The sequence below is a fragment of the Comamonas sp. A23 genome (assembly GCF_004522605.1).
Classification (GTDB): Bacteria; Pseudomonadota; Gammaproteobacteria; order Burkholderiales; family Burkholderiaceae_C; genus Comamonas; species Comamonas thiooxydans.
Genome location: NZ_RSDT01000003.1, coordinates 452,989 through 568,331, shown reverse-complemented (window position 1 = coordinate 568,331; position 115,343 = coordinate 452,989). Strand labels below are relative to the sequence as shown.

Annotated in this window: 103 protein-coding genes and 2 tRNA genes (2 of these 105 only partly in view); 46 read left to right on the top strand and 59 right to left on the bottom strand. The window is 61.6% G+C overall.

Features of this window, described 5'->3' with window-relative positions:
- Window positions 1-1,010 carry the 5' portion of a GGDEF domain-containing protein gene (locus tag EIC84_RS10870; RefSeq protein ID WP_003071107.1) on the bottom strand. It extends 379 nt beyond the left edge of the window, so the window shows 1,010 of its 1,389 coding nt (coding positions 1-1,010); its start codon is at window positions 1,008-1,010; its stop codon lies beyond the left edge, outside the window.
- 656 nt (window positions 1,011-1,666) lie between these two features.
- On the opposite strand from EIC84_RS10870, the gene EIC84_RS10865 reads away from it, so the two are divergent.
- Window positions 1,667-2,260, top strand: a complete 594-nt coding sequence (locus EIC84_RS10865; protein ID WP_034363595.1) for an HD domain-containing protein — start codon at window positions 1,667-1,669, stop codon at window positions 2,258-2,260.
- 501 nt (window positions 2,261-2,761) lie between these two features.
- On the opposite strand, the gene EIC84_RS10860 is transcribed toward EIC84_RS10865, so the two are convergent.
- The 3 genes from EIC84_RS10860 to EIC84_RS10850 all read right to left on the bottom strand — a co-directional run bounded on the left by EIC84_RS10860 (window position 2,762) and on the right by EIC84_RS10850 (window position 4,877).
- Complete coding sequence (locus EIC84_RS10860) at window positions 2,762-3,679, bottom strand: nitroreductase (protein WP_003071097.1); 918 nt, start codon at window positions 3,677-3,679, stop codon at window positions 2,762-2,764.
- 197 nt (window positions 3,680-3,876) lie between these two features.
- Entirely contained in the window at window positions 3,877-4,161 is a 285-nt protein-coding gene (locus EIC84_RS10855) for a hypothetical protein (RefSeq protein WP_003071094.1), read from the bottom strand.
- 398 nt (window positions 4,162-4,559) lie between these two features.
- Complete coding sequence (locus tag EIC84_RS10850) at window positions 4,560-4,877, bottom strand: winged helix-turn-helix domain-containing protein (RefSeq protein WP_003071090.1); 318 nt, start codon at window positions 4,875-4,877, stop codon at window positions 4,560-4,562.
- An 872-nt stretch (window positions 4,878-5,749) separates the two neighbouring features.
- Here EIC84_RS10850 and EIC84_RS10845 point away from each other — a divergent pair.
- On the top strand, window positions 5,750-6,211 hold the full coding sequence (locus EIC84_RS10845; protein ID WP_003071084.1) for a cupin domain-containing protein: 462 nt from the start codon (window positions 5,750-5,752) through the stop codon (window positions 6,209-6,211).
- Window positions 6,212-6,397: 186 nt separating this feature from the next.
- A complete protein-coding gene (locus tag EIC84_RS10840) occupies window positions 6,398-6,640 on the top strand; it encodes a heavy-metal-associated domain-containing protein (RefSeq protein ID WP_003071081.1) in 243 nt (80 codons plus the stop codon).
- 343 nt (window positions 6,641-6,983) lie between these two features.
- Here EIC84_RS10840 and EIC84_RS10835 read toward each other — a convergent pair whose 3' ends face one another.
- Window positions 6,984-8,234 (bottom strand): DUF4382 domain-containing protein, encoded by a 1,251-nt coding sequence (locus EIC84_RS10835; RefSeq protein ID WP_003071078.1) that lies wholly within the window; start codon window positions 8,232-8,234, stop codon window positions 6,984-6,986.
- Window positions 8,235-8,514: 280 nt separating this feature from the next.
- On the opposite strand from EIC84_RS10835, the gene EIC84_RS25965 reads away from it, so the two are divergent.
- Window positions 8,515-8,688, top strand: a complete 174-nt coding sequence (locus EIC84_RS25965; protein ID WP_003071077.1) for a hypothetical protein — start codon at window positions 8,515-8,517, stop codon at window positions 8,686-8,688.
- Window positions 8,689-9,370: 682 nt separating this feature from the next.
- Here the strand turns inward: EIC84_RS25965 and EIC84_RS10830 are convergent.
- The 3 genes from EIC84_RS10830 to EIC84_RS10820 all read right to left on the bottom strand — a co-directional run bounded on the left by EIC84_RS10830 (window position 9,371) and on the right by EIC84_RS10820 (window position 11,511).
- The gene (locus EIC84_RS10830; protein WP_003071073.1) at window positions 9,371-9,880 is read right to left on the bottom strand and encodes a universal stress protein; all 510 of its coding nucleotides are present in this window, start codon (window positions 9,878-9,880) and stop codon (window positions 9,371-9,373) included.
- A complete protein-coding gene (locus EIC84_RS10825; RefSeq protein WP_003071071.1) occupies window positions 9,877-10,851 on the bottom strand; it encodes a TerC family protein in 975 nt (324 codons plus the stop codon). Before EIC84_RS10825 ends, EIC84_RS10830 begins: the two co-directional genes overlap by 4 nt.
- Before the next feature lie 147 nt (window positions 10,852-10,998).
- Window positions 10,999-11,511, bottom strand: a complete 513-nt coding sequence (locus tag EIC84_RS10820; RefSeq protein ID WP_003071068.1) for a universal stress protein — start codon at window positions 11,509-11,511, stop codon at window positions 10,999-11,001.
- 197 nt (window positions 11,512-11,708) lie between these two features.
- Between EIC84_RS10820 and EIC84_RS10815 the strand changes: the two genes are divergently transcribed.
- From EIC84_RS10815 to EIC84_RS10805, 3 genes are all read left to right on the top strand, one after another.
- The gene (locus tag EIC84_RS10815) at window positions 11,709-12,593 is read left to right on the top strand and encodes a LysR family transcriptional regulator (protein ID WP_003071066.1); all 885 of its coding nucleotides are present in this window, start codon (window positions 11,709-11,711) and stop codon (window positions 12,591-12,593) included.
- Window positions 12,594-12,795: 202 nt separating this feature from the next.
- A complete protein-coding gene (locus EIC84_RS10810; RefSeq protein WP_034363538.1) occupies window positions 12,796-14,361 on the top strand; it encodes a sensor domain-containing diguanylate cyclase in 1,566 nt (521 codons plus the stop codon).
- Window positions 14,362-14,798: 437 nt separating this feature from the next.
- Complete coding sequence (locus EIC84_RS10805) at window positions 14,799-15,167, top strand: DUF1428 domain-containing protein (RefSeq protein WP_003071059.1); 369 nt, start codon at window positions 14,799-14,801, stop codon at window positions 15,165-15,167.
- Window positions 15,168-15,796: 629 nt separating this feature from the next.
- Here EIC84_RS10805 and ychF read toward each other — a convergent pair.
- The 3 genes from ychF to EIC84_RS10790 all read right to left on the bottom strand — a co-directional run bounded on the left by ychF (window position 15,797) and on the right by EIC84_RS10790 (window position 18,486).
- The gene (ychF, locus tag EIC84_RS10800) at window positions 15,797-16,894 is read right to left on the bottom strand and encodes a redox-regulated ATPase YchF (RefSeq protein WP_003071057.1); all 1,098 of its coding nucleotides are present in this window, start codon (window positions 16,892-16,894) and stop codon (window positions 15,797-15,799) included.
- Between the two features lie 274 nt (window positions 16,895-17,168).
- Window positions 17,169-17,492, bottom strand: a complete 324-nt coding sequence (locus tag EIC84_RS10795; RefSeq protein WP_003071054.1) for a hypothetical protein — start codon at window positions 17,490-17,492, stop codon at window positions 17,169-17,171.
- A 106-nt stretch (window positions 17,493-17,598) separates the two neighbouring features.
- Entirely contained in the window at window positions 17,599-18,486 is an 888-nt protein-coding gene (locus EIC84_RS10790) for an MOSC domain-containing protein (RefSeq protein WP_003071051.1), read from the bottom strand.
- Window positions 18,487-18,650: 164 nt separating this feature from the next.
- Here EIC84_RS10790 and EIC84_RS10785 point away from each other — a divergent pair, with 164 nt between their 5' ends.
- The 7 genes from EIC84_RS10785 (at window position 18,651) to EIC84_RS10755 (ending at window position 25,302) form a co-directional block, all read left to right on the top strand.
- Window positions 18,651-19,778, top strand: a complete 1,128-nt coding sequence (locus EIC84_RS10785) for an FAD-dependent monooxygenase (protein ID WP_003071048.1) — start codon at window positions 18,651-18,653, stop codon at window positions 19,776-19,778.
- Between the two features lie 128 nt (window positions 19,779-19,906).
- Complete coding sequence (locus EIC84_RS10780) at window positions 19,907-20,614, top strand: DsbC family protein (RefSeq protein WP_003071046.1); 708 nt, start codon at window positions 19,907-19,909, stop codon at window positions 20,612-20,614.
- 94 nt (window positions 20,615-20,708) lie between these two features.
- On the top strand, window positions 20,709-22,526 hold the full coding sequence (locus tag EIC84_RS10775) for a M61 family metallopeptidase (protein ID WP_003071043.1): 1,818 nt from the start codon (window positions 20,709-20,711) through the stop codon (window positions 22,524-22,526).
- Window positions 22,527-22,622: 96 nt separating this feature from the next.
- A complete protein-coding gene (locus EIC84_RS10770; protein ID WP_003071040.1) occupies window positions 22,623-23,402 on the top strand; it encodes an enoyl-CoA hydratase in 780 nt (259 codons plus the stop codon).
- A 73-nt stretch (window positions 23,403-23,475) separates the two neighbouring features.
- Window positions 23,476-23,552, top strand: a tRNA-Met gene (locus EIC84_RS10765).
- A 129-nt stretch (window positions 23,553-23,681) separates the two neighbouring features.
- Window positions 23,682-23,758 (top strand) — tRNA-Met (locus EIC84_RS10760).
- 374 nt (window positions 23,759-24,132) lie between these two features.
- Complete coding sequence (locus EIC84_RS10755; RefSeq protein WP_003071038.1) at window positions 24,133-25,302, top strand: MFS transporter; 1,170 nt, start codon at window positions 24,133-24,135, stop codon at window positions 25,300-25,302.
- A gap of 156 nt (window positions 25,303-25,458) precedes the next feature.
- Here the strand turns inward: EIC84_RS10755 and EIC84_RS10750 are convergent, their stop codons facing one another.
- Entirely contained in the window at window positions 25,459-26,364 is a 906-nt protein-coding gene (locus EIC84_RS10750) for a LysR family transcriptional regulator (protein ID WP_003071036.1), read from the bottom strand.
- A gap of 111 nt (window positions 26,365-26,475) precedes the next feature.
- Here EIC84_RS10750 and mdlC point away from each other — a divergent pair, with 111 nt between their 5' ends.
- From mdlC to EIC84_RS10730, 4 genes are all read left to right on the top strand, one after another.
- Window positions 26,476-28,092 carry a benzoylformate decarboxylase gene (gene mdlC / locus EIC84_RS10745; RefSeq protein ID WP_003071032.1) on the top strand — a complete coding sequence of 539 codons (1,617 nt, stop codon included), beginning with the start codon at window positions 26,476-26,478 and terminating at the stop codon, window positions 28,090-28,092.
- 28 nt (window positions 28,093-28,120) lie between these two features.
- Window positions 28,121-29,062, top strand: a complete 942-nt coding sequence (locus tag EIC84_RS10740; protein WP_003071029.1) for a ketopantoate reductase family protein — start codon at window positions 28,121-28,123, stop codon at window positions 29,060-29,062.
- Window positions 29,063-29,165: 103 nt separating this feature from the next.
- Entirely contained in the window at window positions 29,166-30,137 is a 972-nt protein-coding gene (locus EIC84_RS10735) for a tripartite tricarboxylate transporter substrate binding protein (protein WP_003071026.1), read from the top strand.
- Between the two features lie 30 nt (window positions 30,138-30,167).
- Window positions 30,168-31,184 (top strand): tripartite tricarboxylate transporter substrate binding protein, encoded by a 1,017-nt coding sequence (locus tag EIC84_RS10730; protein ID WP_003071023.1) that lies wholly within the window; start codon window positions 30,168-30,170, stop codon window positions 31,182-31,184.
- A gap of 164 nt (window positions 31,185-31,348) precedes the next feature.
- Here the strand turns inward: EIC84_RS10730 and EIC84_RS10725 are convergent, their stop codons facing one another.
- Entirely contained in the window at window positions 31,349-32,221 is an 873-nt protein-coding gene (locus EIC84_RS10725) for a TOBE domain-containing protein (protein WP_034363534.1), read from the bottom strand.
- 97 nt (window positions 32,222-32,318) lie between these two features.
- Here EIC84_RS10725 and modA point away from each other — a divergent pair, with 97 nt between their 5' ends.
- From modA to EIC84_RS10680, 9 genes are all read left to right on the top strand, one after another.
- A complete protein-coding gene (modA, locus tag EIC84_RS10720) occupies window positions 32,319-33,113 on the top strand; it encodes a molybdate ABC transporter substrate-binding protein (protein ID WP_003071017.1) in 795 nt (264 codons plus the stop codon).
- A gap of 181 nt (window positions 33,114-33,294) precedes the next feature.
- Window positions 33,295-33,975 (top strand): molybdate ABC transporter permease subunit, encoded by a 681-nt coding sequence (gene modB, locus EIC84_RS10715; protein WP_003071014.1) that lies wholly within the window; start codon window positions 33,295-33,297, stop codon window positions 33,973-33,975.
- Entirely contained in the window at window positions 33,972-35,057 is a 1,086-nt protein-coding gene (gene modC / locus EIC84_RS10710) for a molybdenum ABC transporter ATP-binding protein (protein ID WP_003071011.1), read from the top strand. Before modB ends, modC begins: the two co-directional genes overlap by 4 nt.
- A gap of 57 nt (window positions 35,058-35,114) precedes the next feature.
- Complete coding sequence (gene fdhD / locus EIC84_RS10705) at window positions 35,115-35,978, top strand: formate dehydrogenase accessory sulfurtransferase FdhD (protein WP_003071008.1); 864 nt, start codon at window positions 35,115-35,117, stop codon at window positions 35,976-35,978.
- Window positions 35,979-36,074: 96 nt separating this feature from the next.
- On the top strand, window positions 36,075-36,479 hold the full coding sequence (locus EIC84_RS10700) for a hypothetical protein (RefSeq protein WP_003071006.1): 405 nt from the start codon (window positions 36,075-36,077) through the stop codon (window positions 36,477-36,479).
- A 157-nt stretch (window positions 36,480-36,636) separates the two neighbouring features.
- Window positions 36,637-37,965, top strand: coding sequence for a tRNA (N6-isopentenyl adenosine(37)-C2)-methylthiotransferase MiaB (gene miaB / locus EIC84_RS10695; RefSeq protein ID WP_003071003.1), 1,329 nt, complete (start codon window positions 36,637-36,639; stop codon window positions 37,963-37,965).
- Window positions 37,966-38,153: 188 nt separating this feature from the next.
- A complete protein-coding gene (locus EIC84_RS10690; protein ID WP_003071001.1) occupies window positions 38,154-40,466 on the top strand; it encodes a hypothetical protein in 2,313 nt (770 codons plus the stop codon).
- Window positions 40,448-41,650 (top strand): hypothetical protein, encoded by a 1,203-nt coding sequence (locus EIC84_RS10685; protein WP_003070997.1) that lies wholly within the window; start codon window positions 40,448-40,450, stop codon window positions 41,648-41,650. The genes EIC84_RS10690 and EIC84_RS10685 overlap by 19 nt, the downstream gene beginning before the upstream one ends.
- On the top strand, window positions 41,647-42,354 hold the full coding sequence (locus tag EIC84_RS10680; protein WP_003070995.1) for a DUF1266 domain-containing protein: 708 nt from the start codon (window positions 41,647-41,649) through the stop codon (window positions 42,352-42,354). The genes EIC84_RS10685 and EIC84_RS10680 overlap by 4 nt, the downstream gene beginning before the upstream one ends.
- Before the next feature lie 67 nt (window positions 42,355-42,421).
- On the opposite strand, the gene EIC84_RS10675 is transcribed toward EIC84_RS10680, so the two are convergent.
- On the bottom strand, window positions 42,422-43,000 hold the full coding sequence (locus EIC84_RS10675) for a C40 family peptidase (RefSeq protein WP_003070993.1): 579 nt from the start codon (window positions 42,998-43,000) through the stop codon (window positions 42,422-42,424).
- 296 nt (window positions 43,001-43,296) lie between these two features.
- On the bottom strand, window positions 43,297-44,688 hold the full coding sequence (gene ffh / locus EIC84_RS10670; RefSeq protein ID WP_003070990.1) for a signal recognition particle protein: 1,392 nt from the start codon (window positions 44,686-44,688) through the stop codon (window positions 43,297-43,299).
- Window positions 44,689-45,185: 497 nt separating this feature from the next.
- Between ffh and EIC84_RS10665 the strand changes: the two genes are divergently transcribed.
- The 8 genes from EIC84_RS10665 (at window position 45,186) to EIC84_RS10630 (ending at window position 56,171) form a co-directional block, all read left to right on the top strand.
- The gene (locus tag EIC84_RS10665; RefSeq protein WP_034357803.1) at window positions 45,186-45,992 is read left to right on the top strand and encodes an inner membrane protein YpjD; all 807 of its coding nucleotides are present in this window, start codon (window positions 45,186-45,188) and stop codon (window positions 45,990-45,992) included.
- Window positions 45,989-46,234 (top strand): PP0621 family protein, encoded by a 246-nt coding sequence (locus tag EIC84_RS10660; protein WP_003070981.1) that lies wholly within the window; start codon window positions 45,989-45,991, stop codon window positions 46,232-46,234. Before EIC84_RS10665 ends, EIC84_RS10660 begins: the two co-directional genes overlap by 4 nt.
- A 4-nt stretch (window positions 46,235-46,238) precedes the next feature.
- Window positions 46,239-48,044 carry a PAS domain-containing sensor histidine kinase gene (locus EIC84_RS10655; RefSeq protein WP_003070978.1) on the top strand — a complete coding sequence of 602 codons (1,806 nt, stop codon included), beginning with the start codon at window positions 46,239-46,241 and terminating at the stop codon, window positions 48,042-48,044.
- Window positions 48,045-48,091: 47 nt separating this feature from the next.
- Window positions 48,092-49,558 (top strand): sigma-54 dependent transcriptional regulator, encoded by a 1,467-nt coding sequence (locus EIC84_RS10650; RefSeq protein ID WP_003070976.1) that lies wholly within the window; start codon window positions 48,092-48,094, stop codon window positions 49,556-49,558.
- Entirely contained in the window at window positions 49,551-50,180 is a 630-nt protein-coding gene (gene ampD, locus EIC84_RS10645) for a 1,6-anhydro-N-acetylmuramyl-L-alanine amidase AmpD (protein ID WP_003070972.1), read from the top strand. Before EIC84_RS10650 ends, ampD begins: the two co-directional genes overlap by 8 nt.
- A 505-nt stretch (window positions 50,181-50,685) precedes the next feature.
- On the top strand, window positions 50,686-53,595 hold the full coding sequence (locus EIC84_RS10640; protein ID WP_003070970.1) for a ribonucleoside-diphosphate reductase subunit alpha: 2,910 nt from the start codon (window positions 50,686-50,688) through the stop codon (window positions 53,593-53,595).
- A 228-nt stretch (window positions 53,596-53,823) separates the two neighbouring features.
- A complete protein-coding gene (locus tag EIC84_RS10635) occupies window positions 53,824-54,915 on the top strand; it encodes a ribonucleotide-diphosphate reductase subunit beta (RefSeq protein ID WP_003070968.1) in 1,092 nt (363 codons plus the stop codon).
- A gap of 176 nt (window positions 54,916-55,091) precedes the next feature.
- Complete coding sequence (locus tag EIC84_RS10630) at window positions 55,092-56,171, top strand: hypothetical protein (RefSeq protein ID WP_370456498.1); 1,080 nt, start codon at window positions 55,092-55,094, stop codon at window positions 56,169-56,171.
- Window positions 56,172-56,274: 103 nt separating this feature from the next.
- Here the strand turns inward: EIC84_RS10630 and EIC84_RS10625 are convergent, their stop codons facing one another.
- The 7 genes from EIC84_RS10625 to EIC84_RS10595 all read right to left on the bottom strand — a co-directional run bounded on the left by EIC84_RS10625 (window position 56,275) and on the right by EIC84_RS10595 (window position 62,813).
- Window positions 56,275-57,174: a carbohydrate kinase family protein gene (locus EIC84_RS10625; protein ID WP_003068926.1), complete on the bottom strand. Its 900-nt coding sequence runs from the start codon at window positions 57,172-57,174 to the stop codon at window positions 56,275-56,277.
- A gap of 24 nt (window positions 57,175-57,198) precedes the next feature.
- Window positions 57,199-58,479: a zinc-ribbon and DUF3426 domain-containing protein gene (locus EIC84_RS10620; RefSeq protein ID WP_080554231.1), complete on the bottom strand. Its 1,281-nt coding sequence runs from the start codon at window positions 58,477-58,479 to the stop codon at window positions 57,199-57,201.
- Between the two features lie 61 nt (window positions 58,480-58,540).
- The gene (gene prmA, locus EIC84_RS10615) at window positions 58,541-59,431 is read right to left on the bottom strand and encodes a 50S ribosomal protein L11 methyltransferase (protein ID WP_003068930.1); all 891 of its coding nucleotides are present in this window, start codon (window positions 59,429-59,431) and stop codon (window positions 58,541-58,543) included.
- Window positions 59,432-59,574: 143 nt separating this feature from the next.
- Window positions 59,575-60,933, bottom strand: coding sequence for an acetyl-CoA carboxylase biotin carboxylase subunit (accC, locus tag EIC84_RS10610; protein WP_003068932.1), 1,359 nt, complete (start codon window positions 60,931-60,933; stop codon window positions 59,575-59,577).
- A 124-nt stretch (window positions 60,934-61,057) separates the two neighbouring features.
- Entirely contained in the window at window positions 61,058-61,519 is a 462-nt protein-coding gene (gene accB / locus EIC84_RS10605) for an acetyl-CoA carboxylase biotin carboxyl carrier protein (RefSeq protein ID WP_003068934.1), read from the bottom strand.
- Between the two features lie 147 nt (window positions 61,520-61,666).
- The gene (locus tag EIC84_RS10600) at window positions 61,667-62,218 is read right to left on the bottom strand and encodes a TlpA disulfide reductase family protein (protein ID WP_003068935.1); all 552 of its coding nucleotides are present in this window, start codon (window positions 62,216-62,218) and stop codon (window positions 61,667-61,669) included.
- Window positions 62,211-62,813 carry a hypothetical protein gene (locus EIC84_RS10595; RefSeq protein ID WP_003068937.1) on the bottom strand — a complete coding sequence of 201 codons (603 nt, stop codon included), beginning with the start codon at window positions 62,811-62,813 and terminating at the stop codon, window positions 62,211-62,213. The genes EIC84_RS10600 and EIC84_RS10595 overlap by 8 nt, the downstream gene beginning before the upstream one ends.
- Before the next feature lie 272 nt (window positions 62,814-63,085).
- Between EIC84_RS10595 and mpl the strand changes: the two genes are divergently transcribed.
- Entirely contained in the window at window positions 63,086-64,504 is a 1,419-nt protein-coding gene (mpl, locus tag EIC84_RS10590) for a UDP-N-acetylmuramate:L-alanyl-gamma-D-glutamyl-meso-diaminopimelate ligase (RefSeq protein WP_003068939.1), read from the top strand.
- Between the two features lie 164 nt (window positions 64,505-64,668).
- On the opposite strand, the gene EIC84_RS10585 is transcribed toward mpl, so the two are convergent.
- Window positions 64,669-64,986 carry a hypothetical protein gene (locus EIC84_RS10585; RefSeq protein ID WP_012839818.1) on the bottom strand — a complete coding sequence of 106 codons (318 nt, stop codon included), beginning with the start codon at window positions 64,984-64,986 and terminating at the stop codon, window positions 64,669-64,671.
- A gap of 395 nt (window positions 64,987-65,381) precedes the next feature.
- Between EIC84_RS10585 and EIC84_RS10580 the strand changes: the two genes are divergently transcribed.
- Window positions 65,382-65,753, top strand: a complete 372-nt coding sequence (locus EIC84_RS10580) for a YqcC family protein (protein ID WP_003068943.1) — start codon at window positions 65,382-65,384, stop codon at window positions 65,751-65,753.
- 95 nt (window positions 65,754-65,848) lie between these two features.
- On the opposite strand, the gene EIC84_RS10575 is transcribed toward EIC84_RS10580, so the two are convergent.
- Window positions 65,849-67,009, bottom strand: a complete 1,161-nt coding sequence (locus EIC84_RS10575; protein ID WP_003068944.1) for a 3-deoxy-7-phosphoheptulonate synthase — start codon at window positions 67,007-67,009, stop codon at window positions 65,849-65,851.
- Window positions 67,010-67,194: 185 nt separating this feature from the next.
- Here EIC84_RS10575 and EIC84_RS10570 point away from each other — a divergent pair, with 185 nt between their 5' ends.
- Window positions 67,195-67,527 (top strand): ABC transporter, encoded by a 333-nt coding sequence (locus EIC84_RS10570; RefSeq protein WP_131361374.1) that lies wholly within the window; start codon window positions 67,195-67,197, stop codon window positions 67,525-67,527.
- A gap of 70 nt (window positions 67,528-67,597) precedes the next feature.
- Here EIC84_RS10570 and tldD read toward each other — a convergent pair whose 3' ends face one another.
- A complete protein-coding gene (gene tldD / locus EIC84_RS10565) occupies window positions 67,598-69,058 on the bottom strand; it encodes a metalloprotease TldD (protein ID WP_003051333.1) in 1,461 nt (486 codons plus the stop codon).
- A gap of 384 nt (window positions 69,059-69,442) precedes the next feature.
- Window positions 69,443-70,624 (bottom strand): rod shape-determining protein RodA, encoded by a 1,182-nt coding sequence (gene rodA, locus EIC84_RS10560; RefSeq protein WP_003068946.1) that lies wholly within the window; start codon window positions 70,622-70,624, stop codon window positions 69,443-69,445.
- 178 nt (window positions 70,625-70,802) lie between these two features.
- Here rodA and EIC84_RS10555 point away from each other — a divergent pair, with 178 nt between their 5' ends.
- The 6 genes from EIC84_RS10555 to ruvC all read left to right on the top strand — a co-directional run bounded on the left by EIC84_RS10555 (window position 70,803) and on the right by ruvC (window position 76,981).
- Complete coding sequence (locus EIC84_RS10555) at window positions 70,803-71,387, top strand: YqiA/YcfP family alpha/beta fold hydrolase (RefSeq protein WP_003068947.1); 585 nt, start codon at window positions 70,803-70,805, stop codon at window positions 71,385-71,387.
- Between the two features lie 171 nt (window positions 71,388-71,558).
- Complete coding sequence (locus EIC84_RS10550; protein WP_003068948.1) at window positions 71,559-73,628, top strand: ribonuclease catalytic domain-containing protein; 2,070 nt, start codon at window positions 71,559-71,561, stop codon at window positions 73,626-73,628.
- 29 nt (window positions 73,629-73,657) lie between these two features.
- Window positions 73,658-74,518 (top strand): energy transducer TonB, encoded by an 861-nt coding sequence (locus EIC84_RS10545; RefSeq protein WP_003068949.1) that lies wholly within the window; start codon window positions 73,658-73,660, stop codon window positions 74,516-74,518.
- A gap of 181 nt (window positions 74,519-74,699) precedes the next feature.
- Window positions 74,700-75,566 (top strand): shikimate dehydrogenase, encoded by an 867-nt coding sequence (gene aroE, locus EIC84_RS10540; protein ID WP_003068951.1) that lies wholly within the window; start codon window positions 74,700-74,702, stop codon window positions 75,564-75,566.
- Window positions 75,567-75,580: 14 nt separating this feature from the next.
- Window positions 75,581-76,309: a monofunctional biosynthetic peptidoglycan transglycosylase gene (mtgA, locus tag EIC84_RS10535; RefSeq protein ID WP_003068953.1), complete on the top strand. Its 729-nt coding sequence runs from the start codon at window positions 75,581-75,583 to the stop codon at window positions 76,307-76,309.
- Between the two features lie 123 nt (window positions 76,310-76,432).
- Window positions 76,433-76,981, top strand: a complete 549-nt coding sequence (ruvC, locus tag EIC84_RS10530) for a crossover junction endodeoxyribonuclease RuvC (RefSeq protein WP_003068955.1) — start codon at window positions 76,433-76,435, stop codon at window positions 76,979-76,981.
- Between the two features lie 162 nt (window positions 76,982-77,143).
- Here ruvC and EIC84_RS10525 read toward each other — a convergent pair whose 3' ends face one another.
- The gene (locus tag EIC84_RS10525) at window positions 77,144-77,572 is read right to left on the bottom strand and encodes an RcnB family protein (RefSeq protein ID WP_003068957.1); all 429 of its coding nucleotides are present in this window, start codon (window positions 77,570-77,572) and stop codon (window positions 77,144-77,146) included.
- Here EIC84_RS10525 and EIC84_RS10520 point away from each other — a divergent pair.
- A complete protein-coding gene (locus tag EIC84_RS10520; RefSeq protein WP_131361376.1) occupies window positions 77,571-77,771 on the top strand; it encodes a hypothetical protein in 201 nt (66 codons plus the stop codon). The two genes, EIC84_RS10525 and EIC84_RS10520, sit on opposite strands and share 2 nt — an antisense overlap.
- 3 nt (window positions 77,772-77,774) lie before the next feature.
- Here EIC84_RS10520 and EIC84_RS25960 read toward each other — a convergent pair whose 3' ends face one another.
- The 32 genes from EIC84_RS25960 to EIC84_RS10365 all read right to left on the bottom strand — a co-directional run bounded on the left by EIC84_RS25960 (window position 77,775) and on the right by EIC84_RS10365 (window position 114,489).
- Window positions 77,775-77,951 carry a hypothetical protein gene (locus EIC84_RS25960; RefSeq protein WP_003068960.1) on the bottom strand — a complete coding sequence of 59 codons (177 nt, stop codon included), beginning with the start codon at window positions 77,949-77,951 and terminating at the stop codon, window positions 77,775-77,777.
- Window positions 77,952-77,962: 11 nt separating this feature from the next.
- Window positions 77,963-78,886, bottom strand: coding sequence for a UDP-3-O-acyl-N-acetylglucosamine deacetylase (gene lpxC, locus EIC84_RS10515; RefSeq protein WP_003068962.1), 924 nt, complete (start codon window positions 78,884-78,886; stop codon window positions 77,963-77,965).
- Between the two features lie 252 nt (window positions 78,887-79,138).
- Window positions 79,139-80,332: a cell division protein FtsZ gene (gene ftsZ / locus EIC84_RS10510; protein WP_003068965.1), complete on the bottom strand. Its 1,194-nt coding sequence runs from the start codon at window positions 80,330-80,332 to the stop codon at window positions 79,139-79,141.
- Between the two features lie 146 nt (window positions 80,333-80,478).
- A complete protein-coding gene (ftsA, locus tag EIC84_RS10505; RefSeq protein ID WP_003051293.1) occupies window positions 80,479-81,708 on the bottom strand; it encodes a cell division protein FtsA in 1,230 nt (409 codons plus the stop codon).
- Between the two features lie 72 nt (window positions 81,709-81,780).
- Window positions 81,781-82,590: a cell division protein FtsQ/DivIB gene (locus EIC84_RS10500; RefSeq protein ID WP_003068968.1), complete on the bottom strand. Its 810-nt coding sequence runs from the start codon at window positions 82,588-82,590 to the stop codon at window positions 81,781-81,783.
- Window positions 82,587-83,558, bottom strand: coding sequence for a D-alanine--D-alanine ligase (locus EIC84_RS10495; RefSeq protein ID WP_003068971.1), 972 nt, complete (start codon window positions 83,556-83,558; stop codon window positions 82,587-82,589). The genes EIC84_RS10500 and EIC84_RS10495 overlap by 4 nt, the downstream gene beginning before the upstream one ends.
- Complete coding sequence (murC, locus tag EIC84_RS10490; protein ID WP_003068975.1) at window positions 83,555-84,988, bottom strand: UDP-N-acetylmuramate--L-alanine ligase; 1,434 nt, start codon at window positions 84,986-84,988, stop codon at window positions 83,555-83,557. The genes EIC84_RS10495 and murC overlap by 4 nt, the downstream gene beginning before the upstream one ends.
- Window positions 84,985-86,070, bottom strand: a complete 1,086-nt coding sequence (gene murG / locus EIC84_RS10485; protein WP_003068977.1) for an undecaprenyldiphospho-muramoylpentapeptide beta-N-acetylglucosaminyltransferase — start codon at window positions 86,068-86,070, stop codon at window positions 84,985-84,987. Before murG ends, murC begins: the two co-directional genes overlap by 4 nt.
- Window positions 86,067-87,338, bottom strand: coding sequence for a putative lipid II flippase FtsW (gene ftsW, locus EIC84_RS10480; protein WP_003068979.1), 1,272 nt, complete (start codon window positions 87,336-87,338; stop codon window positions 86,067-86,069). The genes murG and ftsW overlap by 4 nt, the downstream gene beginning before the upstream one ends.
- Window positions 87,335-89,239 (bottom strand): UDP-N-acetylmuramoyl-L-alanine--D-glutamate ligase, encoded by a 1,905-nt coding sequence (gene murD / locus EIC84_RS10475; protein ID WP_003068982.1) that lies wholly within the window; start codon window positions 89,237-89,239, stop codon window positions 87,335-87,337. The genes ftsW and murD overlap by 4 nt, the downstream gene beginning before the upstream one ends.
- A gap of 5 nt (window positions 89,240-89,244) precedes the next feature.
- On the bottom strand, window positions 89,245-90,423 hold the full coding sequence (gene mraY, locus EIC84_RS10470) for a phospho-N-acetylmuramoyl-pentapeptide-transferase (protein WP_003068985.1): 1,179 nt from the start codon (window positions 90,421-90,423) through the stop codon (window positions 89,245-89,247).
- A complete protein-coding gene (gene murF / locus EIC84_RS10465; protein WP_003068988.1) occupies window positions 90,414-91,841 on the bottom strand; it encodes a UDP-N-acetylmuramoyl-tripeptide--D-alanyl-D-alanine ligase in 1,428 nt (475 codons plus the stop codon). The genes mraY and murF overlap by 10 nt, the downstream gene beginning before the upstream one ends.
- On the bottom strand, window positions 91,838-93,343 hold the full coding sequence (locus EIC84_RS10460; RefSeq protein WP_003068991.1) for a UDP-N-acetylmuramoyl-L-alanyl-D-glutamate--2,6-diaminopimelate ligase: 1,506 nt from the start codon (window positions 93,341-93,343) through the stop codon (window positions 91,838-91,840). The genes murF and EIC84_RS10460 overlap by 4 nt, the downstream gene beginning before the upstream one ends.
- A complete protein-coding gene (locus EIC84_RS10455) occupies window positions 93,340-95,088 on the bottom strand; it encodes a penicillin-binding protein 2 (RefSeq protein WP_003068995.1) in 1,749 nt (582 codons plus the stop codon). The genes EIC84_RS10460 and EIC84_RS10455 overlap by 4 nt, the downstream gene beginning before the upstream one ends.
- Window positions 95,085-95,366 (bottom strand): cell division protein FtsL, encoded by a 282-nt coding sequence (ftsL, locus tag EIC84_RS10450; protein ID WP_003068998.1) that lies wholly within the window; start codon window positions 95,364-95,366, stop codon window positions 95,085-95,087. The genes EIC84_RS10455 and ftsL overlap by 4 nt, the downstream gene beginning before the upstream one ends.
- 43 nt (window positions 95,367-95,409) lie before the next feature.
- Window positions 95,410-96,339: a 16S rRNA (cytosine(1402)-N(4))-methyltransferase RsmH gene (gene rsmH / locus EIC84_RS10445; protein ID WP_003069002.1), complete on the bottom strand. Its 930-nt coding sequence runs from the start codon at window positions 96,337-96,339 to the stop codon at window positions 95,410-95,412.
- A 9-nt stretch (window positions 96,340-96,348) separates the two neighbouring features.
- Complete coding sequence (gene mraZ, locus EIC84_RS10440; protein ID WP_003051254.1) at window positions 96,349-96,777, bottom strand: division/cell wall cluster transcriptional repressor MraZ; 429 nt, start codon at window positions 96,775-96,777, stop codon at window positions 96,349-96,351.
- A gap of 354 nt (window positions 96,778-97,131) precedes the next feature.
- Window positions 97,132-98,451: an ATP-dependent protease ATPase subunit HslU gene (gene hslU, locus EIC84_RS10435; RefSeq protein ID WP_003051251.1), complete on the bottom strand. Its 1,320-nt coding sequence runs from the start codon at window positions 98,449-98,451 to the stop codon at window positions 97,132-97,134.
- A 77-nt stretch (window positions 98,452-98,528) separates the two neighbouring features.
- Window positions 98,529-99,074, bottom strand: a complete 546-nt coding sequence (gene hslV / locus EIC84_RS10430; protein ID WP_003051248.1) for an ATP-dependent protease subunit HslV — start codon at window positions 99,072-99,074, stop codon at window positions 98,529-98,531.
- Window positions 99,075-99,252: 178 nt separating this feature from the next.
- A complete protein-coding gene (locus EIC84_RS10425) occupies window positions 99,253-100,980 on the bottom strand; it encodes an STAS domain-containing protein (RefSeq protein ID WP_003069009.1) in 1,728 nt (575 codons plus the stop codon).
- Window positions 100,981-101,026: 46 nt separating this feature from the next.
- Complete coding sequence (gene dksA / locus EIC84_RS26180; RefSeq protein ID WP_003069012.1) at window positions 101,027-101,770, bottom strand: RNA polymerase-binding protein DksA; 744 nt, start codon at window positions 101,768-101,770, stop codon at window positions 101,027-101,029.
- Between the two features lie 254 nt (window positions 101,771-102,024).
- The gene (locus EIC84_RS10415) at window positions 102,025-103,140 is read right to left on the bottom strand and encodes a GTP-binding protein (RefSeq protein WP_034362970.1); all 1,116 of its coding nucleotides are present in this window, start codon (window positions 103,138-103,140) and stop codon (window positions 102,025-102,027) included.
- Between the two features lie 210 nt (window positions 103,141-103,350).
- A complete protein-coding gene (locus EIC84_RS10410) occupies window positions 103,351-104,397 on the bottom strand; it encodes a tyrosine recombinase XerC (RefSeq protein WP_003069016.1) in 1,047 nt (348 codons plus the stop codon).
- Between the two features lie 24 nt (window positions 104,398-104,421).
- Window positions 104,422-105,135, bottom strand: coding sequence for a DUF484 family protein (locus EIC84_RS10405; protein ID WP_003069020.1), 714 nt, complete (start codon window positions 105,133-105,135; stop codon window positions 104,422-104,424).
- The gene (gene dapF / locus EIC84_RS10400) at window positions 105,132-106,010 is read right to left on the bottom strand and encodes a diaminopimelate epimerase (protein ID WP_034362972.1); all 879 of its coding nucleotides are present in this window, start codon (window positions 106,008-106,010) and stop codon (window positions 105,132-105,134) included. Before dapF ends, EIC84_RS10405 begins: the two co-directional genes overlap by 4 nt.
- Before the next feature lie 50 nt (window positions 106,011-106,060).
- Entirely contained in the window at window positions 106,061-106,621 is a 561-nt protein-coding gene (locus EIC84_RS10395; RefSeq protein ID WP_003069024.1) for a MarR family winged helix-turn-helix transcriptional regulator, read from the bottom strand.
- Between the two features lie 96 nt (window positions 106,622-106,717).
- Window positions 106,718-108,481 (bottom strand): acyl-CoA dehydrogenase family protein, encoded by a 1,764-nt coding sequence (locus EIC84_RS10390; RefSeq protein ID WP_003069026.1) that lies wholly within the window; start codon window positions 108,479-108,481, stop codon window positions 106,718-106,720.
- Between the two features lie 168 nt (window positions 108,482-108,649).
- Window positions 108,650-109,657 (bottom strand): Bug family tripartite tricarboxylate transporter substrate binding protein, encoded by a 1,008-nt coding sequence (locus EIC84_RS10385; protein WP_003069028.1) that lies wholly within the window; start codon window positions 109,655-109,657, stop codon window positions 108,650-108,652.
- Between the two features lie 91 nt (window positions 109,658-109,748).
- On the bottom strand, window positions 109,749-110,756 hold the full coding sequence (locus EIC84_RS10380; RefSeq protein ID WP_003069031.1) for a Bug family tripartite tricarboxylate transporter substrate binding protein: 1,008 nt from the start codon (window positions 110,754-110,756) through the stop codon (window positions 109,749-109,751).
- 179 nt (window positions 110,757-110,935) lie between these two features.
- Window positions 110,936-111,703, bottom strand: coding sequence for an SDR family NAD(P)-dependent oxidoreductase (locus EIC84_RS10375; protein ID WP_003069033.1), 768 nt, complete (start codon window positions 111,701-111,703; stop codon window positions 110,936-110,938).
- Between the two features lie 60 nt (window positions 111,704-111,763).
- Window positions 111,764-113,668 (bottom strand): feruloyl-CoA synthase, encoded by a 1,905-nt coding sequence (locus EIC84_RS10370; protein WP_003069035.1) that lies wholly within the window; start codon window positions 113,666-113,668, stop codon window positions 111,764-111,766.
- A gap of 38 nt (window positions 113,669-113,706) precedes the next feature.
- Entirely contained in the window at window positions 113,707-114,489 is a 783-nt protein-coding gene (locus EIC84_RS10365) for a crotonase/enoyl-CoA hydratase family protein (protein ID WP_003069038.1), read from the bottom strand.
- Window positions 114,490-114,648: 159 nt separating this feature from the next.
- Here EIC84_RS10365 and EIC84_RS10360 point away from each other — a divergent pair, with 159 nt between their 5' ends.
- On the top strand, window positions 114,649-115,343 hold the 5' portion of the coding sequence (locus EIC84_RS10360) for an MBL fold metallo-hydrolase (protein ID WP_003069040.1). Its footprint extends 1,000 nt past the window's final position; the window shows 695 of its 1,695 coding nt (coding positions 1-695); the start codon lies at window positions 114,649-114,651; its stop codon lies off the right edge, out of view.

Genomic DNA, 115,343 nt, shown 5'->3' with positions numbered 1-115,343 from the left:
CGAACCTTGCCGGAAAGCACATGTGCCACCATCTTGAGCACGCGATCTCCGGCGACATGGCCAAAGCGGTCGTTGACCTGCTTGAAAAGATCGATATCGCCCAATATCACGCCATAAGGCCGCAGCTGATTCTGAGCCTGGAGCTGGTTGCGCTTGAGCTCGGTCTCGCCTGCATGGCGGTTGAGCAAGCCCGTCAGCTTGTCGCGGTTTGCGCGCTCGCGCAGCTCCATCTCTCGCTGCACCATGCGGCTGATGTCCTTGGATGCCCCTACATAGTGGCTGATCTGCCCTGACTCGTCGCGCAGAGCTGCAATGCTTTGCTCGGCGTAGTACACGCCGCCGCTTTTGTGACGGTTGATGAAGGTGGCGCGAAAATTGTGGCCAAGACTCAATGCTTCCTGCAACTGGGCATAGAACTCCGGCTCATGCAGGCCCGAGCGCAGCATCTCGGTGGGCTGGCCCAGCAGTTCCGCCGCGCTATAGCCCGTGAGAGCTTCAAAAGCCTGGTTGACAAAGACGATGGTGGAGTCGCGATCCGTGATCAAGATGCCGTCATTGGTCGCATTCAATGCCCTGGCGAGCAGCGCGCGCTCCTGCTCGGCCTGCACACGCTCCGAAATATCGCGCTGCACCGCCACAAAGTGCCGAATGACGCCCTTCTCATCACGCACGGGGGAAATATTCCACTCCACGTGGTAGGTGCTGCCGTCCTTGCGGTAGTTCACCACACTGCCCTGAAATGGCAGGCCTTGCTCCAGAGACTCATGCAAACGCTGCAATACCAGTTGATCCGTCAGCGGCCCCTGCAACATGCGCGGCGAGCGGCCCAGAAGCTCTGCTTCGGTGTATCCGGTCATCTCGCACATGGCTGCATTGCAGTACTCGATGACAGCCCCCTCTTCATCCAACCTGGCATCGGTAATCATCACTGCGCAAAAGGACTGAGCCATGGCGATCTCCAGCAACTGGCCGGTGATCGTTCGCTTTGCGATGGCATTGGCACGAATCATGTTTGAACCTCGAGCGCGCTTGCAGTCGTGAAGGCTCATTATTCGTTACTTTGCGTCACTTGCGTATACCAAAAACATCAGCATCTCAGCTTGCCCACGCCAAGCTGCCCTCGGCTGTGCAGCCACCAGGCCATAAACCGGAAATTTCCGGGCTTTTCCCGTTGGCTGAGCTGCCCGCTTCCCTTCCCGCGCTCATTACCCATGGTCAGGGACATCGATAGCTCAAACCACGCATATCCGATACCTGCATGGCACGAATACTGAACACCGCCTCGGGATGCAATCGGATGGATGGCAGCTGCCAGCTTCTGGCCGACCGTAATGGGAACACAGGGCAGCCCCCTAACACCTGGTTTTGCATTGCCGAAGCCACCGAGCGGCAAACCGGGGGGGGAAGGCTGCAACTCCAGTGGCGTGCCACAGTCATTTCCATGATTCCTGGAAGCAATCATCAATGGAAAGAAAGCATGGTTGCCGGCTTCAAGGGCAAGACCGTTCTGGTGACCGGCAGTGGCTCCGGCATAGGCCGGGGCACGCATCGTGACTGCCGAAATCCAGCTCTAGCGCGAATGATCATCTCCCGGCCTCCCTGGCTTTTCAGCGGGAGTTTTCGACATGTGACGACCGAGAACATACGGGTCTTTATAGAATCGGGCATGGATATCGACAAGATCAAGGGCCGTCTGGCCTTTCTGCAAGAAGCGGAAAAGCTCAAGAGCGTGCTCCGAAGCGCACACACGTCGACAGGCAGGACGGAGAGTACCGCCGAACATACTTGGCGCCTGTGCCTGATGGCGATGACATTCGAGGACGAGCTGGCCGGCATGGACATGCTCAAGCTGCTGAAAATGTGCCTTGTGCATGATTTGGGCGAAGCGATTCACGGAGACATTCCTGCCATCGAAAAAGACCAGCACCCTGACAAAAGCGAGCAGGAAAAGGCCGACCTGCTGCATCTCACACGCTCTCTCGATAAGTCGCACCAAGCCGAGATCCTCTCGCTTTGGCAGGAGTATGAGGATGCCGCATCGCCCGAAGCCAAAGCCGTAAAGGCACTGGACAAGCTGGAGACCATTCTTCAGCACAACCAGGGAGCCAACCCGGCCGACTTCGACTACGGATTCAATCTGACCTACGGTCAGAAGCACACCAGCGCCGAACCTCTGTTTTCATTGATGCGCAGGATCCTCGACGAAGGCACACGCCAGAGAATGGCCGAAGCCTCCCGCAATCCTGGCCAGTCGCTCTAGGCCACCGTCAAGCGACTGCCGGCAAGGCATTTCTTGTCTGAGAGTGAGTGTTGCAAAGCAGCCCTTGGTCGTCGCAATCGAGCTGCTGCATCGTGCTCGGGTGAGCAGCAGCGTACGGGAATCGACAATCACAGCAGTTGGAATGGTTCGACTGCTCCCCAAAACCTGACTCTTCGATTTTTCATACGGCCTCGGTCGAGCACAGCCGCAGCTTTAAGCCAGAAGCTTGCGGTCGCAACCTCAGCCTCTGGACAGATATGCAGCGGCACCATCGAATCGCAACATCAGCAGCACTCCTACCTGGCAAGCGCATGATCTTTGGGGGCTTCGAGCCTTCAGTCGAAGTGAAGACCTGAGGCCAGCCAGCCTTCGGGCCCCGCTGCCCGTGACCCGCTCAAGCATGCCGGTCATCTCCTTGCTCACACTTGGCCAGTCAAGAGCAGCACTCGCAGCTTGCCTGCAAAAGCATGCCGCCTGCGTCTGGCGAAGATGTCGCATAGCTTAGCGGGGAGCCTGTGATTCGGAGATTGCATTGCTGGCCGCCGAATCAAGGCAGACCTGGCTTTTCGCAGGTGTCTCAACACTCGGTTCACCGGAATGCCAGAAGGCTCTCACAGAATCAAGCATGACGGGCTTTCGCTGCGGCGGCGCTGCCCTGATGCTGCCGAGGCTGATGAATCCGGCCAGATACTCGGTGGACTCGACCCCCAGCTCAGAGCAAAGCAAAACGTCGAAGCAGCGCTCTCCGCTGAGCATGATGGCACCAAAGCCGAGTTGATGCGCGGCATTCAGCAGGTTGCCCAGCGCTGAGCCGGCTGCCAGCCATTGTTCACGCTCCGGCACCCGCATGCGCAGCTTGGGCGAAATGATGAAAGCGAGCAAAGTCGGGCTGCGTGTAGCGTGCTCACGCGCACGCCTGAGGTCCTCACTGGAGGCGAGAGGGTCGCGGCGCAATTTCTCCTGTTCGAATAAATCTGCCAGGCGCGCTCGAGAATCCGCGGGAAACACCAGTACACGCCAAGGATGCAGACCACCATGATCTGGTGCTCTCAACGCCGCCTCGATCATCAGGTCAATCTCCTGGCTATCCGCTCCAGGTGCCTCAAGTCGCTTCGGTGAGACGGAGCGTCGATCCAGAAGAGGGGCAATTGCCTTTCTGCTGTTCGAAACCGCAAATACATGCTTGAGGGTGGAAATGGCCTCCGACAAGCCTTGAGCCCAGACAACGACCTTCTCGCCTTCAGTCGTGAACCCTTGAAAGACTGTCCCGGTTTTCACAAGGGAACAGCCGTACTCGCGTTCGGCTTCTGCCACAGCTTTCTTCAACTGCGCTTGAGAGATTTGGCATGCAATTGCTGCTGCCGCCCAGTCCTGCTCCCGATGGAGGGCCAGAAGGTAGGAAATGTGATCTTGCTTCACTAAAGCCCTCTACTAAACATGATCGTCGCGAAGTACGAACACGGCATTGGTTATTCGAACCAGCTTATGAACGGTGATCTGGGCAAGCCATGTTCGTCATGTCTTTGCACATAAAGCGCACATCTTCGTGAATCAATGTCTTCCCTTGCAAAGCTGCGCGCCTGCTTGCGCAAATCTTTGAGGGGAAGATGTAGCGTTCAGTCTGCAGCCCCTGAATATCGAACCAAAGGACGCAGCATGGGTTTGAGCGGATCAGGCGTGTTGTCCAGCTCGGACAGGGCATCCGCCTGTTCATACAAAGCCGCAGTCACGCCTGGCGAGTACGCCTGGTGCAGGTTGGCCACTTCAAGGCGGGTATACAGAGCAGACGCGATAGCCTTGCGGTGCTCTGGCCGCTCGAGATGGAGCCCCCAGATTGACTCCTCCAACAGTATCTCCAGCACTTGCAGCCGCTCTTCAACGCTGAGCTTTTCGCTTCCCATATAGGTCTCAATTCACATAGGCACAAGAGTTCGGGAGGCCGTGGCAGGTGCAAGCAGGAGGAGCCACTGCGCGCCAACTAGACGAAGCCTGCCTTCGTTATATTCAAGTATATATTACGTAGAAATGAGCCACACGCTGAATATGGTGGGCGAAGATCTGCAGCACTGCTTGCTCATGCTTTGCGAGGAGCAGGCCAGCGTTTCTAGCGGAATTGATGCGACGCACTCAGCGCCCTGCTCCCGTGGTGATGGGGAGTCAATGAGCGATGAGCGTTAAGCGATGAAATTCGTACTTGAGCCTCAGCACGCAGTTCAATGCCATGAGAGATTCTTTGCACTACGCCACTGCGGGCCAGGCAGGATGCCGCAGCGTGCAGGGGCTTGTGCCGCCAGCCTGCCTAGCTGCTGTGGACCAAGGCGACCAGCTTGTCCAGATCTGCTTGACATGCCCTAAGAGCATGTTGCTCGATACGCCTGTACAGAGCAATCACCAGATGCCCCGTTTCAGTGAGCTCCGTACCACCTCCATGAGAGCCTCCCGTCGATGTGATCACCGCCGGCTTATTCAGCGCATGATTGATGCCATCGACCAGCAACCAGGCCCGGCGGTAGGACATGCCCAGGGATTTGGCGGCCGCAGCAATGGATTTGGTTTCGTTAATGGTCTCCAGGAGTTCGATTTTCCCAGGGCCGATGGCAATGATGTCACCGGCCATAACACGCATGCGCAGCTTCACTTGCGGTGAAGCGAGATTAGAGCGTGAAGGTGTATTGGACATGTGGTTTGAAAGCGCAAGATGTGAAGTTACTGAAGGCTCAGCGTAACCACGTCGCCTGGGCGGAACTATTCGGGCACAGCACGAATTATGACGATGGCTGAGGCCTCAAGTCCGAAGCATCAGCGTAGTCAACAGGCTCGGTTCATATGGTCTCAGTGCCAAGAACCGCTGAACATCGAGGCCGATTGCGCGGCAATAGGCCTTCAGCTCTTTTGCGTGAGCCCTGACCGCGGACTTGCCGTGAATCATTTGCTGTATGCGACGACCGCTCGTGACTGCGCAGCCCCCCGGAGTCGTGGCTCGGCTGAGCGCTGTGAAACGATGGCCGAGATGACCGACAGGCCGCAATGTGACCATGAGTAGCTCCAATCGCGGCAAAGCCCTCTCCTGGCACAGGACTGCATCGTGTCGATGTGCGACAGCCGCAAAACCTGCCGTTGTTGTCAATCGACTCTGCGATCTGCCGACTCCAGGGTCTCACTCCATATCGGAACCTGTGACGCCGCATACCGGAGCAAATTGCAGGTTCTGCAACCTCGAGCTTGGCAACCGCGCCCCCTGGTGCCTCTTGACTCCAGGTTGTCGAGAACCAGCAGCCGCCATGAGCTGCGCACACAGACATTAGCTTTAGCATTGGCATGGCTTGTAAACCCAATCCGCCTGCAATAGGCTTTGATACCTCCTGTCAACATCTGTGAAGTGCGCATGGCGGATCATCACAGCCCAGTTCAGGAGGCTCGTCCCTGATGACGCGTGCGATGTCAGCGGCGCAGCGGCGGTGTGTATGGGTCGCGCGCAAGGAGACTCTGATGTCTCATTTCTCGTTCGCTCGCTCGGCCAGCCTCGTCGCGCTGGCAGTGATTCCTATGGCATCCTGGGCCATTCACGGCACCGAAGGTGTCGAGTGGGGAGCACCGCCTCCTGTTCTCGCCAAAGGAGCCAAATTCGCGGTACTCCTGGGTGATCCCAATCAACCCGGCCCCTATGTGGTGCGTCTGTCCGTGCCCGCCGGCTATCGCGTCTTGCCGCATTGGCACAGCCAAGCCGAGAACGTGACCGTCATCTCGGGCACGGTCATGATCGGAATGGGCGACAAGTGGGACTCGAAGGCACTCAAAGTCCAAAAAGCAGGCAGCTTCGGTTCGATTCCGGCCAAGACCAATCACTTCGCCATGTTCAAGGTTCCAACAGTGATCCAGATCCACGGGGAAGGCCCATTCGACCTGAACTACGTCGATCCGGCAGATGATCCGCAGAGGGCGCACAAGTAAACCCAGGTTGCACTCCCAGCGTGCTCTCGGCGGGGCCGCTGGCGTGTTCCCTCGTGCAGACCAAGCGCATCAACAACAGCCATGGCAGATGGCATCGTTCCCGGTCAGCACCGTTGATACAAGGCATTTGACATTCTCATGATGTCAGGGTTGAGACTTGACTCACAACCTTGAAAGGAACATGTAATGACTGCTTTTCGTGTGACCGATATGACATGCGGTGGCTGCGCAGGGCGCATCAAACGATCAATTGTGGCCATGGATGACAAGGCCTGTATCGAGTTTGAGCTTAAGGAGCGAACCGTGCTGATATCGGGAACCGCATCTGACGCCGAGTTTGCAGAAGCCATCCAGGATGCGGGATATACGCCTGAGCTGATTGATCCGACCTCCGCCCAGGCAGGCAATGCAGGCCCAAATACTGCTTGATGCAAATACCGGGCAGCTCATCCCGGTGTTCATGCTGCGGTGGCGATGATGCACCCTCATGAGCTTCGACGACGGCTCGGGTAATGAGGAGACCGATTGAGCCAGGGGTCTCGCCAGAGCGATCGGTTCACCCTCCTGAAGTGCTGGTGCATCCAGCGTGCTCGTCACTTGCCGGAACTCCCGGCGCTTCATACTGCGATTGCAACCCCGGTGATCCTCCATGGATGAAATGAAAGCGGCCTAAAAGGCCAGGCTTTCATTTTGGGAAGCAGACGACAGCATGATCTGGGCATGGATATGGAATGCCACGAGCTGCATTTCGGTCCATTGCCCAGTTTTTTCCTCAAGGTGCCAGAACCAGATCCTTGGTCGTCACACTGTTGGCGGTTGTCAGCGTCACGGCTGGCGCAGTGGTCTGAGTGGTGTAGCCGGCAGCGCTACCCAAGATGTTGTACTTGCCAGCGGCAGCGGTGTCTGCAGTGAAAATCAAAGGCCCGCTTGCGACGTATGGTGCTTTATTGGGAGCCCCAAGTGGAAGAGTCAAGCTGTAGTTTGCATTGGCGGGGTCAACCAAAGTCCATGCAACATCAAGCCTCTGGCCTGCACTCAGCACCTGCTGGGCATTCACATCAGCATCGGTCAAAGGCGTATTGGATGTGTTTGTCACCTTGCCCGCAACAGTCGCCGAAGCAGATGCAGGCAGTGGAATGGGGGCCGTCGATGCGTTGAGCGTGGTGGTACCAGCAGCGATCGAGACAGGAACGCCAGTCACTGCGGCGGTGGTCAGGTTCTGGCCTGCAACGACGACGGTGTAGTTGGTGTTCTCCGGAAGATATGCCAGTACGAACTTGCCTGTGGTGGCATTGGGCACGGTGGCGCGCAAATTGTTGTCCGGGTCACGCGTGGACACCACGATGCTGGAGGCCTGAGCAGGATCCACATAGCCCACAATTGCTGTAGTCAACCGCTTGATGACTGCCACCACGGGTTTGAGGTTGTAGTTGCCTGAGTTACCTGCCTTGACAATGGACTTGCAGGCATCGAAGTCCAGAACCATATCGGCGACCTGGCCGCCGGTGACATTGAAGTTGGCCTTCAGCTTGAAGCCGCTTTGTTGGCCGCTGGGAGTGGTCAGCGCGATCTCGTTGGTAGAGCCCGATAGCACCAGTGCATTGGCCAACGGATTGGCGGATGTCGGGTTGGAAGGATTGTCAGCCAGCACCAAGCGGACTTGCTGGTAGTTGCCAGCCGGTAGCGGTAGCGAACCCAATTCCTGCAGCACGCCATTAGTCAAACCGAGCAGGTCAATGCGCTGGGCAGGAATCGCCAGCTCGCTCCAGCCGGCATCCGTGGCACCTGCAGTAGCGCTCTGATGCACGCGGATTTTAGTGACCGTGACATAGACATGGTCGTAGCCACATGCCGGAGCGTCGGTCATGGCCAGCTTGAGCGTGCCTTGCTGTGGGTTGCTATCGCCACCGCCACCGCCACCGCCACCGCCACCGCCGCCACATGCTGCCAGGCCGGCAGCAATCAAACCCAGACCCGTCCAGCACAAGGCCTTGGCAGACCGGAATCCATGCAAGTTGCTCATACCTTACCTTTTTGAAAACAAAGACAGCGCAATGCTAGGAGTGCCCTTGGATACAGTGTTACGACTCGTAGACCCCGCATTCGAGCCGGTCTATGTGCGGATCCAATCATGCTCTACCTTCGGTAACAAAGCCATTGAAACCAGCCTCCATATGCCACGGTCATCGCCGAAAATAGGGCATGGTCGAGGTGATTCAGGTATGGGAGCTAAGAAGGCTCGGATGCCAAGCCTGCATTCCCGCCATTGAGCAATCATTGATAGAGAAGTACAGACAAAAGCCATGCTGCGCAGCAAATTGGGAACACTGCTGGTGGTCAGTGCGGCACTTTCTTGTGCAGCAGGATTTGCCCTGGATGCCCAGGGCAGCATCGCGAACTTTGAGCTCTGGATAGCTTTGGCAATCCTGCTGCTCCTCAGCGGTGCAGTCCTGATCGTCTTGGGACAGAACGACTAGCCCTTTGAGGCCGAACGACGCTGTTGCCAGCATCAATCGCGACCGTCAGTTCCAGGCCCTGAGCAAAAGAAATAGTGACGTCACCGAGATCTCGCCGATCATTCTCAAGGCACCCTGCAGCTCTCTGTGACATGCGGCAGATCCAAAGGATTCATATGAAGAAAGTGCTAACGCTGGTCGCGACAGCTTTGCTGCTCAGCGGCTGTGTCGTGTATCCGAACGGCTACTACGACGACGGATACAGAAAGCCTCACCCTCATGGGTGCCCACCCGGGCAAGCCAAAAAAGGCAACTGCTAGCACTGAGCCTCGCTGTGTTCAGCCCATATATTGCATGGAACAGTCGAATCTGCCAGCACCTGCAGACATGAATCCATCTACTTGAGCAAGTGACTTTGACGCCTTGATGCAGGCTGCTCACCATGCAGTTGCTTGCGCAGTGACGACTCAGACGTCAACGTGAGCACCCGAACTGGTCTTTCCGCCCAAACCCATCAGATCCGGCCACGGAAAGACTGCACAGGCCAAGCACTCACTGCAGCAACCACTCCGCAAGAATTCGATTCCCGATGCCGGCTTGGTATCCACTCTCACCAGTCAAGCATCGCCGGTCCGCTGAATGCGTCAGCTCGGCGCGAATGCAGACAGTCTGTTGCGTCGGCCAACTCCATGTAGATATTGACTCAACGCACGATCAAAACCGGCATCCGTGCCAAGCGCAAGACTTTGCAAGTCACAGACCCGAGCAGCACGGCTTCTGTTGCCGTTAGCCCGTGGGAGCCGATGCAAATACCGAAGCAGCCAAGAGATTCAGCCAAACCCACGATCGCGATTGCATCATCACCCATGACGACGTGAAGATGCCAGGGGATAAGGGTAGCTGATTCTGCGAGCGCTCGGCGCGCCCTGGCCGTGGCTGCCCAGCCGTATCGACCCAACTCTGTCTCCGCCGCCTCTTTGCTCAACCAGGGTTGCACATTCACGAGCTCAAGCATGCTGCCTTGCCCCATTGCCACCAAACGCGCACCAACGGCAACAGCACGCGAAGAGCATGCAGAGCCGTCCACTGCCACCAGCCAACGTTCGCCGCTGGTGTTTGCACAACTGCATTCGCCTTTCCACGTCAATGAAATCAGCCTGCCAAGGCTATCGCGCCGCTCGAGATCAGGCGCAGGCATCGCTGCATCGCTCATAGAACACTCCTTGAAGATTTTCGGCCTGAGAGCTTCACGCTAAGCAGCACGGAAATCAGGACAATCGAGCCAACAATGAGTAGCGACCAATGCACGGGCATATGAAACCAGGGCATCATCAGCATCTTGCCTCCGATATAGATCAGTACCAGAGCAAGGCCGTACTTGAGCAGGTGAAAGCGTTCGGCCATGTCGGCCAGCAGGAAGTACAGCGCCCTCAAACCCAGTATCGCGAAGATATTGGATGTGAAGACGATAAATGGGTCGGTGGTGACAGCGAAGATGGCCGGAATACTATCCACGGCAAAGACCAGGTCACTCGCTTCAATCATCAGAAGCACCAAGAACATTGGTGTTGCATAAAGCAATCCATCGATGCGTACGAAAAACGACTGGCCGTGAAAGCCTGACGCTATACGCATGTGGCAGCGCAACCAGCGTAGCAGTGGATTCTTTTCCAGATCGGGCTTTTGCTCGGCCATGATCAACATCTTGCCGCCCGTGACCACGAGCAGCAGCCCAAAAACGTAGAGCACCCACTCAAACTCGGAAACGAGCCAGATTCCGCCGAGAATCATTGCTGCCCGCATCACGATCGCTCCAAGAACCCCATACAGCAGCACGCGTCGCTGCAACTCTGGCGGCACAGCGAAGTAGGTAAAGATCATCACGAAGACGAACATGTTGTCTACCGACAATGCCTGCTCGATGAGGTAGCCGGTAAAGAATTCAAGTGCCTTGCGATTGGCAATTTCACGACCTGCGGTAGCGTCCAAATACCACCATAACAACGCGCCGAATGTGGTGGCAAGAGCCATCCAGGTGGCAGTCCAGCTTGCAGCCTCCTTGGCCGATACGCGGTGAGCCCTGTTTCCTCCTAGGACAAATAGATCCAGGCCCAGCATGATGAGCACAAAGACAATGAAGCCGATCCACATCGGGCCGGTTGCCAAGGTTTCGATGTTGTGCATGAAATGGCCCCAAGCGTTTGCTTCTTTTGCCTTGAGATACTGCTTGCACCATGGGCCGCTGACATGCCCCGGCCAACCGCAGAGACAAGGCGAAGCAACGGTGTAGCAAGGGCAGTGCGAGCGGCTCTCAACGTCGCTGTCGAGCTCTTAACTGGAAGCCATCCATAGAGCCACAATGCCCGCTCCGGCACCGACTCCCGCTGGAATACCAATGCGCTCCAGTTTCGAGGCAGGCCCACCCGGGATCACCTCTACAGGCACGCTGGTTCGCTCCAGCACCTGATTCGTCACTGAATTCTCGATAAGACGCACCAAGGAGCTCTTGCGTGCCGTACTCATGACAATCAGGTCGCAATGGAGCCTGCGCGCGACATCCACAATGCAGTCGACCTTGTTCCCGACTTCCGAGTGGACAGCATATGGAATCCCGGCGGCATCCAGCATTCGTCGAGTGGTCAAGAGCGCCGACTCCGTCTGCTCGTGGTGAAACTCCATCCTGTCACTCCTGCTTGAGTAATCGGTGATGAGTTTCGAGAATGGCGGCTGCACGTTCAGAAGATGAATCTCCAGATCTTCGCTCTTCCTGAACTCGTCGATCACGTGACGTATTGCAAACAACGAATTGGCTGATCCGTCTGACGGGACAAGAACTCTCAGCATGGTGCTTCTCCTTTGAGGTGAGCTGCTTGGTGCAGTGACTCACCTGAGTGAATCCTCGTTCAAAGACCGCTTGCGCCTTCTGATTCGAAGGTTCTCTGCCGAGCACTTCTCCTGGCCCTGGACAACACCAACGATAGCGATGCAGCAATTTAATAAAAGCAGATAATTCGGAAGCAATAGCTCCGAAAAGCCGAACAATGAGCCCTGGCTTCAGTTACAGGCACCTTTATTATTTTTGGGTTGTCGCCAAAGAAGGAGGCATGGCCCGTGCTGCCGAGCGCCTGGGCATGGCTGTACAAACTGTTAGCACCCAGGTTCGTGAGCTGGAGCGGTCACTGGGCTATGCACTGCTCAAACCTGCAGGGCGAGGCGTTGTCCTGACAGACGCAGGACTTGCCGCCATGCGACAGGCAGAGCAAATCTTCCAGCTAGGGGAACAGCTGCCTGCGGTAGTGCGTGACGCAGTGGGCATGCCGACCATGCGTTTGATCGTCGGTATCGCCGACGAGTTGCCCGAGCTGGCGGTGCGAAGCCTGATGCAACCTGTGATGCAGGAACCCCATCTTCGACTTTTGTGCTTGGTTGACGAATTCGAGGATTTGCTGGCCGACCTGGCCTTGCATCGACTTGATGTCGTTCTTGCCGACCGGGCAGCTCCTCCAAACCCCAACCTCAAGGTCTATAGCCACTCTCTGGGCTCATCCCCATTGGCCTGGTACGCACCTGCCTCCTTGTTTGCAGCAGCTCGGCAAGACTTTCCGCAGTCTCTGGCCAAAGTTCCCGTACTTCTGCCAACGGCCCATGCGGCAGTGCGCGCAAGGCTTGATCAATGGTTTGAACGAGAATCCATCAAACCGCATGTCATAGGCGAGTTCGAGGACAGTGCACTGCTCAAGACGTTTGGAGCAGCTGGCATGGGTGTCTTTCCAATGGCCAGCTTGGTTCACGAAGACTTGACGACCCGATATGAGGTGAAGCGTTTGGGCGATTGCGAGGGCGTGGAGGAGCACTTCTTCGCGATTGGTGCAAGCAGGAAGGTACTGCATCCGCTGGTGCAAAAGCTTTTTTCGACCAGAGGCTAGATTTCCTCGAAAAGCAAGCGCTCGGCACTATCGGCGAACGAGGTGTGATGAAACTCGCCCCTGCGATCACAAACCGTCTATGGCCGAAATCCCCAAGAGCCATCAAAGCAGACTGTTGTGAAATGTGAAAAAAGCGCTGTGCTGACTTATTCAAGCACAATCTTTACAAGCTCGATATCACCAGTGCAGGTGCTTAGACAATATGAAATCAACTCATTGGTTTGCTATTGATCGTAGTCACTTCTCCAGCATCTCCTATGCAATGCTCTTCGTGGCTGGAGCAATTGCGCTCTCGATGGCGGCGATCTGCGCGGCTGCTCTTTATCAAAGTCGACTGGACACCATGAAGCACGCGGTGGAAACATCGCGTAATGTGGCTCTTCTCGCCGAAAATGATGTGGTTAGAAATCTCGAGCTCTATTCGCTGTCATTGCAGGCCGTGATTGATGGATTGAACGATCCCGAAGTGATGGCGGCATCGCCACATCTGCGCGAAGTTGCCTTGTTCGACAAAGCTGCGACTGCATCCTATTTGGGATCAATTCTGATCTTGGATACCGAGGGAAACATTGCCATCGATGCACAAAAAGTCAACCCGGGCAATGTCAACTTATCTGGCCATGATTTCTTCACCGTACATCGAGAAAATTCAGCCAAGGGACTCTATGTGGGAGATCCATACGCATCGCCGCTACATGGCGGCGCCTTGAGCATTCCCCTGAGCCGTCGGATTTCTCATGCAGACGGCTCTTTCGCAGGCGTAGTGCTGATCGATGTCCAGCTTGAATATTTCAGAAAACTATTTTCCGGGCTATCGCTGGGTGAGAATGGATCGCTCGCATTGATAAGAAAAGATGGTGCGATGATGATGCGCCAACCCTTTGATGCCAAGGTCATAGGGCGCAATATACGAAACGCAAGCACATTCAAGCGGTTCATTGCGGAGCCTGAGGGCAGCTTTTCAGATATTTCCTACCTCGATGGCACTCATCGCCTGTACTATTTCAAGAATCTTCCGAGCTTGCCGTTCATTATCATGGTCGCGAAAGCGCACTCCGATATTTTCACGGCTTGGCGACAACGTGCACTGATCATTGCCTGTCTGATGGGGGTGCTCACAGCGGCCTTTATCGGCTTGTCCTTTGCTTTCGTGACACAGCTCAAGCGACGAATACATGCCGAGTCGGAGCTGGCTCTGCTAGCTCGTACCGATGGGCTGACGGGCTTGAACAACCGCCGCAGACTCGACGAAATGCTGGATCAGGAATGGCACAGGGCAAGACGAAACCATAGTATTTTTTCATTGCTATTCGTCGACATTGACAGGTTCAAGGCCTACAACGACACATACGGACACCAAGCTGGGGATGACGTCATCGCAACCATAGCCAAATGCATTGGTGACAATATTCGCAGGCCGGGAGATATCGCAGCTCGTTACGGAGGCGAGGAGTTCATCGTTGTTTTGCCGGATACGTCTCTAGAGGGCGCTTCATGCCTTGCAGAAAGCATCCGCGCCGCCGTTTCGCAACTCTCTGTCGAGCACTCCGGAAGCGAATTCGGCTACATCACCGTCAGCATTGGTTGTGCGGCATGGGAGCCAGAACACGATGCAGACGTAGCCTCGGTGATCCGTTCGGCCGATGAGGCGCTGTACAAGGCCAAGACGACAGGTCGCAACAAAGTTGTTGTATCCACCAAAAGTCCGGCACAGCGAGTAGCAGACTTTCGGGACACAACGCAAAGCCATAGCCAGTCCCTGATCTGAGTCCGTCATGGAGGCGGCACCGGCGCTGATGTTCGATGAGCACAGGAAAGAATGACGAAAGGTTGCAACGCCGCTCGACAATGTCTGTGTTGCCCTGGCAGCAGCAAAGGCTGCAACGGATCTTGCCGACGGCCAGAAGCTGTCTGTCACAAACTTCAGCTTCTGCGCTGCATTACGATCAACGCGAAAACTGCCACTACGTTCCCAGCGAACCACTCGACCGACATCGAGTTGAGGAGCAGGCTGCATGTGCATTGGCTGCTCAGGTTCCCGGTCGCCACAGGCAATGTTGAAAGGCCATGCTCAGCCTGATTGCTGGAGCGTGATCTGCGCGCTCAAGGGGTCCAGGCTGAGAGCACTGCTGCCACCGGCCCTGCGGGCATTGTGAGTGCGGCGCCAGCTCCGCATCTAACGGTCAATTCAGCAGGAGTGAAGAGATGTCATATATCGATGGTTTCGTGATCGCTGTCCCCACTGCCAACAAGCAGAAGTTCATAGAGCACGCGCGCAAGCTCGACCCGATATTCATCGAGCTGGGCGCAATCAGGGTGATCGAGGCTTGGGGAGATGACGTCCCCGATGGCAAAGTTACCGACTTCCGCCGCTCGGTTCAGGCCACGGCCGAGGAGACGGTGGCTTTTTCATGGGTCGAATGGCCGGACAAGGCCACGCGCGACGCAGCCATGAAGAAGATGATGGAAGACCCACGCATGGACCCATCCGCCCCCGGCAACCCGCCCATGCCCTTCGACGGCAAGCGCATGATCTTTGGGGGTTTCGAGCAAGTCGTCGAAGTGAAGCCCTGAGGTCTGATATTCAGCTCATTGAGCTGTCAGGTTCAAGCCCAGGCGACATCACCCTCTCACCAGTTGCTTGATGCAATGCAGCTTGGTCTCCACCTAGCTGCGCCGGTGATCCCCGCGCCAGCCATGGCATGCCTTGCGTCCAAAGCGCCTGCATGCTGCAGTCGCTCTCATCGCGATGCACAAAGACATCGCCTTTGCGCATCCGGGCATTCTCTCTCGGGCGAGTGATGGGTGTGGTGGGGCGACATGCAGGGGGCTGTGCGTCATGAGCTCCACAAGCCGTGATGGGCAACCGCTACTTATCGCCGTGGGTTGTGCCTGCAATTGCGGCGGTACCGCCGCCCCGGGAATTTGAGTCCGGTGGACTCAGCAAGCAGAAGCAGCCCGCCCTCGCTGGATTGACGCACCGCCTGCCGATACCGGCTATCGCCGCCTCCGGCACAAAGCCGGAGCTGAGCGCTGCCTTGTACTGCGTTCGTTGGTGCTCGATAGCGGGGCTGGACTGCGGCCGCGACACTGATTGATTCAACAATGCCGCCGCAAGCATCTGCCGATTACGCCCTTCGATGACGATGGCACCTGGGCACACATGGACATCCATATGTGGCCAGGGTGCATGTCAATCGTGCTTATTTGGGGGAGAACAGGAAGTTCATCACATCGCCGTCCCTGACGATGTACTCCTTGCCTTCGGCGCGCATCTTGCCGGCATCCTTGGCACCCTGTTCGCCCTTGAAAGCGACGAAGTCTTCAAAGGCAATGGTCTGGGCACGAATGAAACCGCGCTCGAAGTCACCGTGAATCACGCCCGCAGCCTGGGGAGCCGTAGCGCCGACACGCACAGTCCAGGCACGCACTTCCTTTTCACCGGCGGTGAAATAGGTCTGCAGGCCCAGCAGCTTGAAGCCAGCACGGATCAGGCGGTTCAGGCCTGGCTCTTCCAGGCCCAGCTCCTGCAGGAACATATCGCGGTCTTCGTCTTCCATCTCGGCCATCTCGGCCTCGATCTTGGCGCAGATGGCGACCACCGGTGCGCCCTGAGCTTCTGCATATTCCTTGAGACGATCCAGAAAAGGATTGTTTTCAAAGCCGTCTTCGGACACGTTGCCCACAAACATGGCGGGCTTGGCAGTGATCAGGCAGAAAGGCTTGAGCAGGGGCGCATCTTCCTTGGACACCGACACCACACGGGCGGGCTTGCCTTCATTCAGGGCGGCCTGAATGGGAGTCAGCAGTGCCACCAGCTTGGCGGCTTCCTTGTCGTTACCGGACTTGGCGGCCTTGCTATAGCGATTCAGAGCCTTTTCCACCGTGGCCAGGTCGGCCAGGCACAGCTCGGTCTGGATGACTTCGATGTCGGAAATCGGGTCCACCTTGCCCGCCACGTGAATCACGTTGGGATCTTCAAAGCAGCGCACCACGTTGACGATGGCATCGGTTTCACGGATATGGGCCAGGAACTGGTTGCCCAGTCCTTCGCCCTTGGAAGCACCAGCCACCAGGCCGGCGATGTCCACGAATTCCACGATAGCGGGAACGATGCGCTCGGGCTTGACGACCTCGGAGAGCTGATCCAGACGCGGATCGGGCACTTCCACCACGCCGGTGTTGGGCTCGATAGTGCAGAAGGGATAGTTCTCGGCGGCGATGCCGGCCTTGGTCAGCGCGTTGAAAAGAGTGGACTTGCCCACGTTGGGCAGGCCCACGATGCCGCATTTGAGGCTCATGGAAATTCCTTATGTATCAATGCACTACCCGGCACCACACCCATGTGGCGGAAGTGCCCGATCCGCATCGTCGCGAATCCGGTTCTTTTGAAGCGTGACCCATAGGCACTCTGTTCACCCAGAGTTTCGTCCCGGTTTGGCCACGGAAAGCCCCCGATTGTAATGACCCGGCAATCTCTGCTCATCTGCGGTAGATTGCGCCGCTGTTCCGGCCAGAAAGCAAAAAAGCCTGCGCAAAGACAGGCTTGGGAGAAAAAGTCCGGGAAATGTCGGATCAATCAGCGGTCAACGCTGGCGAACTCTGTCGCATGGGGCCAAACAGTTGCTCCAGCCCGGCGGTCTCCTCCAGCCGTCGGAACTGGGATTGCGGACTGCACAGATATTTGGTCATGCAGGGAGTCCGACAGCTGCGCATCAAGGCGGGCACCTTCTGGGCAAACTCCAGCACCCAGTCTCCGGCCTCACAGCCAATATGGCCATGACCGTCCGGCAGACAGAAATCTCTGTCAGGGGCACGAAAAGTCAGGCGAGCGATCTTTCCGGCAAAAGCACTGCTGCCGGTGAGAACCACGAAATCGCCAGATTTGAATTCAGCCATGCCACCCTCCCCTCGTTGCTGCTGCCAATGGCTTATTGGACACTGGTTCTGCTGCATCACTATTACAGGGATGCCCCAAGTCGTTGAGGGTCAAAGGCCTACACCCTCAATCAAAGCGCAGATTGCCCGCCAGTTGCTGGCCCACAGCCAGCTCTGCTGCAGCATCCGCAACGTCCGGCAGACCCAGCACTATGGCATTCATACCAAAAGTAATAGCACCATCCACACGCGGATCTTGGCGATAGATGGAAATTGAATCTCCCACTGCCGTGCCGGGTACGGCGGTTTCGGGGTCTATATCGGGAATCGGGCAGCGCGTACAGGGCTTGCAGGGCAGCAGGCTCAGACCGGGCAACTGGGGCAGATCCAGCTGTTCCACACGATCTTCATCATGGGCCTCGATATCGGCAATCACGATATTCGGACGAAAGCGCCGCGCATCGACAGCTGCCTCACCAGTCTGCGTCAGTCGCTGATTGAGCTCGTCCACGGCCGACTGGCTGAGCAGCAGCAAAGGGTAGCCGTCGGCAAAATGCACCGGAGCATCGCCATCGCCCACCCAGCGTTCGCTGGCCCGGCGCGGTTGCGAACCATCAAAGCGCACCAGATGGCAGTCCTGCGCCAGAGCCCGGCTCAGCCAGCTGCGTGCAGGCGCGGCCCATTCGCCGAGGTCCCAGGCATCGACCGTGTCCTTCCAGACCCGCGCACGGCATTTGTTGCCCTGTACCAGCAAAGGAATCTGCAAGCTGTCCATACCCGGAAAATGCAGCAGCAAGTATTCGTCCGTAATCTCGGGCCTGATCAGCGCCATGCGCGGATGACTGCGCTGGGTCAAGAAATCGCCATTGGCATCGACCACCATCCAGTGCCTGTCCCATTGCAGGCCATGGCGCGAGAGCGCGGCCTTCGGCACGGCAATACCGGCGCAGGATTTGACAGGGTAGATCCACAGTTCGGCAATCCGGCCCTGCACGTCATAGGCGGTGTCGGTCATCACATCTCCTTCGATTACGGATTCATCTCTCATTTTGCCCTCTAGTCCCTGCCTGACCTGCACAGCCCGCTATCAACAACATAGTTGGCTGCGGTCGACGACCGCATGGCATGAGGTTTCCTCTATGGGCGCAGGCCCTGTCCGCGCCTCCTACAATGCCGGACATGGCGCAAACCTTTGATGTATGTATTCGTGGAGCCGGCATTGTGGGCCGGACCTTGGCTCTTTTGCTGGCGCGTGAGCGTCTGCGTGTGGCGCTGGTGGCGCCGCCACAGCCTCGATCCCCGCAACAAAAGGATGTGCGCGCCTATGCGCTCAATGCCAGTTCCAGGACTGTGCTGCAGTCGTTGCGCTGCTGGCCTGACGACGAGGATGCCACACCCGTGGTCGGCATGCAGGTGTTTGGCGATCTGGACGGCCAGGTCCAGTTCGATGCAGCTTCTCAGGAAGTGCCGGCACTGGCCTGGATCGTCGATGTCCCCGCGCTGGAGCAGCGCCTGGCCGAGGCCGTGCGCTATCAACCCCAGGTGGAAATCGTCAAGGAGCCGGTGGAAGCCGCACTCACCGCCGTCTGCGAAGGCCGCTCCAGCAGCACGCGTACCGAATTCGGCGTGGAGTTCTCCGTCACGCCCTACTCCCAGCACGCCATTGCCACCCGGTTGAGCTGTGAGCTGCCGCATGGCGGCATTGCACGCCAGTGGTTCACGCCGGAAGGGATCCTGGCCTTTCTGCCCATGGGCGGTCCCGACGGTCACGAAGTGGCCGTTGTCTGGTCGCTGGAGCAATCGCTGGTGCCTGACTGGCTGGAAAGCGACGAAGAAAGTTTTACCACTCGCCTGCAGTCCATCAGCCAGGATGCGCTGGGCCAGCTGGAGCTGGTGGCCGAGCGCGCCACCTGGCCTCTGCAGCAGGCCGTGGCCGACCGCTGGTGCGGACCGCTGGACAGGAACAGTCAACAAAGCTGGGTGCTGGCGGGTGACGCCGCCCACAACGTCCACCCGCTGGCCGGCCAGGGTCTGAACCTGGGCCTGGGCGATGTGCAGACTCTGGCACGCATCCTTCAGGAGCGCGACTACTGGCGCAGCCCCGCCGATCTGAAGCTGCTGCGCCAGTACGAGCGTGAGCGCAAGGCATCTCTGGCCCCCATGGGCCTGGCCATGGACGGTCTGCAGCAGCTGTTTGCCCGTCCCGAAGTGCCTGTGCAGATGCTGCGCAACTGGGGCATGAAAGGCTTTGAGCGCAGCGGCCTGCTCAAGTCCTGGATGGCCAAGCAGGCCATGGGTCTGCTCTGAGAAGACGGCTCAGGGAACCCTTGACTCAGTCCGTACTCCAAGCAACAGCCCTGCCGTCCATGCATAGTGGATGGCAGCCGACCTCATTCTTTCCACGCTGCAGCGCGCTGCAGCCCACGACATCTTCCATGAAACTTGTTGCCTGCCTGCTGGCCACCGCCAGCCTGACCTTCGGCCTGAGCGTGCATGCCCAGGATGCCAACCTCAAGAAGACGCTGACCGAGCGCATTCCCCAGCTCGAGAAAATCGACGAGGTGCGCTCCACCCCCATGAGCGGCCTGTACGAAGTACGCGTGGGCACGGACATCTTCTACACCGATGCCAAGGGCAACTATCTGATTCAGGGCGAGCTGATCGACACCAAGGCGCGCCGCAATCTGACCGAAGACCGCATGACCCAGCTCACGGCCGTGGACTTCAAACAGTTGCCCATCAAGGACGCCATCACCATCGTGCATGGCAAGGGCGAGCGCAAGATGGCCGTGTTTGAAGACCCGAACTGCGGCTACTGCAAGCGCTTCGAAAAAGACCTGCAAAGCGTGGACAACGTCACCATCTACCTCTTCCTCTACCCCATCCTGAGCCCGGACTCGGCCGAGAAGTCGCGCAATATCTGGTGCGCCAAGGATCAGGCCAAGGCCTGGCATGAGCAGATGCTGAACAGCAAGAACGCACCAGCCGCCCAGTGCGACCCCGCCGCCATCCAGCGCAATCTGGCTTTCGGCCGCAAGTACAAGATCACCGGCACGCCCACCGTGATTTTTTCCAACAATGTGCGTGTGCCCGGCGCCATCTCGGCTGCCGAGGTCGAAAAGCACCTGGCCGCCGCCAAGTAATCCCCGTCTCATTGCCGGAGCAGCGTGCCTCTGATGAAGTTTCAGGCACGCTGCGATAGGTTCGCATGCTCCGGCCCGCATTTCTGGAGCTGCCATGACCTCTGCCCCCAATGCCTCCGGCATTCGCCCCGACATCCACTTTGCCGTGCAGGCCAGCGCGGTGGAAGCCCATCTTTTCGATGTGCAGCTGCATATCGCCCAGCCTGCGGCGCAGCAGCTGCTGTCGCTGCCGGTGTGGATTCCGGGCAGCTATCTGGTGCGCGAGTTCTCCAAGAATCTGCAGGGCTTGAAGGCCACGCAGAACGGTGAGCCCGTGACCGTGCAACAGCTCAGCAAGAATCAATGGAAAATCGCCTGTAACGCTGATTCAGCATGCGTTATCAGCTATCAGGTTTGCGCCTATGACACCTCGGTGCGCACAGCCTGGCTGGATCGCCGGCGTGGCTTCTTCAACGGCACCAGCCTGTGCCTGCGCGTGCATGGCCAGGAAGAGCGTCCCCATGCGCTGGAGCTGATCGGCAGCCCCGCCACCGAGGGCTGGCAGGTGGCCACCGGCCTGACGCCCGCGCAAGTCGATGCCAACGGCTTCGGCCTCTACACGGCAGCCCACTACGACGAGCTGGTGGACTGCCCCGTGGAGATGGGGCGCTTCTGGCGCGGCAGCTTTGAGGTCGACGGCGTGCCCCACGAGTTCGTGGTGGCCGGTGCCGCACCCAGCTTTGATGGCGAGCGCCTGCTCGCCGATACGAAAAAGATCTGCGAGGCCGAGATCGCCTTCTGGCATGCCGACGGCAGCCAGCCGCCCATGGATCGCTATGTCTTCATGCTCAATGTGGTGGATGACAACTATGGCGGCCTCGAACACCGCAACAGCACGGCGCTGATCTGCGGCCGCCGCGATCTGCCGCGCAAGGGAGAGGCCAAGGCCGGCGAGGGCTACAACACCCTGCTGGGCCTGATCAGCCACGAGTACTTCCACACCTGGAACGTCAAGCGCCTGCGCCCGGCCGAACTGGCCAGCTACGACTACGAGCAGGAGAACTACACCGAGCTGCTGTGGTTCTTTGAAGGCTTTACCAGCTACTACGACGATCTGTTCCTGCGCCGTGCCGGGCTGCTGGACAACAGCCAGTACCTCAAGCTCGTCACACGCACCATCAACCAGGTGCTGCAGACGCCGGGCCGCCTGGTGCAATCCGTGGCCGAGGCCAGCTTCGACGCCTGGGTCAAGTACTACCGCCAGGATGAGAACACCGCCAATCACACGGTCAGCTACTACACCAAGGGCTCGCTGGTCGCTCTGTGCCTCGATCTGGCCCTGCGCGCCCACGGCAAGAGCAACCTGGACGATGTGATGCGCGGCCTGTGGCGCTGCAGTGAAGGCGGCCCCATCAGCGAAGCCGATGTACTGGCCGTGGTCAGCGAAGTGGGCAACCCCGAGATTGCCGGACAGCTACAAACCTGGGTGCATTCCACCGAGGACCTGCCGCTGCGCGAGCTGCTGGCCCGGCATGGCATCAAGAGCAGGGCCGAGCCCGCACAGCTGGCGCAGAAACTGGGTCTGCGCGTCCAGGAAAACCATAGCGTGCAGATCAAGACCGTGCTGCGCGGTGGCGCTGCCGAGCAGGCCGGCATGATGGCTGGAGATGAGTGGCTGGCCGTCGAGGCCGATGGTCAGCGCTGGCGCATCAGCAAACTGGACGATGTGCAGTTGTACGCGGCCGGCTCCAATCAGCTCACGGCCTGGGTGGCACGCGACCAGCAGATCCTGCAGCTGACGCTGAACCCGGGCGGCCTGCTCGCCAAAGCCGCCAGCGAGGATGCAGATAGCGCCAGCCCCATCAGCAATCTGGGGCTGGAAATCAGCGACAAGGCCGCCGCAGAGCGCTGGCTGACGGGCATTGCGGCCTGAGCCCGGCCCCAAAGTGGCGCTGCAGCGCGACAGCTGGCAGCCAGACTCAGCGGTTATTCTTGACAGCAGCCATTCATTCTTTAGCAGGAGACAAACTTGGCCTACGAAACTATCGAAGTCCGCGTGGAAGCGGACAAAGTCGGCGTCATCACGCTGAACCGTCCCAAGCAGCTCAATGCCCTGAACGACCAGCTCATGGACGAACTGGGCGATGCGCTCAGGAAGTTCGATGCCGACAAGAGCATTGGCTGCATGATCATTACCGGCAGCGAACGCGCCTTTGCCGCCGGTGCCGACATCGGTGCCATGGCCAAGTACAGCTTTGCCGACGCCTATGGCGGCGACTACATCACGCGCAACTGGGAAACCATTCGCAGCATCCGCAAGCCCGTGATTGCCGCCGTCAGCGGCTTTGCCCTGGGCGGCGGCTGCGAGTTGGCCATGATGTGCGACTTCATCATCGCTGCCGATAACGCCAAGTTCGGCCAGCCCGAGATCAAGCTGGGCGTGATTCCCGGTGCCGGTGGTACACAGCGCCTGCCGCGCGCCGTGGGCAAATCCAAGGCCATGGACATGGCTCTGACCGCCCGCATGATGGATGCCAGCGAGGCCGAGCGCGCCGGCCTGGTCAGCCGCGTCGTGCCTTTTGACAAGCTGATGGAAGAAACTCTGGGTGCGGCCATCATCATCAGCGGCTTCTCTCAGCTGGCCGTGATGGCTGCCAAGGAATCCGTGAACCGTGCATTCGAGAGCGGCCTGTCCGATGGCGTGATGTTCGAGCGCCGCCTGTTCCATGCCCTGTTTGCCACCCAGGACCAGAAGGAAGGCATGGACGCGTTTGTGAACAAGCGCCCCGCGAACTTCACCCATCAGTAAGCACCAGATTTTTCGCAAGAAATTTCAACAAACCACTTGAAGCAGCCATTTTTTGCATATAATCGCTGTCTTCGGTCGTATAGCTCAGTTGGTTAGAGCGCAGCATTCATAATGCTGATGTCGTAGGTTCAAGTCCCACTACGACCACCAAACAGAAAACCGCAGTGCTTGCAAAAGCACTGCGGTTTTTTCTTTCTCCCTGCGACCGCTGCAGGCTGCACACAAAAAATCCCAACTTGGCTGCCAAGGCAATTTCTTCCTATACAATTGCGGGCTGTCGGTCGTATAGCTCAGTTGGTTAGAGCGCAGCATTCATAATGCTGATGTCGCAGGTTCGAGTCCCGCTACGACCACCAAATCCAGGCCCCAGTTGCTCACGCAGCTGGGGCTTTTCGCTTTTTACAGAGGCGACATGGCGCCGCACTGCTCTTTCTGCCCTGCAGAAATCAACGCAGTCCGCGCCGCCATGCTCCAGCCGCTCAAACCTCCCCTTCAAGGACTTTTTCGTGCCCGTTGCACCTCAAGGATGCTGCACGCACGCTGCGTGCCCGCGCGCTGGTCTTGCGCCCAGCGAGGGCCTGCTTTTTTCTGCAAAAGCCGGCCTGCAGGCACCCCAAGTCCGTCTTCGCTCAAGGACTCTCCCGTGACCACACCAACCACAGGCGCCGTGGCAGGCATAGCCGCGCCCGCCGCTCCAACAGAAGTCAACGGATACAGCTGGAAAGCACTCATGGGCTCGGCCGTCGGCTACGCCATGGACGGCTTTGATCTGCTGATTCTGGGCTTCATGCTCTCGGCCATCTCCAAGGACCTGAACCTCACGCCCGGCCAGGCTGGCTCTCTCGTGACCTGGACCTTGATCGGCGCCGTCTTCGGCGGCATCGTCTTCGGCATGCTCAGCGACAGATATGGCCGCATCCGCGTGCTGACCTGGACGATCGTGCTGTTTGCCGTCTTTACCGGCCTGTGTGCTTTTGCACAAGGCTACTGGGACTTGCTGATCTACCGCACCATTGCCGGCATCGGCCTGGGCGGAGAGTTCGGCATCGGCATGGCCCTGGCCGCCGAGGCCTGGCCCGCACGCCATCGCGCACGCGTCTCGTCCTATGTGGCGCTGGGCTGGCAGCTGGGCGTGCTGGGCGCAGCCATGCTGACCCCGCTGCTGCTGCCCTCGATAGGCTGGCGCGGCATGTTTCTGGTCGGCGTGATTCCCGCTGTCGTGGCCTGGGTCATCCGCAACAAGCTGCATGAGCCCGAAGTGTTCGTGGCACGCAGCAAGAAGGAGCAGCCCTCGGCCATGCAATGCCTGAAGCTGCTGATGAAGGACAAGGCCACGCGCAAGATCAGCCTGGGCGTGATCGTGCTGACCTCGGTGCAGAACTTCGGCTACTACGGCATCATGATCTGGATGCCCAGCTTTCTGTCCAAGCAGATGGGCTTCAGCCTGACCAAGTCGTCGGTGTGGACGGCTGTCACCATCGTCGGCATGTCGCTGGGTATCTGGGTCTTCGGCCAGCTGGCCGACCGCATCGGCCGCAAGCCCACTTTCCTGATCTTCCAGCTCGGCTCCGTGATCTCGGTGCTGGCCTATTCCCAGCTCACCGATGCCACGGCCATGCTGTGGGTGGGAGCCATCATGGGCCTGTGCGTCAACGGCATGATGGGCGGCTATGGCGCCGTCATCAGCGAAGCCTACCCCACCGAAGCCCGTGCCACGGCTCAGAACGTGCTGTTCAACATCGGCCGCGCCGTCGGCGGCCTGGGCCCGGTCGTCATCGGTGCGCTGGCCATGGCCTACTCCTTTCAGGTGGCCATTGCCCTGCTGGCCGCCATCTATGTGCTGGACATGCTGGCCACGGTCTTTCTGATTCCCGAGCTCAAGGGCAAGGAACTTCATTAAAGATAGCTGCCATCGCAGACCCATCAAGCGCCAGAGCCTTATAGCCTGGCGCTTTTTTATTGCCGCTGAGTCAGCCCAAGGCAACAAGCCTCCGCTTGGGCGCCCGACGCAGGGGCAGCTGCCACACGAAGCGGGTACGTGTGGGGACTTAGCCCCTTATCTGCGCTGCCCGAACACTTCGCTGACCAATTCCCGCAGCCACTGGTTCGCGGGCTCCTGCGCAAAGCGCCAGCTCCAGTGCAAAGAGACATCGAAAGCACTCTCTGGCAGATCGGCCTGCAGCACCACATATCCGCCCTGTGCTTCAAAGGTCTCGGCAATCTCGGCGGGCATGATGACGGCCAGATCCGTCTGATGCACGATGGAAGGCACGGCCATGAAGTGGGCCGCCGACAGCCGCACCTGATCCTGCAACTCGAGCTTGCGCAGAATGCGCAGCGTCTCGGAATGCGAGCGCACGGCCACATAGTCGAGCCCGCGCAAATGTTCAGCGCTCAGTCTCTCGGCCTTCAAACCCTTGAGCACCGGATGCCCCTGACGCAGCAACAGGGCGTAGTGGTCGGACAGCAGAACCTTCTGCTGCGTGCCCGTCACACCAGGCAGAAAGCCGATGGCGATATCCAGCGAGCCGCGATCCAGCGCATCGGCAATCTCGCCCATGGGCATGGGCAGGGTTTCGAGCTGCACATTCGGGGCCTTCTCACGCAAGGCCTGCATCAGCGGTGGCAGGAAGCGCGCCTCGCCGATATCGCTGAGGTGAATGCGAAAGCACTGATTCGCCTGCAAGGGATCAAAACTGTGCGCCTCTGCCAAGGCCACCTCCAGCGTTGCCAGTGCAGTTCTTACCGCCTGAGCCAGCCGCTCGGCACGCGGCGTGGGGCGCACACCCCCATGCATGCGTTCGAACAGCGGATCGCCCAGCAAATGGCGCAGCCGCGTCACCGCCTGACTGGCTGCGGGCTGGGAAAGACCCAGCTCCTGCGAAGCGCGGCTGACGCTGCCGTGGCGGAACACCGCATCGAAAACACGCAACAGATTGAGATCCAGACCTGATATATCCATTAAACGAATATCTCTTAGATGATTTATTCAATTGCTGGAAATTATCTCCAAAGGCAGGATTGATGCCAACAGTGCCAAGGCCCAGTGCCAGCCCGATCCAAGGAGAATTTTTTGCCTGCCAACACCACCCCCAATGCCCAGGCCGCCGAGGTCTTCACCGTACGCCACGCCGTCATCAACATGCTGCGCGAGCTGGGCATGACGCGCATCTTCGGCAACCCGGGCTCCACCGAGCTGCCCCTGTTTCGCGACTATCCCGAGGACTTCTCGTACATCCTCGGCCTGCAGGAAACCGTGGTCGTGGGCATGGCAGACGGCTATGCCCAGGCCACGCGCAATGCCAGCTTCGTGAACCTGCATTCGGCCGCCGGCGTGGGCCACGCCATGGCCAATATCTTCACGGCCTTCAAGAACCGCACGCCCATGGTCATCACGGCCGGCCAGCAGACGCGCTCGCTGCTGCAGTTCGACCCCTTCCTGCATTCCAACCAGGCCGCCGAGCTGCCCAAGCCCTATGTGAAGTGGAGCTGCGAGCCCGCACGCGCCGAGGACGTGCCCCAGGCCCTGGCGCGCGCCTACTACATCGCCATGCAGGAGCCGCGCGGCCCGGTCTTCGTCTCCATTCCCGCCGATGACTGGGATGTGCCCTGCGAGCCCATCACGCTGCGCAAAGTCGGCTTCGAGACCCGACCCGACCCACGCCTGCTGGACACCATAGGCCAGGCGCTGGAGGGTGCGCGCGCACCGGCTTTCGTGGTCGGAGCGGCCGTGGACCGCAGCCAGGCCTTCGAGACCGTCCAGGCCCTGGCCGAACGCCACCAGGCGCGCGTCTATGTGGCACCCATGAGCGGGCGCTGCGGCTTCCCCGAGGACCATGCGCTGTTCGGCGGCTTCCTGCCGGCCATGCGCGAGCGCATCGTGGACAGGCTCTCGGGCCATGACGTGGTCTTCGTCATCGGCGCACCGGCCTTCACCTACCACGTCGAAGGTCACGGCCCCTTCATCGCCGAAGGCACGCAGCTTTTCCAGCTCATCGAGGACCCCGCCATCGCCGCCTGGGCGCCCGTGGGCGACGCGGCCGTGGGCAATATCCGCATGGGCGTGCAGGAGTTGCTGGCCCGCCCCCTGACACATCCACGCCCTGCGCTCCAGCCCCGGCCCGCCATACCCGCCCCGGCGGCACCCGAGCCGGGCGAGCTGATGACCGATGCCTTCCTCATGCACACACTGGCCCAGGTGCGATCGCGCGACAGCATCATCGTCGAGGAGGCACCTGGCTCGCGCTCCATCATCCAGGCCCATCTGCCCATCTACGCTGCCGAGACCTTCTTCACCATGTGCAGCGGCGGGCTGGGCCACAGCCTGCCTGCTTCCGTAGGCATCGCGCTGGCCAGGCCCGACAAGAAGGTCATAGGCGTCATCGGCGACGGCTCGGCCATGTACGCCATCCAGGCACTGTGGAGCGCAGCCCATCTGAAGCTGCCGGTCACCTACATCATTGTCAAGAACCGCCGTTACGCTGCCCTGCAGGACTTCTCCAGGGTGTTCGGCTACCGTGAGGGCGAGAAGGTCGAAGGAACGGACCTTCCCGATATCGACTTCGTGGCCCTGGCCAAGGGCCAGGGCTGCGACGGCGTGCGCGTCACCGACGCAGCCCAGTTGCCCCAGGTTCTGCGGAACGCCCTGCACAGCCCGCGTGCCACTCTGGTCGAGGTCGAGGTCGCCTGACCCGGCCCCACACCCTCGGAGACAAGACATGCACAACACACAAGAGCCGCAAGCGGCCACTGTCGGCATCCTGGGAGCGGGGGCCATGGGCACCCTGTTCGGCACCCGGCTGGCCCGGGCCGGCATCCCCGTCACGCTGGTGGATGTCAACGCGCAGCTGCTCCAGGCCATACGCGAGCACGGCGTGCACTGCGAGACCGACCAGGGCCCGCTGCACGCCGACGTTCAGGCCCAGCAGGCCCACGAGCTGACGCAGCCGCCCGCGCGCTGGCTGATCTTCACCAAGGCCGCCCACACCCAGGCTGCGCTGCAAAGCATTGCCCACCTGATAGGGCCCGGGACCCTGCTGCTCAGCCTGCAAAACGGCATAGGACATATCGAGACCCTGCACGGATTTGCCGATGCCCAGCAGATCGCCGTGGGTGTTACGACATGGCCGGCCCGGTTGCTGGCTCCAGGAAAAGTGAGCTCGCTGGGCAGCGGCAAGATCCGCTTCATGCCGCGCACCGGGCAGGTGGACGCCGGCTTCCAGGACTTCTGCGACGACCTCAACCGCGCCGGACTGCATTGCGAGATCGATCCCGAGGTCGAGACCGCCATCTGGGAAAAGCTGGCCTTCAATGCAGCCTTCAACGGTCTGTGCGGCATCACGCGCCAGACCGTGGACGGACTGGCCAGCCCCCTGGGCCGCAGCCTGATCCGCGAAGTCCTGGGCGAGGTCGTTGCTGTGGCTGCGGCCAATGGCATCGCTGTGGACGCCCTGCGCATCCAGGCCACGGTGGAGGACGCTCTGAATCACCATGTGGGACACCAGCCATCGCTGCTGCAGGACCTGCTGGCGGGGCGCCCCACCGAGACCGATTCCATCCACGGCGCGGTGGTGCGCGTGGCCGAGCGGCATGGCATTGCCACGCCCATGACACGCACCCTGCACCAGCTCATCAGCATGACGCAGCAGCGCACGCCATAGGACCAGGACTCGGCGAAGACGCATCGAAGGCTCGGGAAAGACAGCAAAACAAAGAGAAAGACAGCAGGGACCGGGCCCACGGATTCAACAACAAGGAGACAACATGCGCAGAACCTTTCTCAAAGCCGGCGCTGCTTGCGGTGTACAGCTCATGCTGGGTACGGCCCACGCCCAGCAGGCGTCCGGCAGGCCCATGGAATGGGTGGTCGGCTTTGCCGCAGGCGGCGGCTCGGATGCTGTGGCTCGGGGCGTAGCCGAAGCCTGGGCCAAGCCTATCCATCGCAACATCGTGGTGCTCAACAAGCCGGGCGCCGGCACCAACATCGCCGCAGAATATGCGGCGCGCTCGCGCGACTATGGCAACCTGGTCTTCACCGCCGACTTCGCCACCCTGGCCGCCAACCCGCATCTGTTCCCCAAGCTGGCCTACAACGCCGAGCAGGACTTCGTCCCCATCAGCCTGCTGGCACGCTTTCCGCTGCTGCTGGTCGTCAACAACGAATTGCCGGTGCGCAGCTTCCAGGAGTTCGCTGCCTGGGCCAAGGCCAACCCCGGCAAGCTCAGCTATGGATCTCCCGGGCTGGGCACCCCGCACCACCTGGCCACCGAACTGCTGGCCCAGAAGATGGGCGTGAAGATGACCCACGCGCCCTATCGCGGCGCCGGCCCGGCCATGCTGGATGTGATCGGAGGCCAGATTCCCTTCATGCTGGTGGACAGTGCCGCAGGCCTGCCCCACATCAACGCCGGCAAGGTCCGTGCCATCGGCGTGGCCAGTGCTCAGCGACTCAAGAGCCTGCCCCAGACGCCCACGCTCATCGAGCAGGGCGTGGCCGGCTTCGAGGCCTTCGCCTGGCAGGGCCTGGTCGCCCCCAGGGGCACGGATGACGCCACCATACAGATGTGGTCCAGGACGCTGCAGGAAACCCTGAAGACGCCGGCCGTGCAGGCCCGTTTCGAGGCCCTGGCCCTGGAGCCCCTGCCCAGCACCCCAGAGCAGATGCGCGAGTTCTGGCTCTCCGAGAAGAAACGCTGGGGAGAGGTCATCAAGACCGCAGGCATCAAGCTGGACTGATCGATATCAATGACAAGCAGGAAAACGCATATGGAGACTCCCATCACTCAACGCCCCTCTGCGCACAGGCCGCTGCGCGCCCTGATCGCCAAAGGCTGGGCCAGCCTGGGCATGGCGCTTTGCCTGGCACCGGCCGCCCAGGCACAGACATGGCCGGATCGCCCCATCCGCCTGATCGTGAACTTCGCTCCTGGCGGCGCCGCCGATGTGATGGGGCGCGCGATCTCTCCCACCATGAGCCAGGTGCTGGGCCAGTCCGTGGTGGTGGACAACAAGCCCGGAGCCAACGGCAATATCGGTATCAGCGAAACCGTGCGCTCTGCCAAGGACGGCTATACGCTGCTGCTGAGCAGCGGCGGTGGCATCAGCATCAATCCGCTGATCTACAGCAAGCTGCCGTTCAACCCTGAAAAGGACTTGATCCCCGTGGCGGCCGTGGCACGCGTGCATGTGTTTCTGGAAACCAACCCCAGCCTTCCCGTGAGCAATGTGCAGGACTTCATCAAGCACCTGCAGGCCAATCCGGGCAAGCTGTCCTACGGCTCGCCAGGCCCGGGCAGCTCGCCTCATCTGGCCGGTGAGATGTTCAAGCGCGCGGCCAAGGTCGATGCCAGCCATATTCCCTACAAGGGTGCCGGTCCGGCCTTGACCGATGTGCTCAGCGGTCAGTTGCAATACTGGTTCGATCCGGGCCCGGGCCTCAAGCAGGTCGAGGCCGGCAAGCTCAAGCTGCTGGCCATAGGCAGCCCGCACCGCTCGCCTCTGTACCCCAAGGTACCCACGCTGGCCGAAAGCGGCCTGCCGGGCTTCGACGCCGACACACTGTTCGGCGTCTACGCGCCAGCCGGCACGCCCGCCCCCGTGGTGGATGCCGTGCGCGCCAGCGTGATCAAGGCACTGGAGCAAAAGAGCGTGGTCGATGTGATCCAGGGCCTGGGTGCCACGCCCGAGCCGCGCATGAGCCGCCAGGACTTCGTGGACCACCATGCCAAGGAACGCGCCCGCTTTGCACCGCTGATCAAGGAAATCGGCTTGAAAGTGGACTAAGAAATTTCAGTTCAACGTGGGAGTCCGGTTGCCCGAAAACTCCCTTTTGACCGCCCGTCTGAAAGGACCGGCGGTCACTTTTTGGTTTGTGCAAACAAGAATGCTCAACAGGCGTGCCTGCCGACAAAACACCGAGTCAGATCCGAATTTGCGCAAGTCGTGCTTCAGTGGGAGGCCACCGCCACCACTACCGCAGACTCGGCCACCTCCAGCCAGACATTGTCATTGGCCACCAGTCCGCTCATGGCCGGCGCAAAGCCCACGATCTGAGCACCCCAGCTCAAACGACAGATGGCTTCGTCGGAAGCCAGGCTCTCTTCCGTCACCGTAGCTGCGCCATAGGTCGCGCGCTGCACCACGGCAGGCCAGATATTGATGGGCTGCGTGGACCCCGCAGGCCGCTCCTGCCCCAGCCAGACCTTGACGGCCGTGGCCTTGCACAACGCCAGCACCTGCACACCGGGTGCCAGACCCAGCAGCTCATAGCTTTCGGGCGTGATGCGCGCGGCAATCGTCCAGTCCGAGCCTGCATCGCTTGCGGCACGCAGCCAGACACGGATCTGCCCGCCTATGGACTCAACCTTGAGCACGCTGCAAGGCCACTGATTGCGCATGCTGGTCATCAGGCCCAGATTGGGCTGCCCGCCACCGGGCGTGCCGGCCTGCATGCGCTGCAGCAACTCGCTGCGCAAGCGCATCATGGCCTCGGCAGCATGCAGCAATTCTTCGCCCGCCGGCGTGATCTGTGCACCGCCGCCCCCGGCGCCGCCCACGCTGCGCTCGACCAGCGGCACGCCAGCCAGATTGGTCAGGGTATCGATGGCCTGCCAGGCTGCCTTGTAGCTCACGCCCACGTCACGTGCTGCCTGGGAGATGGAGCCGCTTTGCGCAATCCCGCGCAGGATGGCAATGCGACGGTCGGCCATGTCATAGCCCAGCGCCTGGGAAACCGAGTCGGACGATAGTGCGCCACCCGACACAGCCTCGTCGCCGGCCATATCCAATTGTTCTTGTTCGAAATTTTCTGTGTCTGACATAGACCGCCATCATGCCCTGACAGCCAATTTCCTCGCTCGACCTCAGTTGTTCATTCACGTTACACTCGCTATTCCATTAATGAATAGCGAAATTTCAATGACTCAGATCACTGCCCGCTCCACCGGTTTTTCCTTTCAACTGGCTCGCTCTGCAGCCGTGATCGGCACAGTCGTGCTGGGCCTGTGGTCTGCGCAGGCGCAGGCCGCGGAAGTGGCGGTCGCCGTGGCCGCCAACTTCACCGCGCCCATGAAGAAGATTGCGGCCGAGTTCGAGAAGGATACCGGCCACAAGGCCGAGCTGTCGTTTGGCGCCACCGGCAAGTTCTATGCCCAGATCAACAACGGCGCACCCTTCGGCATTCTTCTGGCCGCCGATGACACCACACCCGAGAAGCTGGCCAAGGAAGGCAAGGGCGTGACCGATTCGCGCTTCACCTACGCCATCGGCACGCTGGTGCTGTGGAGCCCCAAGGCCGGCTATGTGGACGACAAGGGCGATGTGCTCAAGAGCGGCGACTACAAGCACATCGCGATTGCCAATCCCAAGCTGGCCCCTTACGGAACAGCTGCCATGGAAGTGCTGAACAAGCTCGGCCTGAGCGCACAGGTACAGCCCAAGGTGGTGATGGGCGAGAACATCGCCCAGACCTACCAGTTCGCGGCCTCCGGCAATGCGCAGCTGGGTTTTGTGGCGCTGTCCCAGGTCATGGAGAACGGCAAGATCCGCGAGGGCTCGGCCTGGCAGGTGCCCGGCAACATGCATGAACCCATTCGCCAGGACGCCATTGTGCTCAACAGCGCCAAGGACAACGAAGCCGCTGCGGCTCTGATGAAGTACCTGCGCAGCACCAAGGCACATGACATCATCCGCTCCTATGGTTATAGCTTCTGACGCTTGACCGGCAAATCCTGGAGCTCAAACCAATCCGCTCTACCCTTGGCGCTGCTCGGCTAAGCTGGGCGCTCCAAGGGTCTTTTTTTACGACTTGCGCAAATTTGGATCGGACATGGTGCTTTGCCGATAGAAATGTCCGTTGTGCATGCTTGTTTGCGCAAGTCCTGTTTTTGATTCCATGCAACTGAATGCCGAAGACTACGCAGCCATCTGGCTCACGCTCAAGCTCGCGGGCGTGACTACCGTGCTGCTCATGCTGTTGTGCACACCGCTGGCCTGGTGGCTGGCCCATACCCATTCGCGCTGGCGTGGCCCGATCGGTGCCGTGGTGGCGCTGCCGCTGGTACTGCCGCCCACCGTCATCGGCTTTTATCTGCTGGTCACCATGGGCCCCAATGGACCCATAGGCAAGCTCACGCAGGCCATGGGCCTGGGCAATCTGCCGTTCACCTTTGCCGGCCTGGTGGTGGGCTCGCTGATCTACTCCATGCCATTCACCGTGCAGCCGCTGCAGCGTGCCTTCGAGGCATTGGGCCCGCGCCCCATGGAGGCGGCCGCCAGCCTGGGCGCCAGTCCGCTGGACCGCTTCCTGACCGTGGCCCTGCCGCTGGCGCGCCCCGGCTTCATCACCGCCGCCGTGCTGACCTTTGCCCACACCGTGGGCGAATTCGGCGTGGTGCTGATGCTGGGCGGCAACATCCCCGGCGTCACGCGCGTCGTCTCGGTACAGATTTACGACCATGTGGAAGCCATGGAGTACGGCCACGCCCATATGCTGGCGGCCGGCATGGTGGTGTTCTCCTTCATCGTTCTGCTGGCTTTGAACTGGCTGCAACCCAAAGCGGAGCGCCGCGCATGACAGCCACCAATTTCATCACCGCACAGCTCAGGCTGGGCCGGCCGGACTTTGAACTCGATGTGCATCTGCAACTGCCCGGCCAGGGGGTCACGGCCCTGTTCGGGCCTTCGGGCTGCGGCAAGACCAGCTGTCTGCGCAGCCTCGCCGGGCTGGAGCGGGCGCAAGGTCGCGTCACCGTCAACCAGACCGTATGGCAGGACGATGCCAGCCGGCAATGGCTGCCCACGCACCAGCGCGCACTCGGCTATGTGTTCCAGGAGGCCAGCCTGTTTCCGCATCTGTCGGTGCAGCGCAATATCGATTACGGTCTCAGGCGCACGCCGCAGGAGCGCCGCAAGGTCTCCAAGGAGCGGGCCGTGGAGCTGCTGGGCATCGGCCATCTGATGGATCGCATGCCTGCCACGCTTTCGGGCGGCGAACGCCAGCGCGTGGCGATTGCACGGGCTCTGGCCACCAGCCCCGAAGTGCTGCTCATGGACGAGCCCCTGGCCGCGCTCGACGCCCAGCGCAAGGCCGAAGTCCTGCCCTATCTGGAGCAGTTGCAGCGGCATCTGCGGATTCCAGTGATCTATGTCAGCCACTCCATGGACGAGGTTGCGCGCCTGGCCCAGCATATGGTGTTGCTCGGCGCGGGCAAGGTGCTGGCGCAGGGCTCCGTCACCGAGTTGCTCTCCAGCCTCGACCTGCCGCTGGCCCATGGAGACGTGGCCTCCAGCGTGGTCCATGCCACGGTGCAGGCCCATGACGCTGCCAACCATCTGAGCACCCTGATCTTCGACGGAGGCCGGCTCCAACTCGTCATGGCCAGACCGCGCGAGCCGGGCAGCCAGGTACCGCTGCGCGTGCAGGCACGCGATGTCAGCCTGAGTCTGCTCAGGCCCGAGGGCAGCAGCATTCTCAATATCCTGCCGGTGCAGGTGCTGGGCCTGCGCGAGGATGGGCCGGGGCAGGTCATGGTTTCGCTGCAGGCGGGCGACACCCGGCTGCTGGCCAGAATCACCCGGCACTCGGCCAAGGCCTTGCAGTTGCAGGCCGGCATGCCGGTGTATGCACAGATCAAGGGAATGGCACTGCTGGACTGAGCGCAGCGCATCCGCCCCTTGCCGGCAAGGGATGCGCCTGCTGACTATCATCAGCCCATGACCGAGTCCGCCTGCCCCATCCCTGTCCAGCCGATAGCACCGCTGCACACCCATGCCGTGAGCTTCTTCAACGCCGGGAAGCAGGAGCTGCAGGAGCGCGTGCTGGCGGCCGAGGTGCCGATCGCGCTGGTCTTCAACGGCATCTCGCATGCGGTGATGATGGGCTCGCCCACCGATGTGGAGGACTTTGCGCTGGGCTTTGCGCTGACCGAGGGCATCATCGACAGTGCCGCTGACTGCTACGGCATCGAAGCCCGTCCCGTGTCTGCCGCTGCGGCCGGCCTGCCCGAAGGCATGGACGGCATGGAAGTGCAGCTCGACATCGCCTCGCGCTGCTTTGCCCGGCTCAAGGACAAACGCCGCAGCATGACGGGCCGCACGGGTTGCGGCGTCTGCGGAGTCGAGAGCTTTGCGGCGCTGGATCTGTCGTTTGATGCCCTGCCGCCCCAGGACTGGCTGGAGCGGGTAGACGCAGCCACCGTGCTCAAGGCGATTGACGCCCTGCCGCCACACCAGATTCTCAATGCCGAGGCCGGCGCCATCCATGCCGCAGGCTGGGCCACGCTGGCCGGCGACATCACGGATGTGCTCGAAGACGTGGGCCGCCACAATGCGCTGGACAAGCTGGTCGGCCGGCTGGCCCGCACAGGCCGCCTCGGCGAACCCGGCTTTGTAGTGCTGTCCAGCCGCGGCAGCCATGAACTGGTGCGCAAATGCGCCAAGGTCGGCATCGCGGCGCTGGCCACGATTTCCGCGCCCACCGTCATGGGCGTGCGCATGGCCGAGCTGACGGGCCTGCGCTTCTGGGGGCTGTGCCGCCCGCCCAAGGCCGTGCTCTATGCTGCGGGCGGCAAAGCCTGAGCAAGCCCTGCTGCCAAGCGCCAGCCTCTAGAATCACGGCATTGCGGCCATGACTCCAGCTCTGACCGCCCCACGATCAGCCCCTGGATATACACCATGAACCGCTGCACCACCACCCGCTTCAGCCGCCGCCTTTGGGGCTGCGCCTTGCTGGCTGCTGCCGCCAGCGCCAGCCTGCCGGCCCTGGCCCAGGGCCTGCCCTCGGACGACACGCGCAACTTTCCGCCCACGGCGCAGTTCGGCGAACTGACGGTCACCCATTTCCCCGAAGTGGCCATCAACGGCACGACCATTCGCACCACGCCAGGCTTTCGCCTGTTCAGCCGCGAACGCAGCCTGGTCTTTGCCAGCAACTATGCAGGCCAGAAGCTGCTGGTGGGCTATGTGATCGAGCCGCAGACCCAGGGTCTGCACACGGCCTGGATTCTGACCCCGGCCGAAATCGAGAAATACAAGCCGATCCAGCCGCGCACCCTGCTGCAGCGCGTGTTCGGCAGCTGAGTCCGGCCCGCGCCGGCCGCTATTGATTGACGAGCTGCTTGCGCTTTTTCAGCAAGCTTTTCGAACTGTTTCCATATCCAAATCGAGTGATGGCAAGCGCCAGCCGCTATCACTTTGTGCTTGCAGACTCTGCAAGCCCACCTGACAAGAGCGCCCCATGAGCAAGAAAGTCTTTATCAAAACCTTTGGCTGCCAGATGAACGAGTACGACTCGGACAAGATGGCCGATGTGCTGGGCGCGGCCCAGGGTTACGAGCCCACACAGAACGTGGACGAGGCCGACCTGATCCTGTTCAACACCTGCTCGGTGCGCGAGAAGGCCCAGGAAAAAGTATTCAGCGATCTGGGACGCATCCGCCATCTCAAGGAAAAAGGCGTGCTGATCGGCGTGGGCGGCTGCGTGGCCAGCCAGGAAGGTGCAGAGATCATCAAGCGCGCTCCGTTTGTCGATGTGGTCTTCGGCCCCCAGACCCTGCACCGCCTGCCCGAGCTGCTCAATCAGCGTGCGGCCAAGGCCAAGCCCCAGGTCGATATCTCCTTCCCCGAAATCGAGAAGTTCGACCACCTGCCGCCGGCGCGCGTGGAAGGCGCTTCGGCCTTTGTCTCCATCATGGAAGGCTGCTCCAAATATTGCAGCTACTGCGTCGTGCCCTATACGCGCGGCGAAGAAGTCAGCCGCCCCTTCGAGGACGTGCTGGTGGAAGTCGCGGGCCTGGCCGAGCAGGGCGTGAAGGAAATCACGCTGCTGGGCCAGAACGTCAACGCCTACCTGGGCAAGATGGGCGACAGCAGCGAGATGGCCGACTTCGCGCTGCTGCTGGAATATGTGGCCGAGATTCCCGGCATCGAACGCATCCGCTACACCACCAGCCATCCCAACGAGTTCACGCCGCGCCTGATCGAGGCCTACGCCAAGATTCCGCAACTGGTCAGCCATCTGCATCTGCCCGTGCAACATGGCAGCGACAAGATCCTCATGGCCATGAAGCGCGGCTACACGGCCATGGAATACAAGAGCACCATCCGCAAGCTGCGTGCCATCCGCCCCGATCTGGCCATGAGCAGCGACTTCATCGTGGGCTTCCCCGGCGAGACCGAGGAGGACTTCCAGAAGATGATGAAGCTCATCCACGATGTGCGCTTCGACAACTCGTTCAGCTTCATCTTCAGCCCCCGCCCCGGCACGCCTGCTGCCAATCTGCACGACGACACGCCGCACGAAGTCAAGCTGCGCCGCCTGCAGGAGCTGCAAGCCGTGATCAACACCAACATCAAGGAGATCAGCGAAGAGCGTGTCGGCACGGTGCAACGTCTGCTGGTCGAAGGCGTGAGCAAGCGCGACGGCAGCGAGCTGATGGGCCGCACCTATTGCAACCGCGTGGTCAACTTCCCCGGCAACGAGCGTTTGATCGGACAGATGGTGGATGTGAAGATTACCGAAGCCAAGGCTTACACCTTGCGCGGCGAAGTCCTGGTCAAGGATTGACAACCCGACAGTCCCCGGCCTCATCCACACAAAGCCTGCCGGCAATGCCAAGGCAGGCTTTTTTCATGACTGGTTATAAATTCTGTAACAAATGGTGATGCCTTGCCGGATGGCACACACCTCTTCAATCCGCCGCTAGGATGGTGGCCTATTGGGGCCAAGCTGCCTCGGATTGAACTCTGGACACCATGAACCAAACTGCCGCACTGCAGGGCGATGCCATCTACGCCCTGCTGGACCAAGCCCATGAGCTACTGAACGACTACAACGACGACAAGCCCGGCAACATCAGCCGTCAGGACCGCATCGCCGCTGCGGTGGAATTGATGGGGCAGCAGAACTTTGCCCCAGCCACCGTGCAGGAGCTCGAGCGCGTTCACGACTTCTGGCTCTACCTCGATCAGCCCGAAGCGGCCAACAAGCTGCTGCAGCAGCATCGCGGCACTGCCCTGGCCGCTGTCGACGAACTGAGCCCCGCAGAAGCCGCGCTGCGCCTGAGCCTCAGCGACATCCAGAGCCGCATGGGCTTTGACCAGCCCTCCGCGCAAGCCTTGCTGGGTTCGACGGCACAGGCCATTGCCGGGCTGCCCGAGGATGTGGACAGCGACAACTACTGGCATGGCTGGCACTGGATGGCCTCTCAGCTCCAGGCATGGGAAGCTGCGGCCACGGGCCTTGAGCTGCAACGCGCCCAGGAGCGTCGCAACCCCGACCTGGCTGAAGATGCAGCCTATCTCGATGCCATCCTCTGCGTTCGCAAGGCGGAAATGGCCCACAAAGGCGGCCACACCAGCGAGTCAGCCAGCCTCGTGCAGAACGCCATCAATATATTGCGCGATGCCGCGCCCGATCAGCAGGTGGACTTTGACCGCTGGATGACGCTGGCCGACCATGTGCTGCCGCTGGCCCCGCAAAGCCTGCCAGCCCTGCTCATGGCCTGTGAGCAACAGCTCGCCCGTCTGGAGAACCCGCCACCATCGCAAGCCGTCAAGGCGCATCGCCAGGTCAAGATCGTGCGGCTGCAGGCCCAGGCCTGCGCTCAGGCCGGTCAGCTGGAGGCAGCTCTGCAGCTGGCTCCTCAGGGACACTTCGGACTGACGGATGACTCGGGCGATCCCTTCACCGCCTCCTGGCTGGGCTGGCTGGAGCAGACCGGGCGCCTGAAGCAAGCCGCCGATCTGGCGCTTCAGAGCGTGCTCCACGCTCGTCCCGTCTCGGCCGTGGCCGCCTTCGAGCTCGCCAAGAAGCAGTTCAGCAACGACCCGGAAAACGCCATCACCTGGGCCCTGGTTCTGGCCATTGGCCAGACCGACGAGGACATGCGCCAGCTGCTCGCGCAAGAAGAGAGGCCGCTGCATCCGGCGGATTTCTATCTGAACATGGTGCGCGCAGCCCAGCCGGCGCATCCTGTGCTGGCTCTGCTCGACGGCCTGCGTCTGGCACGCAAGCGCCAGATGGAGCAGGCTCTGCCGCTGCTGGAAATTGGCGTGGGCCAGCACCCCGAGATGGCCGACAGCGACAAGCTGCCCGCGCTCTGGGCTGCCCGCTTTGCCGCGCTGCCGCTGGAAGAAGCGCTGGCTCGGCCTTTTCCCCAGGGCCATGGCGCGCACTGGTGCTACGCCGCCGGCGTGGTCCTTGACGATGCAGACGATCTGGCACCGCTGATGGGTGGCAAGAAGAAAGTGCCTGCGCAGGAGGTGCGCGAGCCTCTGGTCGTGCGCTACTACGAGGAGGGTCTCGCCCGCTTCGAGCATTTCTGGGCGACTGGCCAGGGCCGCTTCAAGGATGGCGACCTGCATGTGTACTCCATGCTCTGCAACAACCTGGCCATCAAGTACCGCTTCATGGACCGCTACGACGAGGCCGCCGAGCTGCACCACAAGGGACTGGGCAGCAGCCCGTTTGCCGAGCATCACAACGGCCTGCTGTGGTGTGCCGTGGGCAAGGATGACGACGCGCAGACCGTGGTTGAGGCCGAGCGCCTGTGGCATTTCGCCCAGGAGCATGGCTACAGCCGCCACGAACCCACGCGTTACTTCTCCACCGTCGCCCTGTCGCTCTACAAGCTCAACCGCGATGACGAGATCAGCATCTGGATGGAGCGCCTGGACCAATGGTTCCACGACCTGGATGAAGACGAGCAGCGCGACGTGCGCCGCAACTACCTGGCGTCCCTGATGTCCATGCTGGACTTTTTCTCCAGCACACGCCCCGAGCTGGTGCTACCGCGTCTGCGCGCGCATCAGCAAGAAGTCATCGCGCTGCAGGACTGCTATCCGCTGCGCCGCCTGGCCTGTGCGCTGGAAGCCTACCCCGAGCTGCTGGAGGAATCCGTGGCACTGCACAAGCAGGCCAACAGCTATCTGGACAAGGACGACGACGAGGACGAGCGGCGCATGTCGCAGTCCGGCATAGAGCGTGCCGAGCGCAAGCTGGCCGAGCGCGACGCCCAGGCCGGCGCTGCGGCATCGGGTCGCAAACCATGGTGGAAATTCTGGTGAATCAGGTCATCGAAAAAGCCGCTGCCGCCAGTGCCTACAAGGCGCGCGATGTCGTCAACGCGCCGGCCATCAAGCAGCGCATCAAGGAGCGCAGCGCAGAGCGCGGCGACGCAGCCGATGTCGCTGTCTGGCTGGGCAACCACTTCTACCGCCATGTGGTGGGCAATCTGCAGGCCGACGAGCCTGCCGTGCTGCGCATTGCCGACGTCCGGCAGTTGCAGGAGCTGGCCGGCCGTCAGCAGCCGCCTGCCTGGGCGCTGGAGCGGCTAGAGCGCAGGCAGGCCGGCTTCGAGCTGCCCGAGCTCTGGTGGGTGCAGCCCGACAGCGCCGCCCTGCTGGCGCTGGAGACACGGCTGGTGGAATTTCTCTCCACCCGCAAGGGCACCTCTCTCGAAGGCAAGCTGCAGCGCGTGAACTGCCCACAGGCTCTGGCGCGCTGGACGCTGGAGCATCTGGCTTTCGAGAAAAAACAGAACAGCGGCCGGGTTGAACACAGCCAGAGCGCCGTGCACGGGCTGCTGCGTGGCCAGCACGGTACCTTTGTGGAGTTTGACGGCACAAGTGCGCAGATGCGCCAGGAAATGGCCTATGAAAGCCAGATGATGGGCCACTGCGTGGGCCAGTTTGCCAACCGCAAGTCCTTCAGCGGCGGCTATGGAGAACATTACGCCGAGGGTCTCGAGTCGGGGCGCATGCGGCTGTTCAGCTACCGCACGGGCACTGCACAGCCCCGCATCACCGTCAATGCCTATGTGCAAAAGGACGGCAAGCTTCAGATCGAGCAGATCAAGGGCAAGCAGAACCGACCGCCGATTGCACGCTATATGCCCGATGTGGTGACTCTGCTCAACCATCTGCCGCTCAATGACGAGGTGCCCGAGGACGCGCTGTCCATGGGCATTGTGCGCCGCCCGCCCGAGCTGCTGAAGTCCCATCCAGGGCTGGCGCCCTGGTGCTCGGTGCAGGAGCTGCAGACCGACGACGAACAACTGTGGCTGATGCAGCAGCACCCCGCCCTGCTGCTCCGGCTCAATCTGCAGTCACCATTGATGCAGTGGATGGTGGCGGCACGCAAGGACTCGCTGGACAGCGAAGTCATTGAACGCATGCCCAAATCCGCCGCACTGAAACAGAGCTTGCTGATGGCCAGAAAGCGTCCCGGTCGCCCAGGAGTTCGCACATGAGCGGATGGACGATCTTTCTGCTCATCGTGGCCCTGATCTACTGGGTGCTGCGCGGCGGCTTCAAGCGCCTCAAGGAGGCCAAGCAACGCGGCGACATCATCAGCTACCAGGCGGGCAGCCAAGAGCGCAACTGGGCCCTGGCCCTGGCCCACCCCATGGCCTACCACGCCATGCAAGGCGGCTTTGCCAGCGATCTGCATGGCGCTGACGATGCGCTGGCCAGACAGCTGCGCCCCATGATCCTGCACCATCTTGGCCTGCGCACCGACCTCAGCGACGAACAGGTGCGCCAGCAGCTGCCCGACGCACTGCGCCAGCGCTGGTTCATGCTCGATCTGCAGCGCCTGCAGCGCAGCGACGACGTGCGCGCCGCAATGGCGTTTGCCTGCGCGCGCGTGACCTTTTTTGTGCGCAGCGCCAGGCTGCTGGAATGGACGGACGAAGCCCTGCATTGGGATATCCTTCAGCTCAACGCCCAGCGCGCCCAGCAATGCTTCGACAGCTGGCTTGCTTTCGGCCAGGCCTATGCACAGGGCCGCGCTCAATGGCTGGCACAAGGCCGCAGCGATGTGCTGGGCAAGGCTTTCACGACCGAGGAAGTGGCGCAATGGGTGACGCAGGAGCAGCACCCCTGGCATGCGATGAGCTGGAATCTGCCGCTGACCGGCGATGAGGCAAAGCCCGCCTCCGAGCCTGCGGCATAAGTGCGGGACCCCCGCAAAAACCGAGGGACTGCCAGGCAGTCCCTTTTTACATCCGCGGCGCAGGCGTTCAGGCAAAGATGCTTCGGGCTTCCGTGAATCGCTTGGCGAAGTACACATTGTCCATGCGTACCCGCTGCACCGTTCCGCCGCTGGACGGCGCGTGCACAAACTGTCCGTTGCCCACAAAAATTCCCATATGGGAATAGCGCCCGCCCAGAGTGTTGAAGAACACGAAGTCGCCGCGCATCAGATCGCGTCCGTCCACCGGGTTGCTGGCCTGCGCCCATTGCGATGTGGTGCGGGGCAGGCGCATTTCCGTGATGCCCCCCACGGCCCACTGAATCAGGCCGCTGCAGTCAAAACCGCCTTCAGGCGAGTTGCCGCCATAGGTGTATGGCGTGTTGACCACCAGCATGGTGCGCGCCAGCAGCGACTCGCGCAGCTCTGCATCCAGACTCAGGGCATTGGCCGGGCGCACGGAAGATCCGCCTTGCGCAGCAGGCCGGGGCTTGTCTTTGGTGGTGGAACACCCTGCCAGCACCGCAAGCAGCGAGCCCGCCAGCATCAGCGCGCCGCGGCGCTCCAGACATTGAGGCAGAAGTTGCCGCTGACCCGCCTCCACGAAAGTCCTGTCTTGTAGCTTCATGGAAAGGCATGTTCTCAGAAAGCCGCCCATACAGCCACCTTCTACCCACAATTACTGCGCTTCTTTACAAAAAAGTGAGCTGCTCTCGCTGGTCATTCCTTTGATTTAGATGCATTTCTCATCCAAACCCATGAACAACAAGCGCAAGCAGCTCACTTTATATAGATCGCTGATCCCAAACCAAGCACACCCCAACTCAGAGACAGCGAGCAAGAGCCGCCGCGCAGCGAGGCTGTCGTCCCCCTTGGGGGCGCCCGGCCAGGGGAAGCCGCGCAGCGGCTCAGGGGGATCAAATATCAGAACGGCAGCTTGGGCATGCCGCCGCCGCCCATCATGCCCTTCATGGCCTTCATGCCGCCCATCTTCTTCATCATCTTCATCAGACCGCCGCCCTTGAACTTCTTCATCATGGTCTGCATCTGCTCGAACTCCTTGAGCAGGCGGTTGACTTCCTGCACCTGCACGCCGGCGCCGTCGGCAATACGCTTTTTGCGCGTGGCCTTGATCAGGGCGGGGTTCTTGCGCTCCTTGAAGGTCATGGAGCAGATGATGCCTTCCTTGCGCTTGATCTCGCGCTCGGCCTTGTCCATATCGACCTGACCGGCCTTGCCGGCCAGCTCGGCGGGCAGCTTGTCCATCAGGGTCGAGAGACCGCCCATCTGCTTCATCTGCTGCAGCTGGGCCAGAAAGTCGTTGAGGTCGAAGCCGTCGCCGCTCTTGAGCTTCTCGGCCATCTTCTGCGCGGCTTCCATGTCCACGCCCTTGGTGACCTGCTCGACCAGGGCCACGATGTCGCCCATGCCCAGCACGCGCTGTGCGTGGCGGTCGGCATCGAAGACTTCCAGGCCGTCGATCTTTTCCGAGACACCGGCGAACTTGATGGGCGCGCCCGTGATCTGGCGCACCGACAGCGCAGCACCGCCGCGCGAATCGCCATCGAGCTTGGTCAGTACGATACCGGTCAGCGGCAGCGCTTCCTTGAAGGCCTTGGCCGTGTTGACCGCATCCTGGCCCTGCATGGCATCGACCACGAACAGGGTTTCGACGGGCTTGAGCGTGGCGTGCAAATCCTTGATTTCGGCCATCAGCAGCTCGTCGATGGCCAGACGGCCGGCCGTATCCACCAGCAGCACATCGAAGAAGTGCTTTTTGGCGTAGTCGATCGCGGCCACAGCGATATCGTGGGGTTTCTGGTCGGGCGTGGAGGGAAACCACTCGGCGCCAGCCTGGGCCGTCACGGTCTTGAGCTGCTCGATGGCTGCGGGGCGATACACGTCACCCGAGACCGTGAGCACCTTTTTCTTGCGCTTTTCGATCAGATGCTTGGCCAGCTTGGCCGTGGTGGTGGTCTTGCCGGCGCCTTGCAGACCCGCCATCAGAATGACGGCGGGAGGCTGGGCATTGAGGTTGATGTCGGCCACGCCTTCGCCCATGGTCGCCGCCAACTCCTTGTTGACGATGGACACCAGCACCTGGCCGGGCTGCAACGAGCTGATGACTTCCTGGCCCAGCGCCTTTTCCTTGACGCGGGCAATGAAGTCGCGCACTACTGGCAGGGCCACGTCGGCCTCCAGCAAGGCCATGCGCACTTCGCGCAGCATGTCCTGCACATTGGACTCGGTGATGCGGGCCTGGCCGCGCATCTCTTTGACAAGGCGCGAGAGTTTATCGGTGAGTGCGGAGGCCATAAGCAAAAAGCATTCGAAAGTTATGGAAGGACGGGAGTCGTGCGCGAGCGCGCAGCACGACTCTCCGGGCAGCTTGCGGACCCAGCTCAGGCGAGGCGAAGCTGCATGAACAGGCATTTTACCCGCTGCCCTTGATTGACGATGCCCCGCAGGCTTGTCCGTGATCTGCCTCAGGCGTGCAAGGTCGCTGCGCCCTGCCCCACAGCTCCCTCGAAAAAGAGACCAAGCCGGTCTTGAATAGACCTGAATGGACCTGAATCGAGCTCTCCTGCAAGTCCTGGCTCGTGGCGCAGGACTGGCCGGCTGGGCGGGAAGACTGGAGACATCGCCCGGCAGGAGAAAATCCTTGAAGAACGGGCTCGAAAGTCGACGATCTGCTCGCAAGCGCTCAAACCCACGCTCATGACCGGGTTCAGGCAGTGCTTTATGCACAAAATTGCCGGACGGCAGCGGCCTGCAAAAGATGAGTGCGGGCCAGCGGCACTATCATAGAAAGCATGCTCTCCCAACCGCTCACCGCAGCTGGCCCCATTGGCTGGATCCTGGCCATGGCCGCAGCCATTGCCTACGCCATTCCTGCACTTGCCACCCAGCACCTGCAAGAAGCCGGTGCCCGTCGCTGCCTGCGCCTGGCCTGGGCACTGCATGCCCTGCTGCTGGGCTGGGGTCTGCTTGGCGAGCTGCCGCACTTCGGCTTTGCTCCTGCACTCTCTATCACTGCCTGGCTGGTGCTGACCGTCTATGTGGTGGAGCAGCAGCTCTATCCGCAGCTGCGCTCGCGCTGGCCTCTGTCCATGCTGGGCAGCGTGGCCGTGCTTCTGGCCGTGGTGTTCCCCGGCACACCGCTGCACGTCAACGCCTCGCCCTGGCTGCCGCTGCATCTGGCTCTGGGTATTGCTTCCTACGGCCTGTTTGCCGCAGCCGTCGTTCATGGCGCGCTGATGAGCCATGCCGAGCGGCAGATGCGCCAGGGCGGCGACCATGACAGCGGACTGCCGCTGCTGACGCTGGAGCGGCTGACCTTCCGTTTTGTCGGAGCAGGCTTTGTGCTGCTGACCGCCACACTGGCCGCAGGCTGGCTGTTTGGCGAGCAGCTCTACGGCAAGGCATGGGTGTGGAATCACAAATCCATTTTCTCCCTGCTGTCCTGGCTGGCATTTGCCGTGCTGCTGTTCGGCCGCAAGCGATTCGGCTGGCGCGGCCAGAGCGCCGTACGTGTTCTTTATATCGGCGCCATCTTTTTGCTGCTGGCCTATGCCGGCTCGCGGTTTGTGATTGAAGTCCTGCTGGAGCGCGCAGCATGAAGTATTTGCTGGTCCTGCTGGTCGTGGTGGTGGCTGTCGGAATCTGGCGCAGCAAACGCCGCGCTGAAGTGGCCGAGCAGACCAGGCCTGCCAGCCCCCCCAAGCAGGCACAGACCATGGTAGCTTGCGCTCACTGCGGCCTTCACCTGCCACAAGCAGATGCCGTGAGCGACGCCTCGGGCAAGATCTTCTGCAGCGCAGAACACCGCCGCCTGGCCCAGCAAGACACTGCCCGCCACTGACCGCATGGTGAACTCCGCCTCGCCCTGGCAGCACACCGCCATCCCGCTCGATGAAGCCATCAGCCGGCGCGCGGACGCCAGTCTCAATGCCCCGTTCGTGCGCCTGTGGCAGGCCTTCCTCAGCGGCCGCGTGCTTCTGGCTCTGGCCCTGGTGCTGCTGCAGACGCTGAATCTGCAGCTGCAGAACATCAGCTCTCCCCTGGCCTGGCTGATCTGCTTCACCTATCTGACGCTGACCGTCGTGCTGCGCCTGGCTGCCGGACGTCATTTGCCGGCACCTCGCGCAGCCCTGCAATGGCTGCCCGTGATCGGCGTCGACATTGCGGCGATCTTTCTGCTGCAGATCTTTCAGGTCGGCTCGCTCAACTACACCGCGCTGCTGGCCATTCCCGTCCTGATCTCCTCGGCGCTGGGCGGACTGATGCTGGCCTTTGGCACCACGGCCAGCATCACGCTGCTGACGCTGGCCTACACCTTCTGGCAATACCATGGCGGGCTCAACGACGGCGCCCAGTCTTACTACCAGACGGCGTTTTCCTGCGCCGGCTATTTCTGCGTGGCCTATCTCACGCACGAGCTGGCCAAGCGTGTCCGGCGCGAGCGTTCCCAGGCCCTGTTCAACCGCTTGCGCACCCAGACCCAGGAGCAGGTCAACAGTCTGGTGATCAACCACTTCTCCGACGGCGTGCTGGTGGTCGACTCGAGCTTGCTGGTTCTGCAGGCCAACCCAGCTGCCTTGCAGCTGCTGGGCCTGCCCATAGATCACCCCCAGCCTTTTTCCCTGCAGGCCCACAGCTGGTGGGAGCCGCTGGCGCATTCAACACAAGCCAGCTTTGCCCATGCCCGCCCGCTGTCCGCCACGATTCACCTGCAGGCTCATGAACGACACGGCGCCACGGGCATGCATGTGCGCACACGCATCACCGAAGTTTCGGCGCCCTATCTGGACGAGGGTCCGCAGGCGCAAGCCAGCCATTCGCTTTGCGTCATGTTTCTTCACGACCTGCGCGAAATGGAAGCGCAGCTGCGCACTGAAAAGCTGGCTTCCATGGGCCGTATGTCGGCTGCCGTGGCCCACGAAATACGCAACCCGCTGGCCGCCATCACCCAGGCCAATGCGCTGCTGGCTGAAGACCTGGCGAGCCAGCCCGGTCCCCAACAGCTATGCCGGATCGTGGGGCAAAACGCCGACCGACTGGCCCGCATCGCCGAAGAAATCCTCAACCTGGCGCGCGTGCAACAGGGCGCAGAAACCCATCAGGGCCAGTCGCTGCCGCTGGACACCCTGCTGGCCCAAATCAGCCATGAATGGCGCACACAGGCCGCTCCGCCGCGCCAGCTTCTGCTGCGGCTCAATGCAACGGCCCGCCATATCCTGTTTGATGAAGAGCATCTGCGCCGCGTGCTGATCAACTTGCTGGACAATGCCCAGCGCCACCGCAGCCATGCCGGCAATGAAGCGGGCCTGCAGTTGATCAGCGGCCACGGGCCCTTGAACGGTCAGATCCAGGGTCTCGCACCGCAGGACGACACCTGCTGGTTCATGGTCTGGAGTGATGGCGCGCCGCTGGAGTCCAGCGTCGAGCGCCATCTGTTCGAGCCGTTCTTCTCCTCTCAAAGCCGCTCCAGCGGCCTCGGACTCTATATATGCCGCGAGCTGTGCCAGCGCTACGATGCCTCCATCAGCTATCAACGCCTGGCTCGCAGCACACCGCAAGGCGAGGTGAACGGCAATGCCTTTATCGTGACTCTGCGCAGCGGCCCTTCATCCCTCGCGAGCCACTCCCTGTTTGACTCGATCATGGTGTAAGCCCAGTGACATCATCGCCTCACTCATCCGCAGCGGCCAGCATTCTCGTGGTCGATGATGAACCGGATCTGCGCACGCTCTACGAGCTGACCTTGTTGCGGGAAGGCTACCGCGTGGAAACCGCGGGCTCGGTCCAGGAAGGCATGACTCAGTTGCAAGGCCGCAATTTCGATGTCTTGATTACCGATATGCGCCTGCCCGACGGGATCGGCATGGAGCTGCTGCTGCAGCTGCGCGATCAGTCGCGCAGCGAGCGCTGCATCGTCATGACGGCCTACGGCTCTGCCGAAAACGCCGTCGAGGCCCTGCGCGCGGGCGCGTTCGACTATCTGACCAAGCCCGTGGACCTGCGCCAGTTCCGTCAGGTCGTGGCTTCGGCCGTGCAAGGCATTGGCGCAGTGCCCAAGCCCGGCAACCCGCAGGCCAGCGACAGCTCGGCCGCCAGTGGCACTGGTGCGGGAACGCCAGCTGGCGCCCTGGAGGCTCTGGTTGGCAAATCTCAGGCCATGCAACTGGTCAAGCAGCGCATTGCCAAGGTCGCCAAAGGCATGGCTCCCGTGCTGATCCACGGTGAATCCGGCACGGGCAAGGAACTGGTGGCACGCGCCCTGCACGGCTGCAGCCAGCGGGCCGGCGGGCCCATGGTCGCAGTCAACTGCGGCGCCATCCCGGAAAGCCTGCTCGAAGCCGAGTTCTTCGGTGCCCGCAAGGGCTCCTACACCGGTGCCACGCAGGACAGGCCCGGCTACTTCCAGGCCGCGCAAGGCGGCACCTTGTTTCTCGATGAAATCGGCGACCTGCCCCTGGCCATGCAGGCCAAGCTGCTGCGCGCCATTCAGGAGCGCAAGATTCGTCCGCTGGGCAGCACCCAGGAAGAAGCCGTCGATGTGCGCATCGTCAGCGCCACCCACCGCGATCTGGTAGCGGAAGTGCAGGCAGGCAATTTCCGCCAGGACCTGTTCTACCGCCTCAATGTCATCGAAATCGAGCTGCCCGCGCTGCGCGAGCGCCGTGAAGACCTGGACCAGCTATGCCAGGCTTTGCTGCAAAAGCTGGCCCGCGAGTCCGGACTGGCTACGCCGGAGCTGGACGACATCAGCCTGAGCCAGATAGCCCGGCTTCCGCTGCCTGGCAATGTGCGCGAGCTGGAGAACGTGCTGCACCGCGCCATTGCACTGGGCGAGGAAGGCCCGCTACGTCTGCCCGAATCCGGCGTGCCGGCCGAGTGCGCTGGTGTGGCGGCAGCGGCTTCCTCGGGCGCTTGGGCATCGAGCGCACCGCCGCCGCAAGCTCAGCACGCAGGCAGTCCGGCCACGCTGCCGGAGGATCTGCAAGGCTGGCTTGATGAGCAGGAGCGCAGCATCCTGGTCAGAGCCCTGCAGGACAACGGCTTCAACCGCACAGCCACGGCGGCCAGACTGGGCATCAGCCTGCGCCAGATTCGCTACCGCATCGACCGTCTGGGCATAGACCTGCCGGCCGAAGGCAGCAAACACCAGAGCGACAATGTCTGATTCCACGCCTCTTTCCTCCTCCCTGGCCCAGCCCTGGCAGGCCGGCTGGTATGGTGCGGCGCGTCAGCTGAGATCTCCCAATTTCGGCCCTCGCCCCGCGGATGCGCAGATCGATCTCGTCGTCATCCACTCCATCAGCCTGCCTCCGGGCCAGTACGGCACAGGCGCGGTGCAGCAACTATTCACCAATCAGCTGGACTGGGACGCCCACCCCTATTACCAGGGCATTCGCGGCCTCGAAGTCTCGTCGCATTTCTTTATCACGCGCCAGGGCGAGATCTGGCAGTTCGTCAGTTGCGACGACCGCGCATGGCATGCCGGCGTGAGCCAGTGGCGCGGGCGCGAGCGCTGCAACGACGACTCCATCGGCATCGAACTCGAAGGCCTGGAAGGACTGAGCTTTGAAGCTCCGCAGTACCAGGCCCTGCAGCAGCTTTGCATGGCCATCGCGGCGCACTATCCGGTGCGCTACATTGCCGGGCACGAGCACATCGCACCCGGACGCAAGCAGGATCCCGGACCCGGTTTCGACTGGCAGCGGCTGCAGCAGCAGCTGGCCAGCGCAGATAGCACCCGAAGCTGGGAATTCCCTCCCAGTGCTGCAGCCTCAGGCGCAGCCTGAAATCTTCATAGCACCTACCGCCTTTCAGTACTCGATTTCATACATATTCGCAGCTGAAATCTTTTACTAGCAAGCGCTATGCGCTCCTCATTTTGAGAATCCCAAGCATCCATTGTTTCGGGGCTTCGAAACGGCATGTCAATGGCGCGCGCGCAACAACTGTCGCCTGCATCAAACACGCAAATTTTTTACATATTTCCGGCCCGATCTGCCGCCGCGCGCAACCGCGCCGCAGGCCTTTATTCATGCGGGATGAAGTCATTTTTGCGGCTGTCAAGCGGCGCTCGAAATGCCAGATTCAGTAGTTTCATCAGGTCGCTCGGATTTAAGCGCGATACACTACCGGTAGTGTTTTGAAGAGCCTCAGACCCCATATCTAGTGTTTACAAGTTGTGCACACCCTGTGCAAACCATGTGTAAACCGAGGCGCCGAATCGTGTTTTTGATGGCCTGCCCACAGTGCAGGCCTTTGTCTGCCTATCCACATACTGACTCAGAGGAACTTATGCAAGAAGCGTTGAACTCACTGCCTTCTGCCGCACCTGCCGGTGCAGCCAATTCTTCCTCCCCCAATGACAGCTATCAGATCATCCGCCGCAGCGGCGATGTGGTGGCTTTCGCGCCCCAGAAGATTGCCGTGGCCCTGACCAAGGCTTTCCTGGCTGTGCGCGGCGCACAGGGCGCGGCATCTGCCAGCGTGCGCGACACCGTCAACGAACTGACCGAAGGCGTGGTGCGCGCACTGGTGCGCTCGCGCCCCGATGGCGGCACCTTCCATATCGAAGATGTGCAGGACCAGGTCGAGCTGGGCCTGATGCGCGCCGGTCACCAGGACGTGGCCCGTGCCTATGTGCTGTACCGCGAGCGCCGCAACCAGGAACGTGCCGAGCAGAAGAAGGCCGCCGAAGTGGCCGCCGCTGCCGCCGCCAAGCCCGTGCTGCATGTGACCGACAACGGCCAGCGCGTGCCCCTGGACCAGGAACGCCTGGAGGCTCTGATCGTCGCTTCCTGCCGCAATCTGAATGCCGACATCCAGTCCGCGCCCATCGTGGCCGAGACCCTGCGCAATCTGTACGACGGCGTGCCTCTGGCCGAGGTCTACAAGGCGTCCATCCTGGCCGCCCGTACGCTGATCGAAAAAGACCCCGACTACACCTACGTCACCGCCCGCCTGCTGCTGCACACCATCGTGCGCGAAGTCATGGGCCGCGACGTGCAGCCCGCAGAAATGCAGACGGCCTATGCCGACTACTTCCCCGGCTTTGTGCAAAAGGGCGTGGACAACGAGCTGCTCAACCCCGAGCTGCTGAACTACGACCTGCCCCGTCTGGCCAAGGCTCTGAAGGCCGAGCGCGACGAGCAGTTCGACTACCTGGGTCTGCAGACCCTGTACGACCGCTACTTCCTGCACGTGCGCAAGACCCGCATCGAGCTGCCCCAGTCCTTCTTCATGCGCGTGGCCATGGGCCTGGCGCTGAACGAGCCCGACCGCAACGCCCGTGCCATCGAGTTCTACGAGCTGCTGTCGTCCTTCGACTTCATGTCGTCCACCCCGACGCTGTTCAACAGCGGCACGCTGCGCTCGCAGCTGTCGTCCTGCTACCTGACCACCGTGCCCGACGACCTGGACGGCATCTACGAATCCATCAAGGAAAACGCCCTGCTGTCCAAGTTTGCCGGCGGCCTGGGCAATGACTGGACCCGTGTGCGTGCCCTGGGCTCGCGCATCAAGGGCACCAACGGCGAATCGCAAGGCGTGGTTCCCTTCCTCAAGGTGGTCAACGACACGGCCGTGGCCGTGAACCAGGGCGGCAAGCGCAAGGGTGCGGTCTGCACCTATCTGGAATCCTGGCACCTGGACATCGAAGAGTTCCTGGAGCTGCGCAAGAACACCGGCGACGACCGCCGCCGCACCCACGACATGAACACGGCGAACTGGATTCCCGACCTGTTCATGAAGCGCGTGATGGAAAAAGGCCAGTGGACCCTGTTCTCGCCCGCCGACGCTCCCGATCTGCACGATCTGTACGGCGAAGCCTTCGAGAAGGCCTACACCGCCTATGAAGCCAAGACCGACAGCGGCGAACTCAAGCTGTTCAAACGCGTGCCTGCCGTGGATCTGTGGCGCAAGATGCTCTCGATGCTGTTCGAGACCGGCCATCCCTGGATCACCTTCAAGGACCCCTGCAACATCCGCTCGCCCCAGCAGCACGTGGGTGTGGTGCACTCGTCCAATCTGTGCACCGAGATCACGCTCAACACCAGCGACACCGAAACTGCGGTCTGCAACCTGGGTTCCGTGAACCTGGTCCAGCACATCAAGGACGGCAAGATCGACCACGACAAGCTGCGCAAGACCGTGAACACGGCCATGCGCATGCTGGACAACGTGATCGACATCAACTACTACGCCGTGCAAAAGGCCAAGGACTCCAATCTGCGCCACCGCCCCGTGGGCATGGGCCTGATGGGCTTCCAGGACGCGCTGTATGAAATGCGCACCGCCTACGCCAGCCAGGGCGCCGTCGAGTTCGCCGACGAGGCCATGGAAGCCATCTGCTACTACGCTTACTGGGCGTCGACCGAGCTGTCCAAGGAACGCGGCACCTACTCCACCTTCAAGGGCTCGCTGTGGGATCAGGGCATCCTGCCCCCCGACACCCTGAAGCTGCTGGAAAAGGCCCGCGGCGGCTATGTGGAAGTGGATCGCTCCGCCAAGCTGGACTGGGATGCACTGCGCGCCAAGATCGCCCAGGACGGCATGCGCAACTCCAACTGCGTGGCCATTGCGCCCACAGCCACCATCTCCAACATCGTGGGTGTGGATGCCTCGATCGAGCCTTCGTTCGGCAACCTGTCCGTGAAGTCCAATCTGTCTGGCGAATTCACCGTCATCAACCAGTACCTGGTGCGCGACCTCAAGCGCCTGGGCCTGTGGGACGACGTGATGGTCATGGACCTCAAGCATTTCGACGGCTCGCTGCGCGCCATCGACCGCGTGCCGCAAGAGATCAAGAACCTCTACGCCACCGCGTTCGAAGTCTCGCCCGAATGGCTAGTGGAAGCCGCCTCGCGCCGCCAGAAGTGGATCGACCAGGCCCAGAGCCTGAACATCTACATGGCCGGTGCATCGGGCAAGAAGCTGCACGACACCTACATGCTGGCCTGGCTGCGCGGTCTGAAGACCACCTACTACCTGCGCACCACCAGCGCGACCAATATCGAGAAGTCCACCGTGCAAAGCCGTGTGCTAAACGCCGTGTCCTCCGGTGCTCCTGCTGCTTCGGCTGCACCTGCGGCCAAGCCTGCGGTGAGCGCACTGGAAGCCGCTGCCGCCGCTGCCCGTGCCCAGGCACCCGCCACGGACATCAAGTTCTGCGCGATCGACGACCCAGGCTGCGAGGCCTGCCAGTAATTGACTGGCTCCCCCTGAGGCGCTTGGCCTAGGCGCCCCCCGCGCCTTCCCCCTCTCTGGCGCTGAGCGCCGGAGGGGGACGACACCCTCGGTGCGCGGCGGCGCTTCCTCGGTGTCTCTCGCTTTAGAGTGCGCCAGTATTTGAGTGGTGCCACTCCATCAATAAATGACTGAAAAGCTGGATGTCGATTGCATTGCACCCAGCCTTTTCCCCCTCAAGGAATAAATATGCTGAGCTTTGACGACGACACCTTTGCCTCTTCCGCCACCAGCGCAGAAGCCGGCGCGTCCACCAGCACCCACAAGCGTGTGAATGCCGCCGACAAGCGCATCATCAACGCCAAGACCGACGTGAACCAGCTGGTCCCCTTCAAATACAAGTGGGCCTGGGAAAAGTATCTGGCCACCTGCGCCAACCACTGGATGCCGCAGGAAGTGAACATGACGCGCGACATCGCTCTGTGGAAGGACCCCAATGGCCTGACCGAAGACGAGCGCCGCATCGTCAAGCGCAATCTGGGCTTCTTTGTGACGGCCGACTCGCTGGCTGCCAACAACATCGTGCTGGGCACCTACCGCCACATCACGGCGCCCGAGTGCCGCCAGTTCCTGCTGCGCCAGGCTTTCGAGGAAGCCATCCACACCCATGCCTACCAGTACATCGTGGAATCGCTGGGCCTGGATGAATCGGAAATCTTCAACGCCTACAACGAAGTCCAATCCATCCGCGACAAGGACGAGTTCCTGATCCCCTTCATCGAAGCGATCATGGACCCCAACTTCCACACCGGTACGCCCGAGACCGACCAGACTCTGCTGAAGTCGCTGATCGTTTTTGCCTGCCTGATGGAAGGTCTGTTCTTCTACGTGGGCTTCACGCAGATCCTGGCCCTGGGCCGCCAGAACAAGATGACGGGCGCCGCCGAGCAGTACCAGTACATCCTGCGCGACGAGTCCATGCACTGCAACTTCGGCATCGATCTGATCAACCAGCTCAAGCTCGAGAATCCCCATCTGTGGACGGCCGAGTTCAAGCAGGAAATCACGGAGCTGTTCCAGAAGGCCGTGGAGCTCGAATATCGCTACGCCGAAGACACCATGCCACGCGGCGTGCTGGGCATGAATGCATCCATGTTCAAGGGCTATCTGCGCTACATCGCCAACCGTCGCGCCACGCAGATCGGTCTGGAGGAACTGTTCCCCGGTGAAGAAAATCCCTTCCCCTGGATGAGCGAAATGATCGATTTGAAGAAAGAACGTAACTTCTTTGAGACACGAGTGATCGAGTATCAGACCGGAGGCGCACTTTCTTGGGATTAATTGCTTCTAAGCAGGCACAATGCGAGTCATGACTTGCTTCACTTCATTGCTACAAAAAACTGAGATTTTTGGCGTGAAGCAAATTTGTGTTCCTAGCGATGCGTAACTCCACATCGCTTTGAATCGTCCGGCACCGCAAGGAACCGGACGTCTTATGCAAATCAACGAAGGAGAAAATGATGGCAACTGCGAAGAAGACGGCCGCCAAGGCCACAACCGAGAAAAAGACACCTGCCAAGAAGGCGGCCGCGCCCAAGGCTGAAGCTGTGAAGAAGGCAGCTGCAACCAAGACCGCAGCCCCCAAGGCCGCTGCTCCTGCAAAGGCTGCACCCAAGAAGGCTGCTACCGCTGCCAAGGCTGCTGCTCCTGCAAAGGCTGCACCCAAGAAGGCTGCTACCGCTGCCAAGGCCGCTGCTCCTGCAAAGGCTGCACCCAAGAAGGCTGCAACCAAGACCGCAGCCCCCAAGGCTGCTGCTCCTGCAAAGGCTGCACCCAAGAAGACTGCAACCGCTGCCAAGGCTGCTGCTCCTGCAAAGGCTGCGCCCAAGAAGGCTGCAACCGCTGCCAAGGCTGCTGCTCCTGCAAAGGCTGCGCCCAAGAAGACTGCAACCGCTGCCAAGGCCGCTGCTCCTGCTAAGGCTGCACCCAAGAAGGCTGCAACCGCTGCCAAGGCTGCTGCTCCTGCAAAGGCTGCTCCCAAGAAGACTGCAGCCGCTGCCAAGGCCGCTGCTCCCGCAAAGGCTGCACCCAAGAAGGCTGCAACTGCTGCCAAGGCCGCTGCCCCAGCGAAGGCTGCCTCCAAGAAGGCTGCAACCGCTGCCAAGGCCGCTGCTCCAGCGAAGGCTGCCTCCAAGAAGGCTGCAACTGCTGCCAAGGCCGCTGCTCCAGCGAAGGCTGCCCCCAAGAAGGCTGCAACTGCTGCCAAGGCCGCTGCTCCCGCAAAGGCTGCCCCCAAGAAGGCTGCAACTGCTGCCAAGGCCGCTGCTCCCGCAAAGGCTGCCCCCAAGAAGGCTGCAACTGCTGCCAAGGCCGCTGCTCCAGCGAAGGCTGCCCCCAAGAAGGCTGCAACCGCTGCCAAGGTCGCTGCTCCAGCGAAGGCTGCCCCCAAGAAGGCCGCTGCTCCAGCGAAGGCTGCCCCCAAGAAGGCTGCAGCAGCCCCCGCTCCTGCCGCTGTAACCGAAACCGCTGCACCCGTGGCACAGACCCGCCTGGCACCTCAAGCCGCCTGGCCCTTCCCCACAGGTAACAAGCCCTGATCGGTTCGCTGACCTGCACGCCATAAAAAAGCCCGACCTCTCTTGCGAGAGTCGGGCTTTTTTACATGCCTGATATCAGTGCCCTCAGGGCACGGACACCCAATCAGGGCTGGAAGTCCAGCTGATAGTTCTGCGGGCCGCGATGCGCAACCTTGAGCGCCCCCATGCGATTTCCCAGTTCGGCGCAACGCACCAGGTCCCAACCACGCTCCAGACCAAACAGGAAGGCACCGCGCCAGGCATCGCCGCAACCCGTGGGATCGACCACGGCGGCGGGCTTCACCGGAGCAACCAATGTCTTTTCACCCTGCTGCCAGACTTCGCAGCCTTCGGCGCCCAGGGTCACAACCAGGCCGCGCACCTTGTGCGAGATCTCGTCAAAGTTCAGGCCCGTGCGCTCGCTGAGCATCTTGCCTTCATAGTCGTTCACTGCTACCCAGTCGGCCTGCTCGATAAAGGCCTTGAGCTCGTCGCCATTGAACATGGGCAGGCCCTGACCGGGATCGAACACAAAAGGAATGCCTGCAGCCTTGAACTGGGCGGCGTGCTCGATCATGGCTTGACGGCCATCGGGAGCAACAATGCCGATCTTGACATCGGCAGCCATGTCGGCGGTGATGCGGTTCTCGTGCGCCTGCATCATGGCGCCTGGGTGGAAAGCCGTGATCTGGTTGTTGTCATGGTCGGTCATGATCATGCACTGCGCCGTATGCGTGCTCTGCAGCTGACCCACATGACGGGTCTCAATGCCCAGCTCCTTGAAGCGCTGCACATAATCCGCACCGTCGCTGCCCACCATGGCCATGGGGTGCGCATCGCCGCCAAGCAGCTTCAGGCTATAGGCAATATTGCCGGCACAGCCACCAAAGTCGCGGCGCAGCGTGGGCACCAGAAACGATACATTCAGTATGTGCAGCTGGTCGGGAAGAATCTGGTCTACGAAACGACCTTCAAAGGTCATGATGTTGTCGAATGCCAGCGACCCGCAGATCAAAGCGGCCATGGTGCGTTCTCTTTCAGAAATGAATTAGGGATAAAAAACCAGCGCCCGGTAACCCGCCACTGCAGCGCCGAGATCCTGCACCTGCACAGGAACGTTCACGCTCCACTCCTGACGGGGATGCAGCTGCTCCGGGGCACCCAGCAGCCTCAGGTCGATCACACGGCGCAGCAAAGGCCTGTCCTGTGCATCGGTCAAGGTCAGCTCGGCCATGGGCATGGCCACTGGCACATCGGAGCGGTTCTCCAATGTCAGGCTCCACTGGTACTGATGGTCATCGGCAAGTTGCTTGAAGCCCGAGCCACTGATCACCACATCGGCAATCGCGCGGCGGGCCTGCAGCTCGCAACCCGCCAGGCTACAGGCCTTGGTCAGCACAGGGGCCAGCGCCGGATATTGCGCAGCCAGCACATCGCGTTGCAGCCAGGCATATTGCCCCACGACACCGGCTACGGCTACCAGCGAGCCCAGCACCAGCGCCACACGCATGCCTGCCGAGTGCCAGAACGCCTGCCGGCGGGCCTGACGCACAAAGCCAGGTTCATCGCCGGCAATGGCTGCGGCCTCATCCTGATCCGCATCCGTGACAGCCTGCGCCCGGTCCCTGGCGGGTTGTATAGCGCCGATATCGGCATGCAGCAGCGCCTCCTTCGAGACAGCTTCGGCCTGGGCCTCATCCTTGAGGTCCTGCGCGGCCTCGGCCATCAGGACCTCGCTCGGCGGCGACGGTACAAGCAGCTCCGGCTCGGTGGGAGCGGGAATATCACCAGACTCCAGCCCATACTCCGGCTCGCTCGCGTCCGGATGAGGATCATGCTGAGCAGCCGCTGCATCCTCTTCAGTCAGAGGGCGCGCCTGATCGACAAACGAGGGCTGTGCATCCGCCATCCCGGGCATGGACCCGGACGGCTCCGGTTCGGAAACCACATCGGCAGACTCTGCTGCCGGTGCGACTTCGGCGACCTGGGCAGCAGCCGGTGCCGCGTCCACCGAGTCCGATGCCAACTCCTGCAAGGCCTCAGCCTTCTGCGTATCGGGGGCGGGAGCATCCGCGGCATCCTGCTGAGGCCAAACCGGCGTCCGCTGCTCTCCGGCTTCCGTCGGCTGCACCTCCTGCACGGCAGGCCTCTGCGGCGCATCAGCAGCTTCCGGCTGCAGCAGCTCGTCGGGCACGGACTGCAACTCCTGCGAGGCATCAAAGACGCTTTGGCACATCCCGCAGCGCACCCAGCCCTGCGAGATGCGCAGTTGGTCGGCGACCACTTTGAAGCGGGTTCCACAGGAGGGGCAACGGGTGACTTGGCTCATCAGGGTTCAATTGTAGGCAGCAACAACCCGCACACCTGCTGGCTGCGGGTTTGCGTCGCAATCAGGCTGCTCGCTGTGCAGTCATGAGAATCCAGCCGTCTTCGCTGTCGGCCACCTCCAGCTTGAGATAAGGCGCATAGGCCTCTTTCAGCTCGTCGGCCTGGCGTTCCAGAATGCCCGCCAACACCAGATTGCCGCCAGCTTGCACACGACCGCACAGCAGCGGTGCCAGCACCTTGAGCGGCGTAGCCAGAATATTGGCCAGCACGGTCTGGTACTCGCCGCCAGCCGCATCTGGCAGGCCTGCCCTGACTTCCACATGGTTGGCACTGGTGTTGTAGTTGGTCGATTCCACGGCCGCGGGATCGATGTCCACCGCATCCACATCGGTCGCGCCGAACTTGGCTGCACCAATGGCCAAAATGCCCGAGCCACAGCCATAGTCCAGCGTGCGTCCCAGGGTACCCTTGGGCTGGCGTGCAATCCAGCGCAGACACATGCGGGTAGTGGGATGGGTGCCGGTACCGAAAGCCAGACCAGGGTCCAGACGGATGCTGACCTTGGCCTGCTCGGGCAGTTCATGCCAGGTGGGCACGATCCAGAACTCGGGCGTGATATCCACGGGCTCGAACTGCGACTGCGTCAGGCGCACCCAGTCCTGCTCGGGAACGGGCTTGAGGGCCAGAATCTTGCAGCCTTCAAAAAAGTCCTGAGGCAGCAGCAGATCACGCGCCTCGGTGGCCGCGGCTTCGTCGGGATAGAGGGCGATCACGCGGCTGCGATTCCAGCCCTCCTTCGGTGCGGGCATGCCAGGCTCGCCGAACAGTGCCTGCTCGGCTTCGGTCTGCGCATCGGCATCTTCGACGGATACGCTCAATGCATCGAGTGCATCCAGCGCTTCACTAATGGTTTCGACCCGATCTTCGGGGCACAGCAGGCTCAGCTCGAACATGGCCATCCTTTCTAGCAACTGCGTCATCCATGCCAGCTCGGGCCTGGTGGAGAGAACGCACTTGTACTTTCCTGAAAAACGAAAATGCTGGCCTCCGTTGCCAGAGGCCAGCATGGGAACTCAGAGCAGCAAGGCTCCTGATCTCATCGCTTGTTGGGCGTGCGATGCGTCAGCCACTCTTCCAGATAGTGGATGTTGGTGCCGCCTTCCATGAACTTGGAGTCGACCATCAGATCCTGGTGCAGCGGAATATTGGTTTTGATGCCTTCCACCACGGTCTCCAGCAAGGCCGTGCGCATGCGGGCCATGGCCTGCTCGCGGGTATCGCCATAGGCAATGATCTTGCCGATCATGGAGTCGTAGTTGGGCGGCACGAAGTAATTGTTGTACACATGGGTGTCAACACGTACGCCAGGACCGCCGGGAGCATGCCACATGGAGATGCGGCCGGGCGAAGGGATGAACTTGTACGGATCTTCGGCGTTCACACGGCACTCGATGGCGTGCCCCTTGAACTCGACCTGGCGCTGGGTGAAAGGCAGCTTCTCGCCGGCAGCGATCATGATCTGGGTGCGCACGATGTCGATGCCCGTGATCAGCTCGGTGATGGGGTGCTCCACCTGCACGCGGGTGTTCATCTCGATGAAGTAGAACTCGCCGTTCTCGTACAGGAACTCGAAAGTACCCGCACCGCGATAGCCGATCTTCTTGCAGGCCGCAGCGCAGCGCTCGCCGATCTTCTCGATCAGACGACGGGGAATGCCGGGAGCCGGAGCCTCCTCGATCACCTTCTGGTGGCGACGCTGCATGGAGCAATCGCGCTCGCCCAGATACACGGCGTTCTTGTGCGTATCGGCCAGCACCTGGATCTCCACGTGACGCGGATTCTGCAGGTACTTTTCCATGTAGACGGCAGGATTGCCGAAAGCAGCGCCGGCTTCGGCCTTGGTCATCTGCACGGCATTGATCAGCGCAGCTTCGGTGTGCACCACACGCATGCCGCGACCGCCGCCGCCGCCCGAGGCCTTGATGATCACGGGATAGCCGATGGTCTTTGCAATGCGCTTGATGAGTGCGGGATCATCGGGCAGTTCGCCGTCCGAGCCGGGCACGCAAGGCACACCGGCCTTGATCATGGCTTGCTTGGCCGAAACCTTGTCACCCATGGTGCGGATGTTCTCGGGGGTCGGGCCGATAAAGGTGAAGCCGCTCTTTTCCACTCGCTCGGCAAAGTCGGCGTTCTCGGACAGGAAACCGTAACCGGGATGGATGGCTTCTGCATCGGTCACCTCGGCAGCCGAGATGATGGCCGGCATATTGAGGTAGGACAGCGGAGAAGGAGCCGGGCCGATACAGACGGCCTCATCGGCCAGCTTGACGTACTTGGCATCACGATCGGCTTCGGAGTACACCATCACCGCCTTGATACCCAGCTCACGGCAAGCGCGCTGGATGCGCAGGGCGATCTCGCCCCGATTGGCAACCAAAATTTTCTTAAACATGAAGTTCCTCGCAGCTTGGTGCCTGTGCCGCGGCACAGACTACTGCCAATGACTCAGTCGCGCAGCCAGTGGCTAGCGCACCTCGGCGCTGCCATGCGAACTGCACGCAACGCCTCATGATCTATCACTCGATCACGAACAGAGGCTGGCCGTATTCCACAGCCTGGCCGTTTTCACCCAGAACGCGAACAATGGTGCCGGTCTTGTCGGCTTCGATTTCGTTGAGGATCTTCATGGCTTCAACGATGCAGATGGTTTCGCCTTCCTTGACCTGGCTTCCCACATCCACAAAGGGCTTGGCGCCGGGGCTGGAGGCACGGTAGAAGGTACCGACCATGGGCGACTTGACCACATGGCCTTCAGCAGCAGCAGGTGCTGCGGCCGCCACGGGAGCAGCGGCAACGGGAGCTGCCGCCAAGGGGGCAGCCATCACAGGAGCGGCTTGCACGGGGGCAGCAACGTATTGGTGAACCACACCTTCGCTCTTGACGATACGGACCTTGCCCTCTGCTTCGGTGATCTCCAGTTCCGACACATTCGATTCGGACACCAGATCAATAAGGGTCTTGAGTTTTCGCAAATCCATGGGAGCTCCAGCGACGTATTTCTAAACAGGGCGCGAATTTACCTCAAATTCGGCCTTCTGCGTGCATTGGCAGATATTTTTCACTAACGTCGCCATGGAATTTAGTTACCTACACTTTTCTGACGACAAGAGCAATGTTCATTCGCTCTATTTGCTCCAATCTGTCAGATCTTCGCTGGAAAGCTCGCCTATTTTACGTTGCCGCACTTGCCCCTTGGCATCAAACAGAACCGTGAATGGCAGGCCTCCCTGCAAGTTACCCAGACTTCTGCTCAGTCCCAATCCCCCTTGCATGGCGATGGCTACGGGAAATTGCACAGGCTGACGCTGCAAAAAACGCAGCACGGCTTCGGATTTGTCGACCGCGAGACCAACGACCTGAATACCTTTTGCCCCCTGCTGCGCCGCAAATTCGCTGAGCATCGGCAGCTCCTTGACACAGGGCGGGCACCAAGTGGCCCAGAAGTTGACCAGCAAGGGCCGCCCCTGGAAGCCTGCCATGACAAAAGGCTTGCCATCGGGCGTTTCAAAGGTCTGACCCCACAGTTGCGCCTCGATGCCAGGGCCCATGGCCTGAGGCTGGCTGCGCCACCAGGCCACGCCGGCGCCGCCCCCGGCCGCCACTGCGGCCACTGCGCCGGTCAGCCACAGACGGCGCGAGCCATTGGTCGACTTGTTCTCAGAGGTGTTTTCACTCATCGCAGCTCTCCTGCAGCAGCTTGCGCAAGGCCTTGGCATCACCACGCGGGCTGCGGCCATGACTGTCGGGCTTCATGGCACCGCGCATATCATCATGGTCGTAGACCAGCAGATGCACGCCCACGGTTTCATTGATCGGCTTGCACAGTGCATGAATGGAAAGTGCCTCGACCGGCTTGCCCTGAAAGCCTGTGACCGTGCTCGGCTCGTATTGCACATGGTTGTTGATGAGCGCTATTTCGGCAGACTTGGGATCATCGCAGAACAGTTGCAGATAGATATCCGACAGCCGCGTGGCCGTGCCGCGCCAGACTGCTCCGGCCAGATGCGGGCGAAATTCCTGCAGCCTGTCCATCCAGACCAGGGCCAGCTCGCGCAGTGCCTGCAACTCCTGCGGCTGGGTGTCGCCGCAGAACAGCTCTATATATTCACGCACCGCTTCTTCAAGCTGGTCGTTGTCGGGCAGCGCCGTGCGGCCGGGCAGGCCGAGCTGACGCACGGCCCGTTGCTTGGCCGGACCCCATTCGAGGCCTTCCTCCACCACCAGGCGGGCCGCTGTCTGAGCGATTTCAGCAGTCACGTTATCCAAACTCATAGCGCTATTTCATCACGCCCGCCGCAGCAGACGCGGCAGGTCATGTCGCATTGTGACCCAGATGAATGACCGCACTTTGACCTGGCCCGTACAGACCAAGGTTTTGATAGCTGCTAGCGACCGCTTTGTATCGAACCGAAAGTAAAAACACATTTAAATCCATATGGGCCATGCGCAACCAGCTATCAATTTGGTAAGAAAGGTTACCGTCAGCGCTCAGGCAGGCCATGGCTTGCCTCCAGGTCATGCAGGCAAACGTAGAATCCCCGGCCATGCACATACATATTCTGGGCATTTGCGGCACCTTCATGGGGGGCCTGGCCGCCTTGGCACGAGAAGCCGGTCACAGGGTGACGGGCTGCGATTCCGGTGTTTACCCGCCGATGAGCGATCAGCTGCGCCAGTTGGGCATCGAGCTGATCGAGGGCTATGGCGCCGACCAGATTGCGCTCAAGCCCGATATGTATGTGGTCGGCAACGTCGTCAGCCGCAAACGTCTGCCCGACGGGTCGCCCAAATTCCCGCTGATGGAAGCGATTCTGGACACCGGCGCCGCCTATACCAGCGGCCCGCAATGGCTGGCCGAGCATGTGCTGCGCGGTCGCCATGTGCTGGCCGTGGCCGGCACCCACGGCAAGACCACCACCACCTCCATGCTGACCTGGGTGCTTGAGTGCGCAGGTCTGCAACCCGGTTTCCTGGTCGGCGGCGTACCACTGGACTTTGGCGTCTCCGCCCGCCTCGGTGCGGCCCAGCGCCCCGCCGCTGGTCCTGGCCCCGTCGGTGACGAACCCGTGTTTGTGATCGAGGCCGATGAGTACGACACCGCCTTCTTCGACAAGCGCAGCAAGTTTGTGCACTACCGCCCGCGCACGGCCGTGCTCAACAACCTGGAATTCGATCACGCCGACATCTTTGACGATCTGGCAGCCATCGAGCGCCAGTTCCACCACCTGATACGCACCGTACCGTCGACCGGTCGTGTGGTGAGCAACGGCCTGGAAGAGAGCCTGACCCGCGTGCTGGCCCAGGGCTGCTGGAGCGAAGTGCGGAGCTTCGGCTCGGCGGTCAGTGATTTCAGCGCCGATGGCGATCCCAGCGACTTTGCCGTGCTGCACCGCGGCAAAAAGGTGGCGCAACTGCGCTGGAGCCTGACCGGCGTGCACAACCAGCTCAATGCACTGGCCGCCATCGCTGCCGCCGACCATCTGGGCGTTAGTGCCGAGGTGGCTTGCGAATCCCTGTCGCGCTTTCAGAACGTCAAGCGTCGCATGGAACTGCGCGGCACGGTCAACGGCATCGAGGTCTATGACGACTTCGCCCACCACCCTACAGCCATCCGCACCACCCTGGACGGCCTGCGCCGCAAGCTCGGGGCAGAGGCCCGCATCCTGGCAGTGTTCGAGCCTCGCAGCAACACCATGAAGCTGGGCACCATGAAGAGCCAGTTGCCCTGGTCGCTGGAAAGCGCCGATCTGGTCTTCTGCCACACTGCAGGTCTGGACTGGGATGCCGCCGAAGCCCTGGAATCCATGGGCGTAGGCCCCGGCCAGCGCGCTCAGGTAGCAGGTGATATCGAGACCCTGATAGCGCAGATCAGCGCCGTCGTCCGCCCCGGCGACCATATCGTCTGCATGAGCAACGGCGGCTTTGGCGGCATCCACGCCAAGCTGTTGCAAGCGCTGAAATAAGCCCCGATAAAAGCAAATGCCCGCTCTACGCGGGCATTTTCATCAGCAACCTTCAAAACTGGCATGCCTTGACACGGAGACAGCAAGCAAGAGCCGTCTCGCAGCGAGGCTGTCGCCCCCTCCGCGAAGCAGAGAGGGGGAAGCCGCAAAGCGGCTCAGGGGTATCAATAACTTATCGACATCGCAGGCACATCCACCCGGATCAAGGGCTTGGACAACACTGCATGCGCTGCCAGGGCATAGCTGTTGCGCCAGTCTTCGTTGTCAAACAGCTCGGGGCGATTGCGCGCCTCACGCGCCACCACCACCAGCTTGTCAGCCAGCAACACCTTGCCAGTAGCCCGCAAAGGCTCGCACTCGAGCGAGACAAACTGCTGATCCAGCCAGCGTCGGCCTTCGTCCGAACTGATAGGGGACAGCGACTGGGTATCGACCCGGTATTCACGGTCGCCATCCAAAACCACGATTACTTCACTACGCATAAATCTCCTCTGACCTGGTGACTCTTGCACCATTCGTTGTCGTGGCCACAGCTTAATAGTGACCGCGGTGCTGAAGACGCTGCAAGCTGACGGCTTGCAAACAGCTGCGGCAACCAATGCATGGCCTGAAAGACTTGCATCAAGCATCACAGTGGTTACAGGAACATGGCATGCAAAGCAATGAAAAATCTTTAAATTTCATAGCATTGCTCGCATGCTTGGCAAGAATATAAGGGCAAAACTGTCTTTTTCAAGTGTCATTACGGACTCGTAACCCGCCAGTTATCTCCATCCAGGCTCCTGCCTTGAAAATGTGATGAGAGGACTTACATACTGCATAAATCTTTGACGAACACCAGTTTGCAGGCCTTGCAACGCCTTCAGGAACCATCACCATGACCGCTGAGAACATCCACCAAGAAATACGCGAGCATCTGCTGCAGCTGGAAGCCGAACTTCAAGTCCAGAAACTCTGGTCAGCCGTTGCTCCGGACCCCAAGGCACTGGAATCCACCACGCCTTTCATGTACGACACGCTCAAGCTGCACGAGTGGCTGCAATGGGTATTCATCCCGCGCCTGCGCGCCGTGATCGATGCCAAGGGCAACCTCCCCCACCAAAGCCATGTCTATCCGCTGGCCGACCACGAGTGGCAGCAGCGCACCGACTTTGACAAGCAACAGCTGCTGCGCCTGCTCAACCGCATCGATGCCACCCTCAATGGATGCGAAATGACTCCGGCATCAACGCCGGACACCAAACACTGATCGAGCAGGCAAGCAGCCCCATTCCCATATAGAAAAACAAACAGGCCACAGGAAATACTCCCTGTGGCCTGTTTCGTTCACGCCCGCTTTATCGATCAGGCGAGCACTTCTGCTTCCTGCTTGCTGGCGAGCGCAGCAGCGCGGCGCTGGCTCACGGCCTGCGACAGCTCTTGCAGCGTTGCCAGCGAATCATCCCAGCCCAGGCAGGCATCGGTAATGCTCTGGCCGTAGGTCAGATCGCAGACTTCGTCCTTGCCGGGCGTGAACTTCTGCGCACCGCCGACCAGATGGCCTTCGATCATCACGCCGAACACGCTGCTGGAGCCTCCGGCGATCTGAGCCGCGATATCACGGGCCACATCCTTCTGGCGCTCATGCTGCTTGTTGCTGTTGGCGTGGCTGCAGTCCACCATCAGCGAAGGTGTGAGGCCCGCTGTCTCCAGATCCCTGCAGGCGGCCGCCACATGCTCGGCATCGTAGTTGGGCGTCTTGCCACCGCGCAGAATCACGTGACAGTCCTGATTGCCGCCCGTATGCACGATGGCGACCTGGCCGTTCTTGTGCACCGACAGGAAATGGTGGCCTCGGCTGGCCGACTGAATCGCGTCGGTGGCAATACGGATATTGCCGTCCGTGCCGTTCTTGAAGCCAATCGGCGCCGAGATGCCCGAAGCCAGTTCGCGATGCACCTGGCTTTCCGTGGTGCGGGCACCGATGGCGCCCCAGCTGATCAGATCGCCGATGTACTGGGGCGAGATCACGTCCAGAAACTCGCTGGCCGCTGGCACACCCAGGCGGTTGATGTCGATCAGGAGCTGGCGCGCAATGCGCAGGCCTTCGTCGATGCGATAGCTCTGATCCAGGTAGGGATCGTTGATCAGCCCCTTCCAGCCCACGGTGGTGCGGGGTTTTTCGAAATAGACGCGCATCACCACTTCCAGCGTGTCCTTGTACTGCTCACGCACCACGGCCAGACGGCGGGCGTAGTCCAGGGCAGCAGCCGGATCGTGAATGGAGCAAGGGCCGACGATGACCAGGAGACGGTCGTCCTGCGCACGCATGATGTTGTGGATGCTGCGGCGGGTGTCGCTGATCAGCGTCTCCACGGCAGTGCCGCGAATGGGGAAGAAGCGAATGAGGTGCTCTGGAGGGGGTAACACTGTGATTTCCTTGATACGTGCGTCGTCGGTCTGGCCTGTCTTGGGAGAGCCGGCGCGATACCAGGAATCGGTGGCGGAAGTGTTCAGAGCAGTCATGGCAATCTTTCGTGAGGTGTTTGATCGTTGAAAACCGGGGGTGCTGAAACGTAGGGGTGAAAAAAAACCGCCGGGCTTTGCAGCTTCGGCGGTTCTTTGGGAGGTGTTTGCAGGATGCGCGCGTTTACCTCTCAGCCGCCGGGGGCGAGAACCAAAAGTAAAAGAAATAAGCGCGTTGCGTTTGCATGTCTTTCAATGTAGCACAGCTCTTTTGCATTGCAACATCAGCAGCTCGCACCGCTGTTCTGTCAAAAACAGGTTCCCCCTCTGAAATGGCGCATTTTCAAAATTTATTCATGCGCAATATTTTTGCGTTTTTTCATATTTTTCAGAATTTTATTGATAGAAAATTCTACCAAACCAGAATCAGTGCAATTTTCCAGCGAATCGGCAATATTCATGGCAAGACCTCGAAACGCCATGAAAAAACCCTGCTGCCTGGCGATCTACAGCGGTTTGCCACACGCTTTTTTGCCGTAAACGGCCTGTGGCGAACGGTCTGCAACACACTGAAATGAAAAACCCCCGCTCTGCCATGCAAAGCGGGGGTTGGTGCTCGCGACGGGCAAAGCCGTCATGAAACCTCTATCAGGCCGTGCCGCCGACTGTCAGGCCGTCAATGCGCAGCGTAGGCTGGCCCACGCCCACAGGCACGCTCTGGCCTTCCTTGCCGCAGGTGCCCACACCCGAGTCCAGGCGCATGTCGTTACCTATCATGCTGATGTGCTTGAGCGACTCCGGGCCGCTGCCGATGATGGTCGCTCCCTTGACGGGGTACTGGATCTTGCCGTTTTCCACCCAGTAGGCTTCGCTGGCAGAGAACACGAACTTGCCGCTGGTGATGTCCACCTGACCGCCACCGAAGTTGGTGGCGTACAGGCCCTTCTTGATGGAGCCAATGATCTCCTGCGGATCCTTGTCGCCACCCAGCATATAGGTGTTGGTCATGCGCGGCATGGGGATGTGGGCGTAGCTTTCGCGACGGCCATTGCCCGTGGGCTTGACGCCCATCAGGCGTGCATTCATCGAGTCCTGGATATAGCCCTTGAGAATGCCGTCCTCGATCAGCACATTGCTCTGGCTGACATGGCCCTCGTCGTCCACGTTCAGAGAGCCACGGCGATCGGCAATCGTGCCGTCGTCCAGCACGGTCACGCCCTTGGCGGCCACGCGCTGACCGATGCGGCCGCTGAAGGCGCTGGAGCCCTTGCGGTTGAAGTCGCCTTCCAGGCCGTGGCCCACGGCCTCGTGGAACAGCACGCCGGGCCAGCCCGAGCCCAGCACCACCGTCATCACACCGGCCGGTGCGGGACGCGATTCGAGGTTGACCAGGGCCGCATGCACGGCCTCGTCCACATACTGGCTGATCTGCTCGTCGCTGAAATAGGCCAGACCGAAGCGACCGCCACCACCGGAGGAGCCCACCTCGCGACGGCCCTTTTGCTCGGCGATCACCGTCACCGACAGGCGCACCAGCGGGCGCACGTCAGCGGCCAGCGTGCCGTCCGCACGCGCCACCAGAACCACATCATATTCACTGGCAAGACCGGCCATGACCTGCACCACGCGCGGGTCCTTGGCGCGGGCCAGCTTTTCCACCTTGCCCAGCAACTCGACCTTGGCCGTGCTGTCCAGCGTGCTGATGGGGTCCAGCTCAGGATAAAGCGAGCGGCTTTGCGCAATCTTCTGCGCACCCGCCTTGACGCGGCGCGTCTGGGTTGCGCTGGAGATGGAGCGCACGGTACGTGCGGCATCCAGCAGCGAGGCTTCGGAAATGTCGTCGGAATAGGCAAAAGCCGTCTTCTCGCCGCTGACCGCCCGAACGCCTACTCCCTGATCGATGGAAAAGGAGCCGGTCTTGACAATGCCTTCCTCCAGACTCCAGCCTTCCGCGCGGGTGTACTGGAAGTAGAGATCGGCGTCATCCACCTGGTGCGAGCGAATTTCGGCAAGCGCACGCGCAAGATGGGTTTCGTCCAGGCCGAAGGGCTCAAGCAGCAACTGACGGGCCGTGGCCAAGCGTTCGATGGTGGGTTCGCGGGAAATCATGAGAGCATTGTAGAGATAGCTGCAAGCCCTGACTTGTCTCGGGCTGCGCATAAAAAAGAGCGGAATGCTGCCCCACCAGGCTGAACAACATTCCGCTCCATTCACTTAGCTTCGCACTTGCCGGGTTCCGCCCTGCCCGCTTTGCATTGCAGAACCCCACCTGGGTCTTTGCCGCTCCCGCTTGATCGGTCTTCTGACCCCCCAGAACCGTTTGTAAACGCTGTTTACAGTCGAAGCAAGACCCTGGACGGAACTACTGACATTTTTCAACGATCTAAGCCCGCCGCCCCAGCACGCAATTTCACACAAAACCATTACTCAAGGCTTGCAAAACATAGGATGGAAGCTCTCCTTTCAAGAGCATCCAATCCCTATCACGGGTCTTCACGCATGGGGAATATGCCCATCACCGCCGGGTAGTTGCCGCTGCGCCCGCGACACCGACATCAGCACGCCCAGCGCCAGGCCCAGCGTGACCATGGCCGTGCCGCCATAGCTGATGAAAGGCAGGGGCACGCCCACCACCGGCAAAATGCCGCTGACCATGCCCATGTTCACGAACGCATAGGTGAAGAAGATCATGGCCACGGCAGCTGCCATCAGCCGGCCGAACAGCGAGTTGGCATTCATGGAAATGGCCAGCCCGCGCCAGACCAGCAGCAGAAAGCCGACGATGATGAAGAGATTGCCTATGAGGCCGAATTCTTCGGAATAGGCGGCAAAGATGAAGTCGGTGGTGCGCTCTGGAATGAATTCCAGGTGGGTCTGCGTGCCAGCCATGAAACCCTTGCCCCAGACACCGCCCGAACCGATGGCAATCATGCCCTGAATGATGTGAAAGCCCTTGCCCAGCGGGTCGCGCGTGGGGTCCAGCAAGGTACAGACGCGTGTCCGCTGATAGTCATGCAGAAAATACCAGCTCACGCCATCGGCGCAGAGCTGGGGTTCAAACCAGACGATGAGGAAAATGCCGACCAGGGCCAGCAGCACGGGCGGCACGATGAGTTTCCAGGGCAGGCCGGCAAAAAAGATCACGGACAGGCCGGCAGCCATCACCAGCAGCGAGGTGCCCAGGTCTGGCTGCTTCATGATCAGGCCCACGGGCACCATCAGCAGCACAAAGGCGATGACAAAGTCCGATGCGCGCAGATTGCCCTCGCGGCGCTGGAACCACCAGGCCAGCATCAGCGGCGTGGCGATCTTCAAAAGCTCGGAGGGCTGAATCACCACTCCCACATTCACCCAGCGCGTGGCCCCCTTCTTGGTGATGCCGAACAGCGCCACCGCCACCAGCAACACCACGCCCAGGGTGTAGAGCGGCACGGCCACCTTCATCAATTGCTGGGGGGATATCTGGGCCAGCACGAACAGCAGACCCGCCGCAATCAGCATATTGCGGCCGTGGTCCACAAAGCGCGTACCGTGATCGAAACCCGCCGAGTACATGGCCAGCAGCCCCGCACCCGCCAACATGGCGATAAAGAGAAGCAGCAGGAAATCAAAGCCGCGAAACAGCGGAACAATGCGTTGCAGCAGCGAGGGCTTATCGAATTCGATGGCGGACATGGGCCGCAATTATCGTGGGAGCCGACTGCCGTGCAGCTTGCAGGGTTGAGCTTTGCTGACGACTCAAGTCGGCCCACGCTCATTCCTCCCGCCATAGGCCTTCTCCCCTGATAGTCTTGGGGCAGACAGTCCACAATGACCGGGACAGAAGTGTTTTTTACCAGAGGAGATTGCCGCTATGACGACCACCCACCTGCTGTATCTGCATGGCTTTCGCTCCTCCCCTCAGTCCAACAAGGCACGCATCATGGCGGACTATGTGGGCGCCAGGCATTCCAAGGTACGCTGGTGGTGCCCGCAGTTGCCGCCCTCGCCGCGCGAAGCGGCGGCTGTGATCGCCGAGGGCATCGCCAACTGGCCACGCCAGAACATGGCCGTCATGGGCTCGTCGCTGGGCGGCTATTACGCCAGCTGGGTGGCCCAGCTGGCGCGCTGCAAGAGCGTGATGATCAACCCCGCCGTCAACCCGGCCCGCGACCTGGAAAAATACATTGGCGAGCAGTCCAGCTGGCATGACCCCGAGGAAACCTTCTTCTTTCGCCCCGAATACATTGAGGAATTGCGCCAGCTTGACACCCGCACCATGACGCCGGCAGCACCCGAGATGGTGTTGATCGCCCAGGGCGACGAGGTGCTGGACTGGAACGAGATGAGCGAGCGCTACCCTCACGCACTTCAATTGGTGCAAGAAGGCGGCGACCACGCCCTGAGCAACTTTGCCGAGTATCTGGACCGGATCGACGAATTTCTGGCCTTGGCCTGATGCCCCCGGCGACTCCAGGCGCCACCCCAGGAAACGGCTGTATTGCTGCAACGCGCCCCCCTGTGCACGGCCCTGACCGCGCGGGGGCCGCGTCTGATATTGACCGACCTCAAGCATGAACTGAATCACTTCTGAGCGCCGAATGTTCGGCTCGTGGGAAAATGCGCGGTTATGCACGCACTGTTTGAAGAAGCCGGCAAATTTCTGGCCGGGCGCATCCTCTCCGAAGCCGAATCCTCTGCCCAAGTCGAGCTGGACTCGGGCAAGCGGGTCAAGGTCAAGGCCGCCAATATCCTGCTCAAGTTCGAGAAGCCGGCTCCTGCCGAGTTGGTCGCCCAGGGCCAGGCCCAGGCCGCCGAGATCGACCTGGATCTGGCCTGGGAATTTGCGCCCGAGGAAGAGTTCGGCTTTGCCGACCTGGCGCGTGACTATTTTTCCGAATCCGCGACGCTGGCCCAGCAGGCCGGTGCGCTGTTCTGCCTGTACGACGCACCGCATTATTTCCGTCGTGCGGGCAAGGGCCGCTTCAAGAAGGCTCCTGCAGAAATCCTGCAGCAAGCCCTTGCCGCCATCGAGAAGAAAAAGCAGATTCAGGCACAGATCGACGCCTGGGCCGAGGAACTGGGCCGCGGCGAGTGCCCGCAGGCAATCCGCGAACAGCTCTACAAGATTCTGTTCAAGCCCGACAAGAACGCAGCCGAATACAAGGCCGTGGTCGATGCCAGCCGCGCCACCAAGCTGGCCCCGCTGGAGCTGCTGCACCGCGCCGGCGCCATCGACTCTTCCTACCAGTTTCACTGGAAGCGCTTCCTGTTCGACAACTTCCCCAAGGGCACGGGCTTCCCCTCCGTGCAGGCCCCCCAGCCACCGGCCGACCTGCCCGTGGCCGATGTAAAGGCTTTTTCCATCGACGACTCGGCCACCACCGAAATCGACGATGCACTGTCCGTCAGGGGCCTGGGCACGGGCACCGTCACCGTGGGCATCCACATTGCCGCCCCCGGTCTGGCCATCACGCCCGGCGGCGAGCTGGACAAGCTGGGCCGCGCCCGCCTGTCCACCGTCTACATGCCCGGCTACAAGATCACCATGCTGCCCGACGACGTGGTGCATATCTACACGCTGGACGAAGGCCGCTCCAACCCCGCGGTCTCGCTGTATGTGCAGATCAACGAAGAGACGCTGGAGACCATCTCCAGCGAAACCCGTCTCGAGCGCGTGCCCGTGGAAGTCAACTTCCGCTACGACAAGCTAGATCACATCGTCACCGAGGAATGGCTGACCGACTCCTCAATCGAGGTTGAAAATACGCCTGATTCGTTGCTGGGAAAGCGCAAGGAGCTCACCTTTTTGCAGCGCTGGTCCAAGTTCCTCAAGGCCAATCGCGAAGTGGTGCGCGGCAAGCCCGAGAACTTCAACCGCCCGGACTACAACTTCCGTCTCGTCGGCAACGACGGCGCCGAGCCCAATGGCAGCGAGCAGGTGCAGATCACCGTGCGCAAGCGCGGCGCGCCGCTGGACCTGATCGTGGCCGAGGCCGCCATCGTGGCCAACAGCACCTGGGGCCTGATGCTGGCCGAGCACGGTGTGCCCGGCATCTACCGCAGCCAGGCCAGCCTGGCACCCGGCGTCAAGGTACGCATGAGCACCAAGGCCTTGCCCCATGCCGGCATAGGCGTGAAAGCCTACTCCTGGGCCACCTCCCCGCTGCGCCGCTATGTGGATCTGGTCAATCAGTGGCAGATCATTGCCTGCGCCCGCCATGGCAAGACGGCTGCCCTGGCAGCGCCCTTCAAGCCCAAGGATGCCGAGCTGTTCGGCATCATCAGCAGCTTTGACGGCGCCTACAGCGCCTACAACGGCTATCAGGCCGGCATGGAGCGCTTCTGGACGCTCAAGTATCTGGAGCAGAACGGCATCAGCGAACTGACGGCCAGCGTGTTCAAGGAAGGGCCCAACGGCTCCTTCCTGGTGCGCGCCGACAATCTGCCGCTGGTACTGCCCGTACTGGGTGCGCAGAACCTGCCGCGCGGCGCCCATGTGCGTGTCAAGCTCGGCGAGATCGACGAGATATCGCTGGACATCTCGGGCACGCTGATCGAACGCCTGGATGCAGGAGCCGAGGCCGAAAGCGAAGGTGAGGACAGCGGCGAGGACGATGACGACGCCGTGGCCGGCCCCATCTCCATTGCGGTGGACATGAACGACGCCGATCCCGCTGCAGACCAGCCCAAGTCCTGACCTCCACACCTCATCGCCCTGACGCTGCCGTGAAACTGCCCACCTCTCTTCGACGACTGAGTACGCTGCAGCTGGCGCTGGGCGTTTCCATCGCCGTCCATGCCGTGTTGCTGACCGTCCGCTTCGTGGACCCGGAACGCTTTGAGCGCGTGTTTCAGGACACGCCGCTGGAAGTGATTCTGGTCAATGCCCGCGCCAACGAGACGCCGGACAAGGCCCAGGCCATCGCCCAGACTTCGCTGGCCGGCGGCGGCGATGCCGACCAGGGCCGGGCCACCAGTCCCATGCCCTACTCGGCCCTGACGACAGTGGGCGACGATTTCGAGGAAAAACAGCGCCAGCTCGACGCCATGCAGGAGCAGCAGAACCAGTTGCTGACCCAGCTGCGCCAGCAAGTGGCCGCGCTGCCCCCGATAGACCCGCGCCTGAGCGCTGACAACAAGGCCCTGGAGGCCCAGGAAGAAAAGCGCTTGCAGCTCATCAAGCTGCTGGCCGAGATTGAAAAGCGTATCAACGCAGAAAACGCCCGCCCCAAGAAGCGCTATATCAGCCCCGCCACCAAGGAGGCCGTGTACGCCGTCTACTACGATGCGCTGCGCCGCAAGGTGGAAGACAAGGGCACGGAAAACTTCCCCGAGAACAAGGGCAAGAAGCTGTATGGCGAGCTAGTCATGATCCTGACCGTGAATCATGACGGCCGCGTGCTTTCCACCGAGGTTGTGCAGGGCTCGGGTAACCGCATGCTCGATACCCGTGCCGAGGCCATTGCCCGCGCCGCAGCCCCTTACGGCCACTTCGGCCCGGCCATGCGCACCAAGGCCGATCAGATCGCCGTCGTCTCGCGCTTCAGGTTCACACGCGAGCAGACACTGGAAACAGACATAAGGTGACCCCCTGTGCCGCCTTCGGCGCCTTCCCCCTCTCTCGCATCGCTTCGCTTGCAGGCGGGGAACGCAGCCAGCGCGGCGGGACGGCCCTTGTGCGGCTGCCTTGGCTTAGGCTGCGCCGATCTCGCCGGCCACTGCCCCAACGCGTACCCAACTCTGCTCAGCGATTTCCTTCAGCCTTTTTATGACAAATACGCTTGATGCCTACTGCGTCATGGGCAACCCCGTTGCCCATAGCCGCTCTCCCTGGATTCATTCCCGCTTCGCCGAGCTGACCGGCCAGCCCGTCAGCTATGACCGCGCCCTGGTGCCGCTGGATGGCTTTGCCGACTTTGTGCGCGACTTTGCCGCGCGCGGCGGCAAGGGCTGCAATGTGACCGTGCCCTTCAAGCTGCAGGCGGCCGAGCTGGCCACCAGCACCAGCGAGCGCGTGCGGCTGGCTGGTGCTGCCAATACGCTGGTATTCGGCGCCAACGGCATTCATGCCGACAACACCGATGGCCTGGGCATCGTGGCCGACATCACCCGCAATGCCAGTGTGCCCATCGCCGGGCGTGATGTGCTGCTGCTTGGTGCGGGCGGCGCCGCCGCTGGAGCCCTGGGCTCTTTGCTGGAGCAAAAGCCCTGCCGCCTAGTCGTGGTCAACCGCACTCATGCCAGGGCTCAAACGCTGGTCCAGCAGCATGCGGCCATTGCCACACTACATAACGTAGAGCTGGTAGCACTTGAAAGGCAAGTGCTTGAGACTGATCTGACCCAAAATTTCGACATCATCATCAATGCCACAGCCAGCAGCCTGGCTGGGGCTGATGTGCCCGCGCCCGCCAGCGTGCTGCACGCACGCAGTCTGGCCTACGACATGATGTACGGCCCCGCCGCTCAGAATTTTCTGAATTGGGCCAGCAGCCACGGCGCGCTGGCGCGTGATGGTCTGGGCATGCTGGTGGAGCAGGCCGCCGAGTCCTTTGCGCTATGGCGCGGCGTGCGTCCGCCCTCTGCACAAGTCCTGGCCGAACTGCGCGCTCTGCTGCACGCTGAAGCCGCTCACTAAAACCTCGCCCCACCATGAAAGCTCTTGGCCGACTGCTGTTGCTGGTGCTTTGTGCCACCCTGCTGCTGCAATTGTTTTTTGTAGCACGCATCGCAGTCATGGCATGGCTGGATCCAGAGTCCACCAGCTATCAGCGCTCCGAAGCCTGGCAGCTTGCCCACAGCAGCGAGGGCCTGCGCTGGCGCCAGCAATGGGTGGACTACGGCCAGATCTCCAGCAACCTCAAGCGCGCGGTGATTGCCTCCGAAGATGCCGGCTTCATGGACCATCACGGCGTGGAATGGGATGCCGTTCAGAGGGCCTGGCAGCGCAACGCAAAAGCCGAGGCCAGGGCCATGCAGGCAGAAAAAGCCGGAAACAACAGCAAGCCCGCCAAGGTCTATGGCGGCTCCACCATCACCCAGCAGCTGGCCAAGAACCTGCTGCTGTCGGGCGAACGCAATTTTCTGCGCAAGGGCCAGGAGCTGGTGCTGGCGCAATTGCTGGAGCTGATGCTGAGCAAGCAGCGCATTCTGGAGATCTATCTCAACAATGTGGAATGGGGCCAGGGCGTGTTCGGCGCCGAGGCCGCCGCCCGGCATTACTTCCGCAAGAGTGCCGCCCAGCTCAATGCGGCCGAGGCAGCACGACTTGCCGCCATGCTTCCGGCACCCAAGCGCTTCGAGAAAATGCCGCAATCGCGCTATCTGGCGCAGCGCAGTCGCACGATTGCGCGCTATATACCGATGGTGACGCCCCCCTGAGGCGCTTCGCCTGGGCGGCCCCGCGCCTTCCCCGAGGAGGACGACAGCATCGCCGCAAAGCGGCTCTTGCTTGCTGTCACCCGCATGGAGCGTGAAGGTTTTGTACGTGGATAATCGACAGCCATGCGAATTCTAGGAATCGACCCTGGCCTGCAGACCACGGGCTTTGGCGTCATCGACATGGAAGGCCAGCGCCTGTCCTATGTGGCCAGCGGCACCATACGCACCAACAAGATGGAACTCGGCGACCTGCCGGGCCGTCTCAAGGTGCTGTTCGACGGCATCTCCGAAGTTGCCTCACGCTATCAGCCCGAGGTGGCTGCCGTGGAAATCGTCTTCGTCAACGTCAACCCCCAGTCCACGCTGCTGCTGGGCCAGGCCCGTGGTGCGGCGCTGACGGCCCTGGTCAACGCCAATCTCGCGGTTTCCGAATACACCGCCCTGCAGATGAAAAAAGCCGTGGTCGGCCATGGTCGCGCAGCCAAGAGCCAGATCCAGGAAATGGTCAAACGGCTGCTGCAACTGCCCGGCCTGCCCGGCACCGATGCCGCCGACGCGCTGGGGCTGGCGATCACCCATGCCCATGCGGCTGCCGCCATGGGGCTGATGGCCAAGTCCACCGATCTGCGCCGCAAGCAACATGCCATGTACCGGGGCGGACGGGTCTATTGAGCTCGCCCTTAGCCGCTTCGCGGCTTCCCCTTCTCTCTTCGGAAGGGATCGCAGGATGGCTTTTCCTCGCAGCCCCCGAGCTGGAGCACACACTGCTTCAAAGCTCTGCCCGATACAAAAAAAGCCGTGACATGCCACGGCTTTTTTGATGGTGTGATTTGCTTAATAGGCGCTCAACACCATGGAGGCGATCACGCCTGTGGCAATGGCAACCAGCAGATAGTCGCCGCCGTTCTGAATCCAGTGATAGCCACGCGGCGGCGCCGACAGATGGTGGCCGCGCCAGTCATTCACCACATAGTGCTGGCTGCGGTATTGCGGCGGCACGCGACTGCCCTTGTACCAGTTATGGTCGGGACCACCGCCACGGCGACCATTGTCGTGATGATCGGCACGTCGGTCGTCGCGCCTGTCATAGCGCTGCTCATGCCGACCACGATCATCATGGCGACTGCCATGGCGCATGTCCTGCGCTCCATGTCCATTGCCGCGGCCGGGCGGCGGGCCGGGCTGCGCCTGGACGGCCAGACTGCCCAGACCCAGGCAGGCGGCAATGGAGGCAGAAAGAATGCGGGTGGTCAAACGGGACATGGGTACTCCTTTGTCGAATTGTTTCGGTCAACAAGGTGTGCGGCCGGTCATGGCGGCCGCAGCACATCCATCTTTACCCAATTTCGGCGCTGCAAGAAGTGAGCAACTGCCGATTTACCACTTTTTGCGTGCTGTTTACAGAACAGAAACCTATGAAGCGCCGAGCCGGATTTGGCAAGCCGCTATCAATATTCATTAGTTCTCAGATGATGCGTCCGACAAACATCACGGCAAAAAAGGCCAGACCGGCAATCACCGTCCACTTGAACAGCAAAAAGCCCAGGCGCTTGTAATGCGCCTTGCCGGTTCCCAGATAGAAGGCAAAGCTCAATGCCGAAGCCAGAATCAGCAAGGTGGCCAGCCAGCGAAAGATCAGCATGGAGGTCTCGCTCACCAGGCCTGAGCGGGCATGGCAAAGCCCTGGGGAGCCTGGCGCTCGCTCTCGAAGGTCACGAGCTCCCAGGTCTCGGGCTGCTCGATCATTGCGCGCAGCAGCTTGTTGTTGAGGCCGTGACCCGAGCGAAAGGCGCTGTAGGCACCGAGAATGGGCTTGCCGATCAGATACAGATCGCCGATCGCGTCAAGGATCTTGTGCTTGGCAAACTCGTCGTCATAGCGCAGACCGTCGCTGTTCAGGACCTTGTAGTCATCCATGACGATGGCGTTGTCCAGCCCCCCGCCCAGTGCCAGGCCGTTGTTGCGCAGCATTTCCACATCCTTGGTGAAGCCGAAGGTGCGGGCGCGGGCGATGTCGCGTGTGTAATTGTCCAGACCCATGTCGAACTCCACGCACTGCCCCGTGGAGTCCACGGCTGGGTGAGCGAAGTCGATCTCGAAGCGCAGCTTGAAGCCGTGGTAGGGATCGAAACGCGCCCACTTGAGGTTCTGGCCTTCGCCTTCGCGCACCTCGATCGGGCTCTTGATGCGGATGAAGCGCTTGGGCGCTTTCTGCAACTCGATTCCGGCGCTTTGCAGCAGAAACACGAACGATGACGAGGAGCCATCGAGAATCGGCACTTCTTCGGCAGTGATGTCCACGTAGAGGTTGTCGATTCCCAGACCGGCGATGGCCGACATCAGGTGCTCTACCGTATGCACCTTGGCGCCGCCGCTGCCGATGGTGGAAGCCATGCGCGTATCGGTCACTGCCTCGGCGGAAATGGGGATATCCACAGGCTCAGGCAAGTCCACGCGACGGAACACGATGCCGGTATCAGGCTGGGCAGGGCGCAGCGTCAACTCGACACGCTGGCCGCTGTGCAGGCCCACGCCTACGGCACGGGAAATGGTCTTGATGGTACGTTGCTGAAGCATGCTGGTATTTTAAATGGGACAACCCCGAGCCGGCTTACGCCGACCCAGGGTTGTCTTAATCGCTGCGATACAGCGAACTGATGGGCCATCAGTCCTTAACGAACCAAAGGCCTTTGCGGCTGACCTCTCAAATACTGGCGAGCACCAACTCAGAGATGCCGAGCAAGGGCCGCCCCGCAGCGATGGCTTCGTCCCCCTCCTGCGAAGCGAGAGAGGGGGAAGCGGCGCAGCCGCTCAGGGGGTGTCGGGCTGTCAGTCCGCCTGCTTGCGCAGAAACGCCGGGATCTCCACATCGTCCATGCCGCCAGACGCCAGCGCGCTCACGCGCTCCGAAGCCTGGGTGCGGTTGGTACGCCAGACGCTGGGCACATTGGTGTTGGCCGTGCCGTAGTCCATGCCGCCCAGGGGAGGCAGACCCACTGCCACGTTGTCGGTACCGGTACGCAGACCGCCCTGCACCACCTGGATGTTCTGGCGACGCACATTGGGACGCGACAGGCCGGTGGCCACCACGGTCACGCGGATTTCGTCGCCCAGCGAGTCATCGTAGGCAGCGCCGTAGATCACGTGAGCATCGGGAGACGCATAGGCATTGATGGTGGACATGGCCAGACGCGACTCGGACAGCTTGAGGCTCCCCTTGGCTGCAGTCACCAGCACCAGCACGCCCTTGGCGCCGGACAGATCAATGCCTTCCAGCAGCGGGCAGGCCACGGCCTGCTCGGCAGCGATACGGGCACGATCGGGACCGGCGGCCTTGGCCGTGCCCATCATGGCCTTGCCGGGCTCGCCCATCACGGTGCGCACGTCTTCGAAGTCGACGTTCACATGGCCGTACTCGTTGATGATTTCGGCAATGCCGCCCACGGCGTTCTTCAGAACGTCGTTGGCATGGGCAAAAGCCTCGTCCTGGGAGATATCGTCGCCCAGCACATCGAGCAGCTTTTCGTTGAGCACAACGATCAGCGAGTCCACATTCGCCTCCAGCTCGGCCAGGCCGGCGTCAGCGTTCTGCATGCGGCGGCCGCCTTCCCACTCGAAAGGCTTGGTCACCACACCCACCGTCAGAATGCCCATTTCCTTGGCCACTCGTGCGATCACAGGCGATGCACCGGTACCCGTACCACCACCCATGCCTGCCGTAATGAAGAGCATGTGCGCGCCTTCGATGGCAGCGCGAATATCTTCCACAGCAGCTTCCGCAGCGTCGCGGCCCTTGTCGGGCTTGCTGCCGGCACCCAGGCCGCTACCACCCAGATGGATGGTGCGGTGAGCGCGGCTGCGCAACAGAGCTTGAGCATCGGTATTGGCCGTAATGAATTCGACGCCTTGAACGCTGCGTTCAATCATGTGGTCGACGGCGTTGCCGCCGCCGCCGCCGACGCCGATCACCTTGATCTGCGTGCCTTGGTTGAATTCTTCGGTTTCAATCATGTCGATAGGCATGGTGGTGCTCCTGTTCTCTAGTGGTGGTTTGTCGCTGCTGTGGAAAAGAAATTTCGAACTCTTGAGGTCTTCGCGGTCTTCGTCGTCGATACCGCGAAAAATCCATCTGTGGTGGTCCGGTGATGAACATGCGATAAGTGCTCATATCAGAAGTTCCCCACGATGAAGTCTTTGAACCGGCCGAAAGCGGTCTTCATGGAACCGCTCTTCTGGGCCACCTTGTAGCCACGCAGACGTGCCAGACGTGCTTCATCGAGCAGGCCCATCACCGTGGCGGCACGGGGCTGGGCGACCATGTCGGCCAGCGCACCGGAATATTTGGGAAGCCCGCGGCGCACGGGCTTGAGAAAGATGTCTTCGCCCAGCTCGATCATCCCGGGCATGACGGCGCTGCCGCCCGTGAGCACGATGCCCGAGGACAGCACTTCTTCGTAGCCCGATTCGCGGATGACCTGCTGCACCAGCGAGAAGATCTCTTCCACGCGGGGCTCGATCACGCCGGCCAAGGCCTGCTTGCTGATCATGCGCGGGCTGCGGTCGCCCAGGCCCGGCACTTCGACCTGGGCATCGGGATCGGCCAGCAACTGCTTGGCATAGCCACTCTCGACCTTGATGTCCTCGGCATCCTTGGTGGGGGTACGCAGGGCCATGGCGATGTCGCTGGTGATCAGGTCACCGGCAATCGGGATCACGGCCGTGTGGCGAATCGCACCGCCGGTGAAGATGGCCACATCGGTCGCTCCCGCGCCGATATCCACCACGGCCACGCCCAGCTCGCGCTCGTCATCGGTCAGCACGGCCTGGGCCGACGCCAGCGGGTTGAGCAGCAACTGCTCGACCTCCAGGCCGCAGCGGCGCACGCATTTGATGATGTTCTCGGCCGCGCTCTGGGCGCCGGTCACGATATGGATCTTGGCCTCAAGGCGAATGCCGCTCATGCCGATGGGCTCACGCACCTCGTGGCCGTCGATGACGAACTCCTGCGCCTCGACCAGCAGCAGGCGCTGGTCGGACGAGATATTGATGGCCTTGGCGGTTTCCATCACGCGGGCCATATCGGTGGACGAGACTTCCTTGTCCTTGATGGCCACCATGCCGCTGGAATTCAGACCGCGGATATGGCTACCCGTAATGCCGGTGCACACTCGCTGGATCTTGCAATCCGCCATCAGTTCGGCCTCTTTGAGCGCCTGCTGGATGCTTTGCACGGTCGCATCGATATTCACGACCACGCCGCGCTTCAAGCCGTTGCTGGGGGCTACGCCCAGGCCCGCCAGCTTGAGCTCGCCATTGGACATGACCTCGGCCACCACCGCCATGACCTTGGCCGTGCCGATATCCAGCCCAACAATCACATCCTTGTATTCTCTTGCCATATCAGCTTCCGCCCCCGGTAGGTTCTGTCTTGTCTTTGTGTGCGCCTTGCATGTCTGTTCCCCTGCTCCCGCTTATCGTCTGGCCCTGGCAGCAGTTGCCGGCGCGGAGGTTCCAGTGGTCACGCCCTTGAGTCGCAAGGCATAGCCGTCTTCGTAACGCAGGTCTGCAGACTCCAGTGCCGCAGCCGAGCGCTTGTATTGAGAGGTGATCTGAGGCAGCGTGCGCACAAAGCGCTGCACGCGCTGCAAGATGTCTTCGGTCGTGCCGCCGCCCAGTTCCAGCAGCGCATCGTTGTCCAGCACCAGCGTCCAACTGCCACGCGCATCCAGAGTCAGGCTGTCCAGCGCCACATCGAGCGGCTTCAAGGCCGGCTCCAGCGCTCGATACATCTGCAGAACACGCGGTGCCGAGCCCTCGGGGCCTTGCAGACGCGGCAGACCTTCGCGGTCCAGTTCGCCCAGATTGGCTTCAAACACTTCGCCGGCCTTGTTGACCAGACCGGTACCGGTCTCAGCCCCCCAGAAGGCTTCGGCCACATGCTCCTTGAGCGCAACGCGCAAGCCGTTCGGATATTCACGGCGCACCTGCGCCTCCTGCACCCAGGGCACTTGCTCGAATGCATGCTGGGCCGCCTTCAGATCCACCGTGAAGAAGTTGCCTTTGAGCACTGGCGCCACATTGGCGCGCAGCGTCACGGCGTTGTTATGCACCAGCTCGCCTTCCACCACGATGCGACCGATATTGAAGGCCGGAGTTCGCATCAACCACCACCCCACGGCCATCACGCACGCCGTCAAGCAGCCCATGAACATCACCGTGGCAGTGATGTTCATGAGCTTGACGTCGAACGGAACGACGGCTGTGGGCTGGTTGCGGTTCATGGCTGCTCCGCTTCTCCATCCAGCGTGCTCATGGCCAGAATGCCAAGGCACAGGTTTTCGTAGCTCACGCCGGAAGCGCGCGCAGCCATGGGGACGAGAGAATGCCCCGTCATGCCGGGAGAGGTATTGATCTCCAGCAAGAAAGGCTTGCGGTCGCTGGCGCGAATCATGATGTCGGCACGCGCCCAGCCACGGCAGCCCAGCGTGCGGAAGGCTTTTTCCACAATGCGCTGGATCTCGGCCTCCTCGGCAGCCGGCAGGCCGCTAGGGCAGTGGTACTGCGTGGTATCCGTGAAGTACTTGTTCTGGTAGTCGTAGTTGCCTTCGGGCGCAACGATTCGGATCACCGGCAGCGCAGCGGCCTTGGCTCCCGTGCCCAGCACGGGGCAGGTGGTCTCGTCACCGGCAATGAACTGCTCGCACAGCACTTCTGCGTCGTACTGGGCCGCCAGCTCGTAGGCCTTGGCGCATTCGTCAGCATTCATCACCTTGGTCAGGCCGATGCTGGAGCCGTCGCGTGCGGGCTTGACGATCATGGGAGCGCCCAGGGCTTCCAGTGCGGCGCGGGTTTCAGCGGCCGAGGCGACCATGCGCCAGTCCGGCGTGGGCAGGCCTTCAAAGCGCCAGATGCGCTTGGTCATGATCTTGTCCATGGCGATGCTGGAAGCCATCACGCCCGAACCCGTATAGGGAATGTCCAGCAACTCCAGTGCACCCTGCACCGTGCCGTCCTCACCGTAGCGACCATGCAGCGCGATGAAGCAGCGGTCAAAGCCTTGCACCTTGAGCTGTTCCAGCCCCTGTTCGGCAGGGTCGAACTTGTGGGCATCGACACCCTTGGACTGCAGTGCGGCCAACACACCAGCGCCGGACATCAGCGAGACCTCGCGCTCGGACGAGCGACCGCCCATGAGCACGGCGACCTTGCCCAGTGCCTTCACGTCGATATTTGTACCAAACATGCTCATTGCGCGCTCCCTGCGGGCGCAGCCAGCTCTTGTTTCTGAAGCATTTCAACCAATTTCCCAGGTACGGCGCCAATCGATCCGGCCCCCATGCACAGCAATACATCGCCCGCTTGCGCATTGGCAGCGATGGCTGCCGGCATATCGGCAATGTTTTCCACAAATACAGGCTCGACCTTGCCGGCCACACGCAAGGCGCGAGCCAGGGATCGACCGTCGGCAGCCACGATGGGTGCCTCGCCCGCGGCATAGACCTCGGCCAGCAGCACCGAGTCGGCGCTGCCGATGACCTTCACAAAGTCCTCGAAACAGTCGCGTGTGCGGCTGTAGCGGTGTGGCTGGAAGGCCAGCACCAGGCGCTGCCCCGGGAAGGCACCGCGTGCCGCAGCCAGCGTGGCTGCCATTTCCACGGGGTGATGACCGTAGTCGTCGATGACGGTGAACGTGCCGCCATTGGCAGCCGGCAGTTCGCCATAGCGCTGGAAACGCCGTCCCACGCCCTTGAAGCCTTCCAAGGCGCGCAGCAGCGCCTCGTCGGAAATCTCGAGCTCCATGGCTACCGCCACGGCAGACAGGGCGTTGAGCACGTTGTGCTCGCCGGGCAGGCTCAGCACAACCTCCAGATCGGGGTAGCTCTGGCCGTTCTGGCGGCGCACGGTAAAGCGCATGCGACCGGCTTCGGCACGCACGTTCACGGCGCGCACCTGGGCATCTTCGGCAAAGCCGTAGGTCGTGACCGGACGCGCCAGCTTGGGCAGGATCTCGCGCACGGCAGGGCTGTCGACGCAAAGAATGGCGCGCCCGTAAAACGGCATGCGATGCAGGAAATCGACAAAGGCCTGCTTGAGGCGGCCGAAGTCATGGCCGTAGGTTTCCATGTGATCGGCGTCGATATTGGTGACGACGGCCATCACAGGCAGCAGATTCAGGAAGGAGGCATCGGACTCGTCGGCCTCGACCACGATGTAGTCGCCCTGGCCCAGCTTGGCATTCGCACCGGCGCTGTTGAGCTTGCCGCCGATCACGAAGGTGGGGTCCAAACCGGCTTCAGCCAGCACACTGGTCACCAGGCTGGTGGTGGTGGTCTTGCCATGCGCGCCGGCAATGGCGATGCCCTGCTTGAAACGCATCAGCTCGGCGAGCATCAGCGCACGAGGAACCACAGGAATCTTTTTCTCGCGCGCAGCCAGGACCTCGGGGTTGTCGCCCTGCACGGCCGTGGATGTCACCACGGCATCGCTGCCGTCAACGTTCTCGGCCGCATGACCGACAAAGGTCTTGATGCCCAGGCCGGCCAGGCGGCGCAGCGTGGCGCTGTCGGCCAGGTCGGAGCCTGAAATGGCGTAACCCAGGTTGTGCAGAACCTCTGCAATACCGCTCATGCCGGCGCCGCCAATACCGACAAAGTGAATGTGATGAATGGCGTGTTTCATGCTGCCAACTCCTCACAAGCGGCGACCACCTTCGCGGTGGCATCAGTCTTTTGCATTTTCTTCGCGAGTTCAGCGCGCTCCAACAGCGTCGCACGCTGCATATTTTGTAGCATTTCCGCCAACCCTTGGGCGCTCAAAGTACTTTGCGGCTGTAACCAACCGCCACCAGCATCCACGAGGAAGCGGGCATTGCTGGTCTGGTGGTCATCCACCGCAGCAGGGAAGGGCACATAGACCGCTGCCGCCCCTACAGCGGCGATCTCGGTCACGGTGCTGGCACCGGCACGGCAGACGACGAGATCGGCATCCGCAAAAGCCTTGGCCGTGTCATCGATGAAGGGAGTCAGCTCAGCCTGTACGCCTGCAGCCTGATAGTTGGCACGCAACGCATCGATCTGGGCCGTACCGCTCTGGTGCAACACCACGGGGCGCTGATCGGCAGGCATCAGGGCCAGAGCCTGGGGCACGATCTCATTGAGCGCCCTGGCTCCCAGACTGCCGCCCACCACCAGCAGCTTGAGCGGGCCGCTGCGACCGGCAAAGCGCTGGGCGGGCTCGGCCTGCTCCAGAAACGCTTGACGCAGCGGATTGCCCACCCATTCGCCCTTGGCAAATACCTTGGGGAAAGCCGTGAACACTCGCTTGGCAACCTTGGCCACGACCTTGTTGGCCATGCCGGCCACGGAGTTCTGTTCGTGCAGCACCACGGGCACGCCCGAAGCCGCAGCCATCAGGCCACCGGGCACGGTGAGGTACCCGCCCAGGCCGATGACCACATCGGGCTGCACGCGCTTCATCACGGCACGCGCCTGCGAGAAGGCCTTCGCCAGCCTGAACGGCAGTTGCACCAGGGTCTTGAGCCCCTTGCCGCGCACGCCGCCAAATTCGATCAGCTCCAGTGCAAAGCCCTGGGGCGGCACGATGCGCGACTCCATGGAGCCGGGCGCTCCCAGCCAGTGCACATTCCAGCCGCGCGCACGCAACTCCTGTGCCACGGCCAGACCGGGGAAGATATGACCTCCGGTACCACCAGCCATCACCAGTGCCGTGCGTGGCTTGTTTGGCTTGATGAGCAGGCTCATGCGTGGCCCCCCTTCATCAGCAGCTTGTTTTCGTAATCGACTCTGAGCACCACAGCTATCGCAATCAAATTCATCAAAATGGCCGAACCGCCAAAACTCATTAACGGCAGAGTCAGGCCTTTGGTTGGCAGGGCGCCCAAATTCACACCCATGTTGATAAAGGCCTGGAAGCCCACCCAGATCGCCACGCCCTCGGCCACCAGCCCGGCAAAGACACGGTCCAGCGCGATGGCCTGACGGCCGATCAGCATGATGCGGCGGGTCAGCCAGAAGAAGACGGCAGCAATCAGCAGCAGGCCGACCAGACCAAATTCTTCGCCGATCACAGCCAGCAGGAAGTCGGTATGCGCTTCGGGCAGCCAGTGCAGCTTTTCCACGCTGCGACCCAGGCCCACGCCAAAGATCTCGCCCCGCCCGATGGCAATCAGCGCATGCGAGAGCTGGTAGCCCTTGCCCAGCGCATGCTTCTCATCCCAGGGATCGAGGTAGGCAAAAATACGTTCGCGGCGCCACTCCGAGGTGGCGATGATCATGCCGAAGGCCAGCACCACCAGCAGCGCGATGATGAAGAACATGCGCGCATTCACGCCGCCCAGGAACAGAATGCCCATGGAGATCACGACGATCACCATGAAGGCCCCCATGTCTGGCTCGGCCAGCAGCAGCACGCCCACCACGACCACAGCCAAGCCCATGGGCAGCACGGCGCGGAAGAAGCGCTCCTTGACCTCCATCTTGCGCACCATGTAATCGGCCGCGTAGATCAGGATGGAGAACTTGGCCAGCTCGGAAGGCTGGAAGTTCATGATGCCCAGCGACAGCCAGCGCCGCGCGCCGTTGACCACCGTGCCCACATGCGGGATCAGCACCGCCACCAGCAGCACGATAGAGATCAGAAACAGCTTGCGCGCCACCTTCTCCCAGACATTCATGGGCACCTGGAAGGCCAGCAGCGCGGCGACAAAGGCCATGCCTATCGACATGGTATGGCGCAGCAGAAAGTGATAGGGCTCGATCTTGCCGAAGCGCGGGTTGTCCGGCATCGCAATCGATGCCGAATACACCATGACCAGACTCCAGGACAGCAAGGCGATGACGACCCAGATCAATGCCTGATCCAGCCCCAGTACGCTTGCCGGAGTACGGGTGGGACGGTCGTACAGCGGCCCGCCTACGCGCACAGGCAGCACGTCGATGGGCCTTTCCTCTGCGCTGCGGAACCACGAGCGCATGCGGCCGGAGAGGCTGGTCAGGAAAGCGGCTGTCATGCGCCGTCCTCCAGTTGCTGGCCGGCTTCAAGCGCCAGCTCACGCACCGCTTCCACAAACTGGTGGGCGCGGTCCGCATAGTCCTTGAACATGTCCATGCTCGCGCAGGCCGGCGAGAGCAGCACCGCATCATTGGCATGGGCCAGACGCGCGGCCTGCTGCACGGCATCCTGCATGGTTGCAGCATCGACCAGAGTCACGCCGGTGTCGCCAAGCGCCTCGCGAATCAACGGCGCATCCTGGCCGATCAGCACGGCCGCACGCACATAGCGCGAGACGGGAGCGGCCAGCGGCGTGAAGTCCTGGCCCTTGCCCAGACCGCCCAGAATCACCACGATGCGGTGGTCCGGCCCCAGGCCCATGAGGGCCGCCACGGTGGCGCCCACATTCGTGCCCTTGCTGTCATCAAAGTATTCGACATCGCCCACCCGGCCCACGGGCTGCACACGGTGCGGCTCGCCCCGGTATTCGCGCAGGCCGTAGAGCAGCGGTGCCAGCGTGCATCCCGCACCGGTCGCCAGCGCCAGGGCCGACAGTGCATTAATGGCGTTGTGGCGGCCGCGGATGCGCAGCGCATCGGCGGGCATCAGGCGCACGATGTGCAGATCGTCGGCGTTCTTGCCCTTGCTGGTTTCGTCGGCCTCATGGGCGCGCACCAGCCAGGTCATGCCGTTGACCACCTCCAGACCGAAGTCTCCGGGGCGGCGCGGCATGTCGCCGCCAAAGCTGACATGGGCACGCTGGAAAGTCTTGCCGCGCTTGCCGGGCACCGCCACAGGCGCTGGCAGCATGGCCATGACGACGGGGTCTTCGCGATTGAGGACCATCAGAGCCTGCTCGCCAAAGACATGGGCCTTGGCATCGGCATAGGCCTGCATGCCACCATGCCAGTCCAGATGGTCCTGGGTGATATTGAGCACCGTGGCCGCCGTGGGCTCGAATCCGCGGCAGTCGTCGAGCTGAAAGCTGGACAACTCCAGCACCCAGGCCTGAGGCAGAGTCTCGGCATCGATGCGAGCGGACAGGGTGTCGAGCAGCGAAGGACCGATATTGCCGGCCACGCCCACGCTCAATCCGCCATGCTCCAGCAACTGACCGGTCAGCGAGGTGACCGTGGTCTTGCCGTTGGTGCCGGTGATGCCCAGCACCTTGGGCGCATAGCCATGGGCCTCGCGCAGGCCCTTGAGCGCAAAGGCAAACAGATCCAGTTCGCCGCCCGTGGGCAGGCCGATGCTGCGCGCGGCATCGAAGACCGAGGCAACGCTGGCCGGGCTCAGGCCCGGCGAACGGTAGACGGAACTCAGGCTCTGGCCATCGACCAGAGCAGCCGTGAATGCGCCGGCAACAAAGCGCACGCCGGGCAGTTCGGCCTGCAGCGCAGGCAGATAGGGGGGGGCTTCGCGCGTGTCGGCCACCGTGACCTCGGCACCGGCACGCACGCACCAGCGTGCCATGGCGATGCCCGAGATGCCCAGACCCAGAATCAACACGCGCTGGCCCTGCAGGTGCTGGGCCGCGCCTTGCGGCCAGTGCACGGGGACAGGTGGCAGCTCCACCACTGCTTCCAGCTCGGCTTCGGGCTGCGACTCGACCTCGGTCACTTCGGCATCGGCCGCATCGGAGATGCTGGGGTCGGCAAAAATCTGTGCCACGAAGGCGGCCGCATCCCTGGCTGCCGTCAAGGTGGAGATATCGGGCACCGGCTCGGCGTCCAGCGTCTTGGCGATGATGGCAGGCGCTTGCATTTCAGGAGCTTCTGGCGCTTGCTCCTGAATCATTTCAGACATATTTCCATCTGAAATGCTTTGCATATCAGCGATAGGTGCTTGCGTTTGCATAGCATCCACAACCGCATCCGGCTGCAGAACCTGATCATCGAGCTTGAGGTCTTCGTCTTGCATGGCGACTACCTCAGCTTCAGGGTGGACAGGCCCAGCAGGCACAGCAGCATGGTGATGATCCAGAAGCGGATCACGACCTGGGTCTCCTTCCAGCCACTCTTCTCGAAGTGATGGTGCAGCGGTGCCATCTTCAGCAGACGGCGGCCCTCGCCATAGCGCTTCTTGGTGTACTTGAAGTAAGTCACCTGCAGCATCACCGAGATGGCTTCCGCCACAAAGATGCCGCCCATCACGGCCAGCACGATTTCCTGGCGCACGATCACGGCAATCGTTCCCAGAGCAGCGCCCAGCGCCAGCGCGCCCACGTCGCCCATGAAGACCTGGGCGGGATGTGCGTTGAACCAGAGAAAGGCCAGACCAGCACCCGCCATGGCGCCGCAGAACACCATCAGCTCGCCCGTACCGGGGATGCTGGGGAACAGCAGGTAGCGCGCATAGGTGGCGTTGCCGGTCACATAGGCGAAGATGCCCAGGGCCGTGCCGACCATGATGACGGGCATGATGGCCAGGCCATCGAGGCCGTCGGTCAGGTTCACGGCATTGCTGGCGCCCACGATGACCAGATAGGTCATGACGATGAAGCCCAGCACGCCCAGCGGATAGCTGACTTCCTTGAAGAAGGGCACCATCAGGCCGGCCTTGGGCGGAAGGTCCATGGAAAAGCCCGACTGTACCCAGGAGACGAACAGCGCGAAGACCTCGGCATTGCTGTTCTCGGAGATGCAGAACACCAGATACAGGGCGGCCAGCAGACCGATGACGGACTGCCAGAAATACTTCTCGCCCGAGCGCATGCCCTCGGGGTCCTTGTTGACGACCTTGCGCCAGTCGTCCACCCAGCCAATCGCGCCAAAGCCCAGCGTGACCAGCAGCACGATCCAGACAAAGCGGTTGGACAGGTCAAACCACAGCAAGGTGGATACGGCAATCGAGAACAGAATCAGCACGCCGCCCATGGTCGGCGTACCGCTCTTGACCAGATGGGTCTCCATGGCATAGCCGCGCACGGGCTGGCCGATCTTGAGCGCGGTCAGCATGCGGATGGCCTTGGGACCTATCCACAGGCCGATCAGCAAGGCGGTGACGGCGGCCAGCACGGCGCGCAGCGTCAGGTACTGGAAGACGCGCAGAAAGCCGAACTCCGGCGAGATACCCTGCAGCCATTGAGCCAGCATCAGCAGCATGCGGCCTCCTCGCAGTTGCCCTGCTTCTTGTCTGCACAGGCCTCAATGCTCTGCACCACTTGCTCCATCTTCATGAACCGCGAACCCTTGACCAACACGCTACCTACCTTGGGTAAAACTGCGCACACCGCCTGCTCAAGGGCGGACATGCTATCAAAATGCCTAGCTCCGCTGCCAAAGGCAGAGGCCGCAAACGCGCTCTGGTCACCCAGAGCAAAGAAATGGGCAATACCTGCCTGCTGCGCCAGCGCGCCGGCCTCGGCATGGAACTGCGGGCCGTTATCGCCAACCTCCCCCATGTCGCCCAGCACCAGCAATTGCGGTGCGGGCAGCTCGGCCAGCACCGCAATGGCGGCGGCGACCGAGTCGGGGTTGGCGTTATAGGTGTCATCGACCACCGTGACGCCCTGACCCTTGATCTGCACGGCCAGCGCGCGCGAGCGGCCCGTCACAGGCTCGAAGCCGGAGAGTCCCTGTGCAATGGCAGGCAAAGGCACACCGGCAGCATGGGCGCAGGCAGCCGCGGCCAGTGCGTTGCGCACGTTGTGGCGGCCGGCAATATGCAGCTGCACGGCTGCCACGCCTTGCGGGGTGTTCAGTGCAAAGCTCCAGGCTCCATTGGCCCAGACCACATCGTTGGCAAAAACCTGAGCCCCATCAGCGGCCTCGCCAAACATCAGGCTGGGGCGGCCAGCGCTCAGTTCGGTCCACAGCGGCGTGTACTCATCTCCGGCGGGGAAGATGGCCACTCCGTCCTTGGGCAGAAAGCGCAGCACCGATCCGTTTTCACGCGCCACCGCCTCCACCGTGCCCATGAACTCCTGGTGTTCACGTTGTGCGTTGTTGACCAGGGCCACCGTGGGCTGGCCGATGGCAGCCAGCTCGGCAATCTCGCCGGGGTGGTTCATGCCCATCTCCAGCACCGCAATGCGATGCGCGTCCGTCATGCGCAGCAGGTTCAGCGGCATGCCTATGGAGTTGTTGAAATTGCCGCGCGTGGCCAGTGCTGCCTCGCCCTGCCCGCCCACATGCGCGCGCAGAATGGACGCGATCATCTGCGTGACCGTGGTCTTGCCATTGCTGCCGGTCACGGCAATCAAGGGCAGATCGAACTGCGCACGCCAGGCCCGCGCCAACGCGCCCAGTGCCAGCAGCGTATCCGGCACTTCGATGCCGGCCATGCCTGCAGCCTCCAGCCCATGGCTGGCAATGGCCGCCACAGCACCGGCGGCCTGCGCCTGAGGCAGAAAATCATGGGCGTCAAAACGCTCGCCCTTCAGGGCCACGAACAAGTCCCCGTTCTGCAACGTGCGCGTATCGGTGTGCACGCGTGTCAGCTCCAGCTGGCCGTTGCCGACCAGACGGGCTTGGGGGATATGCGTCTGGATCAGCTCCAGCGCTTTTGCCAGGGTCATCATGACCGAATCTTTCCTTCGCGGGCTGCGAGCGCCTTCTGCGCCTCAGCCATGTCGGAGAACGGATGGCGCACGCCCTTCGTCTCCTGATAGTCCTCATGTCCCTTGCCGGCAATCAGCACCACGTCGCGCGCTTCGGCACGGGCAATGGCTTGGGCAATGGCCGCCGCGCGGTCGGCCTGAACATGCAATGCCTGGCCCGCCTGCATGCCGGCCAGGATCTGGTCGATGATGCTTTCGGGCACTTCACTGCGCGGGTTGTCGCTGGTGACGAAAACGCCGTCGGCATGCGCCTGGGCGGCCTGCCCCATCAGCGGACGCTTGCTGTTGTCCCGGTCGCCGCCGCAGCCGAACACGCACCACAGCTTGCCCTGGCGCTGCCGCGCGGCAGGCTGCAGCGCGCGCAAGGCTTTTTCCAGCGCATCGGGCGTATGGGCATAGTCCACGGCCACCAGAGGCTGACCGGGCTTGACGATCTGCTGCATGCGACCGGGCACGGGCTCCAGATCGGCGCAAGCCTGTACGGCCTGCTCCAGCGTCAGGCCCAGGCAGCGCAGGGTGGCCAGCACCCCGAGCAGATTGGAGACGTTGTACTGACCGACCAGACGCGTATTCATGCGCAGGCTGTGACCGGCTTCCAGCACGGTAAAGCTCAGACCCTCGTCGCCCAGACCGATGTCCTTGGCCTGCAGGCGAGCCGGTCCCTGGATGGAGACGCTCCACACATCCATGGCGCGGCCTTGCAGCCTGGCCCAGAGCCTGGCGCCATGCGCATCGTCGATATTGACCACGGCGGCCGGCAGGCCGGGCCAGTCGAACAGCTGGGCCTTGGCCTGCCAGTAGGCATCCATGCTGCCGTGGTAGTCCAGGTGGTCCTGCGTGAAATTGGTGAACAACGCCACGCGAATCTTGCTGCCGTCCAGACGGTGCTCGACGATGCCGATGGACGATGCCTCGATGGCACAGGCGGCAAGACCCTGGTCGGCGTAGCTGCGGAACGCGCGCTGCAGCAACACTGGGTCCGGCGTGGTCATGCCTGTCGACTCCAATGCAGGCGGCACGCCCACACCCAGGGTGCCCACCAGCGCACAGCCGGTGCGTGTGTTCAGCGTCACTTTCGAGAGCGCATGCGCCAGCCACCAGGCTGTGGTGGTCTTGCCGTTGGTGCCGGTCACGGCCAGCACGTCGAGCTCGCCACTGGGATGTGCAAACCATTGGTCGGCAATCAGTCCCGTCGCGGCCTTCAGGCCCTTGAGAGCTGCAATGCTGTCGCCGCTCAGATCGAAGGCCTGCAGACCGTCGGCCTCCACCAGCACGGCGGCGGCGCCCTGCTCCAGAGCCTTGCCCACATAGGCTCGGCCATCAGTGGCAGCACCGGGCCAGGCGACAAAGGCATCGCCGGCCTTGACCTTGCGGCTATCGGTCTGCAGGTCACCCTGCACGCGGCTGCGCAGCCAGGCAACGGCCTCGGCTGCATTGTTCAGGATTTGAATGGGGGTGCTCATAGCACAGGCTCCTCAGCGGGTGCAGCCACGATCTGAGGCTTGACTTCCTTGTCGGGCTGAACGCCCATGAAACGCAATGTCTGCTGGACCACGTCCGCAAACACCGGGCCGGCCACCGTGCCGCCGTAGTAGGAACCTGCTGTCGGCTCGTCCACCATCACGGCCACGATGATGCGCGGCTTGTCGATGGGAGCAATGCCCGTGAACCAGGCCCGGTACTTGCCAGCGGCATAGCTCTTGCCCACCTGCTTGCGGGCAGTGCCCGACTTGCCGCCGATGGTGTAGCCCTCGGCCTGGGCCTTCTGGCCGGTACCGCCTGGGCCTGCAGCAAGACGCAGCATGTGCAGCACCGCCTCGGCGTTTTCCTTGGAGATCACACGCACGCCCACAGGAGGCTCGTTCGTTTTCAGAATCGTCGAGGGAATGACATTGCCGTCGTTGGAGAACACGGTGTAGGAACGTGCCATCTGGAACAGCGAGGCCGACAGGCCATAGCCATAGGACATGGTGGCCTGCTCGATAGGCTTCCAGGTCTTCCAGGCACGCAGACGACCCGAGACCGCGCCCGGGAATTGAATCTGCGGCTTCTGGCCGAAGCCCAGCGCACTGAAGTACTCCCACATTTCCTGAGGTGAGAGCTTTTGCGCCACCTTGGTCGCGCCCACGTTGCTGGACTTCTGGATCACGCCCTCCACCGTCAGCGCGCCGTAGTTGTGCGTGTCGGTGATGGTGGAGCCCGTCACCGTGTAGCGGCCGGGCGCGGTATCGATGATCGTGCTTGGCTTGACACGCTTGAGCTCCAGGGCTGCGGCCACTGTGATGGGTTTCATGGTCGAACCCGGCTCGAAGGTATCGGTCAGCGCGCGGTTGCGCAGCTGCTCGCCCGTCAGATTCTTGCGATGCCCCGGGTCGTAGCTCGGATAGTTCGCCAGGGCCAGCAGCTCGCCGGTGTGCGCATCCATGACCACCACGCTGCCTGCCTTGGCCTTGAAGGTCTCGACCTGCTGCTTGAGTTTCTGGTAGGCGTAGTACTGGACCTTGCTGTCGATGGACAACTGAATATCTTGCCCATCCTGCGGCGGCACTTCATCGCCCACGCCCTCCACCACGCGGCCCAGACGATCCTTGATCACACGACGCGAGCCAGCCTTGCCGGCTAGTTCCTTGTCGAACGCCAGCTCCATGCCTTCCTGACCATGGTCTTCCACATTGGTGAAGCCCACGATATGCGCCGCAGACTCCCCTTCGGGATACTGGCGCTTGTATTCCTTGCGGTTGTAGATGCCCTTGATATTGAGCGCCACGATCTTCTGGCCCACATCCCAGTCCAGCTGACGCTTGACCCAAACAAAGGTCTTGTCCTCGACATCCAGCTTCTCCATCAGGGAGCGCAGCGGCATGTCCATGAGGCGCGCCACTTCCTTGAGCTTTTGCTGGACCTCAGGGTCCTTCAGATCCACATCCTCGGGAATGGCCCAGATACTGGCCGCCGGCACGCTGGACGCAAGAATCAGGCCATTGCGATCCAGCAAACGGCCACGGTTGGCCGGCAGCTCCAGAGTACGCGCAAAGCGCACCAGGCCCTGACGCTTGAAGAAGTCGTTGCCGAAGACCTGCACATAGGCTGCACGCGCGCCCAGGCCCACAAAACCCAGCGCCAGCGCAGCCACGATGAACTTGCTGCGCCACAGCGGTGTTTTCGAAGCCAGCAAAGGGCTGGTGGTATAGAGCACGCTGCGTGTCATTGCGCAGTTCCTGCAGCCGTTTCATGCACGTACTGCGTAATGGCCTGAGAAGCCTGCTTCATCTGCAGCTTTTCGCGCGCCAAGGTCTCGATGCGCTGAGGCGCGGCCTGGGCACGCTTTTCCACCTGCAGGCGCAGTTGATCCGTCGCCAGCCGACGTGCCTCTGCCTCGGCGCGGTCCAGCTCAGTGAACAGGCGACGCGACTCATACTGGGTATGCACCAGAAAGATGGCGCTGGTCATGACCGCCAGCAGCAGCAGCAGGTTTATGCGCAGCATGGCAGCCCTCCCGCAGCCATGCTCGGAGCGGCATGGCGATGCATCATGCAGGCACCTCGGTGCGCTCGGCGACGCGCATCACGGCGGAACGCGAACGGGGATTGGCATCCACCTCGGCAGCACTGGGCTTGATGCGCTCCAGCGCCTTCAGACGCATGGGCGTGGGAGGCGCAAACGGTGCACGGCGGTCGTAGATCTCCTTGGAATGCTTGGCAATGAACTGCTTGACGATGCGATCTTCCAGCGAATGGAAGCTGATCACGGCCAGACGGCCGCCGGGAGCCAGCACGCGCAGACTGGCTTCTAGCGCTTGCTCAAGCTCCTGAAGTTCGGCATTGATGAAAATCCGAAGAGCCTGGAAGGTCCGTGTTGCCGGGTTTTGCCCAGCCTCGCGGGTCTTGACCGCGCCAGCCACGAGTTGGGCCAGCTCGGCAGTGGTGCGTAATGGGCCCTGGCTTTCGCGCCGAGCAACAATCGCCTTTGCAATGGGGCCAGCAAACCGTTCTTCGCCGTAGTCACGTATCACCTCCGCAATCTGCTGCACTTCCGCATCTTCGAGCCACTCGGCCACGCTCTGACCACGCGTGGTGTCCATGCGCATGTCGAGGGGGCCGTCAAAGCGGAAGCTGAAGCCCCGGTCCGGGTTGTCGATCTGGGGCGAGCTCACCCCCAGGTCCATCAACACACCCTGCACACTGCCTTCGGGCAGTTCGCCAAGATGGCGAAATCCTTCATGCCGAATCGAAAAACGCGCATCGGTGATGCGCGCCGCCTCAGCAATTGCGTCCGGGTCTTTGTCGAACGCGATCAAGCGCCCGTCCGGCCCCAGCCTTTGCAAAATGAGCCGGGAATGACCGCCTCGACCGAACGTCGCATCGACCCACTGGCCGGCAGGCGGCTTGGCGGCACCACCCAGCAGGGCGTCCACGGCCTCGTCCAGCAAGACGGTGATATGTTGCAACGGCTGATTCACAAGCACTTCCTACAAAACAAAATCCTGGAAAGCCGCCGGCATCGGTTGCTGGCGCGCTTCCGCTTCGCGCATTTCATAAGTGGCCTTGTCCCAGACCTCGAAATGCGCCCCCATGCCCAGCATCAAGACCTCTTTGGTCAGACCTGTGGCCTCACGCAACTCGGGCGAAATCAGCAGCCGACCGGTTGCATCCATCTCCGCATCCATGGCATTGCCCAGAAAAATCCGTTTCCACCACTGAGCCGTGATCGGCAGCTGCGCGACGCGTTCGCGAAACTGCAGCCACTCGGGGCGCGGAAACAGCAACAGACAGCCATCGGGATGCTTGGTGAAAGTGACCTGCCCCTCCGCCAAGGACAAAAGGGCGTCACGATGCCGGGTCGGCACTGAGAGCCGACCCTTTCCATCGAGATTCAGCGAAGACGCCCCTTGAAACACGGCAAGTTACTCCGGTCATCTGGAGCCGCTCGTTCCCCAAAAATGGGCACGAGGGCAGCTTTCACCACTTAATTGCACTTTTTTGCACTGTATCAGCAATTTAAGGTGAATCCAAACCCAAAGGAACAATTATTTGCAATGAAATCAAGCACTTAGAGAGAAAAAGAAAAGCCTTGTTCTGAAAATACCTTTCCTTTACAAGCACTTAGCAAAGTCAATGCAAGTGGACTCTCATTAGGAGACGTCAATTGCAACCATTCAATTCAATGGAAAGAACTGATTTAAGTCTCGACCTTCTCCTACAAACGCAAACTGCCCGCACAGGCGGGCAGCTCGCTTCAAGCGCTAGGTTCTTCAAAGAATGAAGCGCGACAGATCCTCATCCTTGCTCAGCACCTGCAGGCGCTGATCCACATAGGCTGCATCGATCACCACGGTCTGCCCCGAAAGCTTGGCCGCATCGAAGCTGACTTCGTCAAGCAGACGCTCCATCACTGTGGACAGACGCCGTGCACCGATGTTTTCGGTACTCTCGTTGACGTCAAAGGCAATCGTTGCCAGACGCGTGATGCCCTCTGGCTTGAACTCCAGAGTCACGCCTTCGGTCGCCAGCAGCGCCTGATATTGCTTGACCAAGGAGGCGTGAGTCTGCATCAGAATCGCCTCGAAGTCCTGTACCGACAGAGATTCCAGTTCCACGCGAATGGGAAAGCGCCCCTGCAGCTCGGGAATCAGATCGCTGGGCTTGGACAGGTGGAAAGCACCCGAAGCAATGAACAGAATGTGGTCTGTCTTGACCACACCGTACTTGGTCGAGACGCTGGTACCTTCGACCAAGGGCAGCAGGTCGCGCTGCACACCCTGACGCGATACATCGGAGCCACTGGTTTCCTGGCGCGTCGCCACCTTGTCGATTTCGTCGATGAAGACAATGCCGTTTTGCTCGGCATTGGCAATGGCGCGGGTCTTGACGTCTTCCTCATTGACCATCTTTGCTGCTTCCTCATCGGTCAGCAGCTTCAGGGCCTCGGCGATCTTGAGCTTGCGCGTCTTGCGCTTTTCCTGGCCCATATGGCTGAACATGCCGCGCAACTGCTCGGCCATCTCTTCCATGCCCTGGGGGCCCATGATCTGCACCTGAGGCATCTGCTCGGCGATGTCGATCTCGATTTCCTTGTCGTCAAGCTGACCTTCGCGCAACTTCTTGCGGAAAACCTGACGCGCCGTGTTGTCCGCGGGTACTTCGCCGGTACGGGCCTGCGGGATCAGCACATCGAGAATGCGCTCCTCGGCAGCATCTTCGGCGCGCGCACGCATCTTCTTCATGTCCGACTCGCGCGTCTGCTTGACGGCAACTTCGGCCAGATCGCGGATGATGGCGTCCACATCCTTGCCCACATAGCCCACTTCGGTGAACTTGGTCGCCTCGACCTTGATGAAGGGAGCATCGGCGAGTTTTGCCAGGCGGCGTGCAATCTCCGTCTTGCCCACGCCCGTGGGGCCGATCATCAGAATGTTCTTGGGCGTGATTTCCTGACGCAGGCCCTCGGGCACTTGCTGACGGCGCCAGCGATTGCGCAAGGCAATCGACACCGCGCGCTTGGCACCATGCTGGCCGACGATGTGCTTGTCCAGCTCGGAGACGATCTCCTGGGGAGTCATGGCAGAAGACATGTGAATTCTCAGTCAAATATGCCTCCGGCGCCCATCCATAAAGCGCCGGCAGCTATCAATTCGGATAGTCGAGGTGCTTACAACGTCTCGATCGTGTGATTCATATTGGTGTAGATGCACAGCTCGCCGGCAATCGCCAGGGATTTGCGCACCACATCTTCGGCCGACAGCTCGGTGTTGTTGAGCAAGGCCTTGGCGGCGGAATGCGCATAGGCACCGCCGGAGCCGATGGCCACAATGCCCTGCTCGGGCTCCAGAACGTCGCCATTGCCGGTGATGATGAGCGAGGTCGTCGCATCGGCCACGGCCAGCATGGCTTCGAGCTTGCGCAGCACGCGGTCGGTACGCCACTCCTTGGTCAGCTCGATCGCGGCGCGGGTCAGGTTGCCCTGGTGTTTTTCCAGCTTGGCCTCGAAGCGCTCGAACAGCGTGAAGGCATCTGCGGTGGCTCCCGCAAAGCCCGCCAGCACCTTGCCGTGATAGAGCTTGCGTACCTTGCGCGCCGTGCCCTTGATGACGATATTGCCCAATGTGACCTGACCATCACCGCCGATGGCGACTTGCACGCCCTCGGGAGTCTGGCGGCGCACGCTCAAAATGGTGGTGCCGTGAAACTGTTCCATCTGCTGCAGATGGGGTAACAACGGCACAAACTCAAGAGCGCAAAAAATTTAATTTAAAGCACAGCGCTGGAACAAGCACGCACCAACTCAGGGACACCGAGCAAGAGCCGCCTCGCGGCGAAGGTGTCGTCCCCCTCCCGAAGAGAGAGGGGGAAGGCGCGCAGCGCCTCAGGGGGTGTCAATCTCTCCGTGGGATCACCTGTGCATGTTCCTGAATGCCAACAACATTGAAGAACACCGCCAGCAACTGGTGCAACTGACCGAACTGCAACACATGACCCAGCTCCTGCATCTGCGCAGCCCAGTTCAGCACCGAGCCTGCGGCAGCAAAGTCCATGCGCACCAGGCGCGCGCAGTCAATGGCAATGGCTTCGCCAAGCTTGGCCTTTTCCTGAACTTCGGCCAGCCAGGGCAATGCATCACCGTCGATCACGCCTTGCAGCGCAAAACGCGGCTGATGCTCCTTCCAGAGCATGCCGGGCTGAATCGTCTCCGGCCCCAAGAGCCGGCTATCCTGGGCACGCAGGTTCTGCGCCTGCCCTTCGTTCGAATACGCACAGACCGGATCGTCCCACGAGGGTGGCGACAGCTCGTAGGTCACGCAATAGTCCAGCGCCGTCAGCTCAAATTCGTCCTGCAGATGCATCAGGCGCTGCATGGCCAGACGCAAATACCACCAGTCCGGATCGACGGCTCGATCACCGGAGGGGGTGTGCTTGCTGAGCACGGCCTGCAATCTTTCATGGCCGGCAAAAACCAGTGATCCCTTTTCGTCGGCCCATCGCTGTGCCGCATCCAGCAGCGGCTTCTTCACGCCGGGGTCGAGGCTCTCCAGAACGCTCCAGTCCATGACCGAGCTGCCGACGCTGCGCGCCTTGCTGGCCAGCAGCGCCTTGAAGCCAGGCTCATCCAAATGCACAGGAGCCTGCCAGCGAAAGCCGGTCTGCACTGCTACGGCATCCGGCGCGGTTTCGCTAAGCCTGCCCGCCTGCTGCGGCATCACAAACCATTGCGGGGCCGAACGACCGAAGCGCGCCACAAAGTCCATGGCAGCGTCTTCAAACTGAGCCTGCATGCCTGCTGCGCGGTACATGTCCAGCAGTGCCAGCCAGACCTGCAACTGTGCCGGCGTATCCTGAGCACGCTCGGCAATCAAGGCCTTGAGACTGGTCTCGGCTGCTACGCTGTCACCGCTGGCAAAGACAATCGCAGCATCCTCCAGCGCGGCATCATGCTCGAAGCGCGCAAAGGACGGCGGAACCATGTTGATGTCGGTTGGAGCGGAGACCTCGGTCGTTGCAAACGCCGGCGAAAAGTCCGTCTCGCCACGCAGGCCCGGCAAAGCAACAGGATTGCCCTGCCGCCCCGATTGCGGCAGCTCCAGATCGCCTGGCAACACATCCTGAAGCAGCGGCAACGTGCTGATCGAAAGCGGCTGGCTTTTAAATACCGAAGGCATGCTGCCTCCGACCTCCGGCAGTTGCAGCGGCATGGTGGCGGCATCAGCGGCCAGCTTGCCGCGCCACCATTGCTGGGCCATCTGCGCTTCGATCTCGTCGATCTTCTTGATGGTTTCTGCGCGCTCGCCCGGCACGGAGCTTTGGGCAGTCTGCAAAAAAGAGGAAGGTGCCAGTGGGGTCGGCGTCTCGAGCGGAGCCCTGGCAGTCACCGCCGTCTTGGACAGCTGAGCCTGACGCAGCTTGCGCAGCTGGTCAAACTCGCGCTTTCGCACAAAGTCGTTCTGACGCTTGCGCTCCAGCATCTCCTTTAACGCCTGCTTGCTGTACTGGCTTTCTTCGCTTTCCTGGTTGAGATTTTCCAAATCGGACCAATTCACGGTCGGGTGGCGCACGAAACGCACCACCTTGGACAGCAACCCTCCCGACTTGTTTTCTTCTTTCACCATGGTCCTCTACTTTGCTGCCTGCAGCCCCGCCAACGCCTGACGCAGATCAATCGCCGTACATCTTCTGCTTGAGTTCACGGCGCTGCTGGGCTTCCAGCGACAGTGTAGCCGTGGGGCGGGCCAGCAGCCGTCCCACTCCGATTGGCTCGCCGGTTTCGTCGCAGTAGCCGTAGTCGCCGGCATCGATGCGGGCAATGGACTGGTCGATCTTCTTGAGCAGCTTGCGCTCGCGGTCACGGGTGCGCAGCTCGAGAGCGTGCTCTTCCTCGATGGTGGCACGATCGGCAGGATCGGGCACCACGACGGTGTCTTCACGCAGGTTTTCCGCAGTCTCGCCCGCATTCACATGCATATCGTTCTTGAGCGCGACCAGCTTGCGACGGAAGTAGGCCAGCTGGGCGTCGTTCATGTAATCGTCATCAGACATGGCCAGCACTTCAGCATCGGTCAGCTCCTCTACCGACTTGGTCTTCCAGGCGTTGGCCAGCTTGGGATCTTTCTTGGGCACAGCTTGCTTTGTGTTGGTCATTGCTTTCGTATCTCTCATGGTTGCCGCAGCCTTGACTGCCGAAGCTGCCAGGGGCGGAACATCTGTTTCAGGCTGCCGCGCTGGAGGCGATGCAGAACGCTTGGATCTGGACGATTTGGAAGATTCTCCCGCTGCTGCAGGTACCAGCACCGGGTTGTCCAACGCGGCGTCCACCAAAGAGGTCTCGACGCTGCGGGGGTGCACAGCCGCTGCCGCAGCTTTGGCTGCAGCCTTGGGCAGATTACTTTTCACAGCGGTCACGTCCTGTCTCCTTACAGTACAGAGCCCTTGCAGGGCCGGATTGCTCCAACACCCTCTTTAGGGCCGGCATTGTAGCCACGCCAGTCCCCCCGTCCCGGCTCCGTTGCACATACCCCACAATTTGCAACAAAGCCTGCGCCTGTTTCGGTCAGTTTGCGAGAAATAACAGACAAACAAAACGGCCTGCTTGGCAGGCCGTCAGTCATTGTCAGCAAACCGTTAGCTTTCGCCGAAACAGCCCCTAAACCCAGGGTTTACACCAGACATTGATCCAGTCCCTGGCGAAGAATGTCCTGCGGCAGGTCGATGCCGATGAAGACCATTTTGCTGACTCGCTTTTCATCGGCTTCCCACTCGGGGCCCAGATCGCTGCCCATGAGCTGGTGCACGCCCTGGAAGATGACCTTGCGGCTGGTGCCCTTCATGTCGAGCACGCCCTTGTAGCGCAGCATCTTGGGGCCGTAGATATTGACGATGGCGCCCAGGAAGTCTTCCAGCTTGGCCGGGTCGAACGCGCGATCGGCGCGGTAGACAAAGCTCTTCACGTCATCGTCGTGATGATGGTGATGTGGGTGATTGCAGTGCTCGCCATGCTCGTGGTCATGGTGGTCGTGGCCGCAATGCTCGTCGTGCTGGTGTTCATGATCGTGTTCGCATTGGCCATGGTCATGGTCGCAAGCGCTGTGGTCGTGATGATCGTGGTCGTGATCATCTTCCTTGAGGAAATCAGGGTCGATGTCCAGCTTGGCGTTCAGGTTGAAGCCACGCAGGTCGAACACTTCGCTCAGGGGCACATCGCCAAAATGAACGGCACGGATGGGCGCGCGCGGGTTCATGTGCTTGAGGCGATGGATCAGCGCCTCCTTTTCCGCATCCGTCACCAGATCGGTCTTGGACAGGAACATCTGGTCGGCAAAGCCCACCTGACGGCGCGCTTCCTGGCGATCGTCGAGTTGCTGGTTGGCATGCTTGGCATCCACCAGAGTGATGATGGAGTCGATCAGATAGGTCTCGGCGATCTCGTCATCCATGAAGAAGGTCTGGGCCACGGGACCGGGATCGGCCAGGCCGGTGGTCTCGATCACGATGCGGTCGAAGTCCACCTGCCCCTTGCGGCGCTTGGCGGCCAGCAACTGCAAAGCCTCGCGCAGGTCTTCGCGGATGGTGCAGCAGATGCAGCCGTTGCTCATCTGCAGAATCTGTTCTTTGGATTCGGTCTTGAGAATGTCGGTGTCGATGTTCTCCTCGCCGAACTCGTTCTCGATCACGGCAATCTTCATGCCGTGGGATTCGTGCAGCACGCGCTTGAGCAGCGTGGTCTTGCCCGAGCCCAGAAAGCCCGTGAGGATTGTGACAGGAATGAGAGCCATGCGTTGAAACCTCTTGCTGCGGCCAGCCGCCACATGCGGCTGTCCAAAAAACACGGGCGGCGCATCCCTATGCGCGCTCCGGTGATAACAGCTGGGGAGTGTAGCGGTGCTTTCAAGCGCGCATGGGCAGCAGGGATGGCAGAAATTTCAGCAAAAAATCACCTCCATCACATACTCAACAATCACTTCAAGCTATCAAATCAGGACTCTTCAGTTTTGCTCTTCGTCGTCCGGCATGCGCAATGGAGCGGGCGTCTCTCCGACGCTGCTGCGCTGCGCACGCGGGTGGGCTTTTTCATAAGCCTGGGCCAGATGCTGGAAATCCAGCCGCGTATATATCTGCGTGGTGGCAATGCTGGAATGCCCGAGCAGCTCCTGCACGGCACGCAGATCGCCACTGGACTGCAGCATATGACTGGCAAAGGAGTGACGCAGCACATGCGGGTGCACGCCAGTCGCAAGCCCCGCCTGCTGGCCTCGCTGCTTGAGACGTGACCAGACCGACTGGGCGCTGAGCCGCTCGCCCCGGCGGCCGACGAACAAGGCCGCTTCATCCTGTGCCTTGAGCTGTGCGGCCCCGACCAGCGCGCAGCTGCGCAGCGCCAGCCAGCGCTGCAAGGCCAGGATCGCCATGCGCCCCACGGGCACGATGCGGCGCTTGCTGCCCTTGCCCTGAACATGGGCGTCACCCGCCTCCAGGTCGATCCAGCCTCTGCCTTCATGCCGGCTCTGCTGGTCGGGCCGCAAATCCAGCCCCACCAGTTCGGCCACACGCAGGCCACAGCTGTAGAGCAGCTCGGTCATGGCGACGTCACGCGCCTCCATCCACGGGTCGGCCTCGGGGTTCTGAAAACTGGCCAGTTGCACGGCATCGTCCACAGCCAGTGCCTTGGGAAGAGGCTTGGCGGCTTTGGGGCCGCGCACGCCCTCCACGGGGTTGAAAGGTACCAGCTCCCGCTGGGCCGCCCAGCGGAAAAAGCTGCGCCAGCCCGAAAGAATCAGTGCGATACCGCGTGCACTGCGGCCGGCGCCATGCATTTGCGCAGCAAAGCGGCGGATATGCGAGGGTTGCAGCGTCAAAAGCTCCTGAGCTGCCGCCTGCGCAAAGCTCTGCAGCTTGATCAGGTCCAGCGCATACAGCGTATGCGTGCGCTCGGCCAGGCGCTTTTGCACACGCACATGCTCCAGATAGCTGTGGACAACTTCCGGAAGCTGCGCGTACTGCTCCTCAAAAGAGGGCTGCTCGCGCTCTTGCATCGGTATCTACCCCCTTTTGCAGCCTTAGCCGTGCGCCAGCGTCAGCGCAGGAGCGCGCATGCGCGAGAGCGAGGCACTGGCCAGCTCGGAGATGCGGGAGAGGAATTCAAGACCCATGGTGGCATCGAAGCGCAGCGGGTCGGGCGAGCCCAGCACCAGCATACCAAAGGCATTGGAAGTGCTGTCCATGGCACCGTCATGCAGAGTCAGCAGCGCGACCGACTGCACCGCATTGGGGTTGGGCAGCCAGGTCACGGGCTCGAAACCCATATTGGGGCCGCAGAACGGCATGGTCAGAGACGAAGCAAAGGCCTTGGCATCATCGCTGACTCCCATGGTGTAGACGGTGCCGCTGTGCGCGCCCGCCACATTCCACAGACGCAGTGCGACCTGGGGGACATCAAACGTGTGCTGCAGGCTGGCGGTGAGCGCATGGGGCAGCTCGCGCAGGTCCTGTACCTTGACCAGGGCATGGGTCCACTGGTGAATCTTGTTGGCGATGGAGGCGTTCTCGCTGCCATGGCGCACCATGTCCATGATGCGATGCTCCAGACCCTTGATCTTTTCGCGCAGCATCTCGGCCTGACGCTCCTGCAGGCTGACGGCACGTGGGCCATGGCCGCTGATCAAACGCACGCCTGTCAGCATCTCGGCATGGCGCTCGAAGAAATCGGGGTTTTCCTGGAGGTAATCGGCAATCGACTCTTCGGTCATGGCGGTATCGGTCAAGCTGTTCATAAGGTATCAGGTATGTCGATCTGGCCTTCAAAAACAAATTCGGCAGGGCCGGTCATGCGCACGCGATCGTGCGCACCGCCAGTCCATTCAATGGTCAGCAGACCGCCGCGGGTATGCACATCGACTCGCTGATCGAGCAGGCCCCAGCCAATGCCGGCCACCACGGCAGCACAAGCCCCCGTACCGCAGGCCAGGGTCTCGCCGGCACCACGTTCATAGACACGCAAGCGGACCTCACCGCGGTTGAGGATCTGCATGAAGCCGGCGTTCACACGCTGAGGAAAACGAGCATGGTTCTCTATCAACGGGCCGTGCAACCCCACCAAAGCAGCATCCACATCGTCCACCAACTGCACCGCATGCGGATTGCCCATGGAAACGGCTGCTATCCAGACTGTAGCCGGCTGCAAAGGAGTATCAAGCGTCAGAGGCCATTTTTGCGTCGAACCCAGAGTCTCGGCCTGCAGACCGTCGGTCGTGAACGGCACCTTGGCCGGATCCAGCTGAGGCGCCCCCATATCGACCGTGACGCGGCCATTGCCATGAATTTCGGGGGCGATGACGCCCGAGAGGGTCTGTACGCGGATCACGCTCTTGTCGGTCAGACCCTTGTCATGCACATAGCGCGCAAAACAGCGTGCGCCGTTTCCGCACTGCTCGACCTCGCCACCGTCGGCGTTGTGGATCACATATTCAAAGTCCACGCCCTCTGCGGGTGCCGGGCGCACCGTCAGAATCTGGTCGGCGCCCACGCCAAAGTGACGATTGGCCAGGTAGCGGTACTGGGCGGTGCTCAAGCCCAGGCGAGCCTGGGTTTCGTCAAGCACGACAAAGTCGTTGCCCGCACCTTGCATCTTGGTAAAGCGAATCTGCATGATGCCGCACATTATCGCGCCGGGCGCAGGATCTGCGCCATGCCATGGGATCAGCGATACAGCTTTTGCAACAACTCCATGAGTTGCACCTGCTCGGCAGCACTCAGGTGCGCGATGGCACGGGTCTCGCTGCTCTTGAGCTCGGGCTCGGCCGTATCCACCAGTTCGCGCCCTGCCGCGGTCAGGTACAGACCCGTGGCGCGGCCGTCTCGCGGGTGCGGACGCCGTTCCAGAAAGCCGCGTTTGCCCAACGCATCGATCATGCCCACCATATTCGGCGGCAGCACGGCCAGTTGCTGACAGAGCTGACGCGAGGTGATACCCGGATTGCTGCCCACCAGAGACAGCACGGAGAACTCGACGATCTTGAGGTCAAAACGCTCCATGCAGCGCATGAAAACTCCCACCAGAGCCAGCGAGGCGCGCCTGGCGTTGTAGCCCAGCAGCGACTCCAGAAAGCTGGCATCGACCTGATCGACGGCAAAAACCTCGGCACTGTCCCTGGGCTCCTGCCCCGAGCCCGGGAGGTCCGAACCCACCTCTCTGGAGCGCGTGCCGCGCAAGGAGCGTGCAGGTTTGGAGTCTGGTTCAGCAGTCTTGTGAGCGAGCATTGGCGATGTCAACTTCGAAGGCAAAAGAGCAATCCAGGAGCGCGATGAAAAGACCGCAATTGTGCCGGTATTGCTCGCATCTTGCAGCCATTTTGATCAATGCGCGGAGGTGAACAGCTGGTTGCCGTGCACGACGGAAGCCTGCGCCCACTGCGCCTTCATCAGAGTCAGACGCCAGTCCATTTCGGGCAATATGCGCTGCTGCACCTGCTTGCAGGGGCCTCGCCAGCGCTCACTATCGCCCTCTGCTGTAGCCGCAATACGTGCCCACGCCCAGCCCAGCAGCACCACGGCCACGCAGCGCAGGTAGTCGTCGGCCACGCGCCAGGCCAGGGTGTCATCTTCCTTGCAGGCCTGCGCCAGCACCGTGGTGAAGTAGCGCAGCTGGGCCAGGCAGCGCAGCACTTCTGCATCCAGCGCCCGACCTGCATCCAGGCTGTTGCGCAAAGTCAGCAGCCATTGCCCCATGGCCTGACCACCGTCCGGCAGCACCTTGCGCACCAGCAGATCGATGGCCTGAATTTCATTCGTGCCTTCGTAAATCATGGCCACGCGCGAATCACGCACGATCTGCTCTATGCCCCACTCGCGGATGTAGCCATGGCCGCCGAACACCTGCAGGCAGGCGCTGGCACCCTCGAATGCCTGCTGGGTCCAGGCGGCCTTGAGCACGGGCGTGATCAGACTGCACCACTGCTGGGCCTGCTCGCGCTCGCGGGCGCTTTCGGCATCTCGCGCCACATCGAGATAAATACCGGTCTGGTAGGCAAGCACACGCCCGCCATCCACCCAGGCACGCTGCAGATCGAGCGTGCGGCGAATGGCCGGATGCTCGATGATCAGATCTGCTGCATCGCCTGTGCCACGCGAGGCCGGAACTGCCCCTGGCGCGCGCATCTGACGGCGCTCCAGCGCATAGGCATGGGCCTTCTGCCATGCTGCGTCCAGCAGGCCTATGCCCTGCAGCGCCACATGCAGACGCGCGGCATTCATCATGACGAACATGGCGTTCAGGCCCGCTCCGGGCTGGCCTATCAACCAGCCTGCAGCCCCATCAAAGCGCATCACGCAGGTGGGGCTGCCATGCAGGCCCATTTTTTCCTCGATGCGCTCACAGACCACGCGGTTGCGCTCGCCGCCTGGCAGCAGCTTGGGCACGAGAAACAGCGACAGGCCCTTGGGCCCTGCCGGAGCCCCGGGCAGACGCGCCAGTACCAGATGCACGATGTTATCGGTCAGATCATGCTCGCCGCCCGAAATGAAAATCTTGCTGCCGCTGATCTCGAAGCGCTCGCCCTGCTCGGATTCGCCAACCGGAACGGCTTGCGTGCGTACCTGCCCCAGGTCGCTGCCCGCATGGGCCTCCGTCAGACACATGGTTGCCAGCCATTCACCACTGGCCACCTTAGGCAGATAGGCGGCCTTGAGCGCATCGCTGCCATGGTGCTTGAGGCACTCATAAGCACCATGCAGCAGGCCCGGCGCCATGGTCCAGCCATGGTTGGCGGCACTCAGCCATTCGTACAGCACGCCTTCCAGCACCCAGGGCAGTCCATGACCGCCATCCTCCTCGGCACAGGCCAGTGCAGGCCAGCCCGCCTGCCAGAAGTCCTGATAGGCCTGAGCAAATCCAGGCGGCGTGGTGACCTTGCCCGCTGCAAACTGCACGCCGACCTCATCACCTTCGCGCGACAGCGGCGCCACCACTTCACTCACCCATTTGCCGGCCTCTTCCAGCACCTGCTGCATCAGCGCCTGATCCGTTGCAGCATGCGCCGGCAGGCGCTGCAACTGCTCATCGGCCTTGAGCACATCAAATAGAAGAAACGCGTTATCGGCACTGGCAGGCAAATAAGACATACATAACCGGCTGCAACGCAGCAAATGAAAATCTCTAAATAACGACCCCATACGCGCCGAGCGCGGCCCATGCCAGAGATGCCAAGCAAGGGCCGTCCCGCCGCGAAGGCATCGTCCCCTCCCGCGCAGCGAGAGAGGGGGAAGCCGCGAAGCGGCTCAGGGGGTGTATCAGGTATCCGCAGTAAAGCCGATCTGCTTGACCAGCGGTCCCCAGCGCTCGAACTCGGCCTGCTGCGAACGGGCCATTTCCTCGGGCGTGGAGCTGGTGGCAATCAGGCCGACCACACCCACACTTTCCTTGAGCGCGTCGCTCTTGAGCGCCGCCGTGATGGCCGCATGGGCGCGTGCACGCACATCGGAAGGCGTCTTGGCATTGGCATAGAAGCCAAACCACTCTTCGGCCGTCAAATCGGCAAAGCCCTGCTCGGCAAAGGTAGGGACATTGGGCAGATAGGGGTTGCGCTGCGGGCCGCTGGTGGCCAGCACGCGCAGCTTGCCGGCCTTGTAGTAGCTCAGGAAGTCGCCGCTGGGGCCCATCACGGCTGCAATCTGACCACCAGCCAGGTCGGACACCGCAGGCGCCGTGCCGCGGTAAGGCACATGGCTGAGCTTGATGCCCGAACGCAGGCTGAGCAGGGAGCCGATCAGATGCGGCTGGGTACCGGCACCGGGGCTGCCGAAGCTGGCCTTGTCGGGGTTGTTCTTGCACCAGGCCAGAAAATCCTTGAGGGTCTTGACCTCGGCCGGTACGGCAGGGCCGACAGCCAGTCCATGGTGCATGATGGCTCCGATGGAAATCGGCTCGAAGTCCTTGGCCTGATAGCTCAGCTTGCTATAGATATGCGGATAGATGGAGAAGGCCGAGACCTGCGACAGCACGATGACCGAGCCGTCGCCCACGGAGTTGCGCAGATTCTCCAGCGCGATGCGGCCGCCGGCACCGGGCTTGTTCTCCACCACGCCCATATTCTTGGAGTAGCTGGTGCCGCCGATCTTTTCCGCCACACGGCGCGCCACCGAGTCACCGGCACTGCCTGCGGGAAAGCCGTAGAGAATGCGCACCTGCTCCAGTGGCCCGCTGCCCTGGGCATAGGCGCTGCGGCCGGCGATGCCACCGAATGCGGCCAGCGCTGCACCAGCGCCCAGGCCTTTGACGAAATTGCGACGATCTTGCATGGTTTGTCTCCTCTATTGTTCGATCGCTATATGCAGGCTTGAGCCTGTCTGAAAAATCCCGACCCGAATGCTATTCGATACCGAGGGGTCATCAGGAATCGCCCGTAAAACCGATCTGCTTGACCAGCGGACCCCAGCGCTCGAACTCGGCCTGCTGCGAACGGGCCATTTCCTCGGGCGTGGAGCTGGTGGCAATCAGGCCGACCACACCCAGGCTTTCCTTGAGCGCGTCGCTCTTGAGCGCCGCCGTGATGGCCGCATGGGCGCGTGCACGCACGTCGGCGGGTGTCCTGGCATTGGCATAAAAGCCAAACCACTCTTCGGCCGTCAAATCGGCAAAGCCCTGCTCGGCAAAGGTAGGGACATTGGGCAGATAGGGGTTGCGCTGCGGGCCGCTGGTGACCAGCACGCGCAGCTTGCCGGCCTTGTAATAGCTCAGGTAGTCGCCGCACGTACCCATGATGGCGGCGATCTGACCGCCCACGACGTCCGAGACGCCGGGTGCCATGCCGCGATATGGCGCATGGCTGAGCCTGACGCCGGAGCGCAGACTCAGCAGCGCCCCCAGCAGATGCGGCTGACTGCCGGCACCGGGGCTGCCGAAGCTGGCCTTGTCGGGGTTGTTCTTGCACCAGGCCAGAAAATCCTTGAGCGTCTTCACCTCGGCCGGCACGGCGGGGCCGACAGCCAGCCCATGGTGCATGATGGCTCCAATCGAAATTGGCTCGAAATCCTTGGCCTGATAGCTCAGCTTGCTATAGATATGCGGGTAGATGGAGAAGGCCGAGACCTGGGACAGCGCAATCACCGAGCCGTCCCCCACGGCATTGCGCAGATTCTCCAGCGCGATGCGGCCACCTGCTCCGGGCTTGTTTTCCACCACGCCCATATTTCTGGTGTAGCTGCTGCCGCCCATTTTTTCGGCCACGCGGCGGGCCACCGAGTCACCAGCGCTGCCTGCCGGAAAGCCGTACAGAATGCGCACCTGCTCCAGCGGGCCACCGCCCTGGGCATAGGCACTGCGGCTGGCGATGCCGCCGAATGCAGCCAGCGCGGCACCAGCGCCCAGGCCTTTGACGAAATTGCGACGACCTTGCATGACTTGTCTCCTGCTTGAAATACGGACTCTTCGGTCCTGTGGAATCAATACACGTCTCAATCTTTGGCACTGAGCTGGCTCTGGCACTCTCCAACCCAGAGACATCGAGCAAGGGCAGCCCCGCAGCGATGGTGTCGTCCCCCTTGGGGGAAGGCGCAAAGTGCCTCAGGGGGTAACACTTACCGCGGAGCCATGCGCAGCGCACCATCCAGACGAATCACCTCGCCATTGAGATGATCGTTGTGCACGATATGCACGGCCAGATCGGCAAACTCCGAAGGCTTGCCCAGGCGCGAAGGAAAGGGAATGGATGCCGCCAGCGACTGCTGCACGGGCTCGGGCAGCTCCTTCATCAACGGCGTGGCGAACAGGCCTGGCGCCACGGTGCAGACACGAATGCCGTGCTGGGCCAGATCACGCGCCATGGGCAGCGTCATGCCGACCAGGCCGCCCTTGGATGCGCTGTAAGCCTGCTGTCCCACCTGGCCATCGAAGGCAGCCACCGAGGCGGTGTAGAGAATCACGCCGCGCGCGCCATCCTCCAGCGCCGCCAGCTTGGCGCAGCGTGCGGCAAACAGCCGCGTCATGTTGTAGCTGCCGACAAGGTTGACGCGGATCACGCGTTCAAAGTCCTCCAGCGGTGCGGGCTCACCATCGCGGCCGATCACGCGCTTGGCCGTGCCGATGCCGGCCACATTCATGAGAATACGTGCATCCGAGCCCCATTGCTCGCGAACGGCATCCAGCGCCGCAGTGACGCTGGCCGCATCGCAGATATCGCTCTCCAGCGCCAGTCCGCCGATCTCGGCAGCCACCACCTTGGCCTTGTCGAGCTGACGATCCAGCACCGCAACTCTGGCGCCTGCGGCAGCCAGCGCACGCGCCGTGGCTTCGCCAAGGCCCGAGGCTCCTCCGGTGACGATGGCAATCTGATCCTGAACTTGCATATCACTATCCTTTTAAAAGCTGCTTGCGCTTTCTGTCATTGGGCTCAAGCCTGTCCTGGCTCAGAGATTGGGCTTCAGGATCAGGGCCAGCGTTTCGTCGTACAGGCCTGCCACCACATCGGCGCGATGCTGGAGCACGGCACGCTGGTTGATGGAGCCCTTGTCCGTGACTTCGCCCAGGTCCAGCGAGGGCGCCCTGATCGCCGCCACTGCCCGCGCAATGCGGGTGGCACTGCCGGTGGCCGTCTGCGCCAGCTGGTTCAGAACCGTCTGCAGATGCTGCTGCACGGGCTCGCTGTGCATGATCTGCTCCAGCGTCGCCCCCGCGTCCAGGCCGCTCAAGGCCGCACAGGCCGGGGTCCCGAAAACGATGGCACCGACCTCCTTGCGATCCAGACCAGTCAGCACCACATCCTGGATATAGGGCGCGCCGGCATGGATGATCCTGGCCCGCAGCGGCCCCACGTTGACGAATGTGCCCGTGGCCAGCTTGAAGTCTTCGGCAATGCGGCCGTCAAAGCGCAGACCCTGGTTTCGATCCTGCGGGTCGCGCCACTGCACGGCGTCGCCGGTGCGGAAGAATCCGTCCTCGTCAAACGCCTCTGCCGTGGCTTCGGGCGCGCGCCAGTAGCCGGGCGTGACGTTCGGCCCGCGGTAGCGCACCTCCAGCTTGCCATCCACAGGCGCCAGTTTGAGCTCCAGACCCGGCACCGGTACGCCCAGGTCTCCCGAGCGCACATCGGGACGGTTGATGAACAGGGCCGAGGGCGAGGACTCGGTCATGCCCAGGCCCGTGCCCATCACGATGCGCTCGCCGCACTCGGCCTCCTGCGTGCGGTGCAGGCTATCCCAGACGGGCTGTGCCAGAGAGGCTCCTGCGTAGAAGAACATCTTGACGCGCTTGAGCAGGCTGTTGCGCAACTGCGCATCGCCCTCCATGGCGCGGGCGATGTATTCGAAGCCCGTGGGTACGTTGAAGTAAACGGTGGGAGAGATCTCGCGCAGATTGCGCAGCGTCTCGGCAATGCCCGCCGCCGTAGGCTTGCCCTCGTCGATATAGACAGTGCCGCCGTGATAGAGCGCGAGGCCGATGTTCTTGTTGCCTCCGAAAGTGTGATTCCAGGGCAGCCAGTCCACCAGCACGGGCGGGCCTTTGACCATATCGGGCATGGTCTGGGCAATCTGCTGCTGGTTGGCGCACCACATTCCGTGGGTGTTGATGACGGCCTTGGGCAGCTTGGTCGATCCCGAGGTGAACAGGAACTTGGTGATGGTGTCGGGCCCGGTGGCCTGCATGGCGGTATCCGCCGCAGCTGTGGGCTCGGTCGCCAGCAGGTCGGCAAACAAGGTGCAGGTCTGGGCGTCGACGGCCGGCTTGCAGTACACCACCTCACAGCCCTCGGACAACACGGCGCGTACCGCCTTGTCATAGCGCGCCGCATCGGCGGCAAAGATCAGGCCTGGCGTGAGCGTATCGACCACATGGCGCAGCTTGGCGTAATCGGTGCTGACCAGCGAATAGGCCGTGGAGACCGAGCAATAGGGCACGCCTGCATACAAGCAGCCCATGGCCAGCATGGCATGGTCCAGGTCGTTTTCGCTGAGGATGATGACAGGGCGCTCTGCCGAGAGCTTTCTGTCCAGCAAGGACTGTGCAATGCTGCGCGCCGCTGCCAGCGTCTGGGCATAGCTGATGCGTTGCCAGTCACCGGTGCTGCCGTCAGCCAGTCGTTGCCGCTGGGCGATGAAGGTCTGCTGCGGCGTGGTCTTCGCCCAGTGCACCAGCTTGTCGGTCATGCGCGCTGCGTGCTCTGCCAGCTCCTGGTCGGAGCGCACGTAGAAAGTGCCGTCGCCTGCCTCCCTGACCCGGATGCTGCGCACGCCGAACTCCAGCTCTCGGTAGCGGGGCCTGCCCCCCTCTACCACCTGGCCGAGGGCCTGCATGGCTGTGTTTGTCTCCTGCATTGTCTTTGTCTCCACAGCGTTGTTTTTTGAGAGTGCTTTCAGTCCTTGCTGACCTTGGCGGCCCGCCCTGACAGAAATTCCTGCAAACGGAACTTGGCTTCTGGCGCGCTCTGCGCCACGGCAGCCATCAGAGCTTCTGTCATCAGCCCCTGATCGGCGGGCTGATCGGCAATCCTGGGCAACGCGTGCATCAGGGCGTAATTGGTCATGGGGGCGTTTTCGGCAATGCGCAGCGCCAGTTCCACGGCCTTGTCCAACGCATGTCCTTCGGGCACCAGATATTGCGACAGACCAATGCGCTCACCCTCTTCGGCCTTGTACACACGGCCCGTGAACATCATGTCGGCCATGCGTGCGGCTCCGATCAGACGTGGGATGCGCACCGAGCCGCCGCCGCCCACGAAAATGCCGCGCGAACCTTCGGGCAAGGCATAGAAAGTACTGCTGTCGGCCACACGGATATGGCAGGCACTGGCCAGCTCCAGGCCGCCCCCCACCACGGCACCATGCAGGGCGGCGACCACGGGCACCGCGCCGAACTGCACCTGGCGCAGCGCCTCATGCCACATGCGTGAGTGCAGAACGCCCTGGGCCGCATCGCGTTCGCTGAGCTCGCTCAGATCCAGGCCGGCGCAGAAATGCGGTCCATCGCCATCCACCACTGCAGCGCGCACGCTGGCGGGCAGATTCATGAATACATCGCGCAGACCCAGCACCAGCCCATCGGACAAGGCGTTGCGTTTGGCGGCACGCATCAGGCGAATGACGGCGACCTGTTCGGCTTCGCCGCGGAACTCAACTGCAATTTCTTTATGAGTCATAACCATTCCTTTTGCATCATTATTGTTATTTAAAATAACTAAATGCAAGACATCCTTGGCCGTTTGCTCTCAGTGCTTTCCCCGATTCGCGCAGCAGGAGCGCACAACTAGTCCAGGTGTGACATTCACGAACGCGGCGACTTCGCATAATGTGACCTCATGACATCACCCAGCCAGCCCCGCCCCAGCCAGTTGCTTCAGCCCCAGCGCGCGCCAGTTCCCGCGCGCGATGCTTCCACGCTTTTGTTGCTGCGCGACTGCGCCGACGGCAATGGTTTTGAAGTGCTGATGACAAGGCGTGCCGATCAAGGCATCTTTGCCAATGCCTATGTTTTCCCCGGCGGCGGCCAGGAAGATGAAGATGCAGCCCCAGCCAGTCATGCGCTGGCGCGCGTGCGCCCCAGCATGATCGCCGAGGCGGGAGATGAACGCATCACCCAGGCTCTGGCAGGCATTCGCGAGACTTTTGAGGAGCTGGGCATCCTGCTGGCCTATGACCAGGCCGGCCAACCCGTTCCACCGGCCCAAGTTCAGCAACTGGACCGCAAGGCATCGCTGTATGAGCAATGCCGCGCGCGCGGCTGGACGCTGGCCGTGGACCAGCTCTGGTATCTGGCCCACTGGACCGCACCACTGGACCTGCCCAAGCGCTTTAACGTGCCGTTCTTTGTGGCCCGCATGCCCGAGGGTCAGACGGCGGTGGCCGACGAAACCGAGCAGTTCGAGCCCACCTGGATTTCTCCGCAGGATGCGATTGCGCGCTTTGAAGAGAAAAAGCTGTTTATCCTCTTTCCCACCCAGCGTACATTGCAGCGCATCGCTCACCAGCCCGATACCCAGGCCGTGATCCACGC

Coding starts and splice junctions, on each gene's coding strand:
- EIC84_RS10640 (WP_003070970.1), top strand. CDS start 50,686: ATGCAAGAAGCGTTGAACTCACTGCCTTCTGCCGCACCTGCCGGTGCA.
- ftsL (WP_003068998.1), bottom strand. CDS start 95,366: ATGCTGCGCATAAACCTGCTGCTGCTGCTGGCGGTCATGACCAGCGCC.
- EIC84_RS10740 (WP_003071029.1), top strand. CDS start 28,121: ATGCACAACACACAAGAGCCGCAAGCGGCCACTGTCGGCATCCTGGGA.
- accC (WP_003068932.1), bottom strand. CDS start 60,933: ATGTTTAAGAAAATTTTGGTTGCCAATCGGGGCGAGATCGCCCTGCGC.
- tldD (WP_003051333.1), bottom strand. CDS start 69,058: ATGATTTCCCGCGAACCCACCATCGAACGCTTGGCCACGGCCCGTCAG.
- EIC84_RS10795 (WP_003071054.1), bottom strand. CDS start 17,492: ATGGCTGAATTCAAATCTGGCGATTTCGTGGTTCTCACCGGCAGCAGT.
- EIC84_RS10620 (WP_080554231.1), bottom strand. CDS start 58,479: ATGAGCCAAGTCACCCGTTGCCCCTCCTGTGGAACCCGCTTCAAAGTG.
- EIC84_RS10385 (WP_003069028.1), bottom strand. CDS start 109,657: ATGCAAGATCGTCGCAATTTCGTCAAAGGCCTGGGCGCTGGTGCAGCG.
- EIC84_RS10585 (WP_012839818.1), bottom strand. CDS start 64,986: ATGCGTAGTGAAGTAATCGTGGTTTTGGATGGCGACCGTGAATACCGG.
- modA (WP_003071017.1), top strand. CDS start 32,319: ATGACTCAGATCACTGCCCGCTCCACCGGTTTTTCCTTTCAACTGGCT.
- mpl (WP_003068939.1), top strand. CDS start 63,086: ATGCACATACATATTCTGGGCATTTGCGGCACCTTCATGGGGGGCCTG.
- EIC84_RS10845 (WP_003071084.1), top strand. CDS start 5,750: ATGTCTCATTTCTCGTTCGCTCGCTCGGCCAGCCTCGTCGCGCTGGCA.
- EIC84_RS10575 (WP_003068944.1), bottom strand. CDS start 67,009: ATGACTGCTCTGAACACTTCCGCCACCGATTCCTGGTATCGCGCCGGC.
- miaB (WP_003071003.1), top strand. CDS start 36,637: ATGAGCAAGAAAGTCTTTATCAAAACCTTTGGCTGCCAGATGAACGAG.
- EIC84_RS10380 (WP_003069031.1), bottom strand. CDS start 110,756: ATGCAAGGTCGTCGCAATTTCGTCAAAGGCCTGGGCGCTGGTGCCGCG.
- EIC84_RS10460 (WP_003068991.1), bottom strand. CDS start 93,343: ATGAGCACCCCCATTCAAATCCTGAACAATGCAGCCGAGGCCGTTGCC.
- EIC84_RS10685 (WP_003070997.1), top strand. CDS start 40,448: ATGGTGGAAATTCTGGTGAATCAGGTCATCGAAAAAGCCGCTGCCGCC.
- EIC84_RS10570 (WP_131361374.1), top strand. CDS start 67,195: ATGTCTTTCAATGTAGCACAGCTCTTTTGCATTGCAACATCAGCAGCT.
- ftsW (WP_003068979.1), bottom strand. CDS start 87,338: ATGACAGCCGCTTTCCTGACCAGCCTCTCCGGCCGCATGCGCTCGTGG.
- EIC84_RS10500 (WP_003068968.1), bottom strand. CDS start 82,590: ATGAACCGCAACCAGCCCACAGCCGTCGTTCCGTTCGACGTCAAGCTC.
- EIC84_RS10825 (WP_003071071.1), bottom strand. CDS start 10,851: ATGCACAACATCGAAACCTTGGCAACCGGCCCGATGTGGATCGGCTTC.
- EIC84_RS10375 (WP_003069033.1), bottom strand. CDS start 111,703: ATGCAAGTTCAGGATCAGATTGCCATCGTCACCGGAGGAGCCTCGGGC.
- EIC84_RS10665 (WP_034357803.1), top strand. CDS start 45,186: ATGCTCTCCCAACCGCTCACCGCAGCTGGCCCCATTGGCTGGATCCTG.
- EIC84_RS10700 (WP_003071006.1), top strand. CDS start 36,075: ATGAACCGCTGCACCACCACCCGCTTCAGCCGCCGCCTTTGGGGCTGC.
- EIC84_RS10785 (WP_003071048.1), top strand. CDS start 18,651: ATGGCGCAAACCTTTGATGTATGTATTCGTGGAGCCGGCATTGTGGGC.
- ftsA (WP_003051293.1), bottom strand. CDS start 81,708: ATGGCAAGAGAATACAAGGATGTGATTGTTGGGCTGGATATCGGCACG.
- murF (WP_003068988.1), bottom strand. CDS start 91,841: ATGATGACCCTGGCAAAAGCGCTGGAGCTGATCCAGACGCATATCCCC.
- EIC84_RS10365 (WP_003069038.1), bottom strand. CDS start 114,489: ATGACTCATAAAGAAATTGCAGTTGAGTTCCGCGGCGAAGCCGAACAG.
- murG (WP_003068977.1), bottom strand. CDS start 86,070: ATGAGCCTGCTCATCAAGCCAAACAAGCCACGCACGGCACTGGTGATG.
- EIC84_RS10840 (WP_003071081.1), top strand. CDS start 6,398: ATGACTGCTTTTCGTGTGACCGATATGACATGCGGTGGCTGCGCAGGG.
- hslV (WP_003051248.1), bottom strand. CDS start 99,074: ATGGAACAGTTTCACGGCACCACCATTTTGAGCGTGCGCCGCCAGACT.
- lpxC (WP_003068962.1), bottom strand. CDS start 78,886: ATGCTTCAGCAACGTACCATCAAGACCATTTCCCGTGCCGTAGGCGTG.
- EIC84_RS10550 (WP_003068948.1), top strand. CDS start 71,559: ATGCACGCACTGTTTGAAGAAGCCGGCAAATTTCTGGCCGGGCGCATC.
- EIC84_RS10775 (WP_003071043.1), top strand. CDS start 20,709: ATGACCTCTGCCCCCAATGCCTCCGGCATTCGCCCCGACATCCACTTT.
- ruvC (WP_003068955.1), top strand. CDS start 76,433: ATGCGAATTCTAGGAATCGACCCTGGCCTGCAGACCACGGGCTTTGGC.
- EIC84_RS10660 (WP_003070981.1), top strand. CDS start 45,989: ATGAAGTATTTGCTGGTCCTGCTGGTCGTGGTGGTGGCTGTCGGAATC.
- EIC84_RS10830 (WP_003071073.1), bottom strand. CDS start 9,880: ATGAGCGATGCAGCGATGCCTGCGCCTGATCTCGAGCGGCGCGATAGC.
- EIC84_RS10455 (WP_003068995.1), bottom strand. CDS start 95,088: ATGACACGCAGCGTGCTCTATACCACCAGCCCTTTGCTGGCTTCGAAA.
- EIC84_RS10850 (WP_003071090.1), bottom strand. CDS start 4,877: ATGGCCGGTGACATCATTGCCATCGGCCCTGGGAAAATCGAACTCCTG.
- EIC84_RS10555 (WP_003068947.1), top strand. CDS start 70,803: ATGACGACCACCCACCTGCTGTATCTGCATGGCTTTCGCTCCTCCCCT.
- murC (WP_003068975.1), bottom strand. CDS start 84,988: ATGAAACACGCCATTCATCACATTCACTTTGTCGGTATTGGCGGCGCC.
- EIC84_RS25960 (WP_003068960.1), bottom strand. CDS start 77,951: ATGCTGATCTTTCGCTGGCTGGCCACCTTGCTGATTCTGGCTTCGGCA.
- EIC84_RS10675 (WP_003070993.1), bottom strand. CDS start 43,000: ATGAAGCTACAAGACAGGACTTTCGTGGAGGCGGGTCAGCGGCAACTT.
- EIC84_RS10600 (WP_003068935.1), bottom strand. CDS start 62,218: ATGAGTGAAAACACCTCTGAGAACAAGTCGACCAATGGCTCGCGCCGT.
- EIC84_RS10755 (WP_003071038.1), top strand. CDS start 24,133: ATGGGCTCGGCCGTCGGCTACGCCATGGACGGCTTTGATCTGCTGATT.
- EIC84_RS10520 (WP_131361376.1), top strand. CDS start 77,571: ATGGGTACTCCTTTGTCGAATTGTTTCGGTCAACAAGGTGTGCGGCCG.
- EIC84_RS10835 (WP_003071078.1), bottom strand. CDS start 8,234: ATGAGCAACTTGCATGGATTCCGGTCTGCCAAGGCCTTGTGCTGGACG.
- EIC84_RS10820 (WP_003071068.1), bottom strand. CDS start 11,511: ATGCTGAGAGTTCTTGTCCCGTCAGACGGATCAGCCAATTCGTTGTTT.
- accB (WP_003068934.1), bottom strand. CDS start 61,519: ATGGATTTGCGAAAACTCAAGACCCTTATTGATCTGGTGTCCGAATCG.
- EIC84_RS10625 (WP_003068926.1), bottom strand. CDS start 57,174: ATGGCCGCTTTGATCTGCGGGTCGCTGGCATTCGACAACATCATGACC.
- EIC84_RS10415 (WP_034362970.1), bottom strand. CDS start 103,140: ATGGCTCTCATTCCTGTCACAATCCTCACGGGCTTTCTGGGCTCGGGC.
- EIC84_RS10405 (WP_003069020.1), bottom strand. CDS start 105,135: ATGAACAGCTTGACCGATACCGCCATGACCGAAGAGTCGATTGCCGAT.
- EIC84_RS10390 (WP_003069026.1), bottom strand. CDS start 108,481: ATGTCTTATTTGCCTGCCAGTGCCGATAACGCGTTTCTTCTATTTGAT.
- fdhD (WP_003071008.1), top strand. CDS start 35,115: ATGACCGAGTCCGCCTGCCCCATCCCTGTCCAGCCGATAGCACCGCTG.
- EIC84_RS10525 (WP_003068957.1), bottom strand. CDS start 77,572: ATGTCCCGTTTGACCACCCGCATTCTTTCTGCCTCCATTGCCGCCTGC.
- murD (WP_003068982.1), bottom strand. CDS start 89,239: ATGCAAGACGAAGACCTCAAGCTCGATGATCAGGTTCTGCAGCCGGAT.
- ampD (WP_003070972.1), top strand. CDS start 49,551: ATGTCTGATTCCACGCCTCTTTCCTCCTCCCTGGCCCAGCCCTGGCAG.
- EIC84_RS10780 (WP_003071046.1), top strand. CDS start 19,907: ATGAAACTTGTTGCCTGCCTGCTGGCCACCGCCAGCCTGACCTTCGGC.
- dapF (WP_034362972.1), bottom strand. CDS start 106,010: ATGCAGATTCGCTTTACCAAGATGCAAGGTGCGGGCAACGACTTTGTC.
- EIC84_RS10815 (WP_003071066.1), top strand. CDS start 11,709: ATGAGCCCTGGCTTCAGTTACAGGCACCTTTATTATTTTTGGGTTGTC.
- EIC84_RS10595 (WP_003068937.1), bottom strand. CDS start 62,813: ATGAGTTTGGATAACGTGACTGCTGAAATCGCTCAGACAGCGGCCCGC.
- aroE (WP_003068951.1), top strand. CDS start 74,700: ATGACAAATACGCTTGATGCCTACTGCGTCATGGGCAACCCCGTTGCC.
- rodA (WP_003068946.1), bottom strand. CDS start 70,624: ATGTCCGCCATCGAATTCGATAAGCCCTCGCTGCTGCAACGCATTGTT.
- EIC84_RS10495 (WP_003068971.1), bottom strand. CDS start 83,558: ATGAGCATGTTTGGTACAAATATCGACGTGAAGGCACTGGGCAAGGTC.
- EIC84_RS10395 (WP_003069024.1), bottom strand. CDS start 106,621: ATGCTCGCTCACAAGACTGCTGAACCAGACTCCAAACCTGCACGCTCC.
- EIC84_RS10735 (WP_003071026.1), top strand. CDS start 29,166: ATGCGCAGAACCTTTCTCAAAGCCGGCGCTGCTTGCGGTGTACAGCTC.
- prmA (WP_003068930.1), bottom strand. CDS start 59,431: ATGTTCGAGCTGAGCCTGCTGTGCCCCGAAGATCGGGTCGAAACCATT.
- EIC84_RS10425 (WP_003069009.1), bottom strand. CDS start 100,980: ATGGTGAAAGAAGAAAACAAGTCGGGAGGGTTGCTGTCCAAGGTGGTG.
- EIC84_RS10690 (WP_003071001.1), top strand. CDS start 38,154: ATGAACCAAACTGCCGCACTGCAGGGCGATGCCATCTACGCCCTGCTG.
- ychF (WP_003071057.1), bottom strand. CDS start 16,894: ATGAGCCTCAAATGCGGCATCGTGGGCCTGCCCAACGTGGGCAAGTCC.
- EIC84_RS10630 (WP_370456498.1), top strand. CDS start 55,092: ATGATGGCAACTGCGAAGAAGACGGCCGCCAAGGCCACAACCGAGAAA.
- hslU (WP_003051251.1), bottom strand. CDS start 98,451: ATGTCTTCTGCCATGACTCCCCAGGAGATCGTCTCCGAGCTGGACAAG.
- mtgA (WP_003068953.1), top strand. CDS start 75,581: ATGAAAGCTCTTGGCCGACTGCTGTTGCTGGTGCTTTGTGCCACCCTG.
- EIC84_RS10855 (WP_003071094.1), bottom strand. CDS start 4,161: ATGGGAAGCGAAAAGCTCAGCGTTGAAGAGCGGCTGCAAGTGCTGGAG.
- EIC84_RS10805 (WP_003071059.1), top strand. CDS start 14,799: ATGTCATATATCGATGGTTTCGTGATCGCTGTCCCCACTGCCAACAAG.
- EIC84_RS10635 (WP_003070968.1), top strand. CDS start 53,824: ATGCTGAGCTTTGACGACGACACCTTTGCCTCTTCCGCCACCAGCGCA.
- mraY (WP_003068985.1), bottom strand. CDS start 90,423: ATGCTGCTGATGCTGGCTCAATGGCTGCAGGGTATCTCGCCGGAGTTC.
- EIC84_RS10680 (WP_003070995.1), top strand. CDS start 41,647: ATGAGCGGATGGACGATCTTTCTGCTCATCGTGGCCCTGATCTACTGG.
- EIC84_RS10790 (WP_003071051.1), bottom strand. CDS start 18,486: ATGACCGACACCGCCTATGACGTGCAGGGCCGGATTGCCGAACTGTGG.
- ffh (WP_003070990.1), bottom strand. CDS start 44,688: ATGGCCTCCGCACTCACCGATAAACTCTCGCGCCTTGTCAAAGAGATG.
- EIC84_RS10725 (WP_034363534.1), bottom strand. CDS start 32,221: ATGTCAGACACAGAAAATTTCGAACAAGAACAATTGGATATGGCCGGC.
- EIC84_RS10810 (WP_034363538.1), top strand. CDS start 12,796: ATGAAATCAACTCATTGGTTTGCTATTGATCGTAGTCACTTCTCCAGC.
- modB (WP_003071014.1), top strand. CDS start 33,295: ATGCAACTGAATGCCGAAGACTACGCAGCCATCTGGCTCACGCTCAAG.
- ftsZ (WP_003068965.1), bottom strand. CDS start 80,332: ATGCCTATCGACATGATTGAAACCGAAGAATTCAACCAAGGCACGCAG.
- EIC84_RS25965 (WP_003071077.1), top strand. CDS start 8,515: ATGCTGCGCAGCAAATTGGGAACACTGCTGGTGGTCAGTGCGGCACTT.
- EIC84_RS10750 (WP_003071036.1), bottom strand. CDS start 26,364: ATGGATATATCAGGTCTGGATCTCAATCTGTTGCGTGTTTTCGATGCG.
- modC (WP_003071011.1), top strand. CDS start 33,972: ATGACAGCCACCAATTTCATCACCGCACAGCTCAGGCTGGGCCGGCCG.
- EIC84_RS10865 (WP_034363595.1), top strand. CDS start 1,667: ATGGATATCGACAAGATCAAGGGCCGTCTGGCCTTTCTGCAAGAAGCG.
- EIC84_RS10410 (WP_003069016.1), bottom strand. CDS start 104,397: ATGCAAGAGCGCGAGCAGCCCTCTTTTGAGGAGCAGTACGCGCAGCTT.
- EIC84_RS10730 (WP_003071023.1), top strand. CDS start 30,168: ATGGAGACTCCCATCACTCAACGCCCCTCTGCGCACAGGCCGCTGCGC.
- EIC84_RS10370 (WP_003069035.1), bottom strand. CDS start 113,668: ATGCAGGAGACAAACACAGCCATGCAGGCCCTCGGCCAGGTGGTAGAG.
- EIC84_RS10580 (WP_003068943.1), top strand. CDS start 65,382: ATGACCGCTGAGAACATCCACCAAGAAATACGCGAGCATCTGCTGCAG.
- EIC84_RS10655 (WP_003070978.1), top strand. CDS start 46,239: ATGGTGAACTCCGCCTCGCCCTGGCAGCACACCGCCATCCCGCTCGAT.